We start from the raw sequence: 115,343 nt of genomic DNA on the forward strand, positions 1-115,343 counted from the left end.
TCCGTATTTGCGAGTGCAAAAGTAAAACTTTATTTTTTAATGACCAAATGTTTTTGAAGAAAATTTTAAAGTTTTTTAAGCAACCTTAACCCTCCTCAAAACCTCAATCCCTATACTCCTGCGCTCCCTCTAATTGGGACTGCAAAGATACAAACTCTTTTTAAACCGGCAACTTTTTTTACAAAAAGTTTTGAAGTTTTTTCGTCCGTTTCTTTTTTGAAGTAATATCGTTTATGCCTAGCTAAAGGCGCTTCTGCGCTACTGTTCTACTCTCGTTTTCAGTGGGGCAAAGATAGTAACTTCCTACAACGCAAAACAAGTTTATTGAACATAAATTTTACATTACAGTGATATTTGTTCCTAAAGAACTGGGTAGCAGGGGGAAAAATTTTAACTAAATCCCTGTTATATTCAGTGTATTTAAAGTTCAATCGGAAATAAGACACTTATAATGGAGTTTTATGGAGTGTTTTCTTTATATATTACACTTAAAAATTCTGCATAAGACTTCTCAAGGCCAATGATATCTCCGGATTTCAGATTCAAACCACCCACTCCTGAGTTGTCTGATTTTACTTTCAGGGAGGAAACCTGAAAATAAAGATTGTCATCATTGGCTTTTGGCTGAACTTTCACTGTAGAGCCTAAAAGCTTTTTGGTTGAAATCGTATAGATTTCTCCCGGAACCACTTTTAATTTTAAAAATGATCTGGGAGAAATAATATAGTCTTTACGGTTAACATTTATTTTCTGATCTTTTTCAGAAGATGCAAATATATACATCTCCCCATTTTTAGCCGCCAATTTTTCTTTAGGTGTGTAATATAAAGCAATTTTATAATTGGCAGCATTGAATGTCTGCGGAGTACCATCAACATTTTCGAAAGGTTTTAATTCAAATGTATTGGCACCAATCTCTTTTGCTTTTTTATATACCATGGAAAATACGAGTGCGTCATCTTTTGAAAACCCCTGTACTTCTACTTCTCCTAAATAGACAGCATCTGCATCGGCAGCATCTTTTCTGTAGAAGAATTTATCTGCATTGTCATTTGTTTTTTCCACTCTGGTCATATAAACATTCTGTGCGCTCCACAGCTGGATGCATAATACGGAAAAGAGGATTGCAATATTCTTCATATATATATTATTGGTGTGAAAGGATTTCAACACATTCTTCAAGACTGTTTTCCCAATGTTTGGGTTCTATCTTATAAGCTTCTTCTATTTTATCCAGAGACATAGTACTTCTTACTGGTCTTTTGGCAGGTGTTGGATACTCTTCGGTTGTCAATGGATTTAATTTTACTGATGATTTTGAAAATTCAGCAATTTTTTTGGCAAATTCAAACCAGGTTGTCTCCGGATAGTTTGAGAAGTGAAAAATGCCATAGGTTTTCTGTGGTGCTTCGATAATTCTCATCATAGCTTCTGCCAGATCGTTGGCATTGGTTGGTTGTCCAAACTGGTCAGCAACGATTCCCAATTCTTCTTTCTGAGAGAAAAGATTCAACATTGTTTTCACAAAGTTCTTATTAAACTCGGAATACAGCCAAGATGTTCTTATAATGATTGTTTTTGGATTGATTTCCAGTGCAAGCTCCTCTCCTTCTCTTTTTGATGAACCATATACTCCTATTGGATTTGTAAAATCATCTTCAGCATATGGAAGATTTGTGGTTCCATCAAAAACATAGTCTGTAGAAACATGAATCAGAACAGATTTATAATCTGCACATGCCTGAGCAAGGTGGGCTACTCCGCCGGCATTTACTGCAAAGGCTTTTTCTTGTTCCTTTTCTGCCAGATCAACTGCAGTGTATGCGGAGGCATTGATGCAATAATCAGGTTTGTTATCATAAAAGAAATCGTTCACCTGCTCTTCATTGGTAACATCTAAAGTAGATGAGTCTGTAAACAGGAACTCATACAGATGTTCAAAATTCGGGGCAATCTTTTTTATGCAGTTTCCCAATTGTCCGTTACTACCTATTACTGCTATTTTTTTCATTTGTTTATTATTAATTTTAAATTGGAACCCTCAATAAGAAATGGAGTTAAGAGTTCTTGGCATTCTGAGATCTTAAGAACTTCACCCTTGACTGGAAGTCTTTCTGGATAAGATCTACATAAAACTGATCAAAAATTTCTTTGATATCTTCTGGATGAACTTCAGATTTTCTTGTTTTAACATTAAAATAAATAACAGTCACCCAAAGTACAGCATGAATTGTTTTTTCATCCAGACTCTTCATGAGAATTTCCACTTTTGCCGTTCTATCCTGTACATCAATGGTCTTGCTGCTGATCACTACCTGTGTATTATATCTTACTTCTTTGAGATAGGCTATTTCGTTCTGAATAGCAATCCAGGTACAGCCGGTTTTCTTGGTATATTCTTCATAAGTGAATCCATAAAATGTTTCCACATGATCTTCTCTGGCATTGAACATATACTCAAGATATTTTACATTATTCAAATGTCCAATCGGATCACAGTCACTAAACCTAACTTTGACCGTAGTTGATACTTCTTTTTCCATTCCGCAAAAATAAAAAAACCACCTCTAAAAGAGGCGGTTGGTTTTATAAATCTTTGTTAATTTGCTGAAATTATTGAATTCCTAATTCTTTCTTCACAGCTGGAGTTGCGTCTGGTCCTCCTTTATAAAGGAATGCTGTTGAGTTTGCATCCATAATATAATCGTATCCGCCAGCTTTAGCTACTTTTTCTACTGCATCGTTTAGTTTTTTCTCAATAGGACCAAAAGCTACATCTTGCTTAGCTTGTAGATCTTTTTGAGCTTTTTCCTGCATTTGCTGGATTTCTTCAGCTAATTTTTTCATTTCCGCTTCTCTTGCGTTGTTTTCGTCAGCTGTTTTTTTAGGAGCTTCAGTTTGGTATTGCTGATATTTAGTTTGAGCTGCGTCAGCTTTTTTCTTGATCTCAGCTTGTTTAGTATCTAAGAATGTTTTAAGATCAGCATCTGCTTTCTTTTTCTCCGGCATCGCGTTAAGAACTCCCATTACATCTAAAGTAGCAATTTTTTGAGCTTTTGCCATACCTACAGATACAACCATCATTACTGCTGCAAATAATACACTTAATTTTTTCATAACTGGTAAATAAATAATTTAATTTGTTTTTAGATTTTAAAATATAGCAAAAGTTAATTCTTTTATTATTTTTTGCCTTTACTATTTGTTTTTTCCTTCTTGTCTGTTCCTTTTAATAAGATAGACAATACTTTTTCGGTGTAATCATATTTTGACTGAAGGAAAATAACACTAATGTTATTGCTTTTATCAAGAACTATGCCCAAGCCATTTTTTTCGGACATTGTTTTGATGGCTCCCCAGATCTGATCCTGAAAAGGCTGAACCAGATTTGTTCTCAGTTTTGTAATTTCACCATTCGCTCCAAAACGTAAGCTTGTTGTCGTTTTAATATTTTTATCTAGGTCTGTAACTTCTTTTTCTCTAAGTTTAAGCTGATCACCTATCAATAAAACTTTTTCACTTTCAAAAGCAGCTTTTTTTCTTTCATATTCAGACTGAAGATTTTGAAGTTCAGACTCCCAGGTATCGATCTGAGAATTTAATCTTGCTTCGGCTTCTTTATACTGAGGTAATTTATTTAAAATTTCATTAGTATCCACTACTCCGATTTTCTGGGCATTGTTCAACCCGAAAAGCAAGAGTAATGCGAATGTGAAAATTATTTTAAAGTGCTTCATATTTAATAATTATAATGTTTGGTTCATCAAGAAGTGGTTTCTCCATCCGGACTTGTCACCTGATAATGTTTTATCAAGACCTAGTGCGAAGTCGAATCCGATCAATCCAAATGCTCCCATATAAACTCTTACACCAACTCCGACTGATCTTTTCAACTGGAATGGGCTGTAAGAACTCCATGAGTTCCATACGTTACCACCCTCTGCGAATGTCAGGGCATAGATTTTTGCAGTCTGGCTCATTGAGATCGGGTATCTTAATTCTAAAGTAAATCGGTTATAAATGGTACCTCCTCCTCTTTGAGTAATATCATCAGCCTGACCTCCTTCTGTACTGGCATTTTCATATCCTCTTAAAGGGATCAATTCTCTACCGTCATATCGACCTCCGAAAAGACCTGTACCTCCCATATAGAATCTTTCAAACGGCGGCGCTCCCAGCTGGCTGTTATATCCATCCATGAATCCCATTTCAGCAGAAGACCTTAGCACAAGTTTTCCAATGATCTCATTGTAAACATCTGCTTTGAACTTGATTTTATAGAATTCCATCCACTTATATTTGTCAATAGGTGACATTGTGGAGTAATCTTTCTTCTTAAACAATGAGTATGGAGGAGTCAGTTTTGCTGAAAGCTCAATATTAGATCCCATTGTTGGGAAAATCGGGTCAATACCTGCTGAGTTTCTGCTCAGTCCTAAATTGACACTGAAGTTATTGGCAGTACCGTTATTTTCTGTGGTATCCCCAAACTGGAATGGATAGTTCTTGAAGTCATACTTCTGGAACTGTAAACCTGTATAAAGAGAGAAGTAGTCATCTGGCCAGTTCAATAGTCTGTTCAGACCTACTGAAGCAGAGAAGATGTTCAATTTCTGGGCTTCTCCATATTGATCTGTGTATCTTACTCTTGAGTTATTTAAACTTACAGAAAGTGCTGTTGGTCTAGTACCAAATAGCCAAGGTTCTGAGAATGATACTCCATAGTTTTGGAAATACTGTCCTGCCTGTACCTGAATAGAGAACGTTTGTCCGTCTCCCTGAGGTACCGGTTTGAAATCTTTAAACTTAAGGAAATTCTTTAATGAGAAGTTATTAAATGTTAATCCTAAAGTACCGATAAAACTGTTACCTCCGTAACCTGCCTGTAACTGAACCTGTGAAGATCCTTTTTCTACAAGCTTCCAGTTGATATCTACAGTATTATCCACCTGGTTTGGCTGGATATCCTGCCCGACCTGCTGAGGATCAAAGAATGACATTCCCGCTAAATCGAAATAGGTTCTCTTAATTTCTGTTTTCTTGAATAGCTCTCCCGGTTTTGTTCTTAGTGCTCTAAGAATTACATGGTCATGGGTTGTAGTATTTCCCTGCCATGTTACTTTATTCCAGGTAGCCTGCTCTCCTTCATTAATTCTTACTTCAAGGTTTACTGCATCTCCTGACACTGATTTTTCAACCGGCGTTACATTAGAGAAAAGGTAACCGTTATTCATGTAAACAGATTTAATATCTGAATCATCTTCTTTACCTCCGTCTTCCCCAACTTTTTTGTTGAATCCTACTGCATCGTAAATATCCCCTTTCTTATATCCTAATAATCTCTGTAAATATTCTGTTGCGTATACGGTATTACCCGTGAATGTAATATCCCCGATGTAATATTTTTTACCCTCGCTAAGTTTTACATTGATTTCGTAGTTATTTCTTTTGTTTCTCCATACTGAATCTGAAACGATTTTAGCGTCTCTGTATCCAAGAGAGTTGTAATAACTGATAAGGCTTTGCTTATCTTCCTGGTATTTATCTTCAATGAATTTTGAGGATTTCAAAATACCACCGATTCCGAAACGTTTTTGTTTGGTTTCTTTGAAAGCTTTATTTCTAAGTTTGCTATCGGTTACATTATCGTTTCCTTCAAATTCGATATGGTCAATTTTAATTCTTTTACCCTTATCTACATTGATTGTCCAATCTACCAACGCGGGATCTCCTGCATTTACTTTATCCTGGATAGTAATTTTGGCATCTGCAAAACCTTTTTTGATGTAGTCTTTAGGGACATTGGTTTTAAGGCTTGAAACCAAGTTCTGAGTGATCTTAGTTCCTGGTTTTAGGTTGTTATCCTTTGCCAGTTTTTCACTTTTAGATTTACCGATTCCTTTTCCTGTAAATTTCACTTCTCCAAGTTCTTTCAGATCCTGCAGATAAAATTTCAGAACGATCGTCTGTCCTTCAATGCTTTGAACATAAACTTCCACTTCAGAAAAAGATTGGGTATCCCAAAGTTTTTTTACAGCGTTGCTGATTTTCTGTCCCGGAATGTCTACACTTTCTCCTTTTGTAAGGCCCGTAAATCTTAAGATCTGAGCTGGTGTATATTTTTTTACCCCATCTACAACGATGTCTTTAAGTGTATAAGTTCCTGCCTCATTTTCTGCATGTACAGCATTATTTACTTTTGTGCTGTCTTGTGGAGTTACTTGTCCATAAAAATGTGCAGAAGCAGCAAACATAATGATGGGTAATAGTCTAAACTTCATTTTATCGAGTCTTTCTTTTCTTAAAAATTTATTGGCCTTTTACCTGTTCACCGGTTAAACCATATCTTCTTTCCTTGTTTTGATAATCCACAATACACTGGAAGAAAATATCTTTGGTGAAATCCGGCCACAGAACATTTAAAAACTGTAATTCAGCATAAGCAATCTGCCAAAGCAGGAAATTGCTTATTCTTATTTCGCCGCTGGTTCTGATCAGTAAATCTACAGGAGGAAAATCTTTTGTATAAAGATAATTTTCAAATAAACTTTCGTTTATATTTTCTATCTCTACTTTTCCTTCTTTTACATCAGAACTTATGTTTTTTACGGCTTCCAGTATTTCATTTTGTGAGCCATAGCTAATAGCCAATACAAGGTTTCCTTTTGTGTTTTCTTTTGTGAGTTCTACCACACGTTCCAACTGCTCTCTTACTAATGCAGGCAACTTCTCAAGATTCCCTATAACATGCATTCTCAATCCTTTGCTGAAAATCTCTTCTGCTTCCAGCAGTAAGGTTTCTACCAACAGATTCATAAGGGTATTCACTTCTTCGCTTGGACGATTCCAATTCTCTGAAGAGAATGTATACAATGTTAAGTAAGGAATATTAATCTCATTACAAGCATTAATAGCATTTCTTACAGCATTAATGGCATTTTTGTGACCGAAAGTTCTTTCTTCGCCACGAGATTTTGCCCATCTTCCATTACCATCCATAATGATGGCTACGTGTTTTGGTAAATTCTCAGAATTTATTTTTTCTTTAATCAACGACATATTATTCACAATAACATGGAGGTCTTCCGAACGAATATGTCAGTCCTAAACTGAAAGTATTTATCCAGTCTCTGGATCTGTCATCTCCAATATTTCTCTTTTTAATAAACTCTGCTTCTCTTTCTTTAGAAACCGCATAATAATTTCCTGACTGTAATAATGAACCGCCTGTGGCAGGATCCAAAATATCAGCATTATAAGAAGTTTTTACATCTTTGGAAAGGATCTTGCTGTGATCCAACTGATCCGTCAATGTATATCTGAATGTAGCTTCTGCAAATATTGCCCAGGAATGGTTGAATTTATACTTTAAACCCACCCCAAAAGGGATATGCATTGTTACTTTTTTGCCCAATGAATAATCTGTGGTAGTTGTAAAATCCAATTCATTGACCGGAGCCTGTGCCACACCATCAGCATCTCTTCTGAAATCATTCACCAGAGTAGCTTTAGGAGCATCAAACATCAAAGCACCAACACCTCCGAAGATGTAAGGGCTCAGCATGCTTATCTGCTCATTATTTACCGGGAAAAAATTATATTCAAACATTAAACTCGCCTCATACACATTATTTTTTCCGTATGAGTTTCTATTTCTTCTATAATCTTCCTTTGCCGCTTTATCACTGAACTGAATCTGGTTGTATCCTAAATCCAATCTAACAGTCTGATGCGGGTTAAAATTAAATCTATATAATAAACCACCATAAAATGGAACTCCCCAATCTGACGCTCTGCTTAAATCCAACGGCTTTTGTAAAATATAATTTGTCCTTCCTACATCTCCCACTAGGTTACTCATACCTAGACGAACTCCCAATTCGTTTCTTTGTGCTTTAACACTTACCACTCCAAGGAAGGCAAGGAAGCTAAACAATAATTTTTTATTCATAAAAGAATATGGATTTATGGTTATTTTAAAATTTAATTTTTGCAAATATAAAACATTTTTATATTAATGATAATCTTAATGTTTAGTTAAAAATAAACAAAAAAACATAATTTGTTATAAAGTAAACGGCAAAGTGGCAAAAATATTCTTTTTTTCATAGAATGAAAATACTTTACATATGAAAAAACCCCCATTAAATGAGGGTTTAATGCTTTATTTTTTATTAAATAATACCTGTACTTTATTTCTGATCCTTATCAGTAAAGGCTCTTTATAATTTTTATCTTCATCGAAATAACCATAACCATAGCCGTATCCATAACCATAGCCATATCCATATCCGTAGCCTTGTTTGGTATTATAGTCATTATAGACAAGTCCCAGATTATTGACTTCATCGTTATGATACTTTTCAGTAATCATTTTCAGCATATACTTTTCTGTGTATTCGTGGCGTACAACATATATATTAGCATCAGAATACTTCATCAGCTCGTAGGAGTCTGCTACAAGACCTACAGGTGGTGAATCTATAATAATGAAATCATATTTTTCTTTGAGTTCTTCTATAAATCTGATATTTCTCTGACTCATCAAAAGCTCAGATGGGTTTGGCGGGATAGGACCCGAAGTAGCGACATCCAGATTAGGGATCTTGGTCTTGTTAATAATCTGGTCAATATCTACTTCTCCTGTAAGATAATTTGAAATCCCATATTTATTATCAATCTTAAAGTCTCCAAAGATTTTCGGTTTTCTAAGGTCCATTCCTAACAAGATTGTTTTTTTATCACTTAATCCTATTACAGATGCTAAATTGATAGAAATATAAGTTTTTCCTTCTCCTCCAATGGATGAAGTAATCAAAATAACTTTTCCTTTTTCACCTTCATTATCCATCAGGAATCTCATATTGGCTCTTATTCCTCTGAAAGCTTCTGATACAGATGATTTTGGCTGCTCAAGAACGGTAAGCATATTTTCATTGCTGTTATTTCCTATTACCCCAAGAAGCGGAATTTTTGTAGCACTTAAAAGTTCTTTAATGTTTCTGATTTTACTGTCTAATACTTCACCTACAAAGATAAAAAGTAACGGAAGCAGCAGCAATCCTGAGATAATGGCAGTTTTCGCTAACTTGACATTAGGTGCAATAGGTCTTTGTCCCAGATTTTTGGCTGGGTCAATCACTGTAATATCGGATTGATTGGTCGCCATTCTCATTTTAGTATCGCTCTGTCTTCCCAGAAGACTATTATAAGTGGCCTCAATCATATTATATCCTCTTTCTGCATCCAGATATCTTCTTTCTTTTTCAGGGTAAGAAGCTAAATCCGAGTTGGCTCCTGAAATATCACGATCAATTTTGTTGATCTCTTCATAATATCTGTTATAGTATCCTCTTAAACTGTTCGATGATCCCATTCTTGCCTCATCAATAAGCCTGTTGATCTCTCTCATGGGCTCTGATGAAGGCTTATAAATAGAAGCCATTTCTGCTCTTTTGGTATATAGAGCTTTTAGTTCAGTAACTGTTGCTGAGAATACTCCATCTTCAAAACCTGCAGCATTGGTTCCGATCATTTTATCAAAATTCTGAGACTGCAGCGTGTTTTTTATATTGTTAAGAGAATTGATCTTGCTTATGATATCTGCTTTTTTAGCCTCGAGCTCTTTTATTTTTTCAAGAGACTTTTCGTCTCTGTCTTTAATATTATAAAGTTTTTCCGAAGTTTTTAAATAATTGAGCACACTCGCACTTGAATCAAGTTTTTTACGGATGTTATCAAGATTTTCCTTTAAAAAGACATCGGTATTCTTATTGACTACGTTTTTATCAGCCAGTCTCTTTTTTTGTAACTCTGCAACAGATTTATTAAGGAAATTCACTGTGCTGTTGAGATTATATCCTTTTTTGGTAATAATCATAATGGACCTGATTTCTTTATCAAAATCAACACCTGTAGTAGAAACAATTTCGTTTACACTTTCATTGATCGATTTCAGGTTTACAATGATATTATCCAACTGAATTTTAGAAGGAACAGGATTTTTAAGTAATCTGAACCTCAGGTTCGGAGCATTATACCATTCATTGATTTTAATGATTTTATCAGCGGGTCTGCTATAATGATTGATAGTCTGAAAACCTTCCACTTCATAATTATACAGGTTAGTGGATTCTCCTTCTTCTGGTAAAACTACCTGATATGCTCCATCGCCTTTGGGGATCAGGGTAATAGGATAATCAATCTGCTGAAGATGTTTTTTATCAATCTGAAGAAAAACCGGTGAATCATCTTTATCCAGGTAGGTGGATTTTATCAGTCCTTTGGTAGAATAATTAACAAAAAGATCCAGTTCTTTTACCAAAAATTCATTGTGCGATCTTGATAAAAGCATTTTTTTCAGATAAAGCCCATCCTGATTTCCGGTATCACCCCAGATGAAGTTGATGGATTGGTTAGACTGTGTTGGTAAGAACTCAGAACCTTTACTGGAGGTACTTAACGATAAGTCTGATGCATAAATATTTTGTGCATAGTATTTACTGTATACCCATGCAACGGCATAGCCGATAAAAAACATCAATACAAACCAGTACCAGTTTTTAAGGACTCTTCTTAAAAAGTGTTCTAAATCAAATAACGCAAACGACCCATACTTTTCTTTCTGAGAATCATTCTTCTCTGCAGCGGTTACTCTTTCTGGAATCATGACTAAAGATTTTTAAGAAGTAAATAAATAGACAATGCCGTAGTAATTACCGAAACTCCTGTTGTTAAAGTCTGAATAGGATCTTTTCCGAATCCGTTCAAGCTTTTTGCTCTTGTGCTCAGATAGATTTCATCTCCATTCTGCACATAATAGAAAGGAGAGTTCATAAGATCTTCTCTGGTAAGATCTATTTTGGCAATTTTGATTCCTTCCGGAAGTTTTCTGTGGATAACGATCTCTTTCTTATCAATCGTCCTGTTTAGCCCGCCATTAATGGCTAAAGCTTCAGTAATGGTAAGTGTATTTTTATGAACTACTTTCTCTCCTGAAAGACCTGTAGTTTCAACATCACCAAGAATATAATAAGTGATACCGTCCGTATTGAGTCTTACTTCAGATTTACCTTCCTGGAAATTTTCATTTACCTTTTCCTGAATTTCTTTTCTGATATCCTCTAATGTTCTTCCCTCAGCTTTTACATAGCCAATTCCAAAAACATTGATATCACCATTGGAATCTACCTTGAGTCCGTTAAAATAGAAATTCGTATTTCCTCCTCTGCTCATCCCGGAAGTAGTACCAACTCCTCCCCCTACAGAACCACCGCCAGACATGGCCGGACTTGTTACAGCTCCGGTTCCGGTCCCTCCTGAGGAATTGTAAGAAGAATAAAACTGTGCAGCATCTCCTTTGGGAGTTGTTACAATGTTAAGATTGAGGATATCATTTTTGGTAATCCTGTATACAGGGATATTGTAGGGAACAAGACCTTCTTCATTAATTACGAGACTCTCACTTGGTTGTAAGTATCTTACATCCTTTGTTGTAATACATGAGGTAACTAAAAGAGGGAATATTAAAAATAAATATTTAAAGTTTTTCATCATATATATATATAATATTGTTTACAAAAGTAATATTTAATTGTTAATTTTTGTTATTTCTTACTCGATATAGTAAATCTGGCAAATATGCACCAAAAAAACCCAGTGAAACAATCACCAATAATAAAAGATTGACATTAATATGTCTTAAATAATAAGCCACTCCAACAATCATCAGATAGTAAAGAATAATATAAAAAGTTGATCTCCTATGGGTAAGATTCAATTTCAGCAGTTTGTGATGAATATGGTTTTTATCAGCATCAAATGGTGACTTTTTATTGTAAAGCCTGATCATAATGACATTCAGAGTATCTACAATCGGAAGAATCAGAATAGCTACCGCTACTACAGGAGCAGACTGAAGGTGATATCTGGGAACATCGATCAGTTTTTTATCTATAAAAATATCTATAAAACAGATGGATGTAAAAGCCAATAAAAAACCAAGGAGCATAGAACCTGTATCTCCCATAAATATTTTGCGGGTACGGTAGTTTGACAGATTATAATACAAAAATGCCAGCACAGTTCCAATAATAACAACAGACAGTATTACCAGCGGATAATTATATTCCCCCAGACGGTAATAGCTTATTCCAAATAAAGCACTACAGATAACGGAATAACCTCCTGCCAGCCCATCGATCCCGTCAATCAGATTGAACGCATTAATCAGAATAATAAATGTTACGATACTGAATATCACACTTACAAAATACTCCAGCTCAAATACGCCTAAGATTCCGAATAAACTTCTGATTCTGATATCGGAGCCAATAACAATCAGGGAAGATACAACAATCTGTGCAACAAGTTTTTTGTAGGCTCTCATTACGACAATATCGTCCATTACCCCCACATAGAGCAGGATAATTAATGAAGCAAATAAAAATTTGTAGAGATCAAACAATTCATAGGCAAAAATAGAGGCACAGATTCCTATTGAATAAAAGATGGCGATTCCACCAAGATTGGGAATTTCTCTAAGGTGCGAGCTTCTTATTCCAGGCTCATCCATCAGATTCTTTCTTCTTGAAATCTTGACAATGGTAGGAATAGAGAAAAATGTAATTAAAAAGGAGAATACGAAGCCTAATCCTATTTTTACATAGAAAATAGGTATCCCCGATCCGCTTAAGAACAATTCAAAGTTTTTCATTCTTTTCTAATTCAGCACTTGTATCTCCAAAATAAAAAATCATAACAGGAACTTTATTATCATTTTCTATTGACCGAAACAATAGTACTTACATTTGTGTTTACTAAATCAACTTTCTTATCAATTTTTTTTGTCCTCCAAAAAACAACAGATAAAAAATCTTTTTCTTCAAAGGCAAAGATAAAAGATAATTCTTACCAAAACGACTATACTTCAATATATCTTGAATTTTTATTTGTCTTTCTTTCATAAAAAGGTCTAACTGATCAGACATGCTGTAAAATATTTCGTCTTTTTTCACATACGCCAGGTAGGCCAAAAACGAATAAACTCCCTCAAAAATCTGGAAATTTTTCAATTCTTTGCTTTTATTGGAATAGGAAGATTTACCGAATACCTGTTCTACATCAGAAACAGCCTTTAACATATCAAGTCCTTTTTCTGTGTGGGTTTTTGTAATAGAATCAGTACGTTCAAGATACTGATAATGAAAATTCTGAGTCTGCGCAATGATTTCACATTCCAGCAAAAGCTGAGGAATCAGCTGAATATCTTCAAAGTGAACTCCTTTTTTAAATCTTTTCTGATTAAAAAGTTCTTTTTTGAACAGCTTATTGCATGCAAAATAGCTGATATCAGAAAATACAGAAAAGTTATGTTCAAGGGCTATTTTCTCCGGCATATCGGGAAGCTGTGTCAATTTTTGTACAATTTTTCCGTTCTCATCCACTTTCTGAATATTACAGATGACCATTTTCGCATGATGCTTTTCCGCTAAAAGAAACATTTCTTCAAACATGTTTTCAGTAACATAATCATCACTGTCTACAAAACCTATATAATCTCCGGCAGCCCTGTCGATTCCAAAATTACGGGCATCACTCAGTCCACCGTTTTCTTTGGTAAAGGCTTTTATTTTATCAGGATATCTTTGTGCAAATTCTTTAATTATTTTTTCAGAGTTATCTTTGCTTCCGTCGTTTACTACAATAATCTCGATATCAGAAAGGCTCTGCTTTACCAGAGAATCGAGGCATTTTGCCAAATAGTTTTCGACATTATAAACGGGAACAATAATGGATACTCTTGAGGGAACATTTGTCATACATTAAATTTTCGTCAGTCTTGCATTCAGCCAGCCCTTTTTAGCTTCATCAAAATCTTTTCTGGAGCAGGGAATGCAGTTTTCTATATTTTCATCATCACCAAAATACCACAAATTACTGAAAGTATCACGCCTGAATGCATATTGTCTGTCATCTATCAAAACGTAGAACAGCTCATAATGCCTTTCTTTCGGATGGGAATGCTGGATATTGATTCCTTCGATCAGGTACCACAGCATCTGTGCTAAAAGCTGATGGTTCAACTGGTTTTCAGAATAAATATTATAATTAAAAATTCCGACAGATTTCAGGTTTTCACTCAATCCGCTTTCTTTCATATAGGCACAGATCTCTCTTCTGTTCAAACCATTTACCTGTGGATTCATTGAAAAGGGCTCACTAAAGCTTTCAATAGCATCACAGTTTACGGTCACCAGATCTGCTTTTCTGAAGAACGGTTCTGTTTTTTCTGTAGAATTCATCATTTCAGCCAGCCGGATAATATCAAATTCTACTTCTTTGATCAGCCTTACAGAATCCAATTCATTCAAATGTTTCTGGTAGCCCAGATGATGGTAGTTTTTAATGGAGAAATTTTTGGCTCCGAAAATTTTGCTCAAAAAAGTATTTTCATTGATGGTTTCACCTTGCTGAAGGGAAATAATATTACTGATCTGGGTATAGTTGATGCTTTTCTTATGGAAATTCAATGCTGAAAATAATGAGAAAGCAAAGTCATTGGAGCCCCCGATAATTATCGGAATAGCTCTTTTATAATGACATGCCGACAGGACTTCCTGCAAGATATAGTGAGTATCCTGAACAGATTTCCCCGATACCAGATCACCAAGGTCTACAACAGGAATTTCGAAATCCATCTGTGAAAGCTTGTAAAATTCTTTTCTTACCGCCGTAAAATCCTGCACTTCCGCATCGCCGCCCGCACCTCTGTAGTCTGATACAAACAAAAGAACAATACTGTCTTCTCTGATATCTTTTGTAATCCGATTTCCTATCTGCCAGCTCTCTGTTTTAAAATTTCTTGGTGAAATGATAAAGTCTTCGAAATCCATATTTTAATTTAAAATGTAATAATTGATTAATTGCTTGATATAACAAACATACAAAAAACATAGAAACTGAGAAGACATGTTTCTCTTTGTTCATAAAAAAAGCCGTCAACAGGTGTTGACGGCTTGTATTGTAACCTTAAGGATTATTTATTTTTTAGCTGCAGGTTTCTTAGCTGCAGTTTTTTTCACTGTTGCAGGAGTCTTCTTAGCTGTGGCTGCTTTTTTAGCTGCAGGTTTTTTCTTTTCCGCAAAAGCTTTCGGATCCTGATCTGTAATCCACTTTTTAACCTCATCAAGAGAAAGTTCTTTCAGTTCCTCAGCTTCATATTTTGTATCGTCTGCTTTTTTTGGAATTTTGAACATGGCTTTTCCGAACTTGATGAAAGGTCCCCATCTTCCGTTTTCAATCGAGATTTTTTCTTTTTCCCATTGCTGGATATATCGGTTGGCCTCTTTCTCCAATTTAGCGTCAATCAGTTCATTGATATCACTTTGTGAAAGGTTTTCGAAATCATATCTTTTAGGAACATTCACAAAGATATCTTTGTACTTGATAAATGGTCCGAATCTTCCGGATCCTTTGGTTACCGGTTCTCCTTTATACGTAGCAATTGGAGCATCAGCAATCTTCTTTTCATTGATAATCTCCTCAGCACGTTTCTGATCTACAGAAAGCGGATCTTCACCTTTCGGAATACTGATATACGTTTCACCCCATTTCACATAAGGTCCGAATCTTCCCACTCCTACAGAAACCGGCTGTCCGTCAACTTCGCTTAAGTCAAACGGCAGTTTGAACAGTTCCAGCGCTTCTTCAAAAGTAATGGTTGCAATATTCTGTCCTGACATTAATGATGCAAAGATTGGCTTCTCTTCATCATCAGTTTCTCCAATCTGGATCATCGCTCCGAACCTTCCGATTCTTGCATGTACATTTTTACCGGTCTTAGGATCTACTCCTAAAAGTCTGTCTCCTGTTGCACGATCTGCATTTTCTTCTACATCTTCAATTCTGGGGTGGAATTTGGAGTAGAAATTGGTCATCATTTCCTTCCACTTCTGATCACCACTTGCAATTTCGTCAAAGCTTTCTTCAACTCTTGCCGTGAAACCGTAATCAAGGATTTCCCTGAAGTTATCTGTAAGGAAGTCATTAACAACTTCACCTATATCTGTAGGAACGAATTTATTTTTATCACCGCCAAACTTCTCCTCAAGAACTACTTTTTTGATCTTATCTTTTGTCAGAGACATTTTGATCACTTCACGGGTGTGTGGTTCGATTTCTCTTTTATCCACATACTCTCTGTTCTGAATAGTCTGAATGGTAGGCGCATAAGTAGAAGGTCTACCAATCCCTAATTCTTCAAGTTTTCTCACCAACCCGGCTTCAGTATATCTTGCACTTGGTCTTGTGAACTTTTCAGTAGCAGTAATGGTTTTATAGCTCAAAACTTCTCCCACGCTTACTTTTGGCAGCAGCTTATCGTTGTTTTCATCATCATCGTCCTCTGTTTTTACAATTCCGTAGGCTTTCAGGAAACCGTCGAAGATGATCACTTCTCCTTGTGCCTCAAAATGATGCGGTAATGATGTATTTCCTATTTCGATCACTGTCTTTTCAATTTTGGCATTAGCCATCTGAGAAGCAAGTGTTCTTCTGTATATTAATTGATAGAGTTTGTTCAGCTGTGCATCTCCTATACTTTTCACTCCAAAATCCGTAGGTCGGATCGCTTCGTGCGCTTCCTGTGCAGAAGCTGATTTTGTGGTATAGTTTCTTGGAGAAGAATATTCCGCACCGTATTCTGAGATGATCTGTTTCTTAGCTCCTTCAATAGCTTCCTGGGATAGGTTTACAGAGTCTGTTCTCATATAGGTAATAAACCCTTCTTCGTATAATCTCTGTGCCAGACGCATGGTATTGGTCACATTATATCCAAGTCTTGACGAAGCTTCCTGCTGTAAAGTGGAAGTTGTAAACGGAGCTGAAGCGGAACGTGTACCTGGTCTGGTTTCAACATTGAGAACTTTAAATTCTGTAGTTTTAGCCTGTTCCAGAAATTTTTCAGCCTCTTCTTCCTTTTCAAAATCTTTTTTAAGCTTAGCAGCAATTTCCTGCTCTGTTTTATTTAAAAAGATTCCGTCCAGCTTAAAGCTTGCTTTTGGCGTAAATTCACGGATTTCTTTTTCTCTTTCAACAATTAACCTTACTGCTACAGATTGTACTCTGCCTGCAGACAGCCCCGGTTTTACTTTTTTCCATAAAACGGGAGACATTTCAAAACCTACGATTCTGTCCAGCACTCTTCTTGCCTGCTGGGCATTTACTAAGTTCTGATCAATATCTCTTGGGTTGTTGATTGCTTTTAGAATGGCGTTTTTGGTAATCTCGTGGAAAACAATTCTTTTTCTGTTTTCAGGCTTCAGCTTCAACTCATCCGCAAGATGCCATGCAATAGCTTCTCCTTCGCGGTCCTCATCGGAAGCGAGCCATACCATATCAGCTTTCTTTACGGCAGCCTTTAATTCGGTTACCAGTTTCTTTTTGTCTGCTGAAACTTCGTAATCAGGACTGAATGTGGCAAGGTCTATCCCCATTCCTTTTTTAGGAAGATCCCGGATATGTCCGAAACTGGATTTCACTTCAAAATCCTTTCCTAGATATTTTTGAATAGTTTTTGCTTTTGCCGGGGACTCTACGATTACTAAATTTTTCGACATTCTAACTAAAAATTTTTGCAAAAGTAAAGCTTTTTTATTATATACTTTTTGTTAAAAGGGTTTAATTTAATAATCAGGGCGCTTTACACTCTCTTTCAATACTCATTTTTTTGATAAACAAATCCTTTGTAGTATAGGTTTTAGACTGTTATACAATAATCAGCATTTATTGATATAGAATTTTTCATCATCCATAATAGATGTAAGAAATATGCTGGTTTAAAAAAAAAGCAGAACAAGATGTCTTATTCTGCTTTTCATACTTTATTTGTAAGATTCATTGTTTTATAATTTTCACAATTGCTTCTGAGTTATTTATTCTTATTAAATACACTCCTGCGTTTAAAGATGAAAGATCTGTCTGATTATTGATAAAATGCCCAGATCTTACAAGCTGTCCCAGCGTATTAAAAATCTCAAATTTGTACTCTTTATTTTCCGCAGCCCTGATGTAAAGAATATTAGAAAAAGGACTCGGATAGAGTGAGATCTTGTTATTAATCACCGTAGATTTTGCATTTTCTTTAATCAATTTATAGCTATTGGGTATAACTGAAATTCCTGATGCAGGACCCTCTTCATTACCATTAGCATCATATTTTATTTTCACACATCGGCATCCTGTTCCGAAGTAGGGGTCATTATTGTCATGAAAGACAATCATTCTGTTGGTGGTAGAAGCTGCATCAAACAACAGATTAATAGATCTTCCGATATAATTTGAATTTAAAGCAGCCGTCCATACAGCAGGATACTGAAAGTTCAGCATATTAAATGTTCCCTGAGAAGTTTGATTAGCAATTACACTTCTGAATCCTCTTGATCCGGAATCAGGATAATTTCCTATGGAATATGCCGGATTATTAAAGATATATCCTACTGTAGCATTGGCAGAATTTCTTACCCTTATACCTGAATAATCTGTGGCAATACTGTATGAGGTTGCTATATTCTTATCTTTTTTGTACCATGGTGTCTGTCCGAAATCTGCTCCGGAAACCAACGCGACATTTGTAAGGTCCGGAATTCTCCAACCTTCAGGACAAGGATCAAAAGGTGATTTTTTACCTCCTCTTCCCCATCTGTCAGGAGCTAAATTAGGTTCCTGTGCCAGCCAGTCTGTACCGTTGGTATAATTGGGTGTTGTACTGTTGTAAGGAGCAAAAGTACTTGGAATCATATATACCAAAGGATTCTTCACAGAATAAGATATGATCTTGGAAACTCTTTCTGACGGTTTATCGGTTAACTGTACATTTGACAGTGAGGCATAAGTACTGTAAGGTATAATATAGTTTCCTGAAAGATTATTATAGTCGGACTGATCAAGTGTAGTGTACGAAACAGCTCCCTTGGGAGCAGGAGTTCCCAGAAATATGTTATAAAAACTCCTGTTATCTGCATACCGGAATGGAGGGATAGGATCTTTCCTTCCCCATTGATAGTGCAGTCCTGTAGAGGCACGGATTTTTAACAGTTCATCAGCAGTTGGAGCCTGAGGATTGACAACGTTGGGAAAAACATCTGTTGCCCCCAGATTACGATCCATAAAAACGGTCTGTAATGCAACATCAGCTTTATTGACATAATTCACATAATTTGTAACTGCTGCAGGAGTTTCTGTAGTATAAGAATAAGATCCCACAGGAGAATCCGTAACCCAGATATGCCAGCTCCAATATACCGGTGAAGATGCACTGCCGTTATGCAATGTAACTACAGCATTTCCACTTTCATTGGGAGCAATTTCTACAGATATTTTAGAATTGCTGATATCCTGTAGTGATAAAGGTGAAGGATTCACTATTGAGATCCTGCTGATTAAAGCTGTATTGGTCGTCCAGAGAACATTAGTTTTTAAATTATTAAAATTGGAAGGATTTAATATCTCAATATTATCCAGCAACTGGCTTTGCACAGAGAATGCTTTACTGACCGGAATTTCAATAGTGGTACCCGTTTCGCTTTTAACAACCTGGTAGGTATTCGGATTGTTCAAACCTTCGTTATACTCTGTAACTGCGGGCAGATATTCTGTTGGAAAATCATAATCATTAATGGTGTAAAGCGGATCTTTTATACATCTGCAGCCGTTTGCATCTGAAGTATACATTCCTGCCATAGGAAAATAATAATACCGTCCTTTAATATTGGGATAATTAGGGTCCGGAATATCAGGCTGTGTTTTATCCGGAATCATGGAAAGCCCTCTCACAGTAACAGCAGGAGAAGTATCGAATAACCGGGCTAAAGTTGCAGTCCACAATGCAATATGATGCTGATCACTATACTGCCCTGAATGAGCCCCTCTGATAAGTTGTCCGTTTCCGGGAAAAATCCCCATATTAAATCCGCCGACTACCGAAAGATCAAAGCCAAGATTAGGGTAAATTCTAAATCCTGTCATAAAGGAAGGAACTCCAGTATCAGTAGGCTTTATGACATGATATTTATTGGTCTCAAAAACATTTTTTGCCATACTGGTTTTTACTCCGAAAGGCGAAAAGTCTATTCTGATATCATCCACATAAGAGGGAGAAGCCAGATTTGCCACCAGCATTGAAGGGATACGCCATCCATTGGGACAAGGATCATAAGGAGATTTATCTCTATAAGGTTTTGTTTTATCATTGGTATTGTAAACGGTTTCAATTTTCCCTTGTGCATTATCAGACCAAAGATTGAGTTCTGAAAGCCTGTTATTGGGCAACGCTGTAGATTTTCCAAACCAGTTGACCGGAAGATTGAGGTTATTGTTATAATAAGCCTGTCCTGAGTTATCATCTTTATTGACATAAATAAGGCTCATAGGATTTTTTACAGAAAGCCTTATATTATTGGTAACCTCTGCAGCGGAAAGTAGAACAAACTTTCTGAGATCATCAATACTCACTGCATTGGTCATATTTTTGGCTCCTCTATGTCTTACTCTGCCTATTGATCCGGAAGCTTCATAAAAATCATTTCCTCTTGTAACCAGGGGTGGAATTGGATCTTTTCGTCCCCATTGATAAAGAAGTCCGTTACTCCGGTTCCAGTCTGATGCTGTGATAGAATTTGTGATTGCTCCCAGATTTCTGTCCATCCATTTCCAGTCGGAGTCCGGAATAATTTCCGTTGTTCCATCCCATCTCATTCTTTTTATGTTGCTGAAACTTTTATAGGAAACTCCATTGGTGGGATCATCCGTTACCCAGATATGCCAGCTCCAATAAATCTCACCATCAACCCTGAAAACAACCACAGCATTTCCTTTTTTTGTCTTATTAACAGGCACTTTAATCTTAGCATCCTGCCCTGTTCCTATTATTTCAAGGGCGTAATTCAATCCGGATTTTATAAGTCCATGAACATCTTCCCATAAAACATCAGCAGTTACCGTCCCTGCAGGTATACCACTCCCGTTAAGATATCCGCCACCCTCCCACATCGCATAAGCTTTTTTTACGGGAACCAGCAATCCTCCGCTATGCTGAGCGGGATCAAAAATGTAACTGTTGGGTGCTTTTTTCCAGTCTGGAAGCAATAATCTCATCGGTTCATGAACAGGTTTCAATGAGTCTATATTCTCACTAAGCCATATTGCTTTTACATGTCCAATCAAGGGAAGATTCCCTCCGATATTACCTTTGGAAGTGATTCCAAATAATATCAGGCATATGACTGCCGCTAATTTTCCAGCTAATATTTTCATACCTTAGGTTTTAGTGTCTTTAGCAGAATACAATTATTAAGCCCATTTCTATTAAAAGTGATTTATTATACAAATAAAAACACACATATTTGAATTATGTTATTAATAATGTAAAATAAAACACAATAAACAGTATAAAAATCAACAAGGTATTTACATAAAAAAAGACAGCCCTAAGCTGTCTTTATATTTTAAGATTCAAAATTCTAAGGAAGAATATGGTTTTGATACCGGTCAATCGAAAATCGCCCGGCCGTGATATTATTAAATATAGAAAAGACAACAAAATTGAAGACGACCAGTGCGATTATAAATGCATAAATCATATTCTTAACTCTTCCTGAAACCACATACATGGCATTTGGAATAATAATATATGAGAATCCGATAAACGCTCCTGCCAGCCTGGAAGAGAAGATAGGATTGTTTCTGAAAATAAAATAAAGACATATCCCGATTACAGCATAGTTTCTATGGTACTCATAATAAGGATAAAGTTCTTTCATTTTATTATCAAAAACAAAAAGGAAGAAAGTAAGGATTGCCATCATCACCTCAGGAATTCCGATACCACCATTAAGTCGTTGTACCGTTTCATCCATATATCCATTAAACCCTTCTACAAGTGTACTATTAGAGGCCATCCCATCTAAGAAACCACCGAAACTTCTATATATTTCAAATGGGGACAGAAAAACAGAACCGATAATCATAATCAGCATTACCGTTTTGTTTAACGGAACGCGGGCCAGCCAATACATCGGCAGGAATAAGTAACAAACACTGTGTATACCCGACCCTATGAATATAAAAAACAGGTAATGCCAGAGTTTCCGCTCTTTAATATACCGTATTGCAAAATACACGATAAAAGTCCCGAGGTTTTGTCTGATCTGCCCACTTTCCCCGATAAAGAAATTGGGAATAAACATGAAAAGGGTAAAAGTAAAGGGATAAAAAGTATTATCCTCAGTATATTCTACCTTAAAGATCATCGCAAAAATAGCAATGACCAATGTTACCATATAAAAAGGTGCATCAAAAAAATTGAGAAGGATCTTATTAATCAAAGTATACAGCCATTCCACATCCAACGTTTCCGGTCCTTCCATATGGAGCATCTTCATAAAGATACTGTAGTAGCTTTTAGTATCGGAGTAAATATAAATTCCTTTGTAACTTCCGTAATCCGGTCCTACACTATCTCTGAAACCAACAATAATAATAAAATAAACAGCAAGGAACCAGAACCACTTTTTATCAACCTTCTTTCCATACACCTCCTGAACACTGAAGAACAGCATATAGACGATGGCAATTATATAATATGGATGTAGTAAACTCATGCTAACTCTCTGATGTTTTTTTAAACTGATGATATGCTGTGATGAATCCGGTCAGAATTAAAGGCAGGAAAAGCCTCACTTCCCAAAAAAGCCCTACTAAAGTAATCATAAGAAGATAAGGAATGGAAAAGAAAAAATATTTTCCAAAAACACTCTTGTTTTCCTCTGTACAAAGGCCATATATAAAATAAATCACAATTAATGCAAAGACCAGTCCTGCAAGATTGAAAGGGCTGGAAAAGTTTCTGTTGATATAAAAGCCTTCCACAAAAGTCGTTTCATCCCGAACAAGTACAGCTCTTAATCCCAGATAGGGAATAAGGAAAGCAGCAACCAGCGGTATAATTTTCCAGATTACCTGATAATTCCCTTTCTTCAGCTCATCAATATTGAAAAATACGGCTGCAAAAAAGGCTATATTCAGACAGGCTGTTTCTCTTACTAAAGTAGAGATCCCGATAAGTCCAATAAGGGTAAAGAAGAAAGTATTTTTTCTGGCTTCCAGATATTTAAGAGTCAGAAATACACCTGACAGATAACAAAAGAGTGCGATGGTATCACAATTTGTCGGCGCGTACTGTGTGATCACAATGAAAAATACAGATAAGAGATGAATAATCCTTCTGGCATTAACATTCAAAAGAAGCCCCGTAGATTTCATCCGGAAAACAGCATTCAAAATCAAAGAACACAAAACGAAGAACACACTGTTCATAAGGAAAAGCCCATGATAAAAAGGGGTTCCGTTTTTGGACAAAAAATCTTTGAAGAAAGAAAGCGGACCATTGATCAGATTGTACATCAAATCTGTCATCTGTACACTCAGATAATTGGGAATCACTCTGTAAGCATATACGGAGGAAAATAAAAAATCAGGGGTTCTCTCTGATGTTTTCAGTCTTGTGTAGGATGATTCAAATCCATAATAAGACATGGCAAACAACAGAAGCGGAAGTACTATTACCAATAGAAATCCGTTTATTTTTTCATCATTTCTTTTCAACATATCTAAAACAGATTCTTATTTTTTTAATAATAATGGTGGTTTAAAATACATTTTTTCAAAAGGGAACTTTTGCAAAAGTAGAATATTTTTTCATTCTTCCTAGAATATTTTATTGATTTTCAGTTAAAACTTATCGCTAACTATTTTGAACTAATGCTTAAAAAATTAAATTTGCAGACTTGATTTAAATGCAATGCATCGCCTTTTTATATTTTTATATTATCTGATTTCCAAAAATAAAATTCTATCTGTACTGACAGCTCTTGGAATTGCCGCTTTATGCATTTTCTTTGCGTCGAAGATCAATTTTGAGGAAGACATCAATCAGATTATTCCTAAAAATGAAAAGTCGGATCTCACAGCAAAAGTTCTTAAACAGCTTAATTTTTCGGATAAGATTATTGTTATTATCGAGAACAGATCCGGCGAAGACAGCTTCCAGCTTTCTGAAACGGCTGATACTTTCCTGAAAAAAATTGAGCCTTTACAGAAATATATTGGTTCTGTTCAGGGTAAAGTGAACGATAATGAAATTTCTGAAACCTTTGATTTCGTTCATCAGAATCTCCCTTTATTCCTTAATGAGAATGACTATAAGGAAATTGATCAGAAACTGCAGAAAGACACTATTGCAAAACAGGTAGAAAATAATTACATCTCGCTGGTTTCTCCAACAAGCCTTGTGACCAAAGAATTTATTAAAAAAGACCCTCTGGGACTTACTTTTCTGGGAATCAAAAAATTAAATGCTTTAAACATCAGCAAAGACTTCAAACTCGAAGACAGCTATATTGTTACCAAAGACGGGAAAAATCTTTTGCTTTTCATTGATCCTAAAAACAAAAGCAATGATACGAAAGCCAATGAGGTATTTGTGGATCAGCTCAACACCATCAAAGATGGTATTAACAAACAATTCAAAGGAAAAACAGAGATCAGCTATTTCGGTTCTCCGGTAATTGCTGTAGCCAACGCAAAGCAGATCAAAAAAGATATTCAGAACACGGTGGCCATTTCCATGACGGTTCTTTTAATCCTTCTGATCTATTATTTCAGAAATATTTTCACTCCCGTCATTGTATTTCTACCCACCGTATTTTCAGTACTGCTCGCTCTCTTAATTCTTTATTTTATTAAAGATAAGATTTCAGCTATTTCACTCAGTGTAGGAGCGATTCTTATTGGTATTACGATTGATTATGCCCTGCATATTCTTACCCATTATAAGCATAACAACAATATTGAGGAGCTTTACAAGGAAATCACGAAGCCTGTTATATTAAGCAGCGCAACAACAGCCGTTTCCTTTTTGTGTCTCGTTTTTGTTCGTTCTGAAGCATTGAAGGACTTAGGTCTTTTTGCTGCCATTACTGTGATTCTTTCTTCAATCACAGCATTAATTATTGTTCCTCAGCTTTACCAACCAAAAGAAAGAGAACATCTCAACACCAACTTTATTGACAGGATCGGGTCTTATCCGTACGAAAAAAATAAGCCTTTGATTATTGGGTGTTCCATTATTATTCTTGCCTGCCTGTTTGGATTCAGACATGTAGGTTTCAATGAAGATATCGGGGATCTGAATTATATTCCGAAAGAATTAAAAATCAGTGAGGCAAAACTGCAGAAACTTTCTGATATTACGTCAAAATCAATTTATACTATTTCTTATGGAAATTCTGAAGAAGAAGCACTGTCCAGAAATTCCGAACTGAGCAGTTTCCTGGACAAAGAGAAAAAAGAAGGGAAGATCTTAAGCTATAATTCTATCGGAAGCGTTGTTCTTTCAGAAAAGGATCAGCAGAAAAAAATTGACGAATGGAACCGTTTCTGGAATGACGAGAAGAAGAATCAGACCATTTCTGAACTGATCAGTAACGGGAATAAATTCGGCTTCAACAGTTCCGCTTTTGATGGTTTTAATGAAGTTTTGCATAAAAATTATGCTGCATTGAGTCTGAAAGATTATCAAAAAGTGAAAGCGCTTCAGATTTCAGAATTCATGAGCAGCGAAAATGGTTTCCACACCGTTTCCAATGTGGTAAAAGTAGACGAAAACAAAAGAGACACTTTCATCAAAGATATTGAGAAACAGCATGATGCCATTGCTATCGACCGCCAGCAGATGAATGAAAATTTCCTTGGTTTGCTGAAAAGGGACTTCAATACACTGATCAGTTATTCTCTTCTTGCCATTATTTTAACGATCATCGTTTTCTTCAGGAATTTTGAATTAACGGTTCTCACCATGTTCCCGATTGTTTTAACGGGAGTTGTTACAGCCGGAATCCTTTATTTTCTGGGATTGGAATTAAATATTTTCAGTACTGTAGTGTGTACGTTGGTATTTGGAGTGGGAGATGACTTCAGCATCTTCCTGACGCAAGCCATGCAAAAAGAACATACTACCGGAAAGAATGAATTGCCTACGTACAGAATTTCTATTATTCTTGCTGTTTTCACGACAATTCTTTCCATCGGATCTTTGATATTCGCCAGGCATCCGGCATTGCATTCTCTGGCATTAGTAGCCCTGATCGGAATGTTCTCCGTTATTATTATTACCTCTACCCTATATCCTTTCTGGTTCAGATTATTCATTACCAACAGGGCGAAAAAAGGACTTTCTCCCATCACATTCAGATTGTTTGTATGGTCAGTATTCTCATTCCTTTATTACGGATTGGGTGGATTGCTGTTTTCTGCCTTCGGAAGTTTTTTTGTTAAAAATTCCAAAGGGCAGACGCTGAATATTATCAAACTTATTTTAGCCAGATTTTTAACTTCCGTTCTTTATTCTAATCCTTTTGTAAAGAAGAAGGTCATTAAAAATACATCTGAAGATTTCAGCAAACCTGCAGTTATCATTGCCAATCATACTTCTTTCCTCGATACGCTGGCTATTGCAATGGCGACCCACAAAATTATTTATCTGGTGAATGACTGGGTATATCAGTCTCCTGTTTTTGGAAAACTGGTAAGAGCACTGGGCTTTTATCCCGTTTCACAGGGAATCGAGAACGGAATGGACAAACTGAAAGAAAAAGTTGACCAGGGATATTCACTCGTTGTGTTCCCTGAGGCAGAACGTTCTTACACCAATGATGTGAAAAGATTCCATAAAGGAGCTTTTTATCTCGCAGAACAGTTCGGACTGGATATTCTTCCTATTTACATCCACGGCAACTCTGAGGTATTGCCGAAAGGAGACTTCATTATCTACGACGGAAGCATTACGTTAAAAGTGGGGAACAGAATCAGCAAAGACAACATGAGTTTTGGTAAAAACTATTCTGAGAGAACAAAGAAGATCAACGCTCATTTCAGGGAAGAATTTGCCAGACTGCGTGAAGAGATTGAGGATGAGAATTATTTTAAAAAGAAATTATTCCTGAGCTATCTTTACAAAGACAGTGAAGTGGTAAAAGAAGTAAAAGAGGATTTTAATGCCAACAAATCTGTTTATTTCGAACTGAACAAGCATATTCCGAATGACGCCAATATTCTTCATTTAGCTGATGATTTTGGACAGAAGGATGCATTATTAACTTTATACCAGGCCAGCCGAAGAGTTTTTTCTCTGATTCAGAATGATGAAAAAAGAGCAACAGCAGCACACAGCTATCTGGTAAAAAGAAGAAAAATACACTATATTAAAGACCTTTCTGAAGTAAACAAAAAGATTGATGTTCTTTTAATTTCAGATGAACACTTTACCATGAATGAAATTCAGGATCTCCCTGAAACAATCATTTTTGTAAATACAAAAAACACTTCGTTTGAAAGTGATAATTATGCACTAAAATTTAGTTCTGAATCATTAAAAGTATTTAAAACTAAATAATAAATATGAAAAACATACTTTTGTAAACGCTAAAGAAAACTAATGAAGAAAAATATACTTGTCATATATTATTCACAAACCGGACAACTCGAAGATATCGTGAAAAATATAGCCCAGCCTTTTGAAGCGAAAAAGGAGGCTTATGATGTTACGTATTACAACATTCAGCTGAAGGAAGATTTTCCTTTTCCCTGGCCAGGCGATGTTTTTTTCAACACTTTTCCTGAATCTTATCTTCAGATTCCAAAAGAAATTCTTCCTCCTTCGGAAGAAATTCTGAACAAAAAGTATGATCTTATCCTGTTTGGGTATCAGGTATGGTATCTCACACCATCCATTCCTATCATTTCTTTCTTAAAGAGTGATTATGCAGAGCGAATCCTTAAAGACACTCCCGTAGTAACCATCTCAGGAACCAGAAATATGTGGATGCTTTCCCAGGAAAAATTAAAGGTCTACCTAAGAGATCTGCAGGCAAAACTTGTAGGAAATATTGCTTTGGTAGACAGGCACGACAATTACACCAGCGTATTAACGATTCTCCGATGGCTTACCACAGGTCAGAAAGAAAAATCGGGAATGCTTCCCGCTGCAGGAGTTTCAGATGAAGAAATTGCAGGTTCTGTAAAGTATGGCGAGATTATTGAAAGACATTTTAATAATAATGACCTTAATAGTATACAACCAGATCTTGTGAAAAACGGAGCGATTGAAATCCGTGCTTTTTTAGTACGGGTAGAAAAGGTTGGAAATAAAATTTTCACAGTATGGTCTAACCTGATTATCAAGAAAAAAGAGAAACGTCCATTGCTGATAAAATTCTTTAAGGTATATTTGATGGCAGCGATATGGATTATCTCACCTGTCGTTTTGGTATTACACCTGCTTACAACCCCTATATTTTGGTTTAAAAGACAAAAACAAAAAAGATATTTACAAGGAATTAATTTAAAATAGAATGTACGACGTATTTATAACAAAAGCATCAACATACTTACCCAATGAGCCGGTAGCGAATGATGAAATGGAGACTTATCTTGGGCTTATCAATGATGCGCCATCTAAAGCAAAATCACTTATCCTGAGAAATAATAAGATCACAACAAGATACTACGCTTTAGATAAAGAAGGAAACCCTACCCACTCTAATGCACAGCTTACTGCAAAAGCAATCGAAGGACTTTTTGATGAAAATTTCAAAAAGGAAGATATGAAATTACTATCGGTAGGAACTACTTCACCAGACCAGATCCAGCCTTCTCACGCTTCTATGGTGCATGGTGAGCTTAACATCGGAAAATCTATTGAAATTAATACTTCAACAGGTCTTTGTAATTCAGGAATGAATGCGCTCAACTATGGATTCCTTTCTGTAAAAGCCGGTGTACAGGACAACGCAGTATGTGCAGGTTCTGAAAGAATGTCTGCATGGATGACTGCTGACAAATTCAACCATGAAGCAGAAAATTTAAAATTACTGGAGGAAAGACCTATCATTGCTTTCAAAAGAGAATTCCTGAGATGGATGCTTTCTGATGGAGCAGGCGCTTTCCTTTTAGAAAATAAACCGAGAGAAAACAGTACTTCCCTAAAAATAGAATTCATTGATTTCTATTCTTATGCCCACGAAATTGAAGCTTGTATGTATGCAGGATGTGATAAGCTGGAAGACGGAAGCCTGAAATCATGGGCAGACTACCCTTCTGATGAATGGTTGAAACAATCTATTTTTGCAATTAAACAGGATACTAAAATCCTTGATAAATACATCCTAGTAAAAGGAGCAGAAAGTTTAAGATCATCTTTTGACAAACATAATCTGGATCCGGAAAAAATTGACCACGTACTGGCTCATATTTCTTCCGGATACTTTAAAGACGGACTGAAAGAAGAATTTGCCAAAAAAGGAATGGATTTCCCGGCAGAAAAATGGTTCTATAATCTTTCTGAAGTTGGAAACATCGGAGCAGGATCTATATTTATCGCCCTTGAAGAACTGATGAATTCCGGAACATTGAAAAAAGGAGAAAAAGTACTTCTTTGTGTTCCCGAAAGTGGAAGATTTGCTTATTCTTGTGCTTTATTAACCGTTTGCTAATGGAAAACAAACTGCCCACATCCGATAAAGATTTTGTAGAAAGTCTTATTCCCCAAAGGTTTCCTTTTGTAATGGTGCATGAATTGTCAGAATACTCTGAAAACCATCTCTTATCCGGTTTTGAGATAAAGGAAGACAACCTTTTTATCCAGGACGGATTATTCCAGGCTTCAGGACTGATTGAGCATCAGGCGCAGAGCGTTGCCCTTCATACCGGATATAAATATTATCTGCTGGGAAAAGATGCTCCAACTGGATATATCGGAGCCATCAAATCTTTTGAAGCTGAAATACTGCCTAAAGTGGGAGATCAGCTGAAATCTGAAGTAACCATCCTTAATGAAGTAATGGGAGTAACCCTGGTAGATGTCATTACGAAACTGAACGGTGAAGTGATTGCAAAATCTCAAATGAAAACCGCTGTAAAATAAACTGGAAATGGAAATAAAGGAAGAAAATATCATCAATATACACAACTTTTTACCGCATCGTGAACCGATGCTCATGGCAGACTATATCCTGGAACTGACCAAAGAAAAAGTAGTGACTTCCTTTGAAATCAAAGAAGATAATATATTTGTTCACAACAATGAGTTTGCGGAAGCCGGCTTAATCGAAAATCTTGCTCAGACCTGTTCATCTATCCTTGGGCAAAGCTTCTTTGAAAATCCCGAAGCTGATACTAAAGTGATTGGATTCATTACCAATATCAAGAAGATCGAAATTTTTGCTCTTCCAAAAGTGGGTGACCAAATTATTTCCAAAGCTTCGCTTATCTCACAATTTGAGAATATCTGCCATATCTTCTGTGAAACATTTACTAATGATGAATTGTTAATCAGAGCGGAAATCAACCTGTTTATTCAGGAAGTAAAGTCGTAAAGGTCAATTTAACATAGACATAGAAAAGCTGTACGTTTCTGTACAGCTTTTTCCTGTTATTCATTTCATATTCTATAATAGATTTGTGAAAATTTGTGTAATTCATTTGTGATATCAGTGTTTAAAAATCAATAATTTTCATTGAAATAATTATAAAACCTTACAATAAAACATTCATTGTTGTTTATTTCAACCTCAACAAAATCCACCAAAAAAAACACTGAAAATCAAAAAGATAAAACACCTTAAATATCAATGAAAAATGAATTATTTCACGTGAAACATTTTATAATCCCATGGAACACTTATTGCTAAAGATTTCTAATACATACTCTGATCAGAGGTAATAACCCTTCAGATTTAATATGATTTACATATAATGTATTTTCACTATTTTAGCCACCTGATTAAAAGAATCAAAAACAGGTGAGCCTTATATCATCTGGAATCTAAAAATATAAACATTATTTAGATGAAAAAACAAGACCTGCCTCAAGACGAAAGTAACCTGAAATCCGCCAACATGACTGAAGTTTTGTATGTGACGGATGAGAACGACAACTACACGACAGCAAACAGCACAGGCTGGGATGCCAAAAAAGCGGCTCTGGATGAATCGATGGAACTTATTTATGAAAGAATTGAGGAAGCAAAACAAAATGTGGCCAATAATACAGCAAGTCCCATTGTTTATTTTATGGAACTGAACAAAATGGATATTGGCGTTCTTGCTTCATATGTAGGAATGTGGCAATGGAGGGTAAAAAGACATTTTAAACCCAAAATATTCAAAACACTAAGCGAAAATGCACTGAAAAAATATGCCGATGCATTCGGAATTTCAGTGGATGAATTAAAAAACTTCGACGGGAAATAAATGAAACGGGGCCAGAAATAATGCCCGTTCCATTTGACCAATGAAAAGATACAATCAGCAAATGAAATTAAACTTTGAACACCATCAGACTGCACATTGCGAAAACGGTGTTGCTTCTAATCTACTGCTTAACAAAGGACTGAAACTAAGTGAACCTATGATCTTCGGGATCGGCTCAGGACTGTTTTTTGTCTATCTCCCTTTTCTGAAGGTGAATTTTGCTCCGGGCTTCAGCTATCGTCCGATGCCGGGTGCTATTTTCAGTAAAGCAGCCAAAAGATTAGGAATTAAAATCAAAAGAGAAAAATTCTCAAATCCTCAGGATGCCCAAAAAGCTCTTGAAAGAAATCTGGAACAAAATATCCCTACAGGACTTCAGGTGGGCGTTTTCAACCTTACTTATTTTCCTGAAGAATACAAATTTCACTTCAATGCCCACAATCTTGTAGTGTATGGAAAAGAAGACGGAAGATTTCTGATCAGTGACCCTGTAATGGATTATACGACTTCTCTTTCAGAAGCAGAATTGGAAAAAGTAAGATATGCCAAAGGAGCACTTCCTCCCAAAGGACATATGTACTACCCTGTTTATGTTCCGGAAAATGTGAATATTGAAGAAGCCATCAAAAAAGGGATCAAAGATACCTGCAAAAATATGCTGGCACCCGTACCGCTTATTGGGGTAAAAGCCATGAGATGGGTAGCGAAAAGCATCCCGAAATGGGCAGAAAAGAAAGGAACGAAGGTTACCAACCATTATCTGGGACAATTGATCAGAATGCAGGAAGAAATCGGAACCGGAGGCGGAGGATTCAGGTTTATCTATGGAGCATTCCTCCAGGAAGCAGCTGCCATTCTAAAAAATGATGAGCTAAAGGAATTATCGAAAGAAATAACCTCTATTGGTGACCTTTGGAGAGATTTTGCCGTTGATATTGCCAGAGTGTATAAAAACAGAAACTCGAAAAGCAATATTTACAATGAACTTTCAAAAACAATGCTGCATATTGCAGACCTGGAAGAAGCTTTCTATAAAAAACTGAGAAAAGCGATCTGATATGGCAGAAAATATGATTGAGATTAAAAACTTATACAAAAAATACAAAAATTCTGATGAGTTTTCTGTAAATGAAATTTCTTTGAGTATCAGTAAAAATGAAATTTATGGAATTCTCGGGCCCAACGGAGCCGGGAAAACAACGCTGATTTCCATGCTTTCAGGATTAATCAAACCTACTTCAGGACATTTCACCATTAACGGTTTATCTCCCCAGAAGGATGGGTTCAAAATAAGACAGATTATTGGAATTGTTCCCCAGGAATATGCTTTATATCCTACACTTACAGCCAAAGAAAACCTTATGTTTTTCGGAAGCCTGTATGGTTTAAAGCACAATCAGCTTAAAAAAGCAATTGATGAATCCCTTGAAATCATGGGACTTTCAAAATTTGCCAACAAGCAGGTAGGACAGTTTTCAGGAGGGATGAAACGACGCTGCAACCTCATCGCAGGAACGCTTCACAATCCTAAAGTTTTATTCCTGGACGAGCCTACTGTAGGAGTAGATGTTCAGTCCAAAAAAGCAATTATTGATTATCTTCTGGATTTAAATAAACAGGGAACATGCATTATTTACACTTCCCATCACCTTTCGGAAGCGGAAGAATTCTGTACAAAAATTGCCATCATCGATCATGGAAAAATTCATGCTGTAGGAACCCCTGAAGAACTTGTTTCACAGATTGCGAATGCCGAAAACCTGGAAGACGTTTTCATTTCATTAACCGGAAAAGAATTAAGAGATGTTGTTGTATAAACTGTGGAGAAGTTTTATTAAGGAAATTCTTCTGCTGAAAAGAGATATCGGGGGAATTGTCATCATCTTTGTGATGCCTTTGCTTTTGATTGTCACTATTACCCTTATTCAGGATTCTACCTTTAAAAACCTTGAAGGCTCAAAAATCCCAATTATTTTTATTGATCAGGACAAATCTGAAGTTTCAAAAAATATAAAAGCCGAACTGGAAAACAGCAAAACATTTCAACTGCTGACCAACTTCAATGAAAAATCCGCTCAGGAGGCTGTTTTTTCCGGGGATTATCAGATGGCGATAGTCATTCCTGAAAATTTAACGAAAGATTTAAATTCCAATATTGATTCGAAAGTTCAGACCATTGTAAGTTCATTCGGACTGGAAGGAGATTCTGCAAAAGTAAAAACAGCAGCTCCCAAAGCCAAAGAAATTCATTTGTATTTTGACCCTGCTACCAATGCAGGATTCAAAAACTCAGTGATGAATTCTGTCAACAAAATGGTTTTTGAAATTGAAAATAAAAAGATTTACAAAGCCTTCCAGGATCAGCTGGGAACAACAGAAAATCTTGACGAAAATAAAAACCTGATCAGCTTTAAAGAAATCACCCCCAGGAAAGGAGCAATGGACGTAATGCCAAATTCCGTTCAGCACAACGTTCCTGCATGGACACTTTTTGCGATCTTCTTTATTGTTGTTCCTTTATCCATCAATCTGGTAAAAGAAAAAAGCCAGGGAACAAGTGTAAGAGCAAGAATAAGTCCTACTCCTTATTTTGTCCATATTTTAGGAAAAACATTTACGTATCTTATCATCTGCCTTATTCAGTTTTTACTGATGGTTGCCGTTGGAATTTACCTTTTCCCTTATATGGATCTTCCGGCTTTTGATGTATCCGGAAAAATGTTCCAGCTTGTGGTAGTAACACTGTTTGCAGGATTGGCCGCAATTGGATTCGGAGTTTTATTGGGAACTATAGCCGATACACAAGAGCAGTCTGCCCCATTTGGAGCAACCTCTGTAGTGGTTTTAGCTGCTATTGGCGGAATTTGGGTTCCTGTATTTTTAATGCCAGAATTTATGCAGACTGTAGCTAAATTTTCTCCTATGAACTGGGGACTGAATGCCTATTATGATATTATTTTAAGAAACAGCGGAATTGGTGGAATTGCCAAAGAACTGGTTTTCCTTTTCTTATTCTATATTGCCACCGTAGCTATTTCCATTTTTTACGAAAAAAAACAAAATGCAGTCTAAAGAAAATATGTTAACCTGTACCGAAGAAGTAAGAGTACGCTTCAATGAAACAGATCCGCTGGGCATTGTCTGGCATGGGCATTATATCGTGTATTTTGAAGACGGAAGAGAAGCTTTCGGTCGTCTGCATGGTCTTACCTATCTTGATATTCAAAATGCAGGATTTGTAACACCGATCGTAAAAAGTACCTGTGAGCATTTTCTTCCTTTAAAGTATGGAGAAACATTCAGAATTGTGACCACTTTTATTAATTCTGTGTCTGCCAAACTTATTTACAGATATGAGCTTTTCAATCAGGAAGACCAATTGGTATGCAGCGGTGAAACCATTCAGGTATTTCTTGATAGCAATGGAAGCTTATGTCTGTACAATCCGGAATTTTTTCAAAACTGGAAAGATAAAATGGGATTATCATGAGGAAGGAAATTTATATCACAGACTACAATTGTGTAACTCCTCTGGGTTTCAATGTTGATTCCAACTGGGACGCCCTGTTAGAAGGACAGTCAGGAGTTGCCTTACATAAAATTATAGACAATCAGGATGCTTTTTATGCTTCCATCATTGATTCTGAAAAACTGAATGAAGAATTCAACAGATTCTTCGATTCCGCTCAGAATGACATTCACAATTTTACAAGACTGGAGAAGATGCTTCTTTTAAGCTTACAGCCTCTTGTTGAAAAACATCACATATCGGACGATACTGCTTTTATCCTTTCAACAACAAAAGGAAATATCAGTCTGTTAAAAAACCAGTCCGAATTACCGGAAGGCGTTTATTTATCAAAATTAGCAGAAAAAATTGCTGATTTTTTTGGATTTAAAACAAAACCGATCATCGTTTCCAATGCCTGCGTTTCAGGAGTAATGGCGATTTCAGTGGCAAAAAATATGATTCAGGCAGGAAAATATAAAGATGCCTTTGTGATTGCAGGTGATGAGCTTTCTGAGTTTGTTATTTCAGGATTCAATTCATTTCAGGCAATAGGATCAGGGCCTTGCCAACCTTATGATAAAAACAGAGACGGAATTAATATTGGTGAAGCAGCCGCCGCAGTTTATATCACTTCAGGTCTTTGCGAGGAACAAAGTGACGAAGCAATCTCACAAAACGAAAAATTCAGGTTTAAAGTCCTTGGAGATTCTGCAGTCAATGATGCCAATCATATTTCCGGACCTTCAAGAACCGGTGACGGTTTATATGCCAGTATCAAAAATGCCATGACTGAAGCGAAAGTTTCTTCAGAACAGATCGATTTTATTTCTGCCCACGGAACAGCCACTTTGTATAACGATGAAATGGAGGCTATTGCCTTCAACAGAATGGATCTCCAACATATTCCGCTCAACAGTATGAAAGGATATTACGGGCACTGCCTGGGAGCGTCAGGACTTTTGGAAAGTATTATTTCTATGGAAAGTGCTCTTCACAGCACTTTGCTTCCATCAAAGAACTTTGAAGAAACAGGAGTAACCCAGCCTTTGAATATCATCAAGGAAAACCAAACTGCAGATATTAAATATATTCTAAAGACCGCTTCTGGCTTTGGAGGTTGTAATGCAGCTGTTGTACTGGAAAAATGTTAAACTGAAAGTGATGAAGAAAATAAATACCTGTACCATAGAACATTCAAAAATAACCGTTGACGGAAATCTTATTTTTGAAAGCCCAAGCGAAGCCTTTCAGGAGTTTGCCAAAGAAGCCTATAAAAATTTAGACCTCAGCTATCCGAAATTTCACAAAATGGATAACCTGAGTAAATTAGCCTTTCTTTCCGCCGAAACCATTTTGAAAGATGATGATCACAGCAGAACAGCCATTGTTTTTGCCAACAGATCTTCCAGTCTGGATACAGATTTTAAGTATCAGGAAAGCATCAACAATCAGGATAATTTCTATCCGAGTCCTGCCGTTTTTGTGTATACTTTACCCAATATTTGTGTAGGTGAAATCAGCATTAAACACAAAATGCAGACAGAAAATGCTTTTTTCGTACTGGATGATTTTGATGAAGAATTTTTGAATGACTATTCTGAACAGATTCTTCTATCCGGAAAAGCTGACAAAGTATTATGTGGCTGGGTGGAATTGTATCAGGAAAATTACAAAGCTTTTGTATATTTGCTCACATTATAATTTAACAATGTACCAATCTGATAATGTACCAATGCTAAAGGCAATAACAACCATTGGTCAACTGGTACATTGATATATTGTTACATTAAAATACTATTTATGGAAAACTTAAAAACAGAATTGAAACACAAAATTATCGAAGTTCTTAACCTTGAAGATGTATCTGTAGAAGAAATCAAAGATACTGACCCACTATTCGGAGGTGGATTAGGATTAGATTCTATCGACGCTTTGGAACTGATCGTTCTTCTTGATAAAGACTACGGAATAAAATTAGCAGATCCTAAAAAAGGAAAGGAAATTTTCCAATCTATCGATACGATGGCAAAATTCATCGAGGATAACAGAACAAAATAAATTAATATAACAATCTAACAGTGTAACAATGTAGCAATTATTGGTAAATTATCCGATTGATACATTGTTACATTATTGAATACCATGAGTCAAAAAATTGCCATAACGGGAATGGGCATCATTTCCTCCATCGGAAACAATGTGGAGGAAAATTTTATTTCATTGCAAACCGGAAAACATGGAATTTCAGATATTGAAATGTTTGAAACCCGTCATGCCGGATCCATTAAAACGGGTGAAATAAAATTATCCAATGAAGAGCTTGTACAGAAACTTCATCTTGATGAAGACAACAATGTCACAAGAACTTCCCTATTGGGAATGATCGCTGCGGAGGAAGCTGCAGAAAGTGCAGGAATTTCAGATATCAATGGTTACAGAACCGGGCTGATCTCTTCTACCAGTGTAGGAGGAATGGATATCACTGAAAAATACTTCTACTCTTACGAAGACTTCCCTGAAAAGCAAAAATATATTGACGCACACGATGCCGGAAATTCCTCATTGGCTATTGCCGGTTATCTGGGATTAAAAGGGATGGTTTCTACCATTAGTACAGCCTGCTCATCAGCAGCCAATGCTATTATGATGGGCGCAAAGCTAATCAAAAACGGAGTTTTAGACCGTGTTATTGTAGGAGGAACAGATTCTCTGTCAAAATTTACTTTGAACGGATTCAATACCCTGATGATTCTTACGGATTCCTACAACACTCCTTTTGACAACAACAGAAAAGGCCTGAACCTTGGGGAAGCTGCCGCTTTCTTAGTCCTTGAATCTGAAGAAATGGTCAAAAAAGAAAACAAAAAGGTTCTCGCTTATCTTTCCGGATACGGGAATGCCAATGATGCACACCATCAGACCGCTTCTTCAGAAAACGGACAGGGTGCATTTTTAGCGATGCAGCAAGCCCTGAAAATCTCCGGACTGGAAAAAGAAAATATAGATTATATCAACGTTCACGGAACGGCGACTCCCAATAACGATCTATCTGAGGGAATTGCCATGATCAGAATCTTCGGAGAAAATCGGGTCCCTGAATTCAGCTCCACAAAAGCATTTACAGGACATACTTTGGCAGCAGCAGCAGGAATTGAAGCAGTATTTTCAATTCTAGCCATGCAAAACAGTGTGATTTTCCCGAACCTGAATTTTAAAACAAAAATGGAAGAGTTCGACCTTACTCCTGTTACCGAATTGAAAGAGAAAAACATCAATCATGTGCTTTCCAACTCGTTTGGATTTGGAGGAAACTGTTCCACCTTAATTTTCTCAAAATCATGAGTGCAGTATACATCAACAGTACATCCTGTATCTCGGTTCAGGACACTTTAAACGACAATATTCTTCAGAACCTTACTGTTAAAAATTCTTCAAATATCATTAAAGCGATAGAACCCAATTACAAAGAGTTCATTCCACCTGCGATGATCAGGAGAATGTCTAAAACCGTAAAAATGAGTTCTGTAGCATCACATTATGCATTGAAGGAAGCTGGAATTGAAAAACCGGATGCTATTATCGTAGGAACAGGAATGGGCTGCTCTCAGGATTCTGAAAAGTTCCTGAAAAACGTGATTGATAATCATGAAGAGTTTCTTACGCCTACGTTTTTTATCCAGTCTACCCACAACACAGTAGCAGGGCAGATCGCTCTGGGATTACAGTGTCATGCTTACAACTTCACGTATGTAAATACTTCTTCTTCACTGGAGTTTTCATTACTGGATGCTCAGCTTCAGATCAATGACGGAGAAGCAGAAAATGTTCTGGTAGGTTCTACAGACGAACAGACGGACAGAACCATGGAACTTTACTGCTTAAATAATACGATCAAAAAAGAAGCAGATCTTCCTGCAGATTATTTACATTCCACTACTACTGGCGTAATCTGGGGCGAAGGGGCCAGCTTTTTTGTGATTGGAAAAGATAAGACCGAAAACTCTTATGCCAGGCTTAAGAATATCCATATCAGCAATACTGTTGAATTGAATGAAGTACAGAACTTTATACAAAATTTTTTAATTCAAAACAGTCTTTCAACTAGTGATATTGATGCGGTTATTTTAGGATTCAGCGGAGATGCACAATCAGATATGTATTATACAAAAGCAATGAATCTGTTTCCGGATTCAGCACAGCTGTATTATAAACATTTGAGTGGAGAATTCAATACAGCAAGTGGTTTTTCAACCTTTATGGCCTGTCATATCCTGAAGGAACAGCAGATCCCGGAAATTATGATGATCAATGCAGAAAAAAAGGAAAGTATAAAGAATATACTTCTTTACAACCATCTGGCGGGTGATGATCACAGCCTGGTGTTATTGGAAAAGGCATAATTGTTGAAATTGAAAATTATACAGTCTATTTGTCATTCAGAGCGAAACGCAGTGAAGCGTGGAATCTAAACAAATTAAGTTAAATTAATTGTATTTATCTAGACTCCTACGGAGTGACAATGGCATACAATAAATATTATGCCCATAAAACTCATAATGACCAGTTCAAAATTAAAAAGCAGTCAGCAATGAAACATTATCCCTTCATCCTGTTCTATCTTTTCTGTAACGTTTTTATTTATGCGTTCCACGGAAGTATTTGGGTATATCTGTTTTGTTTTTTTGCTTTTTCTGCAGTAGTTGTCTGGGGGTCTTTTGACATTGAGCTGGGATATTTTGTGAACAGTATTACTCATAAGCGTACCAGAATAAAAGAAGTGGCCCTTACATTTGATGACGGACCTACTGAATTTACCCCAAAGTTTTTAGACCTGCTTAAAGAACATCAGATAAAAGCAACTTTCTTCTGTATCGGAAAACAGATTGAAAAATACCCTGAGACGTTTCAGAGAATTATTGCAGAAGGTCATACGATTGGAAATCATACCTTATCACATTCCAATTCCACAGGTTTTTTATCGACTTCAAAAATGATTACAGAGATTGAAAAGTGTGATAAGATCATGAAAAACGTGGGAAATATTAAGACCAATCTCTACAGACCGCCGTTCGGAGTGACGAACCCTAATATTGCAAAAGCAATCAAAAAAACCAATAAAATAAGCATCGGGTGGAATGTCCGGTCATTGGACACCATCATTGATGACGAAAAGAAAATCTACAACAGAGTGACCAAAGGTCTGAAAAATGGGAGTATTATCCTTCTTCATGACACTTCGGAAAAGACCTTTCGGGTGCTGACCAATTTATTAGTATTTTTGAAGGATAAAAAATATTCAACCTTTACTGTTGATACAGTGATAAATTCAAATAGAAATGATTAAAAATATTGCTTTCGGAGCATTCTTACTGGTTTCCGGTTTCTTTTTTGCTCAAAACACAGCAATGTCAGGAGCTGAAGCCAAAGCATTTGTATCGAAAGTTTCTTCTGATACAAAAGGAATTAAAACGTTGCAGAGTGATTTTACCCAGACCAAAAAAATGGATTTTCTGGATAAAAGCATTGTTACTTATGGGAAAATGTCTTTGCAAACACCCAATATGCTGAGCTGGAAATATACAAAACCTTATCAGTACAGCATTGTTTTTAAAAGCAATAAAATCTTCATCAACGATCAGGGGAAAAAATCTTCTGTGGATGCGAAGAGCAAAACCTTTGAAAAAATCAATAAACTTATTGTAGGAAGTTCGAACGGAACCATGTTCAATGATCCTGAGTTCACCGTTACCTACTTTAAGAACGGAAATTACAATGTGGCGAAGTTTATCCCAAAGACTTCTCAGTTGCTGAAATATATTAAACAGATCGAATTGTTTTTCCCTAAAAACCAGTCGACAGTTTCACAGGTCAATATGACGGAGGCTTCCGGAGATACTACGAATATTGTTTTCAAAAATACCAAGATCAATGCTTCAATTCCTGCGTCAGAGTTTACTTTATAGCCTGATTCTGATCCTGGCTGTTTCCTGTAAAACCTATAAGTTAACAGAAGCAAAACCTGCCTCATCTTCTGAAAAGATGGTGGAAAACTTATATTTCTCTTCCGGTGAAGATTATGTTTACAAATGCCAGATGGATATTTATAAAAACCATGTAAGCGGCATTCTGATCATCAAAAGACTGAATGAAACAACACATCGTGTTGCCTTAACTTCTGATTTCGGGAATAAACTGATAGATTTTGAAGTCTCTGATAATGATTTCAAGCTGAATTATGTACTTCCTGACCTGGATAAAAAAATAGTCATCAATTTCCTGAAAAACGACTTTCAACAGCTTCTGAAAAGAAAATATCCGGTCAATGAAAGTTTTGAAAATGAAAATGCTAAAATCTATCTTTCAAAAATCGAAAATAAAAGCTATTATCTGTTTTTCAACAAAGAAAGTAATTTGCTGAGGCAGATTATCTATACGAAAAACAACAAGGAGAAAATCGATTTTACTTTTGATGCAAAAAAACCTATCTTCGCGGACAGCTTAAACCTGAAGCACAAGGACTTTAAGATCAACATAAAACTATTTCAAATAACCGAAACAGAGTAATTTCTGCCCTCAAATCTATGGATATATCTATTTTTTGGAAAGAAATTGATTATACTTTAATCTTAAAAAAATAAGATCATGCAAACGATTCTTACAGACTTTTATACTTTAACATCATACGATAAGACAGAAGACGGAAAATTTACCGCTCATATTCACCTGAATAAAGACCACGATATTTTTAAAGGCCATTTCCCTGGAAATCCGGTAACTCCCGGTGTTTGTATGATGCAAATTATTAAGGAACTGACTGAGGAATTTACAGGTTCAAAGTTATTTCTGAAAACAGCTTCCAATGTAAAGTTCATGGCGATTATCAATCCTTTTGAAACCCCTGATCTGGTACTTCAGCTGGATATTGCTGAAAATGAAGAAGATGTTAAAGTAAAAAACACAACTTCTTTTGGCGAGACTATTGCATTGAAATTGTCTGTAAGCTATAAAAAAATATCATCATGAAACTAATCTTATCATTCATAGCAGCATTTGTTTTTTTCTTTCAATCTGACCTTGAAACGCTGAGAAACAGCTATGCTAAGGCGAACGAATCCACTACCAATACTGCGAGCTTTATTGAAACTGCGGAAAAACAATCCGGCTCTGATGCTGTAACTGTAGGATACAGGGCCGCAGCAAAGATTATGGAGGCGAAAATTGCCAAAAGCAACAGAAAAGCTCTGGTAAAGACAGGCGCTACAAGTCTTGAAAGCATTATTAAAAGTAATCCTAACAATGCAGAACTTCGTCTGATCAGAATGAGTGTTCAGGAAAATATTCCGAAGATCGTAGGATACCGCGGGAGCCTGAAGGATGATAAAGCTTTCCTGCTGAATAATTACAGCAAACAGAATACAGCTCTGAAGGGCTATATCAAAAGGTTTGCAATGCAATCTAAAACCATGACAGAGGCGGAAAGAGCCACTTTAAAATAAAAAAATGTTGCTTGCTGAAGTACAAAATGCTATTTCTGAAAAGAAGATATGCGTTTTAATCCCTACCTACAATAATGAAAAAACTCTGAAGAGGGTTATTGACGGCGTTCTGGACTACACCGAAAGTATTATTGTGGTTGATGATGGTTCTACAGATTCCACGCCTCAGATTCTTGCTCAATATCCTCAGATCACTATAATTTCCTTACCGGAGAATAAAGGGAAAGGAAACGGCCTAAAAACAGGTTTCAGAGCAGCAAAGAAATCAGGATATGATTACGCCATCACAATAGATTCGGATGGTCAGCATTATCCGGATGATATTCCGGTATTTGTAGAAGCTCTTCTTCAGGAAAAAGAGGAAGTTCTTCTGATCGGAAACAGAAATATGTCTCAGGATGGGATTCCTAAGAAAAGCAGTTTCGGAAACCGTTTTTCCAATTTTTGGTTCTGGTTTGAAACCGGTATTAAGCTGGAAGATACACAGTCCGGCTACAGACTTTATCCTTTGCATAAAATTCCAAAGAAATATTTTACTCCTAAGTTTGAATTTGAAATTGAAATCATTGTAAGAACCGCCTGGCGACATGTTCCGATAAAAAATGTTCCGATCAAAGTTTTGTATGATCCGGCAGAGCGGGTTTCCCATTTCAGACCTTTCAAAGATTTCACAAGAATCAGTATTCTGAATACAATTCTGGTAACGATTACTCTACTTTATATTATTCCGAGAAATTTCGTGAATAATTTCAAAAAAAAAAGCTTTAAAAGATTCATCCAGGAAGATGTCTTAGAAAGTGACGGAAGTAACCGAACAAAAGCATTTTCCATAGCTTTGGGAGTGTTTATAGGGCTTTCTCCTTTCTGGGGATTTCAGACACTTCTGGTGATCAGTTTATCTGTACTTTTTAAGCTTAATAAAGTCCTTGCATTTGTAGCCTCCAATGTGAGTCTTCCTCCTTTTATCCCTTTCATTATTGCCGCTTCTCTGTTTCTGGGAGCTCCCTTTGTAAGTGGAAACAGCGATATTCTAAGTCAGGATTTAAATTTCGAACTGATCAAGAACAATCTTCTGCAATATGTGATTGGCAGCTTTATCTTAAGCACAACACTTTCGGCCATTGCAGGAATAACCTCTTTTCTGTTTCTGAATAAGGTAAGCCCGGAAAACAATTAAAAAAGCCCGGAACAAAGTTCCAGGCTCATTATAGCAATAATCTTATTGTATTTATTTCAGAATAAAATCTGTAATGTCTTTCAAAAACTGTTCATCCACTTTTCCTTTTATTTCATAATCTTTTGGAGATGGTTTTCCGGAACCTTCAATAAATAAGTGACTTAATGCAGGATAAAACTTAAATACAACAGTCTTATCATTTTTCAATGTTTCTTTCCAAAGGTTGAAATCTTTCTCGGTTACCTGATAATCTCTTCCCCCTTGCGCAAAAAACATCGGAGCTTTGATTTTTTTAACTTCGTTAAGCTGATTGTAATCCTTCAAATACTTCCAATATGCGGCAGACTGACCCAAAGGAAGCTCTGATGAAGGAGAATGTAAGTTAAATTGGGATGAGTTTAAAAAAGCAACCTGCTTTTTAATTTCCTGAACAGCTTCAGCTGTAACTTTAGCCGGATCCATCGCATGAAGATATTCATATTGCTCAACAAGAAGATCCTGCAGCGCTCTTGCATTCCCAGCCATAAAAACATATTTTGAAACCTGTGCCTTTTCTGCAATTTTTGGAATCATATACGCTCCCTGGCTATGACCCAGGATAACAATCTCATATCCTTTATAATCAGAACTGTTTTTAAAATAAAGAGCTGCGTTTACAGCATCATTGATGGTTTCTTCTTCTACAGTAGACTTTTCCGTGAATGCTTCAGGGTGGGAATAGGTTCTTTTATCATATCGATAGGAAGCAATTCCGTTGTTTAAAAGATATTCTGCAATGTCTTTAAACGGCTTGTTTTCTCCAATGGTTTCATCTCTGTCATGAGGTCCGGAGCCGTGAACGAAAATAACCAATCTCTTTTTATTGTTGGAAGGTGGAATTAATAATGTTCCGTTCAGCTCAATAGCATCACTTTTTATTTTCAGTGTCGTTTTCTCGTCTCTTTTTTCAAATGTTTTGTGAGGAACCAGGAAGAAACCCAGCAATTTATTATTCTCACTAAAAGTAAGCTGAATATCCAGTTTTTCTTTTTCAAATTCAGAATAGTAATAATAGGTGTTTCCTTCGTTATTTACTTCAAGAATATTTTTAAGTCCTCCAATCTGCCCCTGAAGCTGTTGCGGAATCGCTTTGAGCTGTTCCACCGGAATTTGTCCCGCTACGGAAGAATCAAAATAAGAATGTGCTTTTTCTATATTTTTATCAACCAACAAAGCTTTAATAAAAGTATTTCCGATCTCTTTTCTGTCCTGAGAAAATGATAACAGAGCAAATGCGGTAAAGAATAAGGCTAAAAGTTTTTTCATAATTAATTATTTAAAAACCACATCAGAAAATGAAAGTGGCGTCATCATGATGGTAACAAATATCGCAATTATTACCAAAGCCAGTTGTGTGATACGATACGTTTTTTCTCTTTCCTCTTCCTTCATTTCAAAGGTAAATTTTATTTTATCAGGTCTTCTGATAATCAGCCAGATAATGAAAAGAACAGCGAGGTTCATCAATACGGGAAATACAAGAAATATTTTACTCCCATAGCTGTCTTTCATACTTCCGTAACCGTGAATAATGATGGTTTCAGGTATTGAGCTGTACACACTGCACAAATACACAGAATAACAGATAATAATAACAAAAGGAATACAGAACAGCAGTCTTATATATTTGGGGATCATTTCAGTTTCTTTAAAGTTTTCTTCAGGTATTTTTCTACATTCTTTCTATCCGGAACCGTCGTAATTTCTTTAGTCAGCGCTTTTTCAAACTCCATTTTTGCCTTTGAATATTCTTTTTTGCTAAAATAATACTTTCCTGATTGATAATAGATCAGCCAGAAATCCGGATTCATAGCATGGTAGGAATGAATAAAATCATCCGTCAGCAGTATATTTTTATTACCTGCAGCCTCACTGATTTCTTTCCCGTACATTTTAGACAACTCATAGTTTTTGAATTCTTCAGAATCAGCAAATGGATCTCGTGGAATATTTAGACCTGATTTTGAAAGGTCATCAGGCTGTAATCCTTTGTCTGAAAAGATTTTGTTCAGATCATAGCAAACAAATTCTCCCAGCTGATAAGGATTGGAAGAAACCCAGACCAGTTTTTTCTGAGGCGAGAATATAACAGCATGGTGTGCCAGTAGCTGATTGAGTGCCTTTTCATTACCGTAACCGATGCTTTCATCTTTTAAACCGGATTTATTTCTTAAAATGCAAGCCATCTTTTCCGGTGTTATCTTCTTTTCTTTCTGTAAAAGCTCCTGAAGCCTTTCATAACGGTATTCAGAATGACTTTCCTCAATATGTTTCTGATTTCTTTTGTCATCTTTATAAGCTTCCGACTGAAAATGATTGGTACAAAGAACTATACTGGTATTCTGTACGTTATATACACCGAAATTCTTAGGCGAAACTTCAATGATTACCGCATTTTTGTCTGCAGCGCTTCCCACCAGAATAGATTCAGAAACAAATACTTTTCTTTTTTTAGCAATCACAATGGCTTCTTCTATATTTTTAGCATACTGTAAAATCTCTCTTGTAACAAGGGAAATCGGGGTTTTGGCTGTTAAAGGAATTTTTGATTTCCCCGCATTAATGGTCACGGTAATTCCTTCTTTATTCATTCCGGAAACTACTCCAATCATTCCCGGCCAGCTTACCGACATGTAAGGAATTCCTTCATCGGGTTGCACAAATTCTACCAATTTATTTTTAGCAAAATCGTCTCCCACATAAAAGTCGAAATTTCTTCCAATCAGCAAATCCCCATCTTCGGTGTTTTCGTTCCATACGGCAAGAGAAGTACAGCCCACCATGGCCAGATCCTGCATCGCATGTCCTATATCATGAGCTCCGTGCAGATAAAGGCTTCTTAAATATTTGGGAGCAATAAAATCATACTGATCCGAGGAATATTGTGACAAACCATATAATTCTGCCTGATAATCTTCTCTTACATTGAGGTACATTTTTCTGTTATACCATTTTAAAAAGCCTCTTAATATCCTTTGTCTGAATTTTGAAGGGACAAAACTTTCCACTTTTGAAAAGAAAATGTTTTCCTGCTTCTGCATTAAGCTTTGTGTCAATGCTCCATTATTATATCCTAATTGTAAAGGATTTCCTTTAATATAAAGTTCCCAGAGCTGTTGTTTATTTTTGGTAAGATAATTCTGATTATAGCTGAAAGTGCTGTCGTTGATTCTGGTAATTTTTGGAACCTCCAGAGCATATTGCTTTACCTCGGGAATATGCCGGATAGATTTTGATATTCCGCAGGATATGAGGAAAAAACAAAGAGTGAGATAAAGAAAGGTTCTTTGAACGGATCTATAAATGGTTTTAATTTTTTTCACTTTAGTTTTTATTAATCATTTGTGTCAACCGCATGTCTATCGTTTCTTTTCCAATAATCTCGGCACAGGTATTAAAGGCTCCGATCGTAACACCTAAGATACCATGCATATTCACGGATTGTCCCGTCAGAAAAAGATTGTCAATTTTCGTACGTGGGGAAACCATTGTTTTAAGAGGGTTCTCTGAACTTTTCATATATCCGTACATATTTCCTTCGAAGTTACCAATATAGTCCCTGTAAGACAAGGGAGAGGAAGTATAGAGTGTTTTAACAGCATGTCTTATATTGGGAATTTTCTTTTCCAGGGCATCAAGCATTTTTTCAGTCTTTTCAAGCTTAAACCTTTCATAAGCTTCTCCTCTTTCATGCTCATCCGCAACTGTATTGAATGTATTTTCCCATTCTTTAACCTCATCAAAATCCATATAAGAAATCGCGGTGAGGCTTTCTGCAAACTCAGGGTGATGTTTTGAAGGCGTAGATGAAAGCATATAGGTTTCCGGCCACGATTCTTTTTGGTATTGGGATGCATTCCAGACCTGATCTTCCGATGAATAGTGGTATCTGTTGTAATTGAAATTCGGAAGACTATGAGGTTTTAAAACCAGATAAATACTGAAACACGAAGAAACAGGCTTCCAGCTTAAAACCCTGTTCAGAAAGGATTTTTTCAGTCTTTCCTCGCCTATCAGTTTGATGGTGGAGCGTATTTCTATATTTGATATAAATTGTTTTGCCTCGTATTCTTTTCCTGCTTTCGTCTTTACAGAGGTCAGTGTATTATTTTCATTAAAAACAAATTCTGAAACTTCCGAGTGCTTGTGTACTTCGGCTCCATATTCCCGGAGTTTTCTGATTAAAAGTTTAGAGATCTGACTTCCTCCTTTCACACATTTGTAAGCACTTTGAATGTAAGAATTTACCGTCAGAGCATGTACATAAAAAGGAACATTTTCAGAATCCCCGGCATATAAAAAGTTGGACCCCAGCAAAACCGACTGCAGTTTTTTATTCTGGGTAACAGACTCAATGAATCTTTTAGTATTGAGGTGCAGGATTTCTTCGTTGTAACTGTCCTTTCCTACTACATGATATCTTGGAAACTGGCTGCATACATATTGAATTTCTTCACAGTAGTTTTCAAGGTTTTCTTTTTCTTCGGGGAAATATTTTGAAAGCTGTTCAACAAAATTCTGGTAGCCCTGTGCATGAGGATATTCTATTTCATCATCACCGAAACTGATTCTGTCATAGCCATCTTCATCCATCAGCTGAAGTTCAAGGTCATCCATGATTTCCAGATAGGAAAAAAACTGATTCAGGTTTTGCCCTTTGGATAAACCTCCCAGATAGTGGACTCCTGTATCGAAAATAAGCTTATTCCTTGAAAAAGTCTGAAGATTTCCGCCATATTGGTTATTTTTCTCGAGAACACATACTTTCAGACCTTCTTTCGCCAAAATAAGAGCCGAAACAAGACCTCCCAATCCACTGCCGATTACAAGTATGTCGTATGCTTTCTTCAAAAGAGAATGTGCTTTTAATAATTAAGAAACAGGGAATTTAAGATATTTAAAGTTTACTTTGGTAAAGTAAGCATAGAAATTTTATGGGTTCTCTTAAATCTCGGTAAATCTTAATGGTTTTTTAGTTTTTATTCGTTTTTCGGGATAAAAATAGAAAAATTAATCAACATCATCCCAAAAATCAAAATAATTAAACCATTGAAGCGGGTATTTTTTCACCATGGTTTCAAGATTCTGAACATAAGACTGTAAAAGTCCCTGTGAATCACGGTTTTTGATATTCTGTGCCACTCTTGCGTACAGATGGTAATGAAGATTATTCTCCTTCATCACATAGACATATACTACGGGAACGCCTAACCTTGAGGCGATCAAAAACGGGCCGGCCGGAAATTTTGCACTTTTACCCAGCAGTTCTGTTTCCAGATATTTGGAACCTTCAAAATAACGGTCTCCGGTAAAGCAGATGAGTTCATTATTAGACAAAGCCTGATTGATCTCAAAGATATGAGACATGTCCTCCTTCACGTAAATAAACTTGATATTACTCTTTTTTACCGCAACACTTTCCAGATATTCCTTGATCACGGTCACTTCCTGATCTGTTGTAACCAGATTGATCTGGCAGTCGAAGTCGATATCTGCAAAAAAGTGTTCCGCACTTTCAAAATTACCAATATGGGCACTGATGAGTACACCTCCTTTTTTAGCAGCTAAAAGATTTCTGAGGTTTTCAATACCATCAAATTCATAGGTATATTTTTCTCTGAGTCCGGCAGAAATCGCAGTTTTATCAATCAGAACTTTTCCGAAGGTAAAATAGCTTTTAAAGACAGAGATCTTGGACTTCCAGTATCCGTAGTTCAGTCTTTTCTGAAAATAATAGCGGATATACTGATTGCTCTTTTTCTGAAATAATGAATAATAAGCGGCTACAAAATACAGCACCCCGTATGAACTTCTGATCCCGATATTTCTAATACACCAGACAAATATTCTGTATCCGAGTACTGTCCCTTTAGATTTACCTTTCCACTTGTTCATAAATACAATTTATCAATATAACAGTATACCAATGTAACAATCGCCTTACACATCACCGGGATGCTGTTATGATCATTACATTGGTACATTTTATAGAATAAAGATTGACTCAATAACTACGCGTTTTTTTCAGCAATCTTATGTTCAATCGTTGTATAGAAATCATCAAATGTCACCATTTTTTTGAAATCTGCTTCTCCTAATTTCACGCCAAAATTGGATTCGATCACGACTACCATGTCGATATAATCTAAGCTGTCTAAGCCCAGTGTATTTTTAAGGTTGGCATCGTTACTGATTTCGTCTCCGTCTACCTCGAATTCGTTTACCAGAAAATCATTAACAATAGCAACAATTTTTTCCCTTTCCATGTTTTTAATCAAATTTTTTAACTATTAGTGCAGAATTGGTTCCCCCAAACCCAAAAGAATTCGACAAAAATACATCAATTTTTTGATTTTTTGTTTTTGCAACTAAATTTATCTTTTGTGCTTCATTATCAGGGTTTTCCAGATTGATATTGGGAGCAACAAAATCGTTCTGCATCATCAGAATGGAGTAGATCACTTCACTTGCACCTGCCATCCAGCACTCGTGTCCGGTCATGGATTTGGTAGAACTTACCGGAACTTCACTGCCGAAAATCTCATAGATGGCTTTCGCTTCGTTGGCATCACCAATTGGAGTAGAAGTTGCGTGAGCATTGATATAATCGATGTCTGAAGCTTTTAATCCTGACTGTTTTAAGGCTCTGTCCATTGCCAAAGCCGGTCCGTCTACATTAGGAGTTGAAATATGACCTCCGTTGGAAGAAAAACCATACCCGATAATCTCTGCAATAATCGGAGCGCCTCTTCTTTGGGCAGATTCCAAGCTTTCAACAATCAGACTGGCAGCTCCGCCGCTTGGAATCAATCCGTCTCTTTCTGCATCGAAAGGTCTGGATGCTTTTGCAGGCTCATCTTCTCTGGCTGAGAACACTCCCAATCCGTCAAAGCTCGCCATGGAATATTTGTTGGTTTCCTGAGCTCCGCCGCAGATAATCATATCCTGGAAACCATTTTTAATCATCATATAAGCCAGCCCTAAAGAATGAGAACCGCTTGCACATGCTGCGCTGATGGTAAGATTGATTCCTTTCAGTTTAAAAATCGTAGAAAGGTTCATCGTTACCGTTGAGTTCATTGATTTGAAGATCGCTCCCGATCCCATTAATGTTGTATCTTTCTTTTCCCTTGCAATATCGATAGATTCTACGACTGCCTGGGAAACACTGTCATTTCCGTATAAGATCCCCACTTCATGAGCATCTAAGAATTCTTCATCCAGATTCGCCTGTTTTAAAGCATCCAGGGTAGCAAGATAAGCATATTCGCTTTCTTCTCCCATACTGACACGCTGGCGTCTGTTTAAAAGATTTTTAAGATCAGGCTTCGGAACCACTCCTGTAAGGCCAGACCTGAAACCAAATTCTTTTCTGTCCTGATCTAAAACAATACCGGATTTTCCTTGATATAGGGATTCCCTGACCTCTTCTAAAGACGTCCCGATGCAGGAATAAATTCCCATTCCGGTAATTACAACCCTATTTTCCATGTTATGAATAAATTCCTCCGTTAATATTTATCACTTCTCCTGTTATGTAGGAAGATTTTTTAGATGCTAAAAATGCGACAAGATCCGCCACTTCTTCAGCTTCTCCGAATCTGTTGGCAGGAATCATTGCTTTAAGCTCATCTTCATTAAACTCCTGGGTCATATCCGTTTTGATGAAACCCGGTGCAACGGCATTTACCGTAACATTTCTTTTGGCAACTTCCTTAGCAAGAGCTTTTGTAGCTCCTACCAAAGCTCCTTTCGCAGCGGAATAATTCGTCTGCCCGGCTGTTCCTTTTACTCCGGATACGGAAACCATATTGATGATTCTTCCGTATTTATTACGAAGCAGCTTTTGAATAAAGAAATTGGTCACATTGAAAAATCCGTCCAGACTTGTATTGATCACACTGTTCCAGTCTTCCTTCTGCATCCACATAAAAAGACCGTCTCTTGTGATTCCGGCATTATTGACAATCACTTCTACCACAGCGTCAGGATTTTTCTCCTGCCACTCCGTTAAAACAGCTTGTGTTTCTTCGGTGTTTCCTACATCAAATTTAAGAATTTCTCCGGTAGCGCCCAACTCTTCCACTGTAGCCAACGTTTCTTTGGCTGCCGTTTCATTTGAAGCGTAGTTGATAAGGATGTGATAGTTTTTCTCTTCAGCCAGTTTTATACAGATTGCCCTCCCGATTCCTCTGGAGCCACCTGTTACAATTGCACATTTCATGCGTTAGTGTTTATATCGTTTTTAGTTTTTTAAGTTGATGCTGGAAGCCTTTTTTAAAAGACAATTGATGGCAACCAATAGTTACATTCCTTTCAGATATTTCTTTACTTCTTCCAGATACGGATACATGACCATATCATCTGAGAAAGCAGGAATAATTTTTCTGATATCATCATACAGTTCTTTTGTAGAGGATGAAACCTTATCCTGGAATCCAAGATATTCCACAGCCTGAATGATGGTAATCGCTTCAATGGCCAAAACTTCAAAGGCATTTTCAATGACTTTTCTGCAAATTACAGCAGCGTTTGTTCCCATACTAACGATATCCTGATTATCGTTATTATTCGGAATACTATGAACATACATAGAGTTTGACAGCATCTGGCTTTCTGCCGTAGTAGAAGTTGCCGTAAACTGTACTCCCTGCATTCCGAAATTGAAACCTAATTTACCTAAATTGACAAAAGGAGGCAAAATTTCATTGATTTTCGCATTCAGAAGATAGTTTAACTGTCTTTCTGCAAGCATGGTCAGTTTTGTCACCACGATTTTAAGCTTGTCCATTTCCAGAGAAATATAATCTCCATGGAAGTTTCCTCCATGGTAAACATGCTGGTCTTCAACATTGATAATCGGGTTATCATTCGCTGAATTGATCTCATTTTCAAGAACTTTCTCCGTATATTCCAATGTATCCAATACCGGACCTAAAATCTGAGGAACACATCGTAAAGAATAATACTCCTGAACTTTTTCCTTGAATACTTTTTCCTGCTCTTCAAAATGAGTATAAAGATGCTCTTCTCTTTTTCTGATCAGCTTACTGTCTGCCAGATGAGCACGCATTCTTTCTGCCACTTTTTGCTGCCCATAATGTCTTTTGGTTCCGTTCAACGCTTCTGACAGGTGATCATCATAAGCCTGTACAATCTCATTGATCGCACAGGAAAGCCTAAGGGAAATATCAATAAGCTGATTCGCTTTATAAGCATTCACAATACCAATTCCTGACATTACGGAAGTTCCGTTCATTAAAGCAAGTCCTTCACGGATCTCTACTTTGATCGGTTCTAAGCCTTCTGTTTCAAAAACCTCTTTGGTAGATTTTCTTTCTCCATTGTAAAAAACTTCTCCTTCTCCAATCAATACCAAAGCCAGGTGAGCCAGCTGAACAAGGTCGCCACTTGCTCCTACTCCTCCATGTTCAAAGATCAATGGAGTAATATCTCTGTTGATCAGTTCCTGAAGAAGATAGATAACAGACTGATGCACTCCTGAATTCCCTAATGATAAGGTATTCAATCTTGCCAGCATACACGCTTTTACTTCTTCCGCAGGTAAAGGATTTCCAATTCCTGAAGAATGGCTTCTGATCAGGTTATACTGAAGCTGGTGGGTGTCTTCATCACTGATTTTAAACTGAGCCATGGGCCCAAAACCGGTGTTCACACCATATATTACTTTATTTTTTGAAAACTCTTTTAAAAACTGAAAACTTTTATCCACTCTTGATAAAAGTGATTCATCCAGTTCTATTTTTTCATTCTCAATGATAATTTTTTGAAAGTCTTTCAGTTCTAAAAAGTTATTTATTTTCATCAATTAAAAGTAATAGTTGATAATTTTGTAAAATATTAATTATTTGTCACTAATTTTGCGGCAAAGATAAAAGTTATTATTAAAATAAAAAATCAAAGATGAGCAAAGAATTTGTTGACGTTCTTGTAATCGGAGCCGGACCCTCCGGATGCGTGTCTTCTTCATACCTGAAGAACAATAACGTCAGCGTAAAAGTAGTTGAAAAAACAAAATTCCCCAGACTCGTAGTTGGAGAAAGCTTAATTCCAAGGGTAATGGACCACTTTGAGGAGGCCGGACTTTTCCCTGCATTAGACAAAATGGGCTTTGAAAAAAAGCTTGGGGCTCGTTTCCTTCGTGGTGAGGAAGTCTGCATTTTTGATTTCAGCAACAAATTCGGGGAAGGCTGGGACTGGACCTGGCAGGTTCCAAGAGCTGATTTTGATAATACGCTTGCTCAGGAAGTCATTAACAAAGGAATTGATCTTGAGTTTGAAACTGAAGTGATAGATATCAAATTTGACGGAACAGATTCTATAACTACGGTAAGAAACAAGGATGGAGAAACAAAAGAGATCCACGCCAAATTTGTTATCGATTCCAGTGGATACGGGAGAGTTTTACCTCGCCTGCTTGATCTTGAAAAACCTTCAAAACTTTCCCCTCACTCTGCCATTTTCTCTCATGTAAACGATATCAACAGAGAACCTGGAGAGGAAGGAACTTTGATTTCTTTTGACATTATTGAAACCGAAGTATGGCTTTGGGTAATTCCTTTTTCCAACGGAAACACAAGTTTAGGAATTGTAGGCCCTACTGAATATATCGACAAATTATCTGAAAACGGAGATACAACGGAAGCTTTAAGAAAAGCGATTTCTCTCTCTGAATATTATGTAAAACGTTTTGGAAATGTAGATTTCCTTTTTGAACCTAAACATCTGAAAGATTATTCATGTTCAGTAAAAAGTTTATTCGGAGACGGATTTGCTTTAACAGGAAATGCCTCTGAATTCCTTGATCCGGTTTTTTCTTCAGGAATGGCTTTTGCCACAGAATCCGGAATGCTGGCCGCAAAACTGGCGCTAAGACAATTAAACGGAGAAAAAATCGACTGGCAGAGGGAATACACAGATTATATTTTATACGGAGTAGATGTTTTCACCACGTACGTGAAAGAATGGTATACCGGAAATCTTCAGGAGCTATTCTTCCATCAGCCGGAAAATCCGGACGTCAAGAAAAAGATCTGTGCTGTTTTAGCAGGCTATGTCTGGAATAAAGACAATCCTTTTGTGAGAAAGCACGATACGGTAATTAAAAACCTTGCGAACCTGATCAAGCTGGAGAAACAGGAGCAGCAAAATCAAGCATAATAAAAACGGTCTGAATTTTTTCAGACCGTTTTTGTTTATTTTATAACTTCTTTGATTTCCTTTCCCAATTTTTTTCCGGTAACTTCATAGGCCGCAGCTATTCTTCCGTATTCCCATGCAAATTCTTTATTCATTTGCTTGCCTCCTATTTTATCTGCTTGTAATCTCATCACTACTTTCGAAGGATCATCAGTTTCTACAAACTTCATATCTGCTGTTAATTTTGCTTCCTGAGAACCTATCATTCCGCCATACCAGCCGGCATAAATCCATTTGGCATCAATAATCAGCGTGTATTTTGTCTTTGCATCCTTTTTGAAAACTACTTTTTTGGATTTCCCATTTATGCCTTTAAGGAAATAGTCCAAATATTCGGAATTTTTAAACTGTCCCCACTGATAAATCCAGTTTTTCCATACAGCTTCGCTTTTTTTGGCTGTAATATCCGCTTTCCTGTTTTCCAGGTATTGAGCTTCAGTCATGTTTTTCTCCTGATAGACTGCATTATCAAACACCAACTGAACATTCACTTCGTTTTGATCTTTTAAAAAATCAAAATTTCCGGATTCAACTTTAATTTGATTTTGAGCAAAAGCTACCACTCCAATTGCCATGAACAGCAATAATAATAATTTTCTCATATTTTTTAAATTAGTTTTTATTAAGCGCCCAAAGATATTTACTTTTATTGATAAGTAACAGAAAAAAACAGTCTGAAAGTTCAGACCGTTTTGTACAAAATTATTTCAATTTATCTTCTTTTTTTATCTTAGCATCTTCTGCCATCATTTTTGTATGATCTTCTGTCATTTTTGTATGCTCCCGTATCAGTTCTTCATCCTCTTTCATCATTTGATCATGATCAGCTTTCAATTGATTGATGTCAAAATTTTCAGTTGCATGCTTTCTCTCCAATTCATCATGCTTTTTTATAATTTCAGAATGCCTGGTAAGCAGGTCTGCATGCTGCTGCAGAATATCCTTATGCAAAGCTTCAATTTTGTTATGCTCACTGGTAGCAGGTTCATTCTGCAGGTGATGAATACCGGTAAAAGCAGCATGTTCTTTTTCCATTACCGAATGAGCTGTTTCTAATTTACTATGATCAGATTTCAATTTAGCATGTGCTGCCGAGAGTTCTTTTTCAAGTTCAGTACCTGATTTTTTACATGATACTAATACAAGGCCTACAGTTAAGCCGGCCATCAGAATTAAATTCTTTTTCATTTTTTTTATGTTTAATTCTGATAAAATTACTAATTAAGACTCTAAATAACAGTTTTTCGTAAAAAAGACATTTTATTGATCTAGTAAGAAAAAATCCGGCTAATTTAAGCCGGAATAAGTGTAAAATAAAAAGAATAATATTAATTTTTAAGAAAAGTAGATCAGCGTAAATCAATAAAATTAATCGGTTTTCTGCTGTTTGGATTAAAAACTGCTTTAGAAAGAATATCAAAATTGATGATTTCAATTTTAGGACTTACTCTCAATTTTGCACGGAAGTGGTCTCTTACTTCATTGACAAACCCTTCATGATCTGCTTCTGTACTAAGTTTAATGATAATCTCATCAAGTCCGATTTCGTTGGCCTGAATCACAATCTGGTAGCATAAGATATTATTAAAATCATTCAAAATATCATTCATAGCAGGAGGATACAGCGTTGTCCCTTTGTATTTGATCATCTGCTGCTTTCTTCCTACAACAGGACCTAATCTCATTGTATTTCTTCCACACTGGCATGGCTCATAGTGGGCTTTTACAAGATCTCCGGTTTTAAATCTCAATAAAGGAATAGCTTCAACACCCAATGTTGTAATGGTCAATTCGCCACTTTCTCCTTCTTTTACAGGATTTCCTTCATCATCCAGAATTTCTGTAATAATCAGTTCCGGATGGTGATGTCCTCCGATCTGGAATTCACATTCTGTAAAGGCAGTGCTCATTTCTGTAGAAGCATAGGTGGAAAAGAGTTTGATGTCCCATTTTTCTTTGATTTTCTGTGAAAGAATATTATCTGTAAAATCCTGATTTTTGATACTTTCTCCAATGCAAACAGCACCGTAAACACCGGAATTTTTATAATCCAGTCCATGTTTTTCCGCATAATCAATCATTTTCAACAGAAAAGAAGGAACAGTGATCAGATATCTGGGTTTGTATCTGAAGATAGAATCCCATTGCAGTTCAGGAATTCCCGGTCCCATTCTTACTACGCTGGCACCCATTTTCCGTAAGCCCAAAAAGTAGGCAAGTCCAGCCATAAATCTTTTATCTATGGTGGTGATCATCTGCACAACATCTCCTTTCTGAATTCCTGCACAGGCAAAAGATATCGCTTCATTGTATGCCAGCCTTTCCAGATCACTGTCGGACAATCCGAAAGTCACCGGATCTCCCAATGTTCCGGAAGTGGTGCTGTAATCCACAATTTTATCCGGTGTTATGCAGAAAAAATCATGATTGTACTGCTGAAGATCATTCTTTGTGGTGGTAGGAATCTTCTGAAGATCTTCCAAAGTACGAATATCCTCAATAGTAATATTATTTTCTTTGAACAGTTTCTGATAAAACGGCGAATGAGTTTCAAGATAGATCAAAAGTTCACGAAGTTTTTCTTCCTGAAATATTTTGATTTCCTGAATCCCTGCTTTCTCGATTGACGGATGAAATTCCAATGATTTTAATTTTTAAAAAGCAAATTTATCTAATTAAAATTAAAAGATTTAAAGATTCAAGTATTAAAAGATGAATTATCTCTTAAACGTATAAGTTTGTGTATTGGTATGCCCGGCAGTATTGATGGTTGTTACTTTTAAAGTATGAGAACCGCTTCCTTTAGGACATTTTTCATCAAAAGTGTAGACAAAATTGTCTTTTACTCTTGCAAACCTCAACCATTTACCATCCAGTTCGGCACGAAATGATATAATATCTCCCACTTTCGTTGTTCCTTTTAAGAGTAATGAACTGCTATTAACCAATGCTCCTTCTGCCCAACCTGATGAAACGGATGGAAGATTATTGTCAATCACCAATTTCGCCGTACCCAATCTGTTGAATTTCCCTTCTGCCCAGTCACCATTCCATTTTGCTTTTACAAAATCTTTATCACTTCCGTAATCAAGAACAATAACTGTCTTATCTTTTTCTGTATTGGTTAATTTTCTATTCGGTTTTATTTTCAAGGTATATTCATCCTGAACGGGAATGTATGGACTATGCAAAACAATGATATTTGAAACAGCATTCGGATCTATATCAGGTTTTTCATAGGCATTGAAATTTACGGCATCATACATGGCATTTTTACTGAAAGTACTCTCTGTATTTTCTGTGGTAATGGCTTTTGCTTCGTTAGCCATTATTGTTTTTGTCGTGGAAGATATTTTAGCTGAAGTTGTATTTAACTGGAGTTTTGTTGTTAAGCGGCTTGTATTTCCTTTGACGTCTCTCAGAACAATCTCAATGGTATGAACATTTTCATCCTGAAGTTTGATAATCCCACTTAAGTCTGGAAGACTATAATTCTGAAGATGCATTCCTGGTAAATCGGACAGGTGCTGAATTCCCATTTTATCCCTGATGAATTTGGTATAGTCTATACAGCCGTTGATATACCGGGTATCATCATAATGAATTTTATCAGTTTTAAAACTATAAATCAGCTTACCGTCCATCAAGAGTTCTGCCTGATAAACTCCAAGATTAAATCCTTTATTGGCTTTATCTACAGCTTTAATGGCAAAACTTATCTCCGGAGAACTCACCTGAACAAGATTAGACGTATAAGCATTTCCGGCTTTTTTTACGGCAATATTATTTGCTCCTGGTTCATATGTACTGAAACGTCGGTCATACCAATACAATCCGCTAATAATCGAGGCTATATTATCAGGAATGTCAAAGCCAAAAAGTAACGGATTTAAGCATTCCTCTGTTTTGGTATCTCTTATTTCAAAATGAAGATGCGGGCCAGCAGATCCTCCGGTATTTCCACTCAATGCAATCTGTTGTCCTTTTTCCACAGGAAACTGTCCGGGTTGAAAAGTGATATCCTGCTCCCACTTTTCGTCTTTATATTGTTTTTCCTTTACATATTCATCCAGTTTACTGAAGTATTTATTCAGGTGGGCATATACTGTGGTATAACCGTTGGGATGAGCGATGTAGACTGCATTTCCAAATCCGTACCGCTCTACTTTTATTCTGCTCACATAACCTTCTGCGGCTGCAAGAACCGGCAGATTTTCCTGGCTGTTGGTCCTTAAGTCAAGTCCCATATGAAAATGGTTCGTTCTGATAGCACCAAAATTAGCCGCCAACTGCATGGGAATGTTTAATGGGTTACGGAAATAGTTTTGAGGATAATTATTCTGTGCGTTTATGATGATTGTATGGATAAAACAGATAGCAATCATCAGTTTGGAGAGGGTTTTCATACAGCATTTGGGTTTATACGTCTAATTAAATATACGAATTTTTAAGTTATGCTTATTTTTTTGACCGCAGATTTCACAGATTTTCACAGATGATTATATTGTAGGTTTTGGCTAGAGCAGGTGGATTTGTTTTTATTATTTAAGCGGGTTTCCTTCGACTATGCTCAGGATAATTGTCCGCTCCTATTGAATAAATTGCATTAAATTTCATATCAAATACAACCGGAAAAATTCACTTATTGACCATTCACCATTCACTTTTTCTCACTTTCTCTATTTATATTTCTGAAATTGAACTTTTTAATAGAAGATATCAAAATAAAACATATATTATAAACCGACAAATTTTAGTAAATTTGCAGACTTAATTAATCAACGATATTGAGATATTTACAATGAGCCAATTTAAAGAATACAAAAACCTCAACCTTATTGACGTAGCAGAGAATGTAGCGGAATTTTGGAAACAAAATAAAACTTTCAATAAGAGTGTTGAGATTCGTCAGGGAAATCCTGAGTTTGTTTTTTATGAAGGTCCGCCTTCAGCAAACGGTATGCCTGGAATTCACCACGTAATGGCAAGAGCATTGAAAGATATTTTCTGCCGTTACCAGACTCAGAATGGAAAGCAGGTTTTCCGTAAAGCAGGCTGGGATACGCATGGTCTTCCTGTGGAACTGGGTGTAGAAAAAGAATTAGGAATCACTAAAGAAGATATTGGCAAAAAAATCTCTATTGAAGACTATAACAAAGCTTGCCGTGAAGCCGTGATGCGTTATACCGATGTATGGAATAACCTTACGGAAAAAATCGGATATTGGGTAGACCTTGATGATCCGTACATCACGTACAAGTCAAAATATATGGAAACGGTTTGGTGGCTATTGAAGCAATTGTACAATAAAGACTTGTTGTACAAAGGCTACACCATCCAGCCTTACTCTCCAAAAGCAGGAACAGGACTTTCTTCTCACGAACTGAATCAGCCCGGAACCTATCGTGATGTTTCGGACACAACGGTTGTGGCTCAGTTTAAAGTGAAAAAAGACTCTTCAGCATTGTTCAATGATGTTGACGGAGATGTTCATATCCTTGCGTGGACGACCACCCCATGGACACTTCCATCCAATACAGCTCTTACCGTAGGTAGAGATATTGAATATGTTGTAGTTAAAACTTTCAATCAATATACATTTGAACCTGTAACAGTAGTTTTATCCAGCGTTCTTTTACCTAAAGTTTTCGGTAAAAAATACGCAGAAGGTACAGATGAAGATTTTGCCAATTATACTCCGGAAACGAAAGTAATCCCTTTTAGAATACTAAAAGAATTTACAGGAGAAAAACTTGTTGATACAAGATATGAGCAATTAGTTCCTTGGTTTACGCCCAATGACAATCCTGAGAATGCATTCAGAGTAATCTTAGGAGATTTCGTAACGACTGAAGATGGTACAGGTATCGTTCACACGGCTCCTACTTTTGGTGCTGATGATGCGAGAGTAGCTAAAATGGCTCAGCCTGAGGTTCCACCGATGTTGGTAAAAGATGAAAATGATAATCTTGTACCATTGGTAGATTTACAAGGGAAATTCATCAAAGGAGATAATGTTCCTGAGGTATTCTCCGGAACTTATATCAAAAACGAATACTACGATGAAGGAACTGCTCCTGAGAAATCATGGGATGTAGAACTTGCCATCTTATTGAAAACGGAGAACAAGGCTTTCAAAGTAGAAAAATATGTCCACTCTTATCCACACTGCTGGAGAACAGATAAACCGGTATTGTATTACCCGTTGGATTCTTGGTTTGTGAAAATGACTGCTGTAAAAGACAGACTGGTTAATTTAAACAAAGAGATCAACTGGAAGCCAAAAGCTACCGGAGAAGGACGTTTTGCGAATTGGTTGGAAAATGTAAACGACTGGAACTTATCCCGTTCAAGATATTGGGGTATTCCATTGCCGATCTGGAGAACAGATGATCTGAAAGAAGAAAAAATCATCGGTTCTGTAGAAGAGTTATACAATGAAATCGAAAAATCAATTGCAGCAGGACTGATGACTGAAAACCCGTTCAAAGGTTTCATCATCGGAAATATGGCTGAGTCTAACTATGAGCTTGTGGATCTTCACAAAAACGTGGTTGACAAAGTGGTATTGGTTTCTGATTCAGGAAAAGCAATGAAACGTGAAAGCGATCTGATCGATGTTTGGTTCGATTCAGGGTCTATGCCTTATGCACAGTTGCATTATCCTTTCGAAAACAAAGAATTAATCGACAATAATAAAGCATTCCCTGCTGATTTCATCGCAGAAGGTGTTGACCAGACCCGTGGATGGTTCTATACGCTTCACGCTATCGGAACAGCTGTGTTTGATTCAGTTGCTTATAAAAATGTAATGAGTAACGGTCTTGTTCTGGACAAGAACGGACAGAAGATGTCAAAACGTTTAGGAAATGCAGTAGATCCGTTCGAAACACTTGCTGTATACGGACCTGATGCTACGCGTTGGTACATGATTTCCAATGCCAACCCATGGGAAAACCTGAAGTTTGATATTGAAGGAATTGACGAAGTAAGAAGAAAGTTCTTCGGAACACTTTACAATACCTATTCATTCTTCGCTTTATATGCGAATGTGGATGGCTTCAACTATTCGGAAAAAGAAGTGGAAAACCGTCCTGAAATCGATAGATGGATCCTTTCTGAGCTTAATCTTCTGATCAAGGAGGTAAAAGCTTTCTATGAAGACTACGAGCCGACAAGAGTAGCAAGAGCGATCAGTACTTTTGTGAACGACAACCTGAGTAACTGGTATGTAAGATTATGCAGAAGACGTTTCTGGAAAGGAGATTATTCTGATGATAAGATCTCTGCTTACCAGACTTTATACACTTGTCTTGAAACAGTAGCTAAGCTTTCTGCTCCTATTGCTCCGTTCTTCATGGATCAGTTGTATCAGGATCTGAATAAAGTAACAGGTAAGGAAAATTGTGAATCTGTACATCTTACAGACTTCCCGGTAGCTAATGAAAGTTTAATCGATCAGGATCTGGTTGAAAAGACTCATCTGGCACAGAACATTACAAGTATGGTCTTCTCATTGAGAAAGAAAGAAAATGTAAAAGTTCGTCAGCCTTTACAAAAAGTATTGGTTCCTGTACTGGATGCTAAAACAGAAGAGCAGATTCTTGCGGTTGCAGATCTGATCAAACAGGAAGTGAACGTTAAAGAATTACAGTTAATTAATGCTGAAGAAGCATCCCATTTAATTGTAAAACAGATAAAACCCAACTTCAAAGCGCTTGGTCCTAAATTAGGGAAAGATATGAAGATGGTAGGTGCAGAGATTGCTAATCTTAGTGCAGAACAGATTGCCGGTCTTGAAAAAGAAGGGAAAACAGATGTTCAGGGATATGAGATCACTCTTGATGATGTGGAAATCTCTACAAAAGATATCCCGGGATGGACCGTAACTTCTGATGGAAAAACAACTGTGGCATTAGATTTGACGTTAACCGATGAGTTAAAATCTGAAGGGATCGCAAGAGAGTTCATCAACAGAATTCAGAACTTGCGAAAAGATAAAGACTTTGAACTGACAGACAGAATTTCAATCACATTGGAAGAAAGTTCTCCTTTCCTGAATGAGATTAAGAAAAATGAAGAATATATTTCTTCCGAAGTCTTGTCAAATAAAATAGAAATTGTATCTTCACTTTTAAATTTTAACGAAATCGAAATAGATGAGGTTAATTTTAAGATAAATGTTGAAAAAAATTAACATGTAGTTATTATATTTCAAATTCCATTTCATAATTTTATTAAAAAAGAGAAAGAATATGTCAGACGAAAGAGTTAGATACAGCGATGCTGATTTACAGGAATTTAAAGCGATCATTAAAGAAAAAATAGAAAAAGCAGAAAAGGATCTTCAGCTTATCAGAGAAAGTTTTATCAATGACCAGAATAATGGTACTGATGATACGTCTCCTACTTTCAAAGCTTTTGAAGAAGGAGCAGAAACGTTGAGCAAAGAACAGAATTCTATTTTGGCAGGAAGACAGGAAAAATTCGTGCGTGATCTTAAAAATGCTTTGATCAGAATCGAAAATAAAACGTATGGTGTTTGCAGAGTAACAGGAAAGCTGATTCCTAAGGAAAGACTTTTAGCCGTTCCTCACGCTACGCTGAGCATCGAAGCGAAAAATATGCAAAAATAACCGTAAGGTTTGTAAAATAACATTGGGTTTATAACGTATTTACGGATACTTTATAAACCTAATTTTTAATGTATACCCATGAACGAATTATTAATTTTGGGAGTGATCATTGCCGCAGTTATATTATTTTTCAACAGAGAATGGATCAAAAACAGATTCTTCCCTGATCAGAAAAAAAATTATAATTATACCATTGATGATCAATTCAATTCTGATAAACGCGAGCGGGAGAAAGAAATCGACAGACTTTTGAGTAAGATGGGCAAAAACGGAGTGAATGATTTGTCTGAGAAAGACAGAAAAAGGCTGGATGAATTGTCCAAAATGTAAAAAAATAAATATAAGAAATGGAATCTATCATAGTACATCCTAAAAATTCTATGGAGCTGAGTGCACTGAAAAGTGTTCTGAAGGAAATGGGGATTAAATTTGAAAAAGCTCATGTTAAGAGCTCATTCAATGGACAGAAAGTAGTCAGGAAAGCAAGCGATAATAAAAATGTAAAGCCGGCATCAAAGCCCTCAAAACCTAAAGGACAGTAATGAAAAAGATCTTAGCAATAACATTTTTGGTGTTGTTCATTGACCAGGCTTCAAAAATTTATATCAAAACTCATTTTGAACTGAATGAGAGTATTCCTGTCATCAATGGTTTCTTTAACAAAACTTTTGTTGAAAATCCTGGAATGGCGTACGGATTTCATTTCGGAGGAATTATCGGAAAATATTTTCTGGTCATCTTACGAGTATTCCTGATCGGAGGTATGATCTATATGTTCAGAAAATGGCTGAAAGAAGGAGCATCCAATTATCTTTTAGTTCCTATGGCGATTATTTTTGCAGGAGCTATCGGAAATCTTATCGATGGGATGTTCTACGGAATGATCTTCGACAGCGGAACTGTTTATGACGCCAGCACTGACCGATGGATTGGCTACGGCGGCATTTCTAAAATCGTTCCTTTCGGGCACGGATATTCCACCTTTATGAAAGGATGTGTGGTAGATATGCTTCATTTTCCTGTAGTAGACTGGTATGTTCCTGACAGCTGGCCTTTGATCGGAGGAAAACATATTGAGTTCTTCAAATATATTTTCAATGTTGCCGATTCTGCTATTACAGTAGGGGCTGCATTCTTATTAATATTCAGAAAAAAAGCTTTTCCAAACGGTTTGGAATTTTAAATGATCTATTTTCAGATGAATAAAATAATCAAAAATATTGTTAAATTTTTCCTGCTTCTTATGGTTGCAGGAATTATTTTTATTGCCTGGGCAAATTACAGCATCAAAAAAGACAGTGCACCATTTGTTTCCAACAATATTGCTGATGTACCGGAATCAAACACCGGCTTATTACTGGGAACCGGAAAACTTCTGAACAACGGAACCCCAAATGCTTATTTCTACAACAGAATTAAGGCTGCTGCCGATTTATACAAAAGCGGAAAAATACAATACATCATCGTTAGTGGTGACAATAGCACCAAAGATTATAATGAGCCTGAAGATATGCAGCTGGCATTGATGCAGCAAGGAGTTCATCATGATAAAATTATTTTAGACCATGCCGGATTCAGAACACTGGATTCTGTAGTAAGAGCAAAAGACATTTTCGGTCAGACGAAACTGGTCATTATCTCACAGAAATTCCATAATGAAAGAGCTGTTTTTCTGGCCAGAAAAAATGGAATGGATGCCTTTGGATATAACGCAGAGGATGTGAATAAGTATGCGGGCTTAAAGACCAATTTGAGAGAGTATCTGGCAAAAGCTAAAGCCTATTGGGATCTTCTTTTTGGTGTGGAACCGAAATTTGGAGGGGAAAAAATTGTTATTCCTTAATATTTTTCCACGGATTACGAAGAGCTTTCAGATGATTGGGGAAAGATAGACAGATTATCCGGATTGGTAGATCTTGGCAAAGCCAATGGATATTGTATTTTAAGATGGCTGGGCTTTCTTCGGCTCCGCTCAGAGTTATACCCACCCCTATTGAATTTTAATAACAACATCTTTTATCTTTTATCTTTTATCTTTTATCTTTTATCTTTTATCTTTTATCTTTTATCTTTTATCTTTCATTATTCCCGGCAAACCTCGTAAATTTGCTGTTCATTAATTTTTAATATAAATTGTAAACAAATGTCAAGAATTCTTACCGGCATTCAAGCCACCGGAACACCCCATCTTGGAAATTTATTAGGGGCCATTATTCCTGCTATTGAGTTATCCAAACAGGAAGGAAATGAATCATTTTTATTTATTGCGAATCTACACACACTTACCCAGATAAAAGATGCGCAGACTTTAAGACAAAATACCTACGAGATTGCTGCGGCTTGGCTTGCTTGTGGATTAGATACTGAAAAAACATATTTCTACAGACAAAGTGATATCGCTGAAACCTGTGAACTTTCTTGGCATTTATCATGTTTTTTTCCTTATCAAAGATTAACATTAGCTCATTCATTTAAGGATAAAGCAGACAGGCTTCAGGATGTAAATGCAGGTTTGTTTACTTACCCTATTCTGATGGCTGCAGATATTTTATTGTATGATGCTGAAATTGTACCTGTAGGAAAAGATCAGCTTCAGCACCTGGAATTTGCAAGAGATGTAGCTTCAAGATTCAACAACCAGATGGGTGAAATTCTTGTTCTTCCACAATCTGAACTTCAGGAGGACACTAAATATGTTCCCGGGACAGACGGACAGAAAATGTCAAAATCAAGAGGAAATATCATCAACATTTTCTTACCTGAAAAGGAGCTGAAAAAACAGGTGATGAGCATTGAATCAGATTCTAAGTCTTTAGAAGAGCCTAAGGATCCTGATACGGACAAAACATTCCAGATTTATCAGCTGATTGCTACGCCTGAACAGACTGAAGAATTAAGAGCAAAATATCTTGCTGGAAACTTCGGATACGGACATGCTAAGAAAGAACTTCTGGATCTTATTCTGGTACGTTTTGAGAAGGAAAGAGAAACGTTCGCCTATTATATGAACAATCTCGATGAGCTCGAAGCAAAACTTCAGCAGGGAGCAGAGAAAACCAGACCTATAGCGCTGGAAACGCTGAAAAGAGTAAGAACAAGCTTAGGATTTTAATCTGAGTTTTACACATAAGAAAGCCTTTCGTCTGAAAGGCTTTTTCTATTGATATAAAGTATTATTAATGGGTATTATTCTTTGTCAGAATAAAGTAATGCATCTGATCTCCATATTCATAATTAATATCCCAGCCTGGATATTGTTTAATAATGGTTTTGATGATAGACAGCCCTAATCCTGTAGAAGTATGATCTGAACCCTGTTTATAGAAACGGTTAAAGATTCTGGATTTATCTAAAGGTTCAGCACTTCCGCTGTTTTGAAATGTTATCCGGTTATTTTCCACGATAATGTTTAAAATCCCTTCCTGATGGTTATATTTAACTGCATTTTTAAGAAGGTTGGATAAAAGAATATCTGCCAGATCCTGATTAAAATCAGCAACAAATTTTCCTTTCTCAATAATGCTGACCTCTACTTTTTTGAAGGCAATAAAGTCTTCATAATTCTGAACAAGCTGGGTGATCATTCTGTTAAAATCAACGTCTGAAGTTTTATTAAACTGGCTGTTTTCAATCCTGGAAAGCATGAGTAAGGATTTGTTCAGTCCAACCATTCTTCTCAGGTCGTTTTTCACTTCAGTAAGAAAATTGAGATTCTTTTTATCTAAATCATCATTCTGAATCATAAGATCAATTTTATTGATCACAATAGCCAAAGGAGTCTGAAGTTCATGGGAAGCGTTTTCAATAAACTGTTTCTGCTGATAGAAAACCAATTCATTACGTTCAATCATTTCATTGATTTCTACATTTAATTCTTCAAACTCGGTGATCTTATAGTTCTGTTTTTCCTGGGAAAAAGGAATTCCAAACTGATATTTTTTTAGTTTATCCAATATCTGATAGAACGGTCTCATCGCCTTATTAAGAAGATATCCGTTAACAGCTACGATACTTATCACCAAAAGGATGTAAAGTACTATTAAGGCTGTTGTGAGATCGTATATCAATTCGTCCTCTTCTACCGTTGAAGTCCTGATAACAAGCCGCTGATGCCCTTTGAACTGATCAATAAAGTCGGCTTCCAAAACCCTGTAAGGCTGATCTTTATCATCATATTCCATATAATACATCTTATTGTACAGCCTGCTTTTATTCTGATAATCTCCGGCTTTGATCGGATTGATTTTAAATTCATTGAATCCAAATTCATTATTCTTCAAAAGCTGGGGATTAAGATAAACAGCTTTAATAATCTGTATTTTTCTATCTCTTAAGCCATCATCTACATTATCGTGTACTTCATCCAGAATGTAGGCATAAAAAAGACCTGCCCACACTGCTATAATCAGCAGCAGGATCATGATCAGGTACTTTATCGTGTAATATTTTAATGAAGTTTTCATCAGATCAATTTGTATCCTATTCCGTACACCGCCTGAAAATCGGCCTCTGCATGTAGAGTTTTCAGTTTTTTACGAAGATTTTTAATCTGGGAATAAATGAAATCCAGACTGTCTGCCTGATCGATATAATCTCCCCAGATGGCTTCCGCCAGTGTTGTTTTCTGTAAGGTCTTCTCCGGATGAATCACAAAATAATATAAAAGGTCATATTCTTTACGGTTAAGAACAAGCTCTTCATCACCTACTTTCACCGTTCTGTTCTCCGGGTCAATGCTGATATTTTTGTAGCGGATGATATTTTCACCATCCTGATTTTTCCTTCTGATCACAGACCTGATTCTGGCCATGAGCTCCGCAAGGTGGAAAGGTTTTGCAAGATAGTCATCCGCTCCTATTTCCAGCCCTGCCACCTTATCATCTACTGAGTCTTTGGCAGAAAGTATGATCACAGGATCTTTCTTGTGCATTTTTTTGATCTCTTTCAGCAGATCGATTCCATTTCCATCAGGCAGCATAATATCCAGCAAAATACAGTCGTATTCGTAAGAAATAATTTTTTCCAGTCCGCCACTGTAATTTTCTGCATACTCTACAATGAAGTGTTCTGCCTCCAGAAATTTCTGTACGGTATCTTTCAGTTCGGGTTCATCTTCTACTATTAAAATCTTCATATTCCGGATCTATATGCTCTGCTGCATGATTTATTTATATCAAATATAGGAAATTATAAGGAGGAAGCCTTAGATAGAGATACCCATCTGAAAGTCTACGATAATATCATCAGTATAAGGGTGATATGGTAAATTACCGATAAGAAATCTATAAAATGGAAATGCTCTCTGCCTCCTTCCTTCAGGTTCTTTTTCATGAATCTTTTAATTTGATTTCACATGCCGGCCGTCTGCATCAAAAACAAGACACAAACCATTCATTAAATGAATTTTATAGGCACTGTATTTTTTTTCAATAGAATCAATGATGCTGCAAGGATGATTCCTTGTCATAAATGAAACCATATTCTTTCTAATCTGAGCAGAAGAAAGCTTTCTTCCATTGCTGTTTATTACATTCCAGTTGACCATAGTAATTAATATTGAGTGTTTGTATTCGGTTAAATGTTAATCATCGATTTTTTTAAAATTCCCGTTTCGGTCAAATTCAAGCTCCAATCCATTGGAAAGTTCTGCCTTATAAGACCATCTTTTCTTTTCGATCTTGATGATGTAAGTATTGGGAAAATTCTTTGTGCTGTAATTTTTGATCGACGCAGGGATGAAACCATATGGAATTTTCTGGTGTTTACCATCCACTTCTTTCCAGTTTCCACTGCTGTCAAACTCCATTTTCATTCCATTAGTCAGATATACTTTGTATTCATCAACTCCATAAATTTCTCTGTCTTCTATTGCAGAGTTTACAGGGATGCCTTTAAAATGTACTGCAAGAAAGGTTTTGGCTGTCTTTGGTAACTGATTTGCTGTGATTGCTCTGTCTTGTGCGGAAACTAAGCCTCCGATTAATAAAAAAACAATCATTAATACTCCGGTGATTTTCTTTACATTTTTCATACGATTTAATTTTTTTCTGTTAGTATTATAGAGCAAAGTTGCCAATCAATTTGGGAAAGAATTGGGAAAAATGATTTCGGTAAAAATAAATGCGGCAAAGTTTGGATTTAACCCCAGATGATCACAGATGTCTGCGTTGATTTTTAGAAAATATTTAAAAAACAAAAAAAAACCACTAAGATGATCTTAATGGCTTTTTACAGTATAGACTTTATTGTCTTTCATTTTTACAAGTATTCCTTAATCTGCTGAAGATGGGTAATGGCTTTTAAACCTTCCTTCTGTTTATCTTCTTTATAGACATCAAAGAAAATAGCATCCATTCCGAAGTCTGTTGCTCCCATGGCATCTGCAATCCAGTCGTCACCAATCAGGATACTTTCTTCTTTTCTGGCTTCAGAAAGTCCCAGCGAGTATTCAAAAATCCTTGGATTGGGCTTTCTCACTCCTACGGCATCCGCACTGGTAATTGTTGTAAAATAAGGAGCTATTCCGGAAAGGGTACATTTTCTTTCCGTCACTTCCTGAAATCCGTTGGAAATAATGTGTAACGTATAGTCTTTAGCTTTCAGATATTCCAGAACATCCTCTGCTCCCTCTACCAGTTCATTATGGCTCACAATATTATCCAGGAAATGTTCTTCAAAATAAAGGGCAAGCTCTTTATTATCGATTCCGAAATGTTTGAATGAGTCATAAAAACGGTGTTCTCTCAGGTACTCTTTGCCAATAATCCCGTCTCTGATCTTTTCCCACAACTCTTCGTTGATATCGTGATACACAGAATGAAACTCTTCAAAGTCAATATGATACTTCGAAGTAATTTCCTGTTTTTCAAAAAGATCTTTGATGGTAAGATAGGCATTTCTGCGATGATCCCAGAGTGTATTATCCAGGTCAAAAAAAACGTGCTGCATTTTCATACAGCACAAAGTTAATAATTTTAATTTTTTGTAATAGGATAATTTTTGCTCTTGCTTTTCACAATCTCAAGGCTTTTAGAAAAATTCAGCAAAAAATCAATTGTTTGTTTCTTAGGTTTCAAAGTTTTCACTTTTAAAGAATCATTTTTTTTCATAGGCGAAGTATGTTTTCTTTAAAACGTGAAATTTTCTGAAATATTATTTATCTCGTTAATATTATATTATTTTCGTCCATGATTTTTCTCAGGTTGATCAGTGCATATCTTACTCTTCCTAAAGTTGTATTAATACTCATCTCTGTATGATCTGCAATTTCTTTGAAGCTTAAACCATCGAAAAACCTCAGTTTGATTACTTCCTGTTGGTTTTGCGGCAAAAACTGCAGCATTCGCAGAAGATCCTCCTGAATCTGATTGGTTACCAGCTGATCTTCAATATTTTCTGAGGGTTCTCTGATCAAATCAAAAATAGAATATTCATCCGTTTCAAAAGTAGTTTCCGAAACTTTGATATTCTTTGCTTTTGACCTGAAATGATCGATGATTAAATTGTGAGAAATTCTTTTCGCCCACAGAATAAATTTACCTTCTTCATTATAGCGTCCTTCTTTCAGCATCACAATGATTTTCATGAATGTATCCTGAAAGATATCATTGGCCAAATCTTCATCATTAATTTTGTAAAAAATGAATGTAAAAAGTTCTCTCTGATGTCTGTGAATGAGGGTTGACAATGCCGCCTCATCACCTTTCTGGTAAAGGGAAATTAGTAAACTATCCGATTTTGATTTCATAACTCTTCTCAATATAAATATTTGCAGACAGGTATTCCTCCAGATATTTCTTCTGGCCTTTGCTGTGTAAACAAAACAGTTCTAGAGTAGAGTCTCTTCTATAGGCGGTACAAATTATTATGATGTAAATATAATAATTTTTTAATAACTGTTAACCTATTATTAAATTTTATAGAGAAAAATCTAAAAAAAATCATTTAAACATATCATGAATGAATACGGTAGGAATATTTAATGTAAAATTAATATTAAGCCCTTTCATCTCTTTTCCGTTCAGACGGGTATCTCCAACAGGAAAAGCATATCCTCCGGTGAGATCCAGAATCCCGAATAAGGTAACTCCTATTTTAGGAGCAATGTATTTATTGGTTCCTTCAACGCCTGCTAAAAAGTAATAAGAGTGATAGAAGTCTACATTCTTTTCAAAATTAAGAAGTACATCTGCCTGCAGTTTCGGCATAATAGCAAATTTGGAATCCACAGATCCCATCATGGCAGAACCTCCCAATCTGTAAATTACATCATCATTTTTAAGAAAAAGTAATTTCCCTCCTACTTCACCAAAACTTTGATTCTGGTAAGTATACCCAACACTGATCATTTTATGCATGGTATATTGAGCTTTTACTAATGTACTTAGCAAAAACAGAGACAGGGCGGCAACTACAGTTCTAAAATTCATCATCTTTCTATATTATTAAGGTGTAAAATTAAAAAAAACTGCCTTATCCAAAGATAAAGCAGTTCATTATTATTCTTTAAAGAGAAATTAAATTCCAAAAGCGGCTTTAATTTCCTCTACTTTGTCAAGTTTCTCCCAGGTAAAGAATTCAAGATCTTTTAACGTGATCTCATTCTTATGACCTTTATTGAATGTTTTATCAGCTACATAATGCTCTTTACCCATGTGCCCGTAAGAAGCGGTTTCCTGATAAATAGGGTTCCTTAATTTTAAGTTCTGCTCAATAGCATAAGGTCTTAAGTCGAAAATAGCGGAAACTTTTTTCGCGATATCCCCATCATGAAGATCCACTTTTGCAGTTCCGTACGTATTGATATATAAACCACAAGGCTCAGCTACTCCAATAGCATAAGAAACCTGTACCAGAACTTCATCGGCCACTCCTGCCGCCACCAGGTTTTTAGCAATGTGTCTTGTTGCATACGCAGCACTTCTGTCTACTTTAGAAGGATCTTTTCCAGAGAAAGCACCACCACCGTGAGCTCCTTTACCACCGTAAGTATCTACGATGATTTTTCTACCTGTAAGGCCGGTATCTCCGTGAGGTCCTCCGATTACAAATTTCCCTGTAGGATTGATGTGATATTTGATCTGATCGTTAAATAAAGCTTTAATTTCCTCAGTTTGCTGTGCAACAACTCTTGGAACCAGAATATTTTTAATATCCTCACGGATCTTGTTCAACATTTCTTCTTCCGTACCAAAGTCATCGTGCTGAGTAGAAACTACAATAGAATCAATTCTGATAGGCTTATGATCATCAGAATACTCAATCGTTACCTGGCTTTTTGCATCCGGACGAAGATAAGTGATCTCCTTATTTTCTCTTCTGATAGCAGAAAGTTCTTTAAGGATCGTGTGGGCAAGATCTAATGCAAGGGGCATATAATTAGCCGTTTCATTAGTGGCATAGCCGAACATCATTCCCTGGTCTCCAGCTCCCTGTGCATTTGCTTTAGCTTCAAAAGACTCATCATTTACTGCTCTGTCAACACCCTGGTTGATATCTGGCGACTGTTCATGGATTGCAGAAATAACTCCACAAGAGTCTCCATTGAACATATATTCTCCTTTTGTATATCCGATACCGTTGATTACTTCTCTGGCAATAGTCTGTACATCAAGGTAAGCATCTGATTTTACTTCTCCTGCCAATACCACCTGTCCGGTAGTTACAAGAGTTTCACATGCTACTTTTGAATCTTTATCATATGCTAAGAAATGGTCGATTAATGCATCGGAAATTTGGTCGGCAATTTTATCCGGATGTCCTTCTGAAACTGATTCAGATGTAAATAAATAAGACATATAATTCTTTTGTTTTTAAAGATTTAAAATAGTGTTTGCGAAAAATATGAATGAAATTGCCCAGAAAAAAGAATACTGTTTTAGCATTTTTTTATAGAGGTTGCAATCAGGTCAAATTTTTCCTCGTAATAAACGTCAGCAAATTTAAGTACTATTTTCCTAATACTCAAAAATTTTGTTTACTAATTACAATTTTATTTAAATTGATGATTTCTATCACTTTAAAGCATTTTGATTACTGAGGCTTTATGCTTACAAATTCTTTCGGACTTTCGTGGTAATTCAGCTTAAGCTCTAAAGAAGTTTTGATAGAATGTGACAATTCATCAATAATCTTTTGCTTAAATGTAGGCTTATAATAAATAATACTGATTTCTCTATAAGGGAAAGGCTTTTTGAATCTGAAGACATTTTTCTTCTGCTCTTCTGAAAGCTGGCTCAGTGCCAGTTCCGGAAGAATACTGATACCGCCTACTTTATCAACCATGTGTACCAGAGTCTGGATATTGGAAGCCAGGAAATCCAGATTTTTAGGCTTCAGGGTATTTTCTTTCAGGTGGCAGATATTTTCGAACTGATTTCTCAGGCAGTTTCCTTCTTCAAGAAGCCATACTTTCTCCACATTCAGATCTTCCGGAATGATGTAAGAATTCTTTTTATTAGCCTCTGTATTGGAACTGTAAATCATCAATTCCTCGTTGAACAGGAAATCCTGATAAAACTCGTCAGCCGTATCATAAGGAGTAGAGATAATTCCCGCATCCAGTTCTCCTGCTTTCAGAGCTTTAATAATATTATCAGTTGTCATTTCTTTTACATTCATCTGAATTTTCGGATTATCTTCAAGGAATTTGAAAATCTCCGTTGGCAGGATGAAAGAAGAAACGGTAGGAATGATTCCCAGATTGATGGTACCTCCTAAAATATTATTCAAAAGGTTGGCTTTGTTTTTCAGCTCATTGACAGACTCGATAATTACCTTTGCCTGATCAATAATCTGAAGACCTACATCCGTGGTACGGATCGGGTGGGTAGTTCTGTCGAAAACCTTTACATCCAGTTCATCCTCAAATTTCTGTATCATGGCACTTAACGTAGGTTGGGTAATAAAACACGCCTGAGCGGCCTTACCAAAATGTTTATACTTATCTACAGCGATAAGATACTCCAGTTGCTGAATGTTCATTTGATTAATATTATCTATTACAAAGATATAACGTTTTTGCTATTAGCAATTAAAAATTCAAGTAAATTTGATATTCATTACCTTTACAGTGGATTTAGGAAAAGAAACAATTATTCAAATCATCAATTATATGGATTCTAAAAAATTAACGTTAAGTAACGGCGCACCTTATTTTGAACATCAGGATTCACAGACGGTAGGACCAAGAGGCCCGGTATTGCTGCAAGACTTTATTCTTCAGGAGAATCTTGCGCATTTCGTTAGGGAAAGAATTCCTGAAAGGATTGTGCATGCCAAAGGAAGCGGAGCGTACGGAACATTCACCGTAACGCATGATATCAGCCAGTACACGAAAGCAAAACTGTTTTCAAAAGTAGGAAACAGGTGCAGAATGTTCGCAAGATTTTCCACGGTGGGAGGCGAAAAAGGAAGCGCGGATACGGCAAGGGATCCAAGAGGTTTTGCTTTAAAATTTTATACTGAAGACGGGAACTGGGATCTTGTAGGAAACAACACGCCCGTATTCTTTATTAAGGATGCAAAAAAATTCCCGGATTTTATTCATACTCAGAAAAGAGTCCCGAAAACCAATTTAAAAAGCGCCACGATGATGTGGGATTTCTGGAGCTTAAATCCGGAGTCGCTTCATCAGGTTCTGATATTGATGTCAGACAGAGGAACTCCATATGGTTACAGACATATGCATGGTTTCGGATCTCATACATTTTCCCTGATCAATGATAAAAATGAAAGGGTGTGGGTGAAATTCCATTTTAAAACAAAACAAGGCGTCAAAAATTTCACAGATGAAGAAGCCGTAAAAATGGCAGGAGAAAACCCTGATTTTGCTCAGGAAGATCTTTGCAATGCTATTGAAAATGGGGATTTTCCTAAATGGACGATGTACATTCAGGTGATGACAGAAGAACAGGCAAAAGATTTCAGATGGAATCCGTTTGATGTGACCAAAGTATGGTTCCATGATGATTTCCCTCTGATTGAGGTAGGAGAAATGGAGCTTAACGAAATACCTGTTAATTATTTCGCCCATGTGGAACAGTCTACTTTTTCACCTAGCAGCTTAATTAACGGAATCAGCTTCTCTCCTGATAAAATGCTGCAGGGAAGATTATTCTCCTATCCTGATGCTCACCGTTACAGAGTAGGTGTCAATGCCCATCAGCTGGAAGTGAACAGATGTCCTTTTGCTGTCAACAATTACCAAAGAGACGGTTTTATGGCAGATTCAAGCCACTATCAGGATAAACCGAATTATCATCCGAACAGTTTTGATGACATCAAGCCGGATTCATCTTATAAAAACTACGAATACGAGCTGGACAGTGCTCATGTTGCCAGCTACAACAGAAATGACAACGACAGTGATCACTATACCCAACCGGGACTGTTGTATTCAAAAGCAATGAATGCTGAGGACAGAGATCATTTGATCAAAAATATTGTAGGCAGCATGAGTGGTATCACAGGGCCGAAAAGAGATGAGATTATCAACCGGCAGTTATGTCACTTTTTCCGCGCCAACATTGAGCTTGGCATGAAAGTGGCTTCTCAACTAAATGTCAATATTGATGCAAATATGATGAATCATTCCAAATAATCATATTGAATGATAAATTAAAAAAAAGGAAAAAAAAATAATATTTTTTCCTTTTTTTTGTAAAAAATTCATAATTTGCAAAGGATGATATTTTAAAGTGGAAAAATGAGTTACGAGAACATATTATTAAAAAAAGAAGATAAATTATCTATCATTACCATAAACAGACCTGAGAGTTTAAATGCTTTAAATGCAAAAACAATTCAGGAAATCAGTACCGCACTGGATGAGCTTAACGCTGATACTTCATGCAGAGTCATTATCCTTACCGGAAGTGGAGAAAAATCTTTCGTAGCGGGAGCAGATATCAAGGAATTCAGTGAATTCGGACAGGAAAAAGCTGAAGAACTTGCAAGAAACGGACAAAATACATTGTTCAACAAAATTGAAAACATGTCTAAACCTGTCATTGCAGCCGTAAATGGTTTTGCATTAGGAGGAGGTTTGGAGCTTGCTATGGCATGCCACATCAGATATGCATCGGAAAACGCCAGATTAGGGCTTCCTGAAGTAACGCTTGGATTGATTCCGGGATATGGAGGAACTCAGAGGCTTCCGAAGCTTGTAGGAAAAGGTATTGCCAACGAAATGATCTTCTCAGCCAAAATGATTCTGGCTCAAAAAGCAAAAGAAATCGGACTGGTGAATGAAGTTTACCCTATTGAAGAATTATTAACCAAAACGAGAGAATTAGCAAACACGATTGCCTACAATTCACCAATGGCAATATCGAAGGCTATAAACGCCGTGAATTTATCGGATACGGAGAAAGGTTTTGAAACTGAAATCAAATATTTCGGAGAACTTTTTGAAATGGAAGATAAGAAAGAAGGAGTTACTGCGTTTCTAGAGAAGAGAAAACCTAACTTCTAAATCTTTCTAAAAGATTTTAATCTAAATTATTTCGAAAAAAAACAATGCTGCGGTATGAATAAGTTTGATAAAGCTTATCTAAAAATGGCTCAGGAATGGGCAAAACTCTCCTACTGTAAGAGAAAACAGGTGGGAGCTCTTATCGTAAAAGATAGGATGATTATTTCAGATGGTTACAACGGGACTCCTTCGGGATTCGAAAACTGCTGTGAAGATGAAGACGGAAAAACACACTGGTACGTATTGCATGCGGAAGCCAACGCTATATTAAAGCTGGCGGCCTCTACCCAATCTGCAAAAGGAGCAACGTTATATTTAACGCTGTCTCCCTGTAAAGAATGCAGCAAGCTGATTCTGCAGGCAGGGATTACGAGACTGGTGTATATTAATGAGTATTCGGATGACGATGGAATATCGTTCCTGAGAAACCATAACATTGAAATAGAACAAATATCGGACTGTGAACTAAAAAAATAAGCACAAATGACTTGGGATGAAAAGATCAAAGATTTTGAAATATTTCTTCGTTTCGAAAGAAATTTTTCAGAAAACACGCTCGACGCCTATGTTCGGGACATTAAAAAATTAAAAGATTACGCAGAAGAGGATCTGGAAAACGTCGGTCCAGACTCCATCGGTTACGAAAACCTGCAGGAATACATTTTCAATCTTTCCAAACAGAAATTCAGTGAGAGATCACAGGCAAGATGGATATCTTCCATCAAAGCTTTCTTCAAATTTCTGCTGGAGGATGAATATCGTGAAGACAATCCTGCGGCGTTACTTGAAGGTCCTAAACTGGGATTATATCTACCTGATACTTTAAGCCTGCCTGATATCAACAAAATTATTGCTGCTATTGAGGTCAATACAGATCTTGGAAAAAGAAACCAATGCATCATAGAGGTTCTATATGGCTGCGGACTTCGTGTTTCCGAACTGATCGATCTGAAGATATCCAATATCAACTTCAAAGAGCAATATATCAAGGTACACGGAAAAGGAAACAAAACCCGTTTTGTTCCTTTAGCTGATTATACGGCTGATCTGCTTGAAAGTTATATCAAAGAGGTTCGTTCTAAAGGTAAAATCAATAAGAAATATGAAGATACTCTGTTTTTAAACAGCCGTGGAACTTCCATGTCCAGGGTAATTGTATTTCTTATTATTAAAGAACTTACAGATAAAGCAGGGGTTAACAAAAAAATATCTCCACACACATTCAGACACTCATTTGCAACCCATTTATTACAGAATGGAGCAGATTTACGTTATATCCAGGAAATGCTGGGACATTCCAGTATTACAACAACGGAGATCTACACGCACCTGAAAACAGAAGAATTAAGGGATGTTATTTTGAGTTATCACCCGAGAAATATTAATATTGCTCAATGAAACTATTGAAATATTGCCCAAGCTGCGGCAAAGAGTCCTTACACTGGGATGGTGAAAAGAAATGGAGCTGTCCGGAATGTGGTTTTACTTTGTATAATAATGTGGCAGGCGCGGTAGCGGTTGTCATCAGATGTGGAGACGAAATTTACCTTACCAGAAGAAACAGAGACCCTAAAAAAGGAAAGCTGGATCTCGCGGGAGGATTTGTTGACCCTAAGGAAAGTGCAGAGGAAACCTGTAAAAGAGAACTTTTTGAAGAACTTCAGCTTGATATCGATATTTCTAACCTGAAATACCTTACCAGTCTTCCCAACATTTATCAATATAAAGAAATTGATTACAATACGATCGATCTCTTTTATGAATACAATGTTGCGGAAAAATTTGAGGTAAGTCTTGAACTCTCTGAAATCTCAGAAGCAGTCTGGATTCCTTTACAGGATCTGGATCTTGAAGATATCGCTTTCGATTCTCAGAAGAGATTTTTTGAGAGCTATATAAAGAAATAATTTTTGTAAAATATTCTCCCGTAGATTTTACAGATCAGCAGATCATTGTTTAAACAATATGCTTGGTTTGTAAAATCTGCGGGAGTTTTTTTAGGAGAAACTAATAGGTTTTAGTCTTCAGCATTTCTTCAAAATACTGAATCAGCAATGCTCTTTCAGCTTCTGAAAGATTGGCTTCTTTATGATAAACAATATAACCGGGCATCGGCATTGTTTTATTCTGAATGGTCTGAATGGATTTAGTCAGCATATTCTCCTTCAAATCCTTATTATAAGTTCCCCAGGTCGAAAAATTAAGATGTTCCCTACCTTCATTCACATGGCTTTTTACAGACCATGAAATGGGTGCGATAAAAGCATATTTCGGATAAACCGTTTCATTGGAATGGCAGTCATAGCAAGCGTTTTTAAGCAACGTTCTGACTTTTTCCGGTGATTTCCTTGAATCAACAAAGTTGACCGCAGAATCAACGGGTTTATTCACCCTGTCAACAGGGAAAAACTGAATCAGGGCAAACGCCACCAATGTCCAGAATACCATTTTCTTAGCCATCTTCATCTGCTTACTTAGCTGGAGTTAAAACAGCATTACCGGATTTAAATTCTTTTTTCTGCACTTGCTTCGTTGCTGCAGGTTCTGCAGACACCGGAGTTTCTGACGGAGATGGAGTGGCAGGTGCCGGAGCCGGCGTTGTTACAGTTGGTGATTTCGGACTATCAAGTGTTCTGGTATCTTTCAGATCCCAGTCCTCTCTCGTTTCCCATAAGGCTCTGACAATAACTTTTTTATAGAAAATATAAGCATCTTCAGCAAAAATATCATTCGCGAAATCTGCTTCGTCCCAATATTTGTTTCCGTTATTGTCCACAAGAATCCTTACGACATATTCTCCAGGTCTGAGTATATCAAACTTTACCTTATCTCCTTTGGTATATTTCTGATAAGCTACCTTGTCAGAATCCATTAACTGAATCCAGTAATTTGCTTCCGGCGGATTGGAAACAGAGAACTCAACACTTCCAAACTGATCTACTTTGGCAACATCAAAGTCAAAACGCTTTGATTGGGTATTTTTGGCATAGAATGAATATACGGTTTCCTTAGGAACTGTAAGTTCATAGCTTTTGCCCATCACAAAGTCGGATTGAACATGAATCTGGTAAGGATTTGTTTCGGAGATTTTAGCAGTGAACGGTAAAGTTGTTAAACTGTCTCCTTTGGCTCTTAAAGTCCATTTTGAAGGGTCAATTTTATCAACAATATAGTTTGATGCAATTTTCAGATCTGCCTTTGGAGCGATAGAAGTTCCGTCGTTATCACTAAAGACATCCATAGCATTTTTCTTATTATATCTGTAAAATAAAGAAACGCTATAGGCACTGTCTTTTTTCGGACCTTTATTATGGGTGAAGATCAGCTTTTCATTTGCTTCCTGACCCACATTATCCTTTACAGCATCAAACCAGATTCTTACAGAGTCTGATTTCGGATTGTGTGTTATCTTGACATCCTTTAATTTCTCGTTCAGCGACTGTACCTTTACTTCATCAGGATTTCCTTCAAAGGTCATCAGAACTCCTCCGGCTATCTCTTTCATTTCTACATACTTCACCGGTTTTTTGGAAGGGTATACCTTTAAGTTTAATCCTGAAATGGATTTCTCAACATTCACCGGATCTTTCTGGAACCCTACTTTTTCTTTTCCGGGATCATACATTGAATTTCCGTTCTCATCTTCAAAAGCAATAATTTTGTATTTTCCGGGAGTCAGATAATTTAATTCGTAATATCCATCTTCATCTACCTTAGTGATATAGTAAGGCTTTTTCTTGTAATCCATGGTATCTTTTACCTGATACAATCCTACCACTAGCTTATTTTCTGTTGTAGTTCCGGTTTTCTTTTTAGTATCGAGGGCATCCTTTACTTCACCACTGATATACAAATCATCCAATTTGTCTCCTGTGGAAAAAGCAAAATTGAAATACCTAAGTATATTAGATTCGTTATTATCAACAATTGAATTTCCAAAATTGAAATTATAAGTGGTATTGGCCTGAAGGGTATCTGTCCACTGAATCAGAACAAATTTGTTGGCAATATTCGATGGAAGTATTCTCGTTATTCCTTTAATAGGAGGTGAAATAATCAGGTTTTTATTGATATCCTTCAATGTCACATATTCATCAAAATCCAGACGGAGTTCACGAATATCTCTTTTGACATTGATTCTTGTTGTATCAATGTTTGAGCTTAAAAACTTGGGTGCCAGGGTATCTTTAGGCCCTCCGACAGGAGATCCTACTCTTGCACATGAATGTACAAGAAAACAGATAATGAGTAATAAAAGAAACCTTTTCATGAAAATGTTTAGGCAAAAGTAAACATTATTCTCCAAAAACTTCCTGTCCGGAATTCAAAGTATCTTTATTGTCGTGCATAACGGTATGCAGCTTTTCCTTCTGCAAAGGGAAATCTTCGAATAAACCAGACAATGCAAGTGCTGTATATACTTTGTTTGAATATTTATTTCCAATAGCTACAATGGTAACCTTAGATTTTAAAAGATGGGCAAATACTGAGTTGGTGCCATGCCACCATCCGTTGTGATAGGTCAGCTTCTCGCCATTATCAAATATTTTCATTCTGAATCCTAATCCATAATTATTCATTCCTGCTTTTTCATTGCTGTAAGGAGTGAATACCATCTGCATCAGTTCCGGTTTCAGGAAATTTTTCGAAAACATTGCTTTTGAGAAGTTGTATAAATCTCTTGGTGTCGTGTACACATTTTTATCTCCGTAAATCAGATCAAGTCTGTCTAAAGGATACAACTTATTTCCTCCATAATAGAAAGACTGCGAAGCTGTAGGAATATCTTTTTCCTGGAAGATGTACGTGTTATTCATTTTCAATGGTGTGAAAACCATTTCTTTCATCGCCTGAGGGAAAGGAGTTTTAGTCACTTTCTCAATTAATAAAGCCAATAAAGCAAAATTCGTATTGCAATACATGAATCCTGTATCCGTATCTCTTGCCAGATCTGGTTTATATTTGATAATCATATTCAAAACATCTTCATTGGTAATGAAAGGTTTTGACAGTTCTGCCGGGACAGGCTGTATTTTGGTGATAAAATATTCGTATTTCGGAAGACCGCTTCTTTGATCCAGCAAAGTCTGAACGGTAACATTCGGGTATGGAAACCCCGGAAAAAACTGAGTAAGATGATCCGTTAATTTTATTTTTCCGGCCTCTATCAGCTTCATCATTGCCATTGCCGTTAAAGTCTTTGAAACTGAAGCTACATGCAACGGTGTATTTTTGTCGATCGGCATCTGGTTTCCTTCTCTTCCGAAACCTCTGTAATTTTCATAAAGGATTTCATCTCCTTTGGCAACAAGAATTCCGCCGCTAAGGTCTCCTCCTTCCCATATCTTTTTGTAATACTGGTCTATATAGCTTACGGTAGTTTGTCTGTTCAAAAGCTGTCCGTCACCTTTTGTAAAAATATCACCCAGATCTACATTTCCATAGTTGGGCAGATTGGTTGTATTTTCAGCAGAAACTTCTTTGGCTTCAGCCTTTTTTTTACAGGAAAACAGGGATAAAAGAACAGTTAAGATAAGTACAAAATTACGCGTCGTCATGAGATTCAAAAATGAGCGGCAATTTAATAAAACTCAAAATAAATAATAAATATGAGGTGGATATTATGAATTATTTAACATAAATGGATGGAAAAGTAAAATATGGAAGGGCAAAATCATCAGAAAAGGCGGATTTACAAAAAGTAAATCCGCCTTTATATTTTATTTTTTAAACAACTTAACAGTGTGAAGCTACAATTTTATCTACAATAAACTGAGCCAGTTTTTCTTTACTTTGATGGGTCCATCCTGCAATATGAGGTGTAACAATGGCTTTCTCCGATTCAAGAAGATATTTCAGATCTTCATTTTCTGATTCAATGTTCTCGAAAGAAGACTTTTCATATTCCAGTACATCAAGACATGCACCTTTTACTTTTCCGGACTTCAATGCTTGTACTAAACTTTTAGTTTCCACATTTTTTCCTCTTGCAGTATTGACAAAATAAAAATCGTTTTTCATCTCTGCAATGAAAGTTTCGTCAATAAGATAGTGGGTTTCTGAAGTTAAAGGAATATGCAGGCTTACGACCTCTGCAGACTGTTTCAGTTCTTCCAGTGAAACCTGTGTTGCATATTCATCTGAAAGATCAGGAAGAATATCGTGGAAAATCACCTTACATCCGAACCCTGAAAGTCTTTTTGAAGTAGCTTTTCCCATGTTACCATAGCCAATCAATCCCACTGTTTTTCCCAACAGCTCATCTCCTCTGTTTTCTTCACGTTTCCAGATGCCGTTTTTCACTTCCTGGGAAGCAATAAAAAGTCTGTTCATGATCACCAGCAGCATTCCCACTACGTGCTCCGCCACAGAATCTCTGTTTCCCTCCGGAGAATTGATCAGCTGAATTCCAAGTTTTTCAGCAACAGGAATATCAATATTTTCCATTCCGGCACCTACTCTTGCGATGAACTTCAGATTCTTCCCTTTTTCCAGAAAGTTTTTGTCCAGTGGAATACGGCTTCTGATAATAATTCCATCATAGTTCTCAATTTTATCACAAACCTCATTATAAGACGATGTAAAATCCTCTTCTAAAATAAAATTCTGAGCCAAAAGCTGTTTAGTAATAAGAGGATGGTTTTTATCTAAAAGAAGTATTTTCATTTTTTATTAATGATTTTAGAGATAGGAACAGATTCCTAAATGATTACAATTTTATTCTACCGCAAAGTTCGCAAATTTCTGAAAAAACAAATGCTTTTAAGCTCGCAAAGGCGTTAGCACTCAGCAAAGTTTAAAAGCATTTTTATTGATAAAGTATATAAGCTTACTTTTTTTCTTTCTTAGATTCCTGTGGTTCCTGGAATAGTTTTTTAAGCTCTACAGACTCCAAAGGTTTCATTCTTCCGGAAAGGATTAATGAAAGTTCTTTTCTACGGAATGCTGCTGCAAATCTTTCCTTTTCCTCATCTGTTTCAGGAATCATTTCCGGAATAGGAATCGGACGGTTGAATTCATCTACTGCAACGAAAGTATAAATCCCGGCATTCGTATGAACTTTCTTCTGGTTGATTGGATCATCCAACCATACATCTACATACACTTCCATGGAAGTAGAAAATGCTCTTGAAACTTTAGACTCCAACACCACAACACCACCTTCCGGGATCGGATGGTTGAAAGATACGTGGTTTACTGAAGCTGTTACTACTCTTCTTTCACAGTGTCTTGCTGCTGAAATAGACGCACAACGGTCCATTTTTGCTAAAAGCTCACCACCGAAAAGGTTTCTTAAAGAATTGGTTTCGTTCGGAAGAACGATATTGGTCATAATGGTCAGAGATTCTGACGCTTTTTTTATTTTTGCCATCTAGTCTTAGTGTTGTTTGGGACAGCCGGAGCAGATTGTTTTACTTTTCCGGCGGGTTTTACTAATGAATCTTTTTTCAAAGAATCTGTAACGGGTGTTTCCGGAGTATCTACTTTCATCTTCACCGTATCTTTTACGATCCTATGGGTAGAAGTTTGTACTGAAACATTATTGAAAGATTTTTTTCCGAAAAGAAGTTCCTGCTGGGTAAACGCCAGGTATACAATTCCAAGAACAGGGATAATCAGAAGGAAAAGCCAAAGAATTGTTTTTTTGAATTTAAAATCCTTTTCACGATTCACTGAAGCATTTACTTTTTCCCCGTTATTGATATCTGAAAATCTGATTTCTTCCAATCCGTAAAAATCCGGACGTCCGGATTCTATTCTTTTTCCCTTGAAATGGGTATGTCCTTCTTCAATGAAAACGGTTCCAAGATTCTGAATGTCAAGAACCTGTTCGGCCTGAAGTTTTTTCTTCCAAAAATCAGTCTGAATTTTAAGATCACTTCTTGAAGCTTCCAGAGACATCTGTTTTTGTTCTGCAATAAAGGCAGTAAGGTCTTCAGCCCGGACTTCATAGTCTATGGCAAATTCAATCTGACTGGCCGGAGGTAAGATGCTTCCGTTTTCAGAATTGATAATTGCCTTAGAATTTTTCAGTGAAAACACCCCAAAGCCTGGAACTGTGGCAGTTCCAAATTGTTTTAAGTATTCTAAAATATATGCTGAAATATTCATTTGGCAGCAAATTTATAACTTTTTCGGGACTTTTTGTAATATTTAATGGATATAAAAAAGACTGCCGGAACAGTCTTTTGATTATTCTGTATTAAAACAGATATACTGTTATTTAAACTGTTTTTTTTAAGTTTAAAAATGGTAAATCTATTAAAAAGCAAACACCGATTTGTCAATTACTGAATTTTCCAGCTTACTCCAAACATAAAGTTCGTTCCTGCCTGTGAAAAATAATAAGGCTGCCCATCATAAACAGATCCGTTATTAACATATTTTTTATTGAACAGGTTATTCACCAACAACTTCAATGCAATTTCATTATTGGCAATTTTAAACTGGTACTGAGCATTGAAATCTGTCAGGAAATAATCTTTAAGCTGCAGATTGGCATCTTCGGTATTGTCCAGATATTGTTTTCCAACATACTGATTCATTAAAGCAAACTGGAAATTTTTTGTAGGATTGAATTTCAAACCTAAATTGGCTATAACATTTGGAGAAAATGAAATCTGGGTATTTCCAAGGCTTTTAGGAACATCACCATTCTGAATATTAAAATCCTGGTTTCTGTTCTGGCTTAATGTTACATTTCCTGAAACCTCCCATTGTTTGGATAATTTTGCCAAAGCACCAACCTCAATACCTCTTCTGTAGCTCTTCCCTGAGTTTGTTCTGATAAATGCTCCTACGTTATTCAGTTCTCCGTTCAGAACCAATTGGTTCACATAATACATATAATACACATTAGCAGTAAAAGAAACGATTCCGAACTGTTTTTCAAAACCGGCTTCAATATCGTGAAGCTTTTCTGCTTTTACATCATTATTGGCCATCAGGTCATCTCTGTTGGGTTCACGATGGGCGTGGGCGTAAGAAAGGAATATTTTACCTCCGTCAATTCTGTAATTCACTCCGGCTTTTGGATTAAAAAACAGCCAGTTTTTACTTAAATCTGCCCCTTCACCATCACCAGCCGCCAGAATCTTTGTGTTGTAATTTATTTTTCTGAGCTGCAAGTCACCAAAGAATTCAAAATTATTCAATCTTAATAAAGCTTTTGCAAAACCAGCCACCTCATTCTTTACAGAGCGGTTTCTGTAGTATTCACTTTCCTCAATCTGAGGAAAAAATACTCCTGTTACATTTCCATAGTGTCTTCCGTAATACTGATTGACCACAGCACCGAAGTTCAGATCTAAATTTTCAAACTTTCCGTACAATGTAGAAACCATTCCGTAGAAATCGTTGTTCAGCCATTTTTTTCTGATAAAGTCTGAAGCTTTTATCGTTTGTCCTCCTTCTGTTATATTGGGAAGGTTATATCTTGAAAACGGATCTCCCTGCTTGTAGTTTTCATAATATCCTTTTCCTTTTGTATAGTGGAACGTGGTTTCCAGATTCCAGCGGTCGTTGAATTTTTGTTCCCACAGCAACTGATAATGATTCTGTCTGTAGTTATCCGTTTCATTATCATAGAAACTTACAATATTCTCCCAACTGGCATCGTAAATGGCCCCTGAAATATTGAATTTGGGATCAGTCTCCCAGGTTTTACGATCAATCCCATTCCATGCCTGATAGGTTTTCTCTTTTCCGCCAAAAGCCATTAAACGTAATTTCGTATTTCCTTCCTCAAATAAAGCAGTGAAATTATAAGAATGTAAGCTGGATGAAGCTCTGTCGATGTATCCGTCAGAATGAATATGGGTATATCTTCCCATCACGGAAAGTCGGTTTTTCCAGAATTTCCCGGAACCTATTTCTGCTGAATATTTGTAAGTATTAAATGAACCGTAGCTATCATCCGTTTTAAAATAAAATTTCTCTTCAGGATCCTTGGAAAGTACGTTAATACTTGCTCCGAAGGCAGAAACCCCGTTATTGGAAGTTCCTACTCCCCTCTGAATGACAATCTGTGAGGCAGAACTTGTCAAATCCGGAACATTGACAAAAAAAGTTCCCTGGCTTTCAGAGTCGTTGTATGGAACACCATTCATCATCACATTGATGGCACTTCCCGAAACACCACGAATTCGGAAACCCGTATATCCTACCCCGTTTCCGGCATCTGACGTCGAAATAATGGAAGTTTGGTTTTTCAAAAGAATAGGAAGATCCTGTCCCAGATTCTTACTGTCCAGATCTTTCTGTACATTGACGATTTCCTTTGCTACCGGAAGCCTTTTGGTAAAGTTGACTGCTTCAATTTCCCTGACTTTCAGAGAATCTGTACTCTGAGCCTGTATAAAAGCCGCAGCTCCTACGGTAAGTCCTAAAAAAAATAATCCTTTCATTCTATAAATCTTTAACATTTAATGAATAAAAGGGGTTGAGCAATAATGTAACAATTTTATTAATTTAACAGTCTAGCAATTGGTATATTGTTATACTGTTTCATTGGTACATTTTCAATTCCCTAAACAGCATTACCTGTTCCAGGTTCATTGGGTATAATCTCAGCCTTTTAAAGCACCCCTTTATTTCAGCCGCAAAATTACAAAAAATATATGAACTGCGATCGGGTTACGAGATGCGGGCTTTTGAATATCAGATTACGTGGTAAATAAATAGTTACAGAATGGAAAAGACACTATGAAAAATAGGAGTTATCAAATAAATCATTCATCATTCATCATTTATAACTCTTTAGTAGGTTTTGTTGTTGGCATCGATATAGTAGTAATTCGAGCCGTCTTTTGTCACTTCAAACATTTTACCCAGTTTCCAGCTGAAATTTCTTTTAATATTGGAATATTCAAACGGAATAATCACTTTATTGTTAACATCAATGATTCCAAATTTATCATTATTGGAAGCAACAATCATTGGATTAGCTACATCATCCCCTTCAAGAATGAACAGATACTGATATTGAGGATAGATCTGATATTGTCTGTAATCTGCGGCATTTACAAATTTTGATTTTTCAATGATTCCGTAAAAACCATTCAGGATATAAGCTTGGAATAACTGTTGTTTATATTCTTCAAATTTACATTTTCCAAAATCGGTATCTTTAAACTGATAGACTCTCTTACCAGACTGATCTATGCGGTAAGAAATCATATTTTTCTCCACCGTAGCATAGTCTTTTGTTCCAAATTTTCTCACTTTTTCATTGGGTGAATTCAGAAGATTACAGTCTTCATAAAAAAATACGGCAATATGATATTCCGGCTGGATAATAAATTTCCCGTTCTGATTGACATACCCGAACTGATCTCCTTTTTTTTTAGGAATCAAAACAGGAAGATCTTTATTGATCACTACCAGATCAGCATTAGGTTTGCTGGCTGAAGCTGCTTTTTTAACCGTAGTTTTTGTTCCTTTTTTCACAGGAATTTTCTTCACAGATTTGGTCTGCGAGAAAACGAAAATCGAAATAAAAACACATAAAACATTCAGGATATTTTTCATATTCTCCATTTGATTACAAAAATACGACCAAAAATAGATATTATAAAATTCATATTTATAAAGAATCTAAATAATTTCATTCTTATAAAATTGTAAAATTTCGTAATTTTGGGAACATTTTGAAATGTTTGATAATTTTAAAAAACTTTTGAAAAAGTGTGGATTATGCTGACTTTATTCGGTTAATGTTGCATCAAAATGCGAGAACTCAAAATGTCATTAATTGTATTTATACACACCGGTAAAGAAAAAGCTGACCTAGCTTTAATTTTGAAAGACCTTCTATTATGAGTATTTATAAAGATTACATCAAAGAGATTGAAGAAAGAAAAACCCAGGGGCTTCATCCAAAGCCAATTGATGGTGCTGAATTACTAAGCGAAATCATTGCACAAATTAAAGATTCAGATAATGCTGACCGACCGGACTCTCTTAAATTTTTCATTTATAACACACTACCCGGAACTACGAGTGCAGCGGGAGTAAAAGCAAAATTTTTAAAAGAAATTATTCTGGGTGAATCCGTAGTAGAAGAAATTTCCCCGGCATTTGCCTTTGAATTATTATCTCATATGAAAGGCGGACCTTCTATTGAGGTTCTGCTGGACCTTGCTTTAGGCAACAATGCAGCTATTGCTAAAGAAGCTGCCAACGTTCTTAAAACTCAGGTTTTCCTTTATGAAGCAGATACGAACCGTTTGAAAGAAGCATTCAACAGCGGTAACGAAATTGCAAAAGAAATCCTTGAAAGCTACGCAAAAGCCGAATTCTTCACTAAACTTCCTGAAGTTGCTGAAGAAATTAAAGTAGTTACTTATATTGCTGGTGAAGGAGATATTTCTACAGATTTACTTTCTCCTGGTAATCAAGCTCACTCAAGATCAGACCGTGAACTTCATGGAAAATGTATGATCACTCCTGAAGCTCAGGAAGAGATCAAAGCTTTACAGGCAAAGCATCCTGATGCAAGCGTTATGCTGATCGCTGAAAAAGGAACAATGGGTGTTGGATCATCCAGAATGTCCGGAGTAAACAACGTGGCTCTTTGGACAGGAAAACAGGCCAGCCCATATGTACCATTCGTTAACATTGCTCCTATTGTAGGAGGAACAAACGGTATTTCTCCGATCTTCCTTACCACAGTAGACGTTACCGGAGGTATCGGTATTGACCTTAAAAACTGGGTAAAGAAAGTTGACGAAAACGGAAACCCGGTTCGTAATGAAAACGGTGACATTGTTCTTGAAGAAGCATATTCAGTAGCAACAGGAACTGTTTTAACAATCAATACAAAAGAAAAGAAATTATATAACGGCGACCAGGAACTGATCGACCTTACCAAATCTTTCACTCCGCAAAAGATGGAATTCATCAGAGCAGGAGGATCTTACGCGGTCGTATTTGGTAAAAAACTACAGACATTTGCTGCTCAGGTTTTAGGTATTGAAGCGCCAACAGTTTTTGCTCCGTCAAAAGAAATCTCTCATGAAGGACAAGGACTTACGGCTGTAGAAAAGATTTTCAACAGAAATGCTGTTGGAACTACTCCGGGAAAAGTATTACACGCCGGTTCTGACGTTCGTGTACAGGTTAATATTGTTGGATCTCAGGATACAACAGGTTTGATGACCGCTCAGGAATTAGAATCAATGGCAGCAACTGTGATTTCTCCAATCGTAGATGGTGCTTACCAGTCCGGATGCCACACGGCTTCTGTTTGGGATAAAAAAGCTCAGGCTAACATTCCTAAGCTGATGAAATTCATGAACGAGTTCGGACTGATTACAGCCCGTGACCCGAAAGGTGAATACCACGCCATGACTGACGTTATCCACAAAGTTCTTAACGATATCACTGTAGACGAGTGGGCTATCATTATTGGTGGTGACTCTCACACCAGAATGTCTAAAGGAGTTGCTTTTGGAGCTGACTCAGGAACTGTAGCTCTTGCATTGGCTACCGGTGAAGCATCTATGCCGATCCCTGAATCTGTAAAAGTAACTTTCAAAGGTGAAATGAAGCCTCACATGGATTTCCGTGATGTGGTTCATGCAACGCAGGCTCAGATGTTAAAGCAGTTTGGAGGAGAAAACGTATTCCAGGGTAGAATCATTGAGGTTCATATCGGAACACTTCCTGCTGACCAGGCATTTACCTTTACAGACTGGACTGCCGAAATGAAGGCAAAAGCTTCTATCAACATTTCTGAGGATAGCACTCTGATCGAATCACTGGAAATTGCAAAAGGCAGAATCCAGATCATGATCGACAAGGGAATGGATAATCACAATAAAGTTCTTCAGGGATTAATTGACAAAGCCAATAAGAGAATTGCAGAAATCAGATCAGGTGAAAAACCTGCTTTAACTCCTGATGCAAACGCTAAATATTATGCTGAAGTTGTTGTAGACCTTGATGTAATTGTTGAACCAATGATTGCTGACCCGGATGTAAACAATGACGATGTATCTAAAAGATATACTCACGATACCATCAGAGACCTTTCTTACTATGGAGGTGAGAAAAAAGTAGACCTTGGTTTCGTAGGATCCTGTATGGTCCACAAAGGAGACCTTAAGATCGTTTCCCAGATGTTGAGAAACCTTGAAAAGCAACAAGGAAAAGTAGAATTCAATGCTCCGCTTGTAGTGGCAGCTCCTACTTATAACATCATTGATGAATTAAAAGCTGAAGGTGACTGGGAATTACTGGAAAAATATTCCGGTTTTGAATTTGATGACAACGCTCCAAAAGGAGAAGCACGTACAGAGTACAAAAACGTAATGTACCTTGAGCGCCCGGGATGTAACCTTTGTATGGGTAACCAGGAAAAAGCAGCGAAAGGAGATACTGTTTTAGCAACTTCTACCCGTCTTTTCCAGGGAAGAGTAGTTGAAGATTCTGAACGTAAAAAAGGAGAATCCCTGCTTGCTTCAACTCCGGTTGTTGTTCTTTCTGCAATTATCGGAAGAATCCCAAGCATTGATGAGTATAAAACTGCTGTTGAGGGAATTGACCTTACTACTTTCGTTCCTTCTATTAAAGAATTAACAAGTACAAGCGCTCACTAAGAGATTGATAATAAGTCGCAAGACTATTGAATAACTATATTATTGGAAGATTTTATCCCTTAAGGGTTTAAAATCTTCCAATTTTTTGTTTAGAACGTTTCTATTTTAAGATAATTACGTTTTTTTTTCGATAAAAGCTGGAAAATAAATTCTAATTTTTCTTAAATTGAAAGTTATAAAATCTATTGATTTCAGAATCAAAAACACCCTGTTTATGGATTATAGGAACGTTTTTTGATGCGTAGATAAGTGATTTTCTTTTTCAACACAGGGAAAAGAAGCATTAACAGAACAAGAACAAAACTAAAATACGATATGACTTTTGATATTGATATGATCAAAAAGGTGTACGAACGTTACCCTGAAAGAATTGCAGCAGCAAGACAAATTGTGGGAAAACCTCTTACCCTTTCAGAAAAAATCCTTTACACCCACCTTTGGGAAGGAAATGCTACACAAGCGTATGAACGAGGGAACTCTTATGTGGACTTTGCACCGGACAGAGTAGCGATGCAGGATGCTACCGCACAGATGGCACTTTTACAGTTTATGCAGGCAGGAAAAGCTAAAGTGGCTGTTCCTTCTACTGCTCACGCGGATCACCTTATCCAGGCTAAAGTAGGTGCTGATAAAGACTTACAGGAAGGGATCAACAAAAACTCCGAGGTATTCAACTTCTTAAGCTCTGTATGTGATAAATACGGAATCGGATTCTGGAAACCGGGAGCAGGTATTATTCACCAGGTTGTCCTGGAAAACTATGCATTTCCCGGAGGAATGATGATTGGTACCGACTCGCATACGGTAAACGCCGGCGGACTGGGAATGGTTGCTATTGGTGTAGGAGGTGCTGATGCGGTAGACGTAATGGCAGGAATGGCCTGGGAACTTAAAATGCCTAAACTTATCGGAGTAAAATTAACCGGTAAAATGAACGGATGGACTTCTGCAAAAGATGTGATCTTAAAAGTTGCCGGAATTCTTACCGTAAAAGGAGGTACAGGATGTATCGTGGAATATTTCGGTGAAGGTGCAGAATCTCTTTCCGCAACCGGTAAAGGTACGATCTGTAACATGGGTGCTGAAATCGGGGCTACCACTTCTACTTTCGGATATGATGATTCTATGAGAAGATATCTTTCCGCTACAGGAAGACAGGACGTAGTAGATGCCGCTGATAAAATTGCTGAACACTTAACGGGGGATGCTGAAGTATATGCTAACCCTGAACAATATTTCGATCAATTAATAGAAATCAACCTTTCTGAATTGACACCTCACTTAAACGGACCTTTCACTCCGGACTTAGCAACTCCTGTTGCTGAATTCAGAGCTAAAGCTGAAGCTAACGGATGGCCATTAGAAGTGGAATGGGCGCTTATCGGTTCTTGTACCAACTCTTCTTATGAAGATTTATCAAGAGCGGCTTCCATTGTAGAAGATGCAGTATCAAAAGGCGTTAAACCTAAAGCTATCCTGGGAATCAATCCAGGTTCTGAACAGGTAAAATTCACAGCAGAAAGAGACGGATTCCTGGATTCTTTCAGAAAATTTGAAAACGCAAGAATCTTTACCAATGCCTGTGGACCATGTATCGGACAATGGGACAGAGAAGGTGCGGAAAAAGGAGAGAAAAACTCTATTATCCACTCTTTCAACAGAAACTTTGCGAAAAGAGCTGACGGTAACCCAAATACCCATGCATTTGTAGCTTCTCCTGAAATGGTAGCTGCTGTAGCGATCTCAGGAAGATTGGATTTCAACCCGATTACGGATACATTAACTAACGAAGCAGGTGAACAGGTAAAACTTAACGAGCCTAAAGGTTTCGAACTTCCTTCAAAAGGATTTGCTGTAGACGACAACGGATACCAGGCTCCATCAGAGGACGGTTCTAAAGTTGTTGTGAATGTAAGCCCAACTTCAGACAGACTTCAGTTATTGGAAGAATTTCCGGCATGGGACGGTAAAAACATTACAGGAGCAAGAGTATTGATCAAAGCTTTCGGAAAATGTACTACCGACCACATTTCTATGGCTGGACCATGGCTGAAATACAGAGGTCACCTGGATAATATTTCAAACAACATGTTGATTGGAGCAGTGAATGCTTACAACATGGAGACCAATAAAGTTAAAAGTGAATTAACCGGTGAATACGGTGAAGTTCCGGCTGTACAAAGAGCTTATAAAGCGGCTGGTATTCCAACAATCGTTGTAGGAGACCAGAATTATGGTGAAGGTTCTTCAAGAGAGCATGCTGCCATGGAGCCAAGACATTTAGGAGTGAAAGCTGTATTGGTAAAATCATTCGCGAGAATTCATGAAACCAACCTTAAAAAACAAGGAATGCTTGGAATCACTTTCGCTAATGAAGCAGACTATGATAAGATCCTGGAAGATGATGTTGTTAATTTCTTAGATCTTGATCAGTTCGCTCCGGGAAAACAACTTACTTTAGAGTTCATTCATACTGACGGAACTAAAGATATCATCATGGCGAACCATACTTACAACGATCAGCAAATTGATTGGTTTAAAGCTGGTTCTGCGCTGAACCTGATCAAACAACAGGAAAAATAAGATTAATTGTTAGATTAATTAATATAAGACGGCTTCAGTTGAAGCCGTCTTTTTTATTTTAAATGTCTTAAAATTTCTTTTACTGAACTTTGGTAAATATTCCAACCTGTAAGGTTTAGCTCTCATATGAATATTATGATATTCTATCAAGAAGATCTGCTCTATAGCTTTCTCCAATAGGAATCTCATCATCAGGAAGAATCACTTTTTTAGCCCCGATACTTTTCACTTTATCCAGATTGATAATAAAAGATTTATGTACCCGTACAAATTTTTCAGGAAGCTGGCTTTCCATAGATTTAAGCGTATCCAGAACGATATATTCATCATTTTCTGTACGGATATTAACATAATCTTTGATGCTTTCAATATACAGGATTTCATTGAAACTTACGCGATGCCTCTGCCCTGAAGACTTTATATAGAAATGAGTATTTTCTTCCTTTGGAAAAGAAAAACGCTCCTGAGCCTTTAAAACACTTTTTTGAAATCTTTCAAAAGAAACAGGTTTCAGAAGGTAATCCACGACATTATGCTCATAGCCTTCCAATGCATATTCCGAATAGGCTGTTGTTAAAATATATTTCTGATGGGTTCCTACAATTTTCATAAAATTGATTCCCGTAAGCTCAGGCATCTGAATATCCAGAAAGATAAGGTCTGAATCATTTTTCTGAAGGTATTCAAGGGCGTGAATCGGATTTTCTGTGGAAAAAACCAGTTCAAGAAAAGGAATTTTTTCCACATAATGTTCAAGAAGTGAGATGGCCAGCGGCTCATCATCCACGATAATGCATTTTAACTTATTCATCCCTTAAATCAATTTTTAAATCTACAATAAATTCCGTCTCCGAATCTTTGATCTCAAGCTGGTGTTTAGGATACAATATTTCCAGTCTTTTTTTCACATTCTGAATTCCTATTCCTGAAACAGTATCTTTCATTTTCTGTGTTTTAAAATTTAAAAGATAAAAATGCAGAACTTTATGATGATCTGAGATTTTCATTTCAAAACCTTTATCACGAAAATCCCCATGTTTAAAGGCATTCTCAACAAAAGGAACCAACAGCATGGGTGAGATCTTCAGATGAGGGTGTTGAATATCTTTTTGTATACTCAACAGTTCGGGATTTCTGATCCTAAGTTTCTCCAGCGCAATAAGACTATCAATATATCCGATTTCTTTATCAAGCGAAATGGAATCTTTTTCAAGGTCTTTCGTGCTGTACCTCAGCAGCTGCCCCAGTTCTTCAATAGCCGGAAGCGCCTTATCCGATTTCTGATAAACAAGCGAGTAGATATTATTTAATGAATTAAAAATAAAATGAGGATTGATCTGGGTTTTCAGAGCCTGAAGTTCAGCCTGTTTCTTTTCGATCAGAAGTTGCTTTTTATCATTTTCAGCCACTCCATATTTCTCCAGAATCCATAGAATCCCGGCAATGAAAGTAGTCAGAGAGCTGTTGTAAATATTATCGAAGAAATAGTAAAGAAGTCCGGTTTCTTCATCATAATTCCGGAAGCCAAGAGTAGAAGGCAGAATCATTTCTTCCAAAGCGTATCTTATACTGGCAAAACATAACAGGGTCAGCATAAAAACAAAAACTGCCGAATACAGTTTCTCAAGTTTAAAAACTTTTGGGAAAATAAAGAAATACGATATATAAAATGTCACAATTTTTACAATAAAAAATGTAACCCTCAGAATGTGTACTTCCCGACGGTTAGTTTCCGGAACAAAAAAATTAGGAGTAATGACAGTTCCTATGAAATTGAAACTCCAGTAAATAATTTGAAGCCAGATAATTTGCTTTTTATTCATAATCAAATATAAATCTCTAAAGGCATAATTCGTTAATTGTTTTCGACAAAAACCTGTTTTTTTCCGACGAAACTTTTTTGACATGAATAATTGTCTTCTTCATCTAAATGCTGTTTTCTCATAGAACCTCTTCCGGTACTTTTGTCAGAGAAATGTAATATAAATATCATTCAATCTGTCTTTTATAATATGGAAAAACACATTGTATTTATAGCCACCCTGATTTGTTCTTTTTCAGCAGCACAAACCAAAGACACCGCCAATGTCAACAAAATAGAAGCAGTTACGGTGAACGGTAAAAAAGTTCTGGTGGAACGTAAAGTGGACCGTCTTGTTTACAATGTACAGAATTCTATGCTTTCACAGGGAAGTTCGGGAACTGAAGTTTTGGCTGGTACACCTTTATTACAGGTTGATGAAAATAAAGGACTGCTGTCCATTGCCGGAAAAAATGGCGTTGCTGTGATGGTTAATGACCGGATGCTGAATCTTTCCGGATCTGAGCTGATTAACTACCTTCGAAACCTTCGTTCGGAAAACATATTGAAAGTTGAAGTGATCACTACTCCTCCTGCCAAATATGAAGCTCAGGGAAACAGCGGAATTATCAATATTATTCTTAAAAAAAATCAGAATCCCGGATGGAGCGGCTACCTGACCACGAATTATACCCAAAAGACTTATGCAGCATTCAGCACAGTGGCAGGAGTGAACTATCAGAATGAAAAAGTGAAAGCATCTATCAAGCTTCAGGGATATGACGGAGATAAAAGATCAGTGGAAAATTATAAAATTACCGGGCAAAGCTCTTCTGTAAGCAGGGATGAAAGAAGGGATATGAATGACGGAGTAGGATTAAACGCCAGTTTTGATTATTCCCTTTCTAAAAATTCCAATATCGGACTGGTATATGATATTTCGAAAGGACATTCCAATATGGATATCAATTCAAAACAACATTACTTTACCGGGACCACTCCTACTTTGCAAACAGACACAGATTCAAAGCACCGTTCTTCATTTACTTCACAGATGCTTAATGTATATTTTGATCAGAAATTTGGGGAACATAAGCTCAGCATAGGTGCTAATTATTATGGAAATCTGCCCGATACAGAGGTAAATTTTACCACAAGAAATGTCGCTAACAATTCAACACAGATCGTGAAAAATCTTTCTTCAGTAGATTATAAGATCTATTCAGGGCAGACAGATTTATCTTTAAATTTCAAAAAAATACAGTTGGAAACCGGAGCAAAATACAGTCAGTTTTCCAATAATTCGGACATCGGATATTTTAATTTTATCAATGGAAATTACACCATAGACCCTGCAAAAAGTAATCTTTTTGATTATAATGAAAAAAATTATGCCGTTTATATCAGTGCCAGTAAAGATTTTGGCGAAAAATGGTCTGTGAAAGCAGGACTCCGTTATGAATATTCACAATCCAGCGGTTTCTCTCCTTCTACACAGGCAAAATCTGAGAATAATTACGGTAAATTCTTCCCTACGGCCTATCTTTCTTATAAAGCCAATCAGGATAATCAGTTCAGCATTAATTATTCCCGAAGAATCAACCGCCCTTATTTCCGGGCTTTGGATCCGTTCCGATGGTATTCCAATCCAAACACGTATTATTCAGGAAATCCGGGCCTGCAGCCTTCTTTTAATCATAATATAGAACTTAACTATATGTTTAAAAATAAATTTTCGGCCAATCTTTATTATCAGAGAACAACAAATAATTTTGATCAGATCACATTCCTGACCGGAATTAACCTCATCAGCACGTTTGAGAATTACTATAATCAGGATAATTATGGTATCAATCTGAATTACACAGATACTTTCTTTAAAATCTGGGAAAGCAATATTTCAACTTCGTTCAGTTATAATGAGACTCAGATTACAAGGTTCAATCTGGTTCCTAAAAACGGACAGTCGTTTTATTATTCCCTCAATAATACATTCCAGCTCAATAAGGCTAAAACGTTCATGCTATTTGTCAACTACTGGCATAATCTTCCTTCCCGTGACGGATACACCGCTGTAAGAAACAGAGCAAGTTTTGACGCCGGAATCAAGATGAGCTTTGTGGAAAAAGCACTCCAGGTTAACCTTTCGGTGAGTGATATTTTTAAACAGTCCGGATATAAGGGTGATATGTATTTTACAGATAATACACAGTCATTCCACAACTATTGGGATGCCCGAAGAATGACACTCAGCGTTACCTATAATTTGGGGAACCAGAAAATCAGATCCAATAACAGAGCGGTGAATTTCGAAGAGAAAAACCGTGCGCAATAATAATGTAACAGTAATTTTAAAAAAAATAAACTCATGAAAACCTTTTTTTATATTTTTCTTGTATGCCTTTCTACATCAGTATTCGCTCAAAAAAAGCCTTCAGATTATTTTAAAAATCCAAAGACGAAAGTTTTGGTGGTAGGCTCCTTTCATTTTGATTATCCAAATCTGGATGCCCATAAAACCAATAAAGAAGATCAGGTAGATGTACTTTCTCTCAAAACAGCAAAAGAAGTCACAGAACTGGTAGAATATATCAAAAGATTTAAGCCGACAAAGATTGCGATTGAGGCCTGGCCGGGCTGGAATGCCAATCAAAAGCTGAAGGAATACAGCGAAGGCAAACACCGTGACAAAAGAGATGAGCGTTATCAGCTTGCTATGAGAATAGCCAGTGAACTCAAAATAAACGAATTGTTCAGCATTGACGCAGAATCTATTCTGGATGACCTTGAAAAACATTTTGGGAAAACTGATTCTGCATTTTTTAAAAACCTCAGCAAGGATTATGATTTCAGAAGTGATGACCCGATCTCCCAACAGTTTACGGCCTTCTATAAGAGTGCTGAACCTAAAAATTTCAAATCTCTTCTGGACACTTTTACTTATATGAATTCCAAAGAAAGCCATCAGTACGGATACGGGGCCTATCTTAGCGGTGACTTTAAACTAAGAGAATATGACGGCGCCGATATGCTCGCACTTTACTGGTACAGCAGAAACCTGAGAATGTTCCGCAATATTCAAAACATTCCTCACAATGGAGAAGACAGAATTCTTGTGATTGCAGGAAATGGACATGCGGCGGTATTAAGACAGCTTTTTACCTCTTCCGCAGAATATGAATTCATTGAATTTTCTTCACTGAAATAAATAAAAAGACAGAGATTGAAGCTCTGTCTTTTTTTAATCAAAACTTCAGTCTTATATTAGAAGCTGAATTCAATTCTTACAAATAAGAACCTTCCGCCTATACCATACTGGGAAACCTGTCTGGAATAGACAAACTGGTTATCAGCCGTTAACGAGCTTATAGCAGGGCTTTTAGAAGGCAATATATTAAAGATATTATTACTTCCTACGGTTGCTGAAATATTTTTATTAAAATTGTAACCTACTGATAGATCTGTTATCACGCGTCGGTTAAGGATGAAATGCTCTGTACTTCCTGTTACACCATCAAAGTTAGCATCCACAACATCTGCATCGGTCACTTTACCAAAGAAAGAATTACGCAGTACGAAAGTAAAGCCGGAAACTCTTACCGTATTGCCCAATGTAGCTTTCACACGGGGTACAGCTTCTTCAAAATAGATTCTGTTCGGTTCTGAGAAATAATTATTGATCTGACTTACCAGTTTAGGAGACGCGTGGATATCCCCGATTCTTTTAGTCTGATTAAAATTGATTCCCAGATTATTCTCCAGGGAAATTCCTGATGAGATTTTTGAGTTCTGGGAAATGGTGATATCCAACCCTTTTGTCTGAGAATCTACTGCATTGGCAAAAAAGTTGGCAGCGCTGGCTCTGGCAAGATCAAAAGCATCCTGTAGAACGGCCTGATCCGAGCCAGGAGTAAAATTACCATCAGGGCGATAGAAGAGATCGGTCAGTACGACTCTGTCTTTAATCTTTATTAAATAAGCATCTGCTGTGAAAGTAAGGCTTAATGCCGGAATCTTCCAGGTAATTCCTGTGCTGTAGGATTGTGAGGTTTCCTGCTTTAATTTTGGAATACCCAATGCCTGTGCAGCCTCAGAATTATTTCTGAAAGTACCTACCTGCGTTGTCTTCCCCTGCTGAATCAGCGTAGAAGTAGAACTGTAATAGATTTGTGCTAATGAAGGTGCTCTGAACCCAGTAGAAACAGCTCCTCTCCAGTTGAGATTGGAAGCCAGTTTTACATTGGTTGCCACCTTATAATTGGATGTAGATCCGAAATCTGAATAATTCTCATACCGTACAGCTCCTTCCAATAACCATCTGTCCGTAATTTCCAGTTCTGCATCAGCATAAGCTGCAATACTGTTTCTGTTTCCGGAAACTGCATTTTCAGGACTGAAGCCGGGGAAAACCTGAGCTCCTGCGGGTCTTACATTTCCAAAAAAATCGGTTACTTTTTCATTTTCAGGGGTTTTTGCCGTTACTACCCTGCCATAGATATCGTAAGAAGCATAAGAGTTTTCCTTTCCGGCATTTACTTTATAATTTTCGTGTCGGTATTCACCACCAAACGCAATGTTCAACCCTTTCAGAACATCATATTTCTTAGAGAAATCAAGGTTGACGGTATTTTGTGAGAATTCAGATCCTCCGGCATCAAAGGTTCTTGGAGAACTATCTGTAAGTGATGCATTAAAAGTATTGACAACACCAAAACCGAAAACATTTTTCCCGAATGTATTACTGAAATCCACATTCCAGCCCTCCCATTTTCCTTTAATTCCGGCTGCAAGGGAATAATCATTTACAGTGGCTTCAATCTGAGGCAGATATCCGTTGGGAGTAACTGCATTGATATTCCTTTCATTATTTGGAAGCCTGTAAAATCCTCCTGCATTACCAAGACGGTAACTGTAGCCACCAAATGAATAAACCTTCCAATCCTCATTTACAGGAATTTCAGAATTGAAGAAGAGCTGTCCGGACTGCAGTTTAGACTGCCCTGCTCTCAAACTGAAATCTTTTCTCTCCAATCCTCTGTAATTAAGCTCCTCAGAGGTAAAATCTTTACCCAATATTTTTTGAAGCTCAGAAATGCTGTTTGCCCAGGAAATCTGAGATTGAAAATCAGGTGCGAAATATCCAACCTTAGTTGCATACTGCTTAATGGTATTGATGATTTGCTGAGTATTGGAAGTATTGGTAATGTTTTTATACAAGCCGTCAATATTCACTCCATCCTGTAATGCCCGGTAATTAATGGCATTATAGGCGTTGAAAATATCTCCTTCCCTCACTCCTGCTCTGGAATAAGGATCACGGTATTGCGCAGAACCTGTAATGTTAAAAAATCCGGATTTCCCTACTTTAGCGCCATAATTAAGGTCTACAGAAACAGTCTGTCCGTCTACCCCTCCGGAGAAATTATTGGCAACAGGTGAAGCATATCCGCCTAAAAATACCTGTCCGGAAAATCCAAGCCTTTTTTTCAGTCCCAGGTTTATCACTCCCGCAATAGCATCAGAACCATACTGGGCAGCAGCTCCATCCCTTAAAACTTCTATTTTTTCCAATGCAAAAGCAGGAATAGCATTAAGGTCGGTTCCCACAGAACCTCTTCCCGGCGTAAGGGTAACATTAATCAGTGAAGACTGATACCTTCTTTTTCCGTTGAGTAAAACCAAAACCTGATCTGGTCCTAATCCCCTCAACATTGCCGGATCCACAAAATCAGTTCCGTCATTTACAGTATTTGATGTGGATGAAAATGAAGGTACGATATAGTTTAAAGCCTGGCTGATATTATTCGTCGGGCTCTGTTTTAAAATTTTAGATATATTAATGATATCCACCGGAACAGGAGTATCCGTCAAAGATCTTCCGGAACCCCTTGATCCAAGGATGACCACATCTTCTATTTTCTTCGATTGTAAAGTGTCCGTCTGTGCGTAATAAAATGAAGAAATAAGCACGATAGAAGGAATAAAAATTTTTTTTTTGAAATTATGCATGTTTGTTGTGTACTTTTTTGTTGATGAAATTTGTTTTTTAAGCAATACAGATCCTGTAGCCCTAAATTGTAAGGTTACCATAGAATTCGAAATGTTTGTATTATTTTTTAGAAATAGAAAAGGCTAGAAACAACAACACATGCGCATGTAGAAATGGCATGAGAACATATCAGAGTAATGAAGGCTCACTTCATGATCTGAAGAATAAAAAATTACTGATGGAATGTGATTTCCCTTGTCTTTAAACATTTGATTTTAACTTTTAAAACAAAAATTCAAGATGGGAGTAATGATAGAAATGATAAACATTTTTTCCGGAAGATCCGGCTTATCGATTGCAGCACCTTGCTTGTTTTTGCAGGTTGCTATCCCATCTAGAGATTCTTGATAATTACCCGGCAAAGATATAATTATTTCCGAAATAAAAAAAATTTAGCCTAAATTTTCGATTTTCAACATTTTAGCGTAACAAATTATCTTTTTCAGCGTCTAACCGGATAACAGTAAAACATTATGAAAAAAACAATTTTCGCTTTATCCTTACTAAGCTCTGTTTTTGTTTTTTCACAAGAAAAAAATAATAAACCACAGGAAAAACAAATTGAAGGCGTAGTCATTACCAAAACTAAAAAAGCCGTTGAACAAAAAGCAGACCGTACTATTTTTGACTTTTCTGAGCAGCCTCAGCTGAATAACGGAAATGTTCTGGAAGGAATAAAAAAACTTCCGGGACTTGTATCTACCGATATTGCCGGGATGATGTATCAGGGAAAAATGCTGGAAGTATATCTTAACGGAAGACCTCTGAACATCACTTCCAATGAATTGAACTCCTTCCTTGAAGGGATGCCGGCCAATTCCGTAGAAAGAATTGAAGTGATCACGCAACCAGGTGCTGAGTTTCCGGCAACTTCCGGAGGTGCCATCATGAATATCATTACCAACAAAAATGCAAATAAATATTTAACCGCTACTTATTCAGGAAATTATTCTTTCACAAATTATGACCAATACAGAAGCAGAACTACGAATTCCGTTAATTTAAATGCAAGAAATAAATATTTCGGATGGCAGCTGAATGTGGGGCAGAATTACCGTGAAAGTATGCTGAATGGCCAGCAGGATGAGCTTCTAACAAGCCATACCGATAGATACGCACGCGGATATTTTGCAAAATCCGGATTAACTTTTGATCTGGGACAGGACAGGTTATTATTGAACTACGATATTTATCACAATAATAATGACAACTACACTTTAAGTGACGGGCATGGAGATTTACCGTTCAAGAGAAACCCGAAAGATTTAAAAGAAGCTTTTTATACTTCTTCTGACGTTGCCCATACCAATAATTTAAGACAGGAAGCAGTTGTAACCTATCAGAAGCGTTTTGCTGACAAATCTCAAAAACTGGATTTCCAGTTTGGGTATACAAGATCAGACAGCAAATTTTCTCAGGATAATTACTTTCAGGATGGGACGTTTGTAACTTTTCCCAATGAGCCTCTTGATAGCCCTACCAATGGATTAAAAGATATTCTGAATAATAAATCTGTGATGAATATTGCCAACTTCAAAGTAGATTACGCACAGCCGATCAAGCTTCTTGATGGTGGGAAAGTAAGTTTTGGAGGATTATATGAAAGGCAGGATTATGATACAGAAAGTTTTGGCCTGACCAATCTGGAATATCAGAGACAGACTGCTTCAACGTATTTAGAGTTTCAGGCTAAACTGAAAAAGTTTGATTTCACGTTGGGATCCCGTGCTGAAAATTATGATATTTCCGGGGTAACAAGATATTTTGATAAAGATGCAAAACTGGTAGAGGCTAATTTAATTCCCTTCAATAAATTTAAATTTTTCCCTAACGCAAGTGTACAGTATAACATGATGAATCAGGTTTATATTGCCGCAAATTACAACAGGAAAATCAGTCTGCCTAGTATTTCTGCCCTGAACCCGAATAACGTAACATTCTCGGGACCTAGTACAGAAGTAAATGGTAACCCGAATCTACAGCCTACTATTTTTGATAATTATGAATTGAAAATATCAGCTTTTGATTATGCGTTTATCGGGTATAGCGTAAGCTCAGCAAGCAATCAGGTAGCGCAGATCATCCGAAAAGACGGAAGAAAACTCTTCAATGAGCAGGTGAATATTTCCAATATGAAAATTCACAATTTCAATGTGGGATTACCGGTTCCTTTTATGATTTTCAGTAAGCCTTTGAGTGAAATCATGAAATTTAATTTCAATCCGGATAAAATTAACTTCATGTACTTATATGCAGGATATCAGAAGCATGAAATTGATAATCTGAACAATAAAGGGTTCTGGATCTTCAATATCATGACGCAGATTATTTTGCCTAAAGACATCAAACTGACAGCCAATTACAGCTATCTGACTCCAAAGGCAGGATATTTCTACTTTACTGCAGAGAAGCCGTTCAACAACTCGTTTGATATTACATTGACGAAGAAGTTTATGAACAACCGTCTGACACTTTCTGTTTTTGCAAACGATATTTTCAATGGACAGGTGATGCAGGTACGTTCTAATCCGCCATCAGGAAATCCGGTGATGATCTACAGCAAATACGACACAAGAAATTTCGGACTTTCCATCAACTATAAAATTCCGACGAGAAATAAATTGGCGAAAGAAGATCCGAATATTTTAAATCAGACCAAAAAAGAAGATACCGGAGGTGTAATGCAGCAGGCACAATAATCCTTCTTTGTAATAAAATAAAAATAGGCGGTAAATAATTACCTCCTATTTTTTTGAAGGTAAGTTTTAGCTAAAGCCAATGGATGGTTTTATAAAAGTAAAACGGGCTAAAGCCCGTTCCTATTGATATGTATTACTAATAAAATCGTGTTATTTTTGAAAATAGTAGTGACATTAGTGTTTACATTTACATCAGAAATCTACCGTCTGAAATCTCCAGTTCAGCGTGTCTACCAATGTCAGCTGATTTAAACTTACCGGAAGATCTGTTATGATTTTTAATACCTGAAGTGCCATCATACTGCCTATCATTCCGGGAAGAGCTCCCAAAACGCCAAGACTGTCACAATCCGGTACATCCTCATCGAAAGGCGGTTCCGGGAAAATATCTCTTAAGTTTTTACTTCCGTTATGATTAAACACAGCAACTTGGCCTGAAAATCCTAAGATACTTCCGTAAACCAGAGTTTTATTAAGTTTTATGCAGGTATCATTTACCAGGTATCTTGTTGTAAAATTGTCTGAACCATCAATAATAATATCATATTGAGCAAGGATTTCCTCAGCATTATCATTATTAATTTTTCCTTCAATTCCTATGAATGTAACCTGATGATTGATTTCTTTTACAAAGATTTCAGCACTTTTCACTTTGGATAATCCCACTCTGTTTTCGGTATGGACGATCTGCCGGTTCAGATTATGAAGTTCAACCTCATCAAAATCTGCAACACCCAAAGTTCCTACTCCTGCTGCGGCCAGATATTGAATAGCAGGACTTCCCAAACCTCCTGCCCCAATGACAAGAACTTTGGATGACCTTATTTTCTTTTGTCCTTCCAATCCAATCTCATCAATAAATATCTGCCGGCTGTACCGTGAAAAATAATCTTCTTTCATAGTTATCATTGAACCATTAAGATTCTTTAAGCTTTTAAGAATAGTTAAGTTGAACTTCGCTTGAAAAAGCTGTCTTAAAAATCTTTGATTTTTCTTAATTCAACTTCACTTCTTCAAAGTCATTAATGGTTTTAAAATTTTAAAATCCACTGTAAACAGAGTCCCAGTCTTTCATTACAGGATCATAGCCTGCTTTTTTGATCATTGTTTTAATCTCTTCCATACTTCGTTCGTCGCTGGTTTCAAACTGTTCTAAAGATTCTTTATCCACTGCATAACCACCAGGATTTGTTTTTGAACCCGCACTCATAGCAGTTGCTCCCAGAGAGACAATATTGTTTCTGAACACTTCATTTTCTCTGGTAGATATGGAAATCTCAAGGTCTTCATTCCAGATTCTGTAAGCACAGATCAGCTGAAGAAGATCTTTATCTTCCATGATAAAATTGGGTTCAATAATTCCTTCGGCAGGTCTGAGTCTTGGAAAGGAAACAGAAAATTTACTTTTCCAGTACTGTTTTTGAAGATAATCGATGTGTAAGGCATTGAAAAAGCTGTCTACTCTCCAATCTTCAAGCCCAAGCAGGACCCCCAACCCGATCTTATGAATTCCTGCTCTTCCTATCCTGTCGGGAGTTTCCAGACGAAAATGGAAATTTGATTTTTTACCTTTCGGATGGTACTCCCTGTAAACATCCTGATGATAGGTTTCCTGATAGACCAATACGGAATGTACCCCTTCATCATGAAGCAGTTTGTATTCATCTTCCATTAAAGGCTGAACTTCAATGGAAATATTGGAAAAATGTGGCTTTAACTTACGGACAGCATTCTGAAAATAAGGTACACCCACTATTTTATTGGCTTCACCGCTTACCAGTAATACATGATTCACTCCCATTAATTTCAGGACTGATGCTTCAATCATCAGCTCCGTATCAGAAAGGGTCTTCCTTTTCAGATTGTTATCAAGACTGAATCCGCAGTAGGTACAAATATTCTGGCATTCATTGCTGAGATACAGCGGTGCATACAACTGAATGGTTTTTCCGAATCGTTTCTGGGTAAGTGCCCTCGTCATCACTGCCATCATTTCAAGTTCCTGAGAAGCGGCTGGTGACAGAAGATTGAGGAAATCATCAATCGTTTTGTTTTTCTTCTGAAGACTGTATCTTACATCGGCCAGATTTACGTTTTCAAGCTTATTCTTCACTTCATCCCACTGATAGTTTTCAAAAACATCTTTAAAGCTTTTCATAATCCTGATTATTCAAATAAAAATGAAGTCAGCGGACTTGATGCTTCAGCATGGCTGGAAATGGCTCCCAACCCTGATTCAAAAGCTCTTCTTCCGGCAATCACACCTTCTTTGAAAGCAACAGCCATATTCAAAGGATTTCTGGCTACAGCAATGGCAGTATTCACCAAAACGGCATCTGCTCCCATTTCCATTGCTTTTGCGGCATCTGACGGCGCCCCGATTCCTGCATCTACCACTACAGGGACGTTGCTCTGGCTGATGATTATTTCAAGAAAATCCTGTGTTTTTAGTCCTTTATTCGTTCCAATAGGGGCACCCAAAGGCATTACGACAGCTGTTCCGGCGTCTTCAAGACGTTTGCACAAAACAGGATCAGCATGAATGTAAGGCATTACCACAAATCCAAGTTTGGCTAATTCTTCAGTGGCATATAAGGTTTCAATGGGATCCGGCAGTAAATATTTCGGATCCGGATGAATTTCCAGTTTTACCCAGTTCGTTTCCAGGGCTTCTCTGGCTAATTGTGCTGCAAGCACAGCTTCTTTTGCGGTTCTGGCTCCGGAGGTATTAGGCAGAAGATGAACATTCGTTCCTTTTAATGAGTCAAGCAGATCATCTTCATTGGATTGTGCATCAATTCTCTTTAAGGCCATTGTTACCATATTGGTTTCAGATGCCATGACAGATTGCACCATATCTCTCATACTTCCGAATTTTCCTGTTCCTAAAAACAGTCTGGATTCAAAAGTTCTTCCTGCTATTTCTAATTTCTGATGATTCATATCATTACTTTTTTTAGTTCATTTATAATCTCAGGCTGCTTTGTAATAAGCCCAGAAACGGCAACACCGTAAATTCCGATTTCCTGTAGCGGTAAAATATCTTCAGGATTAACACTCCCGATGGCAAATATTTTAGGGATCTCTATTGATTTTTCTTTTAACCCATCAATGATATCCCGATATCCTTCAAATCCAAGGACAGGACTTAACTTTTCTTTCGTGGTGGTAAATCTCAATGGTCCCAAACCGATATAGTCGCAGGATTCATTGATTCTCTGAATGACATCCGAAAGGGTATTGGCTGTTCCGCCAATAATTTTGTTTTCTCCCAGAATCAGTCTTGCTTCATCGACAGAACAGTCATCCAATCCTAAATGTACTCCGTCAGCATCTATTTCTTTAGCGATCTGTACATGGTCATTGATGATACAAACCGACTGATATGCAGAGCAAAGTTGTTTTGAAATTTCACAAAGACTGATTAATTCGTTTTCAGGCGCATTTTTCCATCGAACCTGTACCCATTTGATTCCATTATCCAAAGCGTTACGGATATGCTTTTCCTGTTCCTGTATTGTATTTCCCTGTGATATGTATTGTAATTTTTCCATGTTTCTATGAATGCGTTCCCAATAAAGAGGAATTGCTTTTTAAAAATTTTTCGATGTATAATTTCCCATTCCGACAGGCCGTTTCCATATTTTTCCCCTTCGCAAGTTCTGCTGTAATGGCAGAGGATAAAACACAGCCGGAACCATGCTTTGGAAAATAGGTTGTATTCCTTTCGGCTGGAGCTAAAAGAATCTCTTTTCCGTTTTCAACTAAAATATCTGTTCCCAAATGATCTTCTCTATGTCCTCCTTTGATCAGCAATGCGCATTGATGAGTGTCCGGCAGAAGATTATTTTCCTTTAAAACTGTGTATTCGTTATAATTAGGTGTAATCAAACTGAGTTTATGAACAATTTTTTTTAATTGAGGAAGAGTTTCAAGATCAAAAAAATTAAAGTTCGAAGTGCTTTTCAGAACAGGATCCCAAACGATTTTCACTTCAGGATTTCCTTTTTGAACTCTTTCCACAATTTTACCCAGAAATTCGGCACCCTTCACTATTCCAATTTTCACGGCTGAAACGAAATAATTTTCCATCAACACCAGAATAGCTTCAGTTACTTCATCTATGGGACGCCATTCTAAACTCAGGCATTTCGAAGCAGTTTGCAATGTTAATGCTGTACATACTCCAAGTCCTATCACTTTCGATTGCTCAAAAGTTTTAGTATCTGATAATAAACCTGCTCCGCCACTGGGATCGAAGCCTGCGATGCTTATGACATAAGGACGTTCCTGCATTTTTTGAATACTTTTAAGGGTTCTTCACTTTCCCAGATCGCACCCAATAGGGCTGCTCCATCTACATTTGATTCGAAAACTTCGGGAATATTATCCTGATCAATTCCTCCAAGGGCAATCAATTTGACATCCGGATTATTCCGGTGTTTTATTTCTTCCTTTATGGTAGAATCCAGTCCGTATCCTTTTTTCGATATACTTGGAAAGAACGGGCTTATGAAAGCATATTCCCATTCTTTATCCAAAGTATTATAGGTTGTGATATCATGTACCGAAGTTGAAAGGGTATTTTCTTTCACAAAAGACTTATCCATTTCTTCCTGCCGATCAATTTCCCTGAAATGAAACCTTGAAATCGTAAATTCCTTCCCAAGATCATAATACGTATGCAAAACCAGCTGTGAATGAAAGGTTTCATCAATCTGAGTGAGGAAATCAATCATTTCATTACGACTGATCCATGGTTTACGGATGTGAAGCAGGTCAAGACCTTCCTGAAACATCTGATTAATAAGATCAGTTTCGTTCGGAACAATCAATTCAGGAGTGATAACGAGGATCATATATAAATTTCTTTTCCTTTTTCGATGAATTCCTGTGATTTATCCAGCATCCCTTTTTCTGCAGATTCACGGATCTCCTGGGTAATTTTCATCGAGCAGAATTTTGGTCCGCACATTGAACAGAAATGGGCAATTTTTGCTCCTTCTGCCGGAAGGGTTTCATCATGATATGCTCTTGCTGTTTCCGGGTCTAATGACAGATTGAACTGATCTTCCCATCTGAATTCAAACCTTGCCTTACTTAATGCATTATCTCTGTATTGTGCGCCCGGATGACCTTTTGCCAAATCTGCCGCATGCGCTGCCAGTTTATAAGTTATTACTCCAACTTTGACATCATCCTTATTCGGAAGCCCCAAATGTTCTTTTGGAGTTACATAGCAAAGCATGGCACAGCCAAACCATCCGATCATCGCAGCCCCGATCCCTGAAGTAATATGATCATAACCCGGTGCAATATCCGTGGTTAAAGGGCCTAAGGTATAAAATGGAGCTTCATGGCATTCCTTCAGCTGTTTATCCATATTTTCTTTGATCATATGCATTGGTACGTGCCCGGGACCTTCAATCATTACCTGTACATTATGTTTCCAGGCAATTTTGGTCAGTTCACCTAAAGTTTCCAGTTCTGCAAACTGCGCTGCATCATTGGCATCTGCAATAGATCCCGGACGAAGACCGTCTCCCAGAGAGAAAGCCACGTCGTACTTCTTCATGATTTCACAGATCTCCTCAAAATGGGTATACAGAAAACTTTCTTTATGATGGAATAAACACCATTTTGCCATAATTGATCCTCCTCTGGATACAATTCCGGTTACTCTGTTGGCTGTCAGATGAATATATCTTAGCAAAACGCCTGCGTGGATGGTAAAATAGGAAACTCCCTGTTCAGCCTGTTCAATCAGCGTATCTCTGAAGATTTCCCATGTAAGATCTTCAGGAACACCTTTTACTTTTTCCAATGCCTGATAGATTGGAACGGTACCAATCGGAACCGGACTGTTTCTGATGATCCATTCTCTTGTTTCGTGAATATTTTTACCGGTGGAAAGGTCCATAATGGTATCAGCTCCCCATCGGCAGGCCCAGACTGCTTTTTCTACTTCTTCTTCAATACTGGATGAAACGGCACTGTTTCCGATATTCGCATTGATCTTTACCAGGAAATTTCTCCCGATAATCATAGGTTCGCTTTCGGGGTGGTTGATGTTATTGGGAATAATAGCTCTTCCGGCAGCAATTTCGTCTCTTACAAATTCCGGGGTGATCTTACCTTTCGGAGTATTGGCTCCAAAGCTGTGTCCGGCATGCTGAAATGCCATTTCTTTTGATACGGATTCAAGCTGCTCTATTCTTTGATTTTCTCTGATGGCAACATACTCCATTTCCGGGGTAATGATTCCCTGTTTGGCATAATAAAGCTGGGTCAGTTCTTTGCCATCCTTTGCCACTTTGGGTTTATGATCATAGGAAAACCTTAGTTCATCCAGACGAGGATCGGCTAAACGGGCTTTGCCGTATTCAGATGTAATTCCGTCTAAGATATTCACATCATTTCTATCCAGAATCCATTGTTCTCTGATTCTTGGAAGCCCTTTCTGAATATCAATAACTGCATTTTCATCGGTATAAGGCCCCGAAGTGTCATAAATGGTTACCGGAGCATTATGTTCAAAGCCGCCATTGGTCAATTTTGTGGGGCTAAGCTGTATTTCACGCATGGCTACATTGATAGGGTGTAATTTTCCTTCAACATAGATTTTCTTTGAGTTCGGAAATGGCGAACATGTAATGGAGTGAGCCATAAGTATTGGTATTAAATATGAGAATTAACCGCCCTGAGTGGCGGTAATGATTAACACTGAATCGTTATTGTTGAGGATGGTTTCCGCCCAGACTGACAGCGGAATAATTCGGTTGTTGAGCGCTACAGCAATACCTTTTTTCTTTCCGGGTAACTCAATAGCCAGTAATGCTTCCAGGTTTGCAGGAAGTACATCAAATGTTTTTCGGGTGTGGTTGATTATAAGTTCCATTCCTAATAAATTAAATATACTTTAGGAATGGCCATTATTGTACAATAGAATGTACAGCAAAAGTCATCTACTTTTCCCTACGCTGGTATGATCCAGATCAGGTTCAAAGGGTAAAGTCTCAGTCTGTTGGTAACAGACACCCCTAAAGTTGGGAACGAAGTTAGACATTTTTTTAGAATGGGCAAAATCTGAAATGATATTAAAGAAAAAGTCCATCTCAAAATTGAGACGGACGTTTATGTTTTCCTTTAATTAACTAAAAATCTTTAGTTATTCCTCACAAGCTCTCCAGATCGTATCATTCTGCGGCACGGGAGCTGTTATTTCAATATTTTCTTTGGTAACAGGGTGAATAAACTCCAGCTTTCTGGCGTGAAGATTGATTCCTCCGTCAGGGTTGGAACGTGGTGCTCCATATTTCAGATCACCTTTAATCGGAACTCCTGTTTTGGATAACTGAGCTCTGATCTGATGATGTCTTCCTGTTTCAAGGTCAATTTCCAACAACAAATAATTGTCTAATGTTTTGATCACATGATAGGTAAGAATAGCTTCTTTGGCTCCTTCCGTAGCTTTTGAAAAAACAATGGCTTTATTATTTTTTTCGTTTTTCTTTAAATAATGCACCAGTCTCTGGCTTTGCGGAATCATTTCTTTTCCAACAACTGCCCAATATGTTTTTTTGACTTCACGGTTTTTCACCATCTGTGTCAAACGGGAAAGTGCTTTGGAAGTTTTTGCATAGATCACCAGCCCTGATGTGGGACGGTCTATACGATGAACCAAGCCGAGAAAAACATTTCCCGGCTTAGCATCTCTTATTTTTATAAAGTTCTTGATGGATTCTAATAGTGATTCATCGCCGGTCTTATCGCCCTGTACAAGCTGACCGACCTTTTTATTAATCACCAGAAGATGGTTGTCTTCATATATAATCTGCTCCTTCATACTTGTTCAGTCTATCTTCTTCTGTTGGATAATGACAGGATAATCCCTGCCAGAAGGCCTACCGTTTTAACAGCTGAAAGTTTTGAGCCTTCCGGAATAAATGCTCCGAATACACAGATAGCCGCTGCAGCATACATTGCATAGACAAAATTCTTATTGGTAAGCAGTGGAGCCTGAATAAAAAAGCTTGCTCCTATCAGAACATAAAATACTTTTCTTGAAAGCAAATGATTGATTTCCGGGGAAAATAAATTAAACCATCCCACAGCCAGACAAATCAAAGCTGCAATAGATAATATTCCCTGAATAGATTGTTGGTTCTGCATGGATTAATAGCTTTCGTTTTCGTTTGGAAACTCTACATTTTTCACATCTTTCACGTATTGAGAAACGGCTCCTGTAATTTCTGTGTAAAGGTCGAGATATCTTCTTAAGAATTTCGGGCTGAAACCTTTGTTCATTCCCACCATATCATGATACACCAAAACCTGTCCGTCGCAATCTGCACCTGCACCGATTCCAATGGTTGGAATAGAGATGCTTTCAGTTACTTTCTTAGCTAAATCAGCAGGAATTTTTTCCAACACAATAGAAAAACAGCCAAGCTCTTCCAGAAGCTGAGCATCAGCAATCAGTTTTTCAGCTTCTGCTTCTTCTTTAGCTCTTACTTTATACGTTCCAAATTTATAGATAGACTGTGGTGTTAATCCCAAATGTCCCATTACCGGAATTCCGGCATTGATAATTTTTTTGATTGACTTGGAGATTTCTTTTCCACCTTCAATTTTCACAGCATGCGCTCCACCTTCTTTCATCATTCTTACCGCAGATTCCAATGCTTTTTCAGGATTACTCTGATAAGTTCCGAAAGGTAAATCCGCTACCACCAAAGCTCTGTCGGTTCCTCTTACCACACTTTGAGCATGATAGATCATTTGATCCAGCGTAATAGGCAATGTAGTTTCAAAACCAGCCATTACATTCGCTGCAGAGTCTCCAATTAAAATAGCATCTACTCCACCAGCATCTACCATCTTGGCAGTGGTAAAATCATAGGCTGTAAGCATTGTTATTTTCTCCTTGTCGAATTTCATTTTACGCAAGGTTTCAGTCGTAACTTTTTTAATTTCAGAGTGAACAGACATAATTTATCTATTTTTAAAAGTTAAAAAGTCGGCCTTGAGCCGACTTAAGTTTTTGTATGATTTATAAAACTACGTGACCGAGTTTCATGAGTTTGTCGTGATTTAGAATCTTGATATTTCTTCCGTCCACTTCAATCAGACTATCCTGTTTGAATTCTGAGATCAGACGGATGGCACTTTCTGTAGCAGTACCGATAATATTAGCAATTTCTTCTCTCGTTAATGAGATCTTGATGAAACCTTCAGGATCTACGCCCAGTTTCTGTTCCAGAAGCAGCAGAATTTCTGCCAGTCTTTCTCTTACTGTTTTCTGTGCAAGGAAAGTAATGGTGTTGGAAGATTCTCCTAATTCATAAGAAATTTTCTGAAGCATTACGAAGGACAACTGTGGATCTACTTCCAGAAGATACATGAAAATATCTGCAGGTAAGAAAACACATTCAATATCCGTCATTGCTTCTGCTTTGGCCTGGAAGTTTTCCCCGCAAAGCAAAGAACGATAGCCGATGATATCCCCTTCTTTGATAAATCTTAAAATCTGATCTTTCCCGAAAGCTCCTGACTTTGAAAGTTTGGCAGCACCTTTTTCCAGGACAAACACTCCTTTTGGAGTTTCCCCATCCTCGAAAATAGTTTCATGTTTCTGAAAACTCAGTTTCTTTTTGCCATTAATATATTTTTCAAAATCTGCGCTAGAAAGTCTTTCTTTAAATGATTTATCATTAAAAACTCTGGCGAACCTCTCTTCAATTGCTATCTGTTGTTCCTGCGGCATTTTATATGATATTTATCACAAAAATAGAACTTTTTAACGCGATAAACAAAAAAATTTGTTATAATTTTGTAGTTCAATATTTTATGGGGTGAGCGAGAACTGTTTTCATTGTGGTCAAGGTATAGAAAAAGAGAGAATTTTATTTGACGAAAAGACTTTCTGTTGTAATGGATGTAAGTCCGTTTACGAAATTCTGAATTTAAATAATTTAAGCAATTTCTATGAGCTTAATAAGGGAGCGGGAATTCGTCCGAATGATGAAAATTCTACTCAATTTGATTACCTGGACACACCGGAAATCTTCGAAAAAGTGACTGATTTTTCTGAAGGAAGCACCAGCCTTGTTACCTTTAAAATCCCTGTCATTCACTGTTCTTCTTGTATCTGGCTGTTGGAAAGTCTGCATACGCTCAATAAGCATATTAAATATTCACAGGTTAATTTCACAAGGAAGACCTTACAGATCTCATTCAACCATAACGATCTGAAATTAAGCGAACTCGCTAACTTCTTAACCAATCTGGGATACAAACCGGTTATCAGTCTTGAAACTGCTGAAAAGAATGTAGATCACCTTGACAAATCTTTGCTGGTAAAATTTGCTATTGCAGGTTTTGCTTTCGGAAACGGGATGTTCCTCGCCTTTCCTGAATATGTAGGAGGCGAAGATTATTGGATGGAACATTACAAGGGGCTTTTCAGAACACTGATGTTCTTATTAGCATGCCCCGTAGTATTCTATTCAGCATCAGACTATTACAAATCTGCATGGTACGGATTAAAAAATAAAATCGTCAACATAGATGTTCCTATTGTACTGGGAATTTTTGTTCTTTTCGGGAGAAGTATTTATGAAGTAGTAACGGATTACGGTCCGGGATATTTCGATACGCTTTGCGGCCTTCTGTTCTTCATGCTGATGGGAAA

Annotated in this window: 103 protein-coding genes and 3 riboswitches (1 of these 106 running past the window's edge); of the genes, 40 read left to right on the forward strand and 63 right to left on the reverse strand. The window is 36.9% G+C overall.

The window, feature by feature from the left end:
• Positions 1-459: 459 nt before the first annotated feature.
• From DEU40_RS10645 to DEU40_RS10725, 17 genes are all read right to left on the reverse strand, one after another.
• Positions 460-1,140, reverse strand: coding sequence for a hypothetical protein (locus tag DEU40_RS10645; RefSeq protein ID WP_110009818.1), 681 nt, complete (start codon positions 1,138-1,140; stop codon positions 460-462).
• Between the two features lie 7 nt (positions 1,141-1,147).
• Positions 1,148-2,011, reverse strand: coding sequence for a dTDP-4-dehydrorhamnose reductase (gene rfbD, locus DEU40_RS10650; protein WP_110009819.1), 864 nt, complete (start codon positions 2,009-2,011; stop codon positions 1,148-1,150).
• 46 nt (positions 2,012-2,057) lie between these two features.
• Positions 2,058-2,543 (reverse strand): acyl-CoA thioesterase, encoded by a 486-nt coding sequence (locus tag DEU40_RS10655; protein ID WP_110009820.1) that lies wholly within the window; start codon positions 2,541-2,543, stop codon positions 2,058-2,060.
• A gap of 70 nt (positions 2,544-2,613) precedes the next feature.
• Positions 2,614-3,117 carry an OmpH family outer membrane protein gene (locus tag DEU40_RS10660; protein WP_110009821.1) on the reverse strand — a complete coding sequence of 168 codons (504 nt, stop codon included), beginning with the start codon at positions 3,115-3,117 and terminating at the stop codon, positions 2,614-2,616.
• A gap of 65 nt (positions 3,118-3,182) precedes the next feature.
• A complete protein-coding gene (locus DEU40_RS10665; RefSeq protein ID WP_110009822.1) occupies positions 3,183-3,737 on the reverse strand; it encodes an OmpH family outer membrane protein in 555 nt (184 codons plus the stop codon).
• A 9-nt stretch (positions 3,738-3,746) separates the two neighbouring features.
• Positions 3,747-6,281, reverse strand: a complete 2,535-nt coding sequence (bamA, locus tag DEU40_RS10670) for an outer membrane protein assembly factor BamA (RefSeq protein ID WP_110009823.1) — start codon at positions 6,279-6,281, stop codon at positions 3,747-3,749.
• 28 nt (positions 6,282-6,309) lie between these two features.
• Positions 6,310-7,059, reverse strand: a complete 750-nt coding sequence (locus tag DEU40_RS10675) for an isoprenyl transferase (RefSeq protein ID WP_110009824.1) — start codon at positions 7,057-7,059, stop codon at positions 6,310-6,312.
• Between the two features lies 1 nt (position 7,060).
• On the reverse strand, positions 7,061-7,951 hold the full coding sequence (locus DEU40_RS10680) for a DUF6089 family protein (protein WP_110009825.1): 891 nt from the start codon (positions 7,949-7,951) through the stop codon (positions 7,061-7,063).
• A gap of 213 nt (positions 7,952-8,164) precedes the next feature.
• Positions 8,165-10,669, reverse strand: coding sequence for a polysaccharide biosynthesis tyrosine autokinase (locus DEU40_RS10685; protein ID WP_110009826.1), 2,505 nt, complete (start codon positions 10,667-10,669; stop codon positions 8,165-8,167).
• 2 nt (positions 10,670-10,671) lie between these two features.
• Positions 10,672-11,556: a polysaccharide biosynthesis/export family protein gene (locus DEU40_RS10690; protein WP_110009827.1), complete on the reverse strand. Its 885-nt coding sequence runs from the start codon at positions 11,554-11,556 to the stop codon at positions 10,672-10,674.
• A gap of 40 nt (positions 11,557-11,596) precedes the next feature.
• Positions 11,597-12,715, reverse strand: coding sequence for a glycosyltransferase family 4 protein (locus tag DEU40_RS10695; RefSeq protein ID WP_110009828.1), 1,119 nt, complete (start codon positions 12,713-12,715; stop codon positions 11,597-11,599).
• A 103-nt stretch (positions 12,716-12,818) separates the two neighbouring features.
• The gene (locus DEU40_RS10700) at positions 12,819-13,820 is read right to left on the reverse strand and encodes a glycosyltransferase family 2 protein (RefSeq protein ID WP_110009829.1); all 1,002 of its coding nucleotides are present in this window, start codon (positions 13,818-13,820) and stop codon (positions 12,819-12,821) included.
• Between the two features lie 3 nt (positions 13,821-13,823).
• Positions 13,824-14,894, reverse strand: coding sequence for a formimidoylglutamase (locus tag DEU40_RS10705; RefSeq protein WP_110009830.1), 1,071 nt, complete (start codon positions 14,892-14,894; stop codon positions 13,824-13,826).
• A gap of 147 nt (positions 14,895-15,041) precedes the next feature.
• On the reverse strand, positions 15,042-17,618 hold the full coding sequence (gene topA, locus DEU40_RS10710; RefSeq protein WP_110009831.1) for a type I DNA topoisomerase: 2,577 nt from the start codon (positions 17,616-17,618) through the stop codon (positions 15,042-15,044).
• 277 nt (positions 17,619-17,895) lie between these two features.
• Positions 17,896-21,312 (reverse strand): T9SS type A sorting domain-containing protein, encoded by a 3,417-nt coding sequence (locus DEU40_RS10715; protein WP_110009832.1) that lies wholly within the window; start codon positions 21,310-21,312, stop codon positions 17,896-17,898.
• A 206-nt stretch (positions 21,313-21,518) separates the two neighbouring features.
• On the reverse strand, positions 21,519-22,658 hold the full coding sequence (locus DEU40_RS10720; protein WP_228406498.1) for an EpsG family protein: 1,140 nt from the start codon (positions 22,656-22,658) through the stop codon (positions 21,519-21,521).
• Between the two features lies 1 nt (position 22,659).
• Positions 22,660-23,664, reverse strand: a complete 1,005-nt coding sequence (locus DEU40_RS10725; protein ID WP_110009834.1) for a hypothetical protein — start codon at positions 23,662-23,664, stop codon at positions 22,660-22,662.
• Positions 23,665-23,857: 193 nt separating this feature from the next.
• Between DEU40_RS10725 and DEU40_RS10730 the strand changes: the two genes are divergently transcribed.
• From DEU40_RS10730 to DEU40_RS10830, 21 genes are all read left to right on the forward strand, one after another.
• Complete coding sequence (locus DEU40_RS10730) at positions 23,858-27,508, forward strand: MMPL family transporter (protein ID WP_110009835.1); 3,651 nt, start codon at positions 23,858-23,860, stop codon at positions 27,506-27,508.
• A 42-nt stretch (positions 27,509-27,550) separates the two neighbouring features.
• On the forward strand, positions 27,551-28,465 hold the full coding sequence (locus tag DEU40_RS10735; protein ID WP_110009836.1) for a hypothetical protein: 915 nt from the start codon (positions 27,551-27,553) through the stop codon (positions 28,463-28,465).
• Position 28,466: 1 nt separating this feature from the next.
• Positions 28,467-29,606, forward strand: a complete 1,140-nt coding sequence (locus tag DEU40_RS10740) for a beta-ketoacyl-ACP synthase III (RefSeq protein ID WP_110009837.1) — start codon at positions 28,467-28,469, stop codon at positions 29,604-29,606.
• Entirely contained in the window at positions 29,606-30,037 is a 432-nt protein-coding gene (locus DEU40_RS10745; RefSeq protein ID WP_110009838.1) for a hypothetical protein, read from the forward strand. The genes DEU40_RS10740 and DEU40_RS10745 overlap by 1 nt, the downstream gene beginning before the upstream one ends.
• A 7-nt stretch (positions 30,038-30,044) precedes the next feature.
• Entirely contained in the window at positions 30,045-30,488 is a 444-nt protein-coding gene (locus DEU40_RS10750; protein ID WP_110009839.1) for an ABC transporter permease, read from the forward strand.
• Positions 30,489-30,960: 472 nt separating this feature from the next.
• On the forward strand, positions 30,961-31,365 hold the full coding sequence (locus DEU40_RS10755; protein WP_110009840.1) for a hypothetical protein: 405 nt from the start codon (positions 30,961-30,963) through the stop codon (positions 31,363-31,365).
• Positions 31,366-31,426: 61 nt separating this feature from the next.
• The gene (locus tag DEU40_RS10760) at positions 31,427-32,422 is read left to right on the forward strand and encodes a BtrH N-terminal domain-containing protein (RefSeq protein WP_110009962.1); all 996 of its coding nucleotides are present in this window, start codon (positions 31,427-31,429) and stop codon (positions 32,420-32,422) included.
• A 1-nt stretch (position 32,423) separates the two neighbouring features.
• The gene (locus DEU40_RS10765) at positions 32,424-33,182 is read left to right on the forward strand and encodes an ABC transporter ATP-binding protein (protein WP_110009841.1); all 759 of its coding nucleotides are present in this window, start codon (positions 32,424-32,426) and stop codon (positions 33,180-33,182) included.
• Positions 33,169-34,437, forward strand: a complete 1,269-nt coding sequence (locus DEU40_RS10770) for an ABC transporter permease (protein WP_110009842.1) — start codon at positions 33,169-33,171, stop codon at positions 34,435-34,437. The genes DEU40_RS10765 and DEU40_RS10770 overlap by 14 nt, the downstream gene beginning before the upstream one ends.
• Positions 34,427-34,855: an acyl-CoA thioesterase gene (locus DEU40_RS10775; protein ID WP_110009843.1), complete on the forward strand. Its 429-nt coding sequence runs from the start codon at positions 34,427-34,429 to the stop codon at positions 34,853-34,855. Before DEU40_RS10770 ends, DEU40_RS10775 begins: the two co-directional genes overlap by 11 nt.
• Positions 34,852-36,027 carry a beta-ketoacyl synthase N-terminal-like domain-containing protein gene (locus DEU40_RS10780; RefSeq protein ID WP_110009844.1) on the forward strand — a complete coding sequence of 392 codons (1,176 nt, stop codon included), beginning with the start codon at positions 34,852-34,854 and terminating at the stop codon, positions 36,025-36,027. The genes DEU40_RS10775 and DEU40_RS10780 overlap by 4 nt, the downstream gene beginning before the upstream one ends.
• 10 nt (positions 36,028-36,037) lie before the next feature.
• Positions 36,038-36,577 carry a 3-oxoacyl-ACP synthase gene (locus DEU40_RS10785; protein ID WP_110009963.1) on the forward strand — a complete coding sequence of 180 codons (540 nt, stop codon included), beginning with the start codon at positions 36,038-36,040 and terminating at the stop codon, positions 36,575-36,577.
• Between the two features lie 99 nt (positions 36,578-36,676).
• Entirely contained in the window at positions 36,677-36,934 is a 258-nt protein-coding gene (locus DEU40_RS10790) for a phosphopantetheine-binding protein (protein ID WP_034692439.1), read from the forward strand.
• A gap of 84 nt (positions 36,935-37,018) precedes the next feature.
• Positions 37,019-38,218, forward strand: a complete 1,200-nt coding sequence (locus tag DEU40_RS10795) for a beta-ketoacyl-[acyl-carrier-protein] synthase family protein (RefSeq protein ID WP_110009845.1) — start codon at positions 37,019-37,021, stop codon at positions 38,216-38,218.
• Positions 38,215-39,276, forward strand: a complete 1,062-nt coding sequence (locus DEU40_RS10800; RefSeq protein ID WP_110009846.1) for a beta-ketoacyl synthase N-terminal-like domain-containing protein — start codon at positions 38,215-38,217, stop codon at positions 39,274-39,276. Before DEU40_RS10795 ends, DEU40_RS10800 begins: the two co-directional genes overlap by 4 nt.
• Positions 39,277-39,464: 188 nt before the next feature.
• Positions 39,465-40,220, forward strand: a complete 756-nt coding sequence (locus DEU40_RS10805; RefSeq protein ID WP_110009964.1) for a polysaccharide deacetylase family protein — start codon at positions 39,465-39,467, stop codon at positions 40,218-40,220.
• The gene (locus tag DEU40_RS10810) at positions 40,213-40,839 is read left to right on the forward strand and encodes a LolA family protein (RefSeq protein ID WP_110009847.1); all 627 of its coding nucleotides are present in this window, start codon (positions 40,213-40,215) and stop codon (positions 40,837-40,839) included. The genes DEU40_RS10805 and DEU40_RS10810 overlap by 8 nt, the downstream gene beginning before the upstream one ends.
• A complete protein-coding gene (locus DEU40_RS10815) occupies positions 40,805-41,440 on the forward strand; it encodes a hypothetical protein (protein WP_110009848.1) in 636 nt (211 codons plus the stop codon). The genes DEU40_RS10810 and DEU40_RS10815 overlap by 35 nt, the downstream gene beginning before the upstream one ends.
• Positions 41,441-41,518: 78 nt before the next feature.
• On the forward strand, positions 41,519-41,899 hold the full coding sequence (locus DEU40_RS10820) for a 3-hydroxyacyl-ACP dehydratase (protein WP_110009849.1): 381 nt from the start codon (positions 41,519-41,521) through the stop codon (positions 41,897-41,899).
• On the forward strand, positions 41,896-42,372 hold the full coding sequence (locus DEU40_RS10825) for a hypothetical protein (RefSeq protein ID WP_110009850.1): 477 nt from the start codon (positions 41,896-41,898) through the stop codon (positions 42,370-42,372). The genes DEU40_RS10820 and DEU40_RS10825 overlap by 4 nt, the downstream gene beginning before the upstream one ends.
• A gap of 4 nt (positions 42,373-42,376) precedes the next feature.
• The gene (locus DEU40_RS10830; protein WP_110009851.1) at positions 42,377-43,549 is read left to right on the forward strand and encodes a DUF2062 domain-containing protein; all 1,173 of its coding nucleotides are present in this window, start codon (positions 42,377-42,379) and stop codon (positions 43,547-43,549) included.
• A 51-nt stretch (positions 43,550-43,600) separates the two neighbouring features.
• Here DEU40_RS10830 and DEU40_RS10835 read toward each other — a convergent pair whose 3' ends face one another.
• The 9 genes from DEU40_RS10835 to hutH all read right to left on the reverse strand — a co-directional run bounded on the left by DEU40_RS10835 (position 43,601) and on the right by hutH (position 53,414).
• Positions 43,601-44,854 (reverse strand): DUF3887 domain-containing protein, encoded by a 1,254-nt coding sequence (locus DEU40_RS10835; RefSeq protein ID WP_110009852.1) that lies wholly within the window; start codon positions 44,852-44,854, stop codon positions 43,601-43,603.
• A 6-nt stretch (positions 44,855-44,860) separates the two neighbouring features.
• Positions 44,861-45,226: a hypothetical protein gene (locus DEU40_RS10840; protein ID WP_110009853.1), complete on the reverse strand. Its 366-nt coding sequence runs from the start codon at positions 45,224-45,226 to the stop codon at positions 44,861-44,863.
• Positions 45,223-46,911 (reverse strand): C45 family autoproteolytic acyltransferase/hydolase, encoded by a 1,689-nt coding sequence (locus DEU40_RS10845; protein WP_110009854.1) that lies wholly within the window; start codon positions 46,909-46,911, stop codon positions 45,223-45,225. Before DEU40_RS10845 ends, DEU40_RS10840 begins: the two co-directional genes overlap by 4 nt.
• A 1-nt stretch (position 46,912) precedes the next feature.
• Entirely contained in the window at positions 46,913-48,439 is a 1,527-nt protein-coding gene (locus tag DEU40_RS10850; protein WP_110009855.1) for a phytoene desaturase family protein, read from the reverse strand.
• Between the two features lie 159 nt (positions 48,440-48,598).
• On the reverse strand, positions 48,599-49,483 hold the full coding sequence (locus DEU40_RS10855) for a lipid A biosynthesis acyltransferase (protein WP_110009856.1): 885 nt from the start codon (positions 49,481-49,483) through the stop codon (positions 48,599-48,601).
• Positions 49,484-49,599: 116 nt separating this feature from the next.
• Positions 49,600-49,854 (reverse strand): acyl carrier protein, encoded by a 255-nt coding sequence (locus tag DEU40_RS10860; RefSeq protein ID WP_034692469.1) that lies wholly within the window; start codon positions 49,852-49,854, stop codon positions 49,600-49,602.
• A gap of 4 nt (positions 49,855-49,858) precedes the next feature.
• Entirely contained in the window at positions 49,859-51,079 is a 1,221-nt protein-coding gene (locus DEU40_RS10865) for a beta-ketoacyl-[acyl-carrier-protein] synthase family protein (protein WP_062675965.1), read from the reverse strand.
• 1 nt (position 51,080) lies between these two features.
• Positions 51,081-51,812 (reverse strand): 3-oxoacyl-ACP reductase FabG, encoded by a 732-nt coding sequence (gene fabG, locus DEU40_RS10870; protein ID WP_110009857.1) that lies wholly within the window; start codon positions 51,810-51,812, stop codon positions 51,081-51,083.
• Positions 51,813-51,893: 81 nt separating this feature from the next.
• The gene (gene hutH, locus DEU40_RS10875; RefSeq protein ID WP_171006264.1) at positions 51,894-53,414 is read right to left on the reverse strand and encodes a histidine ammonia-lyase; all 1,521 of its coding nucleotides are present in this window, start codon (positions 53,412-53,414) and stop codon (positions 51,894-51,896) included.
• Positions 53,415-53,512: 98 nt separating this feature from the next.
• Here hutH and DEU40_RS10880 point away from each other — a divergent pair, with 98 nt between their 5' ends.
• Positions 53,513-54,769: an NAD(P)/FAD-dependent oxidoreductase gene (locus DEU40_RS10880; protein ID WP_110009859.1), complete on the forward strand. Its 1,257-nt coding sequence runs from the start codon at positions 53,513-53,515 to the stop codon at positions 54,767-54,769.
• 35 nt (positions 54,770-54,804) lie between these two features.
• Here DEU40_RS10880 and DEU40_RS10885 read toward each other — a convergent pair whose 3' ends face one another.
• The 4 genes from DEU40_RS10885 to DEU40_RS10900 form a co-directional block, all read right to left on the reverse strand.
• On the reverse strand, positions 54,805-55,410 hold the full coding sequence (locus tag DEU40_RS10885; RefSeq protein WP_110009860.1) for a hypothetical protein: 606 nt from the start codon (positions 55,408-55,410) through the stop codon (positions 54,805-54,807).
• A 100-nt stretch (positions 55,411-55,510) separates the two neighbouring features.
• A complete protein-coding gene (locus tag DEU40_RS10890) occupies positions 55,511-55,996 on the reverse strand; it encodes a hypothetical protein (protein ID WP_110009861.1) in 486 nt (161 codons plus the stop codon).
• 161 nt (positions 55,997-56,157) lie between these two features.
• Complete coding sequence (locus tag DEU40_RS10895) at positions 56,158-57,450, reverse strand: phenylacetate--CoA ligase family protein (RefSeq protein ID WP_110009862.1); 1,293 nt, start codon at positions 57,448-57,450, stop codon at positions 56,158-56,160.
• Between the two features lie 75 nt (positions 57,451-57,525).
• Complete coding sequence (locus DEU40_RS10900) at positions 57,526-59,214, reverse strand: M23 family metallopeptidase (protein ID WP_110009863.1); 1,689 nt, start codon at positions 59,212-59,214, stop codon at positions 57,526-57,528.
• 395 nt (positions 59,215-59,609) lie between these two features.
• On the opposite strand from DEU40_RS10900, the gene ileS reads away from it, so the two are divergent.
• The 7 genes from ileS to trpS all read left to right on the forward strand — a co-directional run bounded on the left by ileS (position 59,610) and on the right by trpS (position 66,556).
• A complete protein-coding gene (gene ileS, locus DEU40_RS10905; RefSeq protein ID WP_110009864.1) occupies positions 59,610-63,005 on the forward strand; it encodes an isoleucine--tRNA ligase in 3,396 nt (1,131 codons plus the stop codon).
• 58 nt (positions 63,006-63,063) lie between these two features.
• Positions 63,064-63,444 (forward strand): TraR/DksA family transcriptional regulator, encoded by a 381-nt coding sequence (locus DEU40_RS10910; protein WP_002983772.1) that lies wholly within the window; start codon positions 63,064-63,066, stop codon positions 63,442-63,444.
• 78 nt (positions 63,445-63,522) lie between these two features.
• Positions 63,523-63,774: a DUF6576 domain-containing protein gene (locus tag DEU40_RS10915; protein ID WP_110009865.1), complete on the forward strand. Its 252-nt coding sequence runs from the start codon at positions 63,523-63,525 to the stop codon at positions 63,772-63,774.
• 17 nt (positions 63,775-63,791) lie between these two features.
• Positions 63,792-63,986 carry a DUF2683 family protein gene (locus DEU40_RS10920; RefSeq protein WP_110009866.1) on the forward strand — a complete coding sequence of 65 codons (195 nt, stop codon included), beginning with the start codon at positions 63,792-63,794 and terminating at the stop codon, positions 63,984-63,986.
• On the forward strand, positions 63,986-64,627 hold the full coding sequence (locus DEU40_RS10925) for a lipoprotein signal peptidase (RefSeq protein ID WP_110009867.1): 642 nt from the start codon (positions 63,986-63,988) through the stop codon (positions 64,625-64,627). Before DEU40_RS10920 ends, DEU40_RS10925 begins: the two co-directional genes overlap by 1 nt.
• Before the next feature lie 15 nt (positions 64,628-64,642).
• The gene (locus tag DEU40_RS10930) at positions 64,643-65,287 is read left to right on the forward strand and encodes a vancomycin high temperature exclusion protein (RefSeq protein WP_110009965.1); all 645 of its coding nucleotides are present in this window, start codon (positions 64,643-64,645) and stop codon (positions 65,285-65,287) included.
• Positions 65,288-65,587: 300 nt separating this feature from the next.
• Positions 65,588-66,556, forward strand: a complete 969-nt coding sequence (gene trpS, locus DEU40_RS10935; RefSeq protein ID WP_110009868.1) for a tryptophan--tRNA ligase — start codon at positions 65,588-65,590, stop codon at positions 66,554-66,556.
• Positions 66,557-66,620: 64 nt separating this feature from the next.
• Here trpS and DEU40_RS10940 read toward each other — a convergent pair whose 3' ends face one another.
• From DEU40_RS10940 to DEU40_RS10980, 10 genes are all read right to left on the reverse strand, one after another.
• Entirely contained in the window at positions 66,621-67,907 is a 1,287-nt protein-coding gene (locus tag DEU40_RS10940; RefSeq protein ID WP_110009869.1) for a sensor histidine kinase, read from the reverse strand.
• The gene (locus DEU40_RS10945) at positions 67,907-68,578 is read right to left on the reverse strand and encodes a response regulator transcription factor (RefSeq protein WP_110009870.1); all 672 of its coding nucleotides are present in this window, start codon (positions 68,576-68,578) and stop codon (positions 67,907-67,909) included. Before DEU40_RS10945 ends, DEU40_RS10940 begins: the two co-directional genes overlap by 1 nt.
• 204 nt (positions 68,579-68,782) lie before the next feature.
• Entirely contained in the window at positions 68,783-68,989 is a 207-nt protein-coding gene (locus DEU40_RS10950; RefSeq protein WP_110009871.1) for a PepSY-like domain-containing protein, read from the reverse strand.
• A 36-nt stretch (positions 68,990-69,025) separates the two neighbouring features.
• Positions 69,026-69,475 carry a PepSY-like domain-containing protein gene (locus tag DEU40_RS10955; protein WP_110009872.1) on the reverse strand — a complete coding sequence of 150 codons (450 nt, stop codon included), beginning with the start codon at positions 69,473-69,475 and terminating at the stop codon, positions 69,026-69,028.
• A gap of 227 nt (positions 69,476-69,702) precedes the next feature.
• On the reverse strand, positions 69,703-70,398 hold the full coding sequence (locus DEU40_RS10960; RefSeq protein WP_110009873.1) for a YjjG family noncanonical pyrimidine nucleotidase: 696 nt from the start codon (positions 70,396-70,398) through the stop codon (positions 69,703-69,705).
• A 20-nt stretch (positions 70,399-70,418) separates the two neighbouring features.
• Entirely contained in the window at positions 70,419-70,553 is a 135-nt protein-coding gene (locus tag DEU40_RS22760; protein ID WP_262510398.1) for a hypothetical protein, read from the reverse strand.
• Positions 70,554-70,600: 47 nt separating this feature from the next.
• A complete protein-coding gene (locus tag DEU40_RS10965) occupies positions 70,601-71,191 on the reverse strand; it encodes an RNA polymerase sigma factor (protein ID WP_110009874.1) in 591 nt (196 codons plus the stop codon).
• A 193-nt stretch (positions 71,192-71,384) separates the two neighbouring features.
• On the reverse strand, positions 71,385-71,876 hold the full coding sequence (locus DEU40_RS10970; RefSeq protein WP_110009875.1) for a hypothetical protein: 492 nt from the start codon (positions 71,874-71,876) through the stop codon (positions 71,385-71,387).
• Positions 71,877-71,960: 84 nt separating this feature from the next.
• A complete protein-coding gene (gene metK, locus DEU40_RS10975; RefSeq protein ID WP_110009876.1) occupies positions 71,961-73,241 on the reverse strand; it encodes a methionine adenosyltransferase in 1,281 nt (426 codons plus the stop codon).
• A gap of 235 nt (positions 73,242-73,476) precedes the next feature.
• Entirely contained in the window at positions 73,477-74,427 is a 951-nt protein-coding gene (locus DEU40_RS10980) for a LysR substrate-binding domain-containing protein (RefSeq protein ID WP_047428937.1), read from the reverse strand.
• 130 nt (positions 74,428-74,557) lie between these two features.
• Here DEU40_RS10980 and DEU40_RS10985 point away from each other — a divergent pair, with 130 nt between their 5' ends.
• The 5 genes from DEU40_RS10985 (at position 74,558) to DEU40_RS11005 (ending at position 78,825) form a co-directional block, all read left to right on the forward strand.
• The gene (locus DEU40_RS10985; RefSeq protein ID WP_110009966.1) at positions 74,558-76,045 is read left to right on the forward strand and encodes a catalase; all 1,488 of its coding nucleotides are present in this window, start codon (positions 74,558-74,560) and stop codon (positions 76,043-76,045) included.
• A 105-nt stretch (positions 76,046-76,150) separates the two neighbouring features.
• Entirely contained in the window at positions 76,151-76,918 is a 768-nt protein-coding gene (locus tag DEU40_RS10990) for an enoyl-CoA hydratase/isomerase family protein (protein WP_110009877.1), read from the forward strand.
• A gap of 54 nt (positions 76,919-76,972) precedes the next feature.
• Positions 76,973-77,395, forward strand: a complete 423-nt coding sequence (locus DEU40_RS10995; RefSeq protein WP_007844123.1) for a deoxycytidylate deaminase — start codon at positions 76,973-76,975, stop codon at positions 77,393-77,395.
• A 6-nt stretch (positions 77,396-77,401) separates the two neighbouring features.
• The gene (gene xerD / locus DEU40_RS11000) at positions 77,402-78,316 is read left to right on the forward strand and encodes a site-specific tyrosine recombinase XerD (RefSeq protein WP_110009878.1); all 915 of its coding nucleotides are present in this window, start codon (positions 77,402-77,404) and stop codon (positions 78,314-78,316) included.
• Positions 78,313-78,825, forward strand: coding sequence for an NUDIX hydrolase (locus DEU40_RS11005; protein ID WP_110009879.1), 513 nt, complete (start codon positions 78,313-78,315; stop codon positions 78,823-78,825). Before xerD ends, DEU40_RS11005 begins: the two co-directional genes overlap by 4 nt.
• Before the next feature lie 100 nt (positions 78,826-78,925).
• Here DEU40_RS11005 and DEU40_RS11010 read toward each other — a convergent pair whose 3' ends face one another.
• From DEU40_RS11010 to DEU40_RS11045, 8 genes are all read right to left on the reverse strand, one after another.
• On the reverse strand, positions 78,926-79,384 hold the full coding sequence (locus DEU40_RS11010; protein ID WP_110009880.1) for a heme-binding domain-containing protein: 459 nt from the start codon (positions 79,382-79,384) through the stop codon (positions 78,926-78,928).
• A gap of 4 nt (positions 79,385-79,388) precedes the next feature.
• A complete protein-coding gene (locus DEU40_RS11015) occupies positions 79,389-81,188 on the reverse strand; it encodes an Ig-like domain-containing protein (protein ID WP_110009881.1) in 1,800 nt (599 codons plus the stop codon).
• A 25-nt stretch (positions 81,189-81,213) separates the two neighbouring features.
• Entirely contained in the window at positions 81,214-82,476 is a 1,263-nt protein-coding gene (locus DEU40_RS11020; protein WP_110009882.1) for a serine hydrolase domain-containing protein, read from the reverse strand.
• A gap of 178 nt (positions 82,477-82,654) precedes the next feature.
• A complete protein-coding gene (locus DEU40_RS11025; protein ID WP_110009883.1) occupies positions 82,655-83,584 on the reverse strand; it encodes a 2-hydroxyacid dehydrogenase in 930 nt (309 codons plus the stop codon).
• 163 nt (positions 83,585-83,747) lie between these two features.
• Positions 83,748-84,290 carry an acyl-CoA thioesterase gene (locus tag DEU40_RS11030; protein WP_089695037.1) on the reverse strand — a complete coding sequence of 181 codons (543 nt, stop codon included), beginning with the start codon at positions 84,288-84,290 and terminating at the stop codon, positions 83,748-83,750.
• Positions 84,278-85,030, reverse strand: a complete 753-nt coding sequence (locus tag DEU40_RS11035; RefSeq protein WP_110009884.1) for a hypothetical protein — start codon at positions 85,028-85,030, stop codon at positions 84,278-84,280. Before DEU40_RS11035 ends, DEU40_RS11030 begins: the two co-directional genes overlap by 13 nt.
• Before the next feature lie 176 nt (positions 85,031-85,206).
• Positions 85,207-87,324, reverse strand: coding sequence for a TonB-dependent receptor (locus tag DEU40_RS11040; protein WP_110009885.1), 2,118 nt, complete (start codon positions 87,322-87,324; stop codon positions 85,207-85,209).
• 101 nt (positions 87,325-87,425) lie between these two features.
• Positions 87,426-87,517: riboswitch (TPP riboswitch) on the reverse strand.
• Positions 87,518-87,676: 159 nt separating this feature from the next.
• On the reverse strand, positions 87,677-88,447 hold the full coding sequence (locus DEU40_RS11045; protein WP_228406499.1) for a WG repeat-containing protein: 771 nt from the start codon (positions 88,445-88,447) through the stop codon (positions 87,677-87,679).
• A gap of 287 nt (positions 88,448-88,734) precedes the next feature.
• Here DEU40_RS11045 and DEU40_RS11050 point away from each other — a divergent pair, with 287 nt between their 5' ends.
• Positions 88,735-91,518, forward strand: coding sequence for a bifunctional aconitate hydratase 2/2-methylisocitrate dehydratase (locus DEU40_RS11050; RefSeq protein WP_110009887.1), 2,784 nt, complete (start codon positions 88,735-88,737; stop codon positions 91,516-91,518).
• Positions 91,519-91,833: 315 nt separating this feature from the next.
• Positions 91,834-94,101, forward strand: a complete 2,268-nt coding sequence (locus tag DEU40_RS11055; protein ID WP_110009967.1) for an aconitate hydratase — start codon at positions 91,834-91,836, stop codon at positions 94,099-94,101.
• Positions 94,102-94,234: 133 nt separating this feature from the next.
• Here the strand turns inward: DEU40_RS11055 and DEU40_RS11060 are convergent, their stop codons facing one another.
• Positions 94,235-94,912, reverse strand: a complete 678-nt coding sequence (locus tag DEU40_RS11060; protein ID WP_110009888.1) for a LytR/AlgR family response regulator transcription factor — start codon at positions 94,910-94,912, stop codon at positions 94,235-94,237.
• The gene (locus DEU40_RS11065) at positions 94,905-95,924 is read right to left on the reverse strand and encodes a sensor histidine kinase (protein WP_110009889.1); all 1,020 of its coding nucleotides are present in this window, start codon (positions 95,922-95,924) and stop codon (positions 94,905-94,907) included. Before DEU40_RS11065 ends, DEU40_RS11060 begins: the two co-directional genes overlap by 8 nt.
• A 189-nt stretch (positions 95,925-96,113) precedes the next feature.
• On the opposite strand from DEU40_RS11065, the gene DEU40_RS11070 reads away from it, so the two are divergent.
• Together DEU40_RS11070 and DEU40_RS11075 are read left to right on the forward strand one after the other, a co-directional pair.
• Positions 96,114-98,237: a TonB-dependent receptor domain-containing protein gene (locus tag DEU40_RS11070; RefSeq protein ID WP_110009890.1), complete on the forward strand. Its 2,124-nt coding sequence runs from the start codon at positions 96,114-96,116 to the stop codon at positions 98,235-98,237.
• A gap of 33 nt (positions 98,238-98,270) precedes the next feature.
• Entirely contained in the window at positions 98,271-99,110 is an 840-nt protein-coding gene (locus tag DEU40_RS11075; RefSeq protein ID WP_110009891.1) for a DUF5694 domain-containing protein, read from the forward strand.
• Between the two features lie 56 nt (positions 99,111-99,166).
• Here the strand turns inward: DEU40_RS11075 and DEU40_RS11080 are convergent, their stop codons facing one another.
• Complete coding sequence (locus DEU40_RS11080; protein ID WP_228406500.1) at positions 99,167-101,911, reverse strand: TonB-dependent receptor plug domain-containing protein; 2,745 nt, start codon at positions 101,909-101,911, stop codon at positions 99,167-99,169.
• A 298-nt stretch (positions 101,912-102,209) separates the two neighbouring features.
• A riboswitch (SAM-I-IV-variant riboswitch) is annotated at positions 102,210-102,307 on the reverse strand.
• Between the two features lie 117 nt (positions 102,308-102,424).
• Between DEU40_RS11080 and DEU40_RS11085 the strand changes: the two genes are divergently transcribed.
• Positions 102,425-104,650, forward strand: coding sequence for a TonB-dependent receptor domain-containing protein (locus DEU40_RS11085; protein ID WP_110009893.1), 2,226 nt, complete (start codon positions 102,425-102,427; stop codon positions 104,648-104,650).
• A gap of 192 nt (positions 104,651-104,842) precedes the next feature.
• Here DEU40_RS11085 and DEU40_RS11090 read toward each other — a convergent pair whose 3' ends face one another.
• The 12 genes from DEU40_RS11090 to DEU40_RS11145 form a co-directional block, all read right to left on the reverse strand.
• Positions 104,843-105,550, reverse strand: coding sequence for a HesA/MoeB/ThiF family protein (locus DEU40_RS11090; protein ID WP_110009894.1), 708 nt, complete (start codon positions 105,548-105,550; stop codon positions 104,843-104,845).
• 139 nt (positions 105,551-105,689) lie between these two features.
• Positions 105,690-106,808, reverse strand: coding sequence for a 2-iminoacetate synthase ThiH (thiH, locus tag DEU40_RS11095; protein WP_110009895.1), 1,119 nt, complete (start codon positions 106,806-106,808; stop codon positions 105,690-105,692).
• 8 nt (positions 106,809-106,816) lie between these two features.
• Positions 106,817-107,593 (reverse strand): thiazole synthase, encoded by a 777-nt coding sequence (locus DEU40_RS11100; protein ID WP_110009896.1) that lies wholly within the window; start codon positions 107,591-107,593, stop codon positions 106,817-106,819.
• On the reverse strand, positions 107,590-108,204 hold the full coding sequence (locus DEU40_RS11105; RefSeq protein ID WP_110009897.1) for a thiamine phosphate synthase: 615 nt from the start codon (positions 108,202-108,204) through the stop codon (positions 107,590-107,592). The genes DEU40_RS11100 and DEU40_RS11105 overlap by 4 nt, the downstream gene beginning before the upstream one ends.
• A gap of 4 nt (positions 108,205-108,208) precedes the next feature.
• Complete coding sequence (locus tag DEU40_RS11110) at positions 108,209-108,946, reverse strand: hydroxymethylpyrimidine/phosphomethylpyrimidine kinase (RefSeq protein ID WP_110009898.1); 738 nt, start codon at positions 108,944-108,946, stop codon at positions 108,209-108,211.
• Positions 108,922-109,509 (reverse strand): thiamine phosphate synthase, encoded by a 588-nt coding sequence (locus DEU40_RS11115; protein ID WP_110009899.1) that lies wholly within the window; start codon positions 109,507-109,509, stop codon positions 108,922-108,924. The genes DEU40_RS11110 and DEU40_RS11115 overlap by 25 nt, the downstream gene beginning before the upstream one ends.
• Positions 109,506-111,317 carry a phosphomethylpyrimidine synthase ThiC gene (gene thiC, locus DEU40_RS11120; RefSeq protein WP_110009900.1) on the reverse strand — a complete coding sequence of 604 codons (1,812 nt, stop codon included), beginning with the start codon at positions 111,315-111,317 and terminating at the stop codon, positions 109,506-109,508. Before thiC ends, DEU40_RS11115 begins: the two co-directional genes overlap by 4 nt.
• A 24-nt stretch (positions 111,318-111,341) precedes the next feature.
• The gene (gene thiS, locus DEU40_RS11125; protein WP_047377339.1) at positions 111,342-111,548 is read right to left on the reverse strand and encodes a sulfur carrier protein ThiS; all 207 of its coding nucleotides are present in this window, start codon (positions 111,546-111,548) and stop codon (positions 111,342-111,344) included.
• 57 nt (positions 111,549-111,605) lie between these two features.
• Positions 111,606-111,702, reverse strand: a riboswitch (TPP riboswitch).
• A gap of 116 nt (positions 111,703-111,818) precedes the next feature.
• A complete protein-coding gene (locus DEU40_RS11130) occupies positions 111,819-112,496 on the reverse strand; it encodes an RluA family pseudouridine synthase (protein ID WP_110009901.1) in 678 nt (225 codons plus the stop codon).
• 11 nt (positions 112,497-112,507) lie between these two features.
• On the reverse strand, positions 112,508-112,822 hold the full coding sequence (locus DEU40_RS11135) for a hypothetical protein (protein WP_047377337.1): 315 nt from the start codon (positions 112,820-112,822) through the stop codon (positions 112,508-112,510).
• A 3-nt stretch (positions 112,823-112,825) separates the two neighbouring features.
• Complete coding sequence (panB, locus tag DEU40_RS11140; protein ID WP_110009902.1) at positions 112,826-113,641, reverse strand: 3-methyl-2-oxobutanoate hydroxymethyltransferase; 816 nt, start codon at positions 113,639-113,641, stop codon at positions 112,826-112,828.
• Between the two features lie 61 nt (positions 113,642-113,702).
• On the reverse strand, positions 113,703-114,416 hold the full coding sequence (locus DEU40_RS11145; RefSeq protein ID WP_047424695.1) for a Crp/Fnr family transcriptional regulator: 714 nt from the start codon (positions 114,414-114,416) through the stop codon (positions 113,703-113,705).
• An 88-nt stretch (positions 114,417-114,504) separates the two neighbouring features.
• Between DEU40_RS11145 and DEU40_RS11150 the strand changes: the two genes are divergently transcribed.
• Positions 114,505-115,343, forward strand: the start of a protein-coding gene (locus DEU40_RS11150; RefSeq protein ID WP_110009903.1) for a heavy metal translocating P-type ATPase. 1,540 nt of this gene lie beyond the right edge of the window; the window shows 839 of its 2,379 coding nt (coding positions 1-839); it begins with the start codon at positions 114,505-114,507; its stop codon lies beyond the right edge, outside the window.

The organism is Chryseobacterium sp. AG844 (genome assembly GCF_003182335.1).
Taxonomy (GTDB): Bacteria; Bacteroidota; Bacteroidia; order Flavobacteriales; family Weeksellaceae; genus Chryseobacterium; species Chryseobacterium cupriresistens.

Coding starts and splice junctions, on each gene's coding strand:
- DEU40_RS10645 (WP_110009818.1), bottom strand. CDS start 1,140: ATGAAGAATATTGCAATCCTCTTTTCCGTATTATGCATCCAGCTGTGG.
- rfbD (WP_110009819.1), bottom strand. CDS start 2,011: ATGAAAAAAATAGCAGTAATAGGTAGTAACGGACAATTGGGAAACTGC.
- DEU40_RS10655 (WP_110009820.1), bottom strand. CDS start 2,543: ATGGAAAAAGAAGTATCAACTACGGTCAAAGTTAGGTTTAGTGACTGT.
- DEU40_RS10660 (WP_110009821.1), bottom strand. CDS start 3,117: ATGAAAAAATTAAGTGTATTATTTGCAGCAGTAATGATGGTTGTATCT.
- DEU40_RS10665 (WP_110009822.1), bottom strand. CDS start 3,737: ATGAAGCACTTTAAAATAATTTTCACATTCGCATTACTCTTGCTTTTC.
- bamA (WP_110009823.1), bottom strand. CDS start 6,281: ATGAAGTTTAGACTATTACCCATCATTATGTTTGCTGCTTCTGCACAT.
- DEU40_RS10675 (WP_110009824.1), bottom strand. CDS start 7,059: ATGTCGTTGATTAAAGAAAAAATAAATTCTGAGAATTTACCAAAACAC.
- DEU40_RS10680 (WP_110009825.1), bottom strand. CDS start 7,951: ATGAATAAAAAATTATTGTTTAGCTTCCTTGCCTTCCTTGGAGTGGTA.
- DEU40_RS10685 (WP_110009826.1), bottom strand. CDS start 10,669: ATGATTCCAGAAAGAGTAACCGCTGCAGAGAAGAATGATTCTCAGAAA.
- DEU40_RS10690 (WP_110009827.1), bottom strand. CDS start 11,556: ATGATGAAAAACTTTAAATATTTATTTTTAATATTCCCTCTTTTAGTT.
- DEU40_RS10695 (WP_110009828.1), bottom strand. CDS start 12,715: ATGAAAAACTTTGAATTGTTCTTAAGCGGATCGGGGATACCTATTTTC.
- DEU40_RS10700 (WP_110009829.1), bottom strand. CDS start 13,820: ATGACAAATGTTCCCTCAAGAGTATCCATTATTGTTCCCGTTTATAAT.
- DEU40_RS10705 (WP_110009830.1), bottom strand. CDS start 14,894: ATGGATTTCGAAGACTTTATCATTTCACCAAGAAATTTTAAAACAGAG.
- topA (WP_110009831.1), bottom strand. CDS start 17,618: ATGTCGAAAAATTTAGTAATCGTAGAGTCCCCGGCAAAAGCAAAAACT.
- DEU40_RS10715 (WP_110009832.1), bottom strand. CDS start 21,312: ATGAAAATATTAGCTGGAAAATTAGCGGCAGTCATATGCCTGATATTA.
- DEU40_RS10720 (WP_228406498.1), bottom strand. CDS start 22,658: ATGAGTTTACTACATCCATATTATATAATTGCCATCGTCTATATGCTG.
- DEU40_RS10725 (WP_110009834.1), bottom strand. CDS start 23,664: ATGTTGAAAAGAAATGATGAAAAAATAAACGGATTTCTATTGGTAATA.
- DEU40_RS10730 (WP_110009835.1), top strand. CDS start 23,858: ATGCATCGCCTTTTTATATTTTTATATTATCTGATTTCCAAAAATAAA.
- DEU40_RS10735 (WP_110009836.1), top strand. CDS start 27,551: ATGAAGAAAAATATACTTGTCATATATTATTCACAAACCGGACAACTC.
- DEU40_RS10740 (WP_110009837.1), top strand. CDS start 28,467: ATGTACGACGTATTTATAACAAAAGCATCAACATACTTACCCAATGAG.
- DEU40_RS10745 (WP_110009838.1), top strand. CDS start 29,606: ATGGAAAACAAACTGCCCACATCCGATAAAGATTTTGTAGAAAGTCTT.
- DEU40_RS10750 (WP_110009839.1), top strand. CDS start 30,045: ATGGAAATAAAGGAAGAAAATATCATCAATATACACAACTTTTTACCG.
- DEU40_RS10755 (WP_110009840.1), top strand. CDS start 30,961: ATGAAAAAACAAGACCTGCCTCAAGACGAAAGTAACCTGAAATCCGCC.
- DEU40_RS10760 (WP_110009962.1), top strand. CDS start 31,427: ATGAAATTAAACTTTGAACACCATCAGACTGCACATTGCGAAAACGGT.
- DEU40_RS10765 (WP_110009841.1), top strand. CDS start 32,424: ATGGCAGAAAATATGATTGAGATTAAAAACTTATACAAAAAATACAAA.
- DEU40_RS10770 (WP_110009842.1), top strand. CDS start 33,169: ATGTTGTTGTATAAACTGTGGAGAAGTTTTATTAAGGAAATTCTTCTG.
- DEU40_RS10775 (WP_110009843.1), top strand. CDS start 34,427: ATGCAGTCTAAAGAAAATATGTTAACCTGTACCGAAGAAGTAAGAGTA.
- DEU40_RS10780 (WP_110009844.1), top strand. CDS start 34,852: ATGAGGAAGGAAATTTATATCACAGACTACAATTGTGTAACTCCTCTG.
- DEU40_RS10785 (WP_110009963.1), top strand. CDS start 36,038: ATGAAGAAAATAAATACCTGTACCATAGAACATTCAAAAATAACCGTT.
- DEU40_RS10790 (WP_034692439.1), top strand. CDS start 36,677: ATGGAAAACTTAAAAACAGAATTGAAACACAAAATTATCGAAGTTCTT.
- DEU40_RS10795 (WP_110009845.1), top strand. CDS start 37,019: ATGAGTCAAAAAATTGCCATAACGGGAATGGGCATCATTTCCTCCATC.
- DEU40_RS10800 (WP_110009846.1), top strand. CDS start 38,215: ATGAGTGCAGTATACATCAACAGTACATCCTGTATCTCGGTTCAGGAC.
- DEU40_RS10805 (WP_110009964.1), top strand. CDS start 39,465: ATGAAACATTATCCCTTCATCCTGTTCTATCTTTTCTGTAACGTTTTT.
- DEU40_RS10810 (WP_110009847.1), top strand. CDS start 40,213: ATGATTAAAAATATTGCTTTCGGAGCATTCTTACTGGTTTCCGGTTTC.
- DEU40_RS10815 (WP_110009848.1), top strand. CDS start 40,805: ATGCTTCAATTCCTGCGTCAGAGTTTACTTTATAGCCTGATTCTGATC.
- DEU40_RS10820 (WP_110009849.1), top strand. CDS start 41,519: ATGCAAACGATTCTTACAGACTTTTATACTTTAACATCATACGATAAG.
- DEU40_RS10825 (WP_110009850.1), top strand. CDS start 41,896: ATGAAACTAATCTTATCATTCATAGCAGCATTTGTTTTTTTCTTTCAA.
- DEU40_RS10830 (WP_110009851.1), top strand. CDS start 42,377: ATGTTGCTTGCTGAAGTACAAAATGCTATTTCTGAAAAGAAGATATGC.
- DEU40_RS10835 (WP_110009852.1), bottom strand. CDS start 44,854: ATGAAAAAACTTTTAGCCTTATTCTTTACCGCATTTGCTCTGTTATCA.
- DEU40_RS10840 (WP_110009853.1), bottom strand. CDS start 45,226: ATGATCCCCAAATATATAAGACTGCTGTTCTGTATTCCTTTTGTTATT.
- DEU40_RS10855 (WP_110009856.1), bottom strand. CDS start 49,483: ATGAACAAGTGGAAAGGTAAATCTAAAGGGACAGTACTCGGATACAGA.
- DEU40_RS10860 (WP_034692469.1), bottom strand. CDS start 49,854: ATGGAAAGGGAAAAAATTGTTGCTATTGTTAATGATTTTCTGGTAAAC.
- DEU40_RS10865 (WP_062675965.1), bottom strand. CDS start 51,079: ATGGAAAATAGGGTTGTAATTACCGGAATGGGAATTTATTCCTGCATC.
- fabG (WP_110009857.1), bottom strand. CDS start 51,812: ATGAAATGTGCAATTGTAACAGGTGGCTCCAGAGGAATCGGGAGGGCA.
- hutH (WP_171006264.1), bottom strand. CDS start 53,414: ATGAAAATAAATAACTTTTTAGAACTGAAAGACTTTCAAAAAATTATC.
- DEU40_RS10880 (WP_110009859.1), top strand. CDS start 53,513: ATGAGCAAAGAATTTGTTGACGTTCTTGTAATCGGAGCCGGACCCTCC.
- DEU40_RS10885 (WP_110009860.1), bottom strand. CDS start 55,410: ATGAGAAAATTATTATTATTGCTGTTCATGGCAATTGGAGTGGTAGCT.
- DEU40_RS10890 (WP_110009861.1), bottom strand. CDS start 55,996: ATGAAAAAGAATTTAATTCTGATGGCCGGCTTAACTGTAGGCCTTGTA.
- DEU40_RS10900 (WP_110009863.1), bottom strand. CDS start 59,214: ATGAAAACCCTCTCCAAACTGATGATTGCTATCTGTTTTATCCATACA.
- ileS (WP_110009864.1), top strand. CDS start 59,610: ATGAGCCAATTTAAAGAATACAAAAACCTCAACCTTATTGACGTAGCA.
- DEU40_RS10910 (WP_002983772.1), top strand. CDS start 63,064: ATGTCAGACGAAAGAGTTAGATACAGCGATGCTGATTTACAGGAATTT.
- DEU40_RS10915 (WP_110009865.1), top strand. CDS start 63,523: ATGAACGAATTATTAATTTTGGGAGTGATCATTGCCGCAGTTATATTA.
- DEU40_RS10920 (WP_110009866.1), top strand. CDS start 63,792: ATGGAATCTATCATAGTACATCCTAAAAATTCTATGGAGCTGAGTGCA.
- DEU40_RS10925 (WP_110009867.1), top strand. CDS start 63,986: ATGAAAAAGATCTTAGCAATAACATTTTTGGTGTTGTTCATTGACCAG.
- DEU40_RS10930 (WP_110009965.1), top strand. CDS start 64,643: ATGAATAAAATAATCAAAAATATTGTTAAATTTTTCCTGCTTCTTATG.
- trpS (WP_110009868.1), top strand. CDS start 65,588: ATGTCAAGAATTCTTACCGGCATTCAAGCCACCGGAACACCCCATCTT.
- DEU40_RS10940 (WP_110009869.1), bottom strand. CDS start 67,907: ATGAAAACTTCATTAAAATATTACACGATAAAGTACCTGATCATGATC.
- DEU40_RS10945 (WP_110009870.1), bottom strand. CDS start 68,578: ATGAAGATTTTAATAGTAGAAGATGAACCCGAACTGAAAGATACCGTA.
- DEU40_RS10950 (WP_110009871.1), bottom strand. CDS start 68,989: ATGGTCAACTGGAATGTAATAAACAGCAATGGAAGAAAGCTTTCTTCT.
- DEU40_RS10955 (WP_110009872.1), bottom strand. CDS start 69,475: ATGAAAAATGTAAAGAAAATCACCGGAGTATTAATGATTGTTTTTTTA.
- DEU40_RS10960 (WP_110009873.1), bottom strand. CDS start 70,398: ATGAAAATGCAGCACGTTTTTTTTGACCTGGATAATACACTCTGGGAT.
- DEU40_RS22760 (WP_262510398.1), bottom strand. CDS start 70,553: ATGAAAAAAAATGATTCTTTAAAAGTGAAAACTTTGAAACCTAAGAAA.
- DEU40_RS10965 (WP_110009874.1), bottom strand. CDS start 71,191: ATGAAATCAAAATCGGATAGTTTACTAATTTCCCTTTACCAGAAAGGT.
- DEU40_RS10970 (WP_110009875.1), bottom strand. CDS start 71,876: ATGATGAATTTTAGAACTGTAGTTGCCGCCCTGTCTCTGTTTTTGCTA.
- metK (WP_110009876.1), bottom strand. CDS start 73,241: ATGTCTTATTTATTTACATCTGAATCAGTTTCAGAAGGACATCCGGAT.
- DEU40_RS10980 (WP_047428937.1), bottom strand. CDS start 74,427: ATGAACATTCAGCAACTGGAGTATCTTATCGCTGTAGATAAGTATAAA.
- DEU40_RS10985 (WP_110009966.1), top strand. CDS start 74,558: ATGGATTCTAAAAAATTAACGTTAAGTAACGGCGCACCTTATTTTGAA.
- DEU40_RS10990 (WP_110009877.1), top strand. CDS start 76,151: ATGAGTTACGAGAACATATTATTAAAAAAAGAAGATAAATTATCTATC.
- DEU40_RS10995 (WP_007844123.1), top strand. CDS start 76,973: ATGAATAAGTTTGATAAAGCTTATCTAAAAATGGCTCAGGAATGGGCA.
- xerD (WP_110009878.1), top strand. CDS start 77,402: ATGACTTGGGATGAAAAGATCAAAGATTTTGAAATATTTCTTCGTTTC.
- DEU40_RS11005 (WP_110009879.1), top strand. CDS start 78,313: ATGAAACTATTGAAATATTGCCCAAGCTGCGGCAAAGAGTCCTTACAC.
- DEU40_RS11010 (WP_110009880.1), bottom strand. CDS start 79,384: ATGAAGATGGCTAAGAAAATGGTATTCTGGACATTGGTGGCGTTTGCC.
- DEU40_RS11015 (WP_110009881.1), bottom strand. CDS start 81,188: ATGAAAAGGTTTCTTTTATTACTCATTATCTGTTTTCTTGTACATTCA.
- DEU40_RS11020 (WP_110009882.1), bottom strand. CDS start 82,476: ATGACGACGCGTAATTTTGTACTTATCTTAACTGTTCTTTTATCCCTG.
- DEU40_RS11025 (WP_110009883.1), bottom strand. CDS start 83,584: ATGAAAATACTTCTTTTAGATAAAAACCATCCTCTTATTACTAAACAG.
- DEU40_RS11030 (WP_089695037.1), bottom strand. CDS start 84,290: ATGGCAAAAATAAAAAAAGCGTCAGAATCTCTGACCATTATGACCAAT.
- DEU40_RS11035 (WP_110009884.1), bottom strand. CDS start 85,030: ATGAATATTTCAGCATATATTTTAGAATACTTAAAACAATTTGGAACT.
- DEU40_RS11040 (WP_110009885.1), bottom strand. CDS start 87,324: ATGAAAGGATTATTTTTTTTAGGACTTACCGTAGGAGCTGCGGCTTTT.
- DEU40_RS11045 (WP_228406499.1), bottom strand. CDS start 88,447: ATGAAAAATATCCTGAATGTTTTATGTGTTTTTATTTCGATTTTCGTT.
- DEU40_RS11050 (WP_110009887.1), top strand. CDS start 88,735: ATGAGTATTTATAAAGATTACATCAAAGAGATTGAAGAAAGAAAAACC.
- DEU40_RS11055 (WP_110009967.1), top strand. CDS start 91,834: ATGACTTTTGATATTGATATGATCAAAAAGGTGTACGAACGTTACCCT.
- DEU40_RS11060 (WP_110009888.1), bottom strand. CDS start 94,912: ATGAATAAGTTAAAATGCATTATCGTGGATGATGAGCCGCTGGCCATC.
- DEU40_RS11065 (WP_110009889.1), bottom strand. CDS start 95,924: ATGAATAAAAAGCAAATTATCTGGCTTCAAATTATTTACTGGAGTTTC.
- DEU40_RS11070 (WP_110009890.1), top strand. CDS start 96,114: ATGGAAAAACACATTGTATTTATAGCCACCCTGATTTGTTCTTTTTCA.
- DEU40_RS11075 (WP_110009891.1), top strand. CDS start 98,271: ATGAAAACCTTTTTTTATATTTTTCTTGTATGCCTTTCTACATCAGTA.
- DEU40_RS11080 (WP_228406500.1), bottom strand. CDS start 101,911: ATGCATAATTTCAAAAAAAAAATTTTTATTCCTTCTATCGTGCTTATT.
- DEU40_RS11085 (WP_110009893.1), top strand. CDS start 102,425: ATGAAAAAAACAATTTTCGCTTTATCCTTACTAAGCTCTGTTTTTGTT.
- DEU40_RS11090 (WP_110009894.1), bottom strand. CDS start 105,550: ATGAAAGAAGATTATTTTTCACGGTACAGCCGGCAGATATTTATTGAT.
- thiH (WP_110009895.1), bottom strand. CDS start 106,808: ATGAAAAGCTTTAAAGATGTTTTTGAAAACTATCAGTGGGATGAAGTG.
- DEU40_RS11100 (WP_110009896.1), bottom strand. CDS start 107,593: ATGAATCATCAGAAATTAGAAATAGCAGGAAGAACTTTTGAATCCAGA.
- DEU40_RS11105 (WP_110009897.1), bottom strand. CDS start 108,204: ATGGAAAAATTACAATACATATCACAGGGAAATACAATACAGGAACAG.
- DEU40_RS11110 (WP_110009898.1), bottom strand. CDS start 108,946: ATGCAGGAACGTCCTTATGTCATAAGCATCGCAGGCTTCGATCCCAGT.
- DEU40_RS11115 (WP_110009899.1), bottom strand. CDS start 109,509: ATGATCCTCGTTATCACTCCTGAATTGATTGTTCCGAACGAAACTGAT.
- thiC (WP_110009900.1), bottom strand. CDS start 111,317: ATGGCTCACTCCATTACATGTTCGCCATTTCCGAACTCAAAGAAAATC.
- thiS (WP_047377339.1), bottom strand. CDS start 111,548: ATGGAACTTATAATCAACCACACCCGAAAAACATTTGATGTACTTCCT.
- DEU40_RS11130 (WP_110009901.1), bottom strand. CDS start 112,496: ATGAAGGAGCAGATTATATATGAAGACAACCATCTTCTGGTGATTAAT.
- DEU40_RS11135 (WP_047377337.1), bottom strand. CDS start 112,822: ATGCAGAACCAACAATCTATTCAGGGAATATTATCTATTGCAGCTTTG.
- panB (WP_110009902.1), bottom strand. CDS start 113,641: ATGTCTGTTCACTCTGAAATTAAAAAAGTTACGACTGAAACCTTGCGT.
- DEU40_RS11145 (WP_047424695.1), bottom strand. CDS start 114,416: ATGCCGCAGGAACAACAGATAGCAATTGAAGAGAGGTTCGCCAGAGTT.